The sequence below is a fragment of the Marinifilum sp. JC120 genome (genome assembly GCA_004923195.1).
Taxonomy (GTDB): Bacteria; Desulfobacterota; Desulfovibrionia; order Desulfovibrionales; family Desulfovibrionaceae; genus Maridesulfovibrio.
Genome location: RDSB01000005.1, coordinates 113972 through 229314 on the forward strand (window position 1 = coordinate 113972; position 115343 = coordinate 229314).

Consider the following 115343-nt stretch of genomic DNA (forward strand, 5'->3'; position numbering starts at 1 on the left):
TCGGCCGGAGTTGCCTCCGACCAGAAAGATTCTATTCAGCAGGCTCTACGCCTTTGAGTTCGGGAAGCTCCTTGAGCAGGGTCCGCTCGATGGCGTTTCTCAAGGTGATCTGGGACATGGGGCAACCCTTGCAGGCTCCCTGCAAACGTACTTTGGCAATGCCTTTGTCAGTTACCTCTACGAGTTCTACGTTACCGCCGTCAGCCTGAAGAAAGGGTCTGACCTTGTCAAGAGCGGCTTCGACTTTATCGTGCATGGTAAATCCTCCGTTTGGTATGCCCGCTCAAGTACTTTCTTTAAAGGACCTTGTCAAACCCGTGAGTGCCCGTTCACACTGTGTCGAAGTGATAAGTTTATGGGTGTATGTAAGATAATCAGTTTTTATTTTGAGTGAGTCTTTTAAGCAGTCATATTTTTCAGGATGGCAAATGCGTCATCCAGAACCGGAGCCAGTGCAGCGTCAAGCTCCCGTAACTTTTCAGGAGTCAGTCCGTTTTTTTCCCATCTTTCATTGTTCACATTGCGGATGAAGAAATCTCCGCTTCCCCCGATTCCCATGGTCTTGGCGATGATATTCGCGAAATAGACATAAAGCGCTTCCGGTGATTTGGCTGCTTTGGTGGGATTGTGGTGGTTGAGTACTGCGCTGACTAATGAAAAAGGCAGGTTCCACTTACGCAGCAGCATGCTGCCAAGTTCGGCGTGGTCAAATCCGGTAACGACCCGCTCGGCCTTGAACATGAGGGCCTTCTTGTTGCGTGAAATGGCAGTGGCCGCAATTGCCTGCTTAGGCAGAGCCATCATTAATACCGGGCGGCCTATGTCGTGCAGCAGTCCGGCAACAAAGCATTTTTCCGGAGTGCCCTGTTTGAAAGTCTTGGAAAGTTGGCTGGCTATGATTCCGCAGGCGAAGCTGTGCCGCCAGAAAAGTTCCAGATCAATGATATCAGCCGGTAAACCTTTGAACATATCCATGACTGATGTTCCCATGGCAAGGGTGGACAGCTGGTTGGTTCCGACCACAGCCACAGCCCTTGAAATGGTATCGATTTGAGCGGGAAAACTGTAAAAAGCGCTATTGACCATGCGCAGCAGAAAGGCTGATAGGGCTGTGTCCCTTGATATGACTTTTGCCAGATCGGAAGCAGAACTTGCCGGATCATTGATGGTCTGACGCATTTCAATGAAAACTTGCGGCAGGGAAGGCAGTTTGATCTCGGTGCGCATAAGCGATATCGGGTCCACCTGATCGAACTTTTCTTTAGGCATGGGCAGTTCAGGCTGCGGTTTGTAAAGTTCCGGGCTCTCCATGAGGTCACGGGTAACATGGGCTAGACCCAGTTCGAAAAGTGTAGCCACGACTGGCTGTTCCCGGTCGGTACGGGTAAAACGGTCCTCCATCAATGCACTAGCCTTTTGCATGATCTCTTCAGGGACGGGTGTGTGTTCAGTCATGGTCAGCCGCCTTGGATTTCTTTGAATTTCTTGGTTTTATAATATATTAAAAGAAGTACGAGGGGAAGCTCTCAGCGTAGAAAATAACAAGGCCTCCAGGAAGATTATCCAGGAGGCCTTGTTTGTTTTGCTATAAGCTGCGTTGCTTATTTCAGCCAGGAATCAACCTGAGCTTTGTTTTCCTTAATGAAACGCTTGGCGTTGTCATAAGGATCGGCTCCCTTTTCCTGATTCCAAGCCATAACCATTTGCATCTGGTTTGCGTCTTTCCATGCAAATTTGTTGAGGAAGGCATAGACTTCAGGCATATCCTTATCCAGTCCTTTGCGTACGACTGTGTTGATGGTTTCGGATTCGCCGAGAACCTTCTTGGGGTCATCGAGATATTTGAGGTCCCAGCGGCCAAACATCCAGTGTGGGGACCATGCGGTAACAGCAATCCATTCTTTGTTCTTGATTGCGTCGCCCAGTGCAGCGGTCATGGTTGCGCCGGAGCCTTCCATGATCTCGAATTTGTCAAGGTTGTATTTTTTAATGGCTTCCTCGGAAAGCATCATGATGCCTGCGCCGGGGTCAATGCCGATGATTTTGTCGTCAAATTTGTCTGCGTATTTGTTGAGGTCCGCAATGGACTCCGCAGTAACGTAGGAGGGAACAGCCCAGCCTAGTCTTGCGCCAGTTACGTTAGGGCCGAGATTAACAACGTCTTTTTGGAGACGTTTAAGGTATTCGGCGTGGGTCGCGGGCAGCCATGCAGCAGCCATACCGTCAACATCACCGGAAGCAACGCCCTGCCACATGACAGCTGCTGCAACAGGAATAACTTCGCATTCGTAGCCCAAGCGTTCTTCAATAACCGCTTTAAGCACGTTGGTGGTTGCTGTAGCGCAATCCCACTCTACGTAAGCCAGTTTGACCTTCTTTTTGTCGCCTGCGAAAGAGGGCACGGCAAAAGCCGCAACAAGCAGGGCCGCGAGAATTAAAGTTAGCACCTTTTTCATTGTAGTCTCCCGATAAAGTTTCGGCTCCGGCTATTTTTTGCCAGACCCAATGTTCTGAAGTACGCGGTCCATGATCATGGCCACGATGACGATTCCGATTCCTGCCTCGAACCCCTTGCCCATCTGCAATCTCTGGATTGCTTTCCAGACTTCTCCGCCAAGCCCCTTGGCTCCGATCATGGCGGCGATGACCACCATGGAGAGGGCCAACATGACTGTCTGGTTGACTCCGGCCATGATGGTCGGAGTGGCAATGGGAAGTTCGAGTTTAATGAGTCTCTGCCAGCGGTTGGAGCCGAATGCCTCGGCGCACTCCACCAGTTCTTCAGGTACCTGCTTGATTCCGAGGCAGGTCAGCCTGATGGACGGGGGCATGGCAAAGATGATTGTTGAAAAAATTGCAGCAACCTTGCCCAGCCCGAAAAACGGGATGGCCGGGATCAGGTATACGAAAGCCGGCATGGTCTGCATTACGTCAAGTACAGGCATGACTATTCGGTTAACATGTTTGTTCATTGCAGCCACAATGCCGATGGGGATTCCGATCATAAGTGCCAGCAGAGTGGATACAATAACCAGCGCAATGGTGCTGACCGTGGCCTTCCACAGTCCCATGTTCCAGATTAGCAGCAACCCGGCCGCAGCAAAAATAGTGGTTCTTTTGCTTTTGGTCAGCCGCAGGGTGATGGCCGCGATAATAATAATGAACATCCACGGGGGGCAGGCCCTCATGGCTCCTTCAACTACATCCAGACCGGCTTCAAGTACTGCGGAGAAGGCCTTGGTGGCGAATGAAAAGTGTTCCACCAGAAAATCAATCGACGATTCAATTACTTCCCCGACGGGAATGCGTGGGACATTCATTCTATTTACCTCCTCTTTCAGCGAGGGCACCGATAAGGGTGCCGCGGACAATGACACCTTTCAGTTTATTTTCAGAGTTGATGACCGGCAGGGGAAGCGTCCGGTCCTGCATGATGTTAAACAGTTCCTGTGCCGGGCAGTCTAGATCAACGGCCTGCAAGTCGGTATGCATAATGGTCTTGATGTCCTTGCCTCCAGCTTCCACGAGTTTGGCGCAGTCCGCGGCATTTAGCATGCCGATGAGCTTGTGCTTTTCGTCGAGGACAAAGAGGTTGGAGATGTTGTTTTTGCGCATTTTGCGCAGGGAAGCTCTGGGACCGTCGGTTTTTATATAGGCCACAGCGTCAATTTTTTTCATGACAGATTCAGCGGTAAGGACCTTGGTGATATCAACGTCCTCCACAAAGCGTCGAACGTATTCTGTGGCAGGTTCGGTGAGGATCTCTTCCGGTGTGCCTATCTGTACAATTTCACCGTCTTTCATGAGCACAATGCGGTCGCCGAGCTTAAGCGCTTCGTCGAGGTCATGGCTGATGAATACGATGGTTTTGTGCATGCGTTCTTGCAGGTTGATGAGTTCATCCTGCATGTCGCGGCGGATGAGCGGATCAAGTGCACTGAAAGCTTCGTCCATGAGCAGGATATCCGGGTCGAGAGCCAGCGCGCGGGCCAGTCCGACTCTTTGGCGCATGCCCCCGGAAAGCTGGTCCGGGTATGAATCTTCCCAGCCGCTGAGACCTACCAGTTCGAGGGCATCCATGGCCTTTTTCTTGCGGGTCTCAGGGTCTGTATCTGCTATTTCCAGTCCGTATTCAGTGTTTTTAAGGACCGTACGGTGCGGGAAAAGGGCGAAGTTCTGAAAAACCATGCCCAGTTTTTCAAGCCTGATTTTACGCAGTTTACTCATACTCAGGGTGGTGATGTCTTCCCCGTCAATGAATATTTTTCCGCCGGTGGGGTCAATTAGCCTGTTGATGCAGCGGACAAGGGTGGATTTTCCGCTACCGGAAAGACCCATGACCACAACTATCTCACCTTCTTCAACACCGAATGAAGCGTTGTTAACGCCCACACCGTGTTTGGTTTTTTCCATGATTTCATCTTTGGTAGACCCCTGTTCAAGCATCGGAATGATTTTCTTAGGGTTGTTACCGAAGATTTTATAGAGGTTTTCGACTCTGATTTTTTCCATGACTTCTCCGTTAAATAAAACTAAACACTGTCCTCCCGTTTTAAGGAGGGCAGTAGAAAACTAATTGGAAGTTGTGCTGATGAGAGAAAGAGAGAAGAGGAGGGGGATTTTTTCCGGGGCGGAATTAGGGTTGATTTCCTGAACGGGCGTACCGGTCGGTTTTATGTAGTATTTTTGTTTAAGATGCATTTTTCTATGCAGTATGGCTTTGTTGTAGTTGTGTTTGATGTTGTTTTTGAAAAGTATGGTTTTTGCATTGGCAAAGTACAGTTTGTATAAGCTGCTTTTTGATGAAGTAAAAACTCACTTCTGCCTAATTTTGTGACTGCGTTAAAAAGGATTAAACAGTCTCTGTGTCGGGTTCAAAAATTATTGAACTCGAATTTTAAGGGTAGATAAAATATACGCTTGTGTCAAATAAGATTGATTTTTGTTTGGATTGATTGGGCCTTGTGCCCTTTTAGCAATGAAAGTGAGCTGAAGTGAGCTCAGAATAGATTGCAGAGGGTGATGGAATGAGAATGGAGAGAATCGGGAATAATTGCTCCAGCTTATAAAAAAGCCCGGAAACAAGACGTTTCCGGGCCTGATTGATTGGCTTTAGGGATTGGTTATCGACGGGTTAGTCCGTACTTTTTTAATTTGTACTGTAAGGTCCTGCGGCTGATGCCCAGTGCATCAGCTGTCCGTTCCCGGTGATGTTGGTTGGCTTCAAGGGCGGTGATTAAAGCCTGACGCTCCGCATCATCAAGGGTCGTAGTGCCCGGAGGTGTTGCGGGAGCTGATTGTTGAGCCTGTTGCTGCGCCTGTGTCAGTGCGGTTGGTTCCGGTATTGTCCGCCGGGGTGTGGGGTTTTGTACTTGCGGGGGCAGCAGTTCCGGGCCGAGTACTTCGCTGCGACTGAGGATGATGGCCCGTTCCAACACATTTTCCAGTTCACGGACGTTTCCGGGCCAGTCATATCGGCCCAGCGCATCCAGAAAAGAAGGGCTGACCGAACGCACTTTTTTGTTGTTCTTGCGGCCCAGTTTCTCCAGCAGGTAGGCTATCAGAGAAGGCAGGTCCCCCACGCGGTCACGCAGGGGCGGAATGCTAATTTCAAGGACACTCAGTCGATAATAGAGGTCCTCGCGGAAATTTCCTTTTTCCACTTCCAGCTTCAGGTCTCGGTTGGTGGCAGCAATGATGCGCACGTCCGTTTCCACCGGGGAAACACTGCCCAGCGGTTCGACCACCTTTTCCTGTAAGGCCCGCAGAATCTTTGCTTGCAGCACCGGGTCCATTTCCCCGATTTCGTCAAGAAAAAGGGTTCCGCCGGAAGCGAGTTGGAACCGTCCGGGTTTGTTCGCATTGGCTCCGGTAAAGGCTCCTTTCATGTAGCCGAAAAGTTCACTTTCCAGTAGGTCGGCCGGAAGGGCTGCGCAGTTGACTTTGATTAAGGGTTTGTCCGCCCGCTGGCTGGCCCGGTGCAGACCTTCGGCCACAAGTTCCTTACCGGTTCCTGATTCACCAAGCACAAGGATGGTGGCTTCAGATGGCCCGGCCTGTTCAATGAGGTCTTTCACATGGAGCATGCCCTGTGAACTGCCGATCATTTCTTCCGTGGCCCCGGCAGCGGACTTAAGTTTTTCATTTTCATCCACCAGTCGGGAATAATCAAGGGCCTTAGCCATGACCGCCTTTAGTTCTTCATTGTCTGCGGGCTTGGTCAGGTAGTCGAAGGCACCATGTTTCATGGCTATTACTGCGGAGTTCACATTACCGTATGCCGTAAGCATGATCACCGGCAGTCCGGGCATGACGCTGTTTAATTCTCCCAGCAGGGCCATGCCGTCCATGCCCTCCATGCGCATATCGATCAAGGCTGCGTTCAAGGTCAGGCCGGGAAGCATCTCAAGAGCCTGCTCGCCGGACTGGGCTTCATGCACGTTCCAGCCGTCACCTTCGAGCACAGCCCGAATGAGCATGCGCAGCGACGGTTCATCGTCAACTATGAGTACGTTTTTTCCTATGGCATTCATTATTCAGATCCTTCGTCACGCGGCTTTGGAAAGAAGAGTTTTACGCAGGTCCCATCCAGTGGTCCGGGCCTGTCCGGTGCGGAAATGGTTACCCGTCCGTTGTGTCCGCGCATGATTGTATTGACAATGGCAAGCCCTAAACCGGTTCCTTTGGGCTTGTCGGTGAAAAATGGTTCAAGAGCGTGTTTGCGTATATCATCAGGCATCCCCGGACCGTTGTCACAGACGCTGACCCAGACCCCGTTTTCGGTGGTTTCGGCAATGATCGATATCTTGCCGTTCTTATCGGGGACCGCATCAAGGCTGTTGACCAGCAGATTTAACAGTACCTGCCGGATTCCGTCCGGGTCGGCATATACGTGCTCGGTATGCAGTTCACTGTGCAACTTGGTGCCTTTGTGCTCAAGGTCAAAGCCCATTAGGGTCTGCATGGATTCGCAGATTTTGCGCAAGTTAAGGGACTCTGGATTAAGCTCATGGGGTTTGGACAGGTAAAGCAGGTCGGTGACAACTCTGTTTAAGCGGTCTGCTTCAGTAAGCATGGTTGTGGCGTAGGTTCCGTAAGGCTGTTCATCCTTGAATTTATCCGCAAAGAGCTGGGCGAATCCGCGCAGAGAACTTAGTGGATTGCGGATTTCATGGGCCACTCCGGCAGCCAGAGAACCGATGGAAGCCAGTCTACGTGCTTCGTAAAGATCTTCTTCCAGTCCCGCGATGTCGGTGCGGTCACGGATGATGATCATGGTCCGTTGTTCTTTCCTGCTTTCAAAGTAGGGGAAGAGAATCAGCTCAAGGTTCTTGCCGCCCAGTCGAACATGCTCCCATATTACATCTTCCCGTTTGAAATCCTGTAGGGATTCGTAATAGAAATCATTCCAGTTTTTGCCTACCAGAACTTCATCCGTCGGGCTTTGCAGAAGTTTATGCGCCGAACCGTTAGCTGACAGAATGGCTCCCTGCGGGGAGAGGGTCAGCAGTCCGTCGGGCATGTTGTCCAGCAGGTTGGCTTGGAACCGTTCCAGTCGGGTCAGCTTTTTACCTTCTTCGCGACGTTGAAAATAGGCCACAGCCAGCAGCCAGAGGACCAGTCCGGCCAGAAAGATATATCCGGTCTGTAAAAGGGCGGCTCTGCGGTACTGGTTGAACTGGCGTAAATGTTTTTCCGCGCTGAGGCCCAGCAGCAGATATGTTTCCCGGTTTTGCGGGGGCATAAACCCGCGTTTCTTGTGGCCGTACAGCCGTTGCAGAACAGGCTGGCCCACGGTGCCGTAAAGCAGGGCCGCTTTCCCCTTGATCATGACCGGGGTGCTTGATTCCCGCATTTTGGTGATCATGTTGAATAGCCCGGAGGGCGGTGTGTATGTGGAATCGTCGTCTTTATTTTGTTCCACCACCAACATGGGTTTGTGGTCCGGTCCGTAGAGCGCGATGTATAGCAGGTCTCCCTGTGCAACCATTTCTCTGAACAATTCCCGTGCATCAGGGATCAATTCATCAGGCATGCGCCTGTTATGCATCCCCGGTGAGCGCATACGCCGTGCACCCTCCACCAACTGGATATCCAGACCGCGCGCAATGGAGCGTGCGGAGAGCAGCATGTGCTCGAATACTGTCTGGTGCATCTGGCGCAGGTTGTGCCAAGTAAGGTACAAACTTCCGGCCCCGAGGAGAATCAGGGCCAGAAGTGCCAGAGCAAGTGGCAGTTTATGCGATTTTTGTGAGCTTAATTCCATTTAGTCCGGTTCTGTTTACGGATTGAGCAAGGTGTTTATGGCACGCGGAGAGTCAAGACCAAGTGCACCTGCAATTTCCTTGATGGGGGTATCTTTGTCAATAACTACACCTTTTTCGCGCAGAATCCCTAAAGAAGTGTTCAGGTCCAGATTAAATTTCGCGCAATATTGTTCAAGACTCATACGCCCGATTCCGGTTCCGGCTCCCGCAGAGTGAGATTGTTCCTGCTTATTCGGAGCACTTTCGGTGTCTTTTTTCACGGAACTTTTTTTACCGGGTTGGTCTTTAAGGATGATTTCATGAACTTCCTTGGGAGTCAGGCCAGCCTTGTTGGCTATGGACTTGATGGGTTCCTTGGTGGATTCAAGTTCAATACCTGCATTTTTGATGGAGGCCGCAGCCTTCTCTAAATCAAGTCCCATACGTTTGCAGAAAATTTGCAGCGGGCTGAGTTCGGCATGCCCATAAGGGGGTATTCCGTATTTTGCTTCACCTCTGGCCTGAAAGTATTTGCTGAATTCCAGCACCTGCTTCATAGGCGGCAACTCAGCCAAGGTACCGAAGGTCACGAAAAGTGTGAGGATAAGGCTGATGTAAAATGCTGGGGATGTGAAATTTGCTTGCCCGGCCTTTTTCTTGAGGTAGGCGAGGATTGGCTTCCAATTCAGCCAGATGTGCAGAATGGAAACAACTAGAAAAAGCACTCCGGTGCAGATGTGGATGTCGCCCCATTGTTCTTTGCTCAGGCCGAGAAGAGTCCAGTCCGCCCAGTAGGCTACTCGTCCCTGAGGAACTATATAGAGGACTACGCTGGTGATAATCAGGACTATAAAAGAAAAAAAGCTGGTCAGGGATGTGATTTTTCTAAACATGTGATTCTCCTTTAATTTGCTCTGATATTAGTAACTTAAATAGCCCTGCAAGTGGAAGTAATTTTAATAAAAAAAAGGAGGACCAAGCAGTCCTCCTTTTTTATCCGTTTTCCTGTAATTAAGTGTAGATGAACGTTATTTAAAGGGTTTTAGGAACGTTGGCCCGGACATCCGCCAGCGGGGCAGTTACCCTGCCGATAGTTACCGCAGCCTCTGCCGCCCTTGCCGATTCCCTGCCCCATGGGGGGGAAGGTCAGGCCGGTTTCTTTTTCTATTTCGTCAGCCATTTTGCTGTGTTCGGCGTAAAGCTTATTTCGTACTTCGGTGAGTTCCTTTACCAGAGCATGGATGGTATCCTTGTCGGCTTTGCCGGACTCTACCAGAGCATTGAGTTCAGTGTGTTTTGCCCACTGATCGCTTTTCAGGGTCTGGAATGTGGATTCATATTTTTTGATGATGTCCTGCACCTGCTGTTGTTTCTCAGGTGTCAGTTGTTCATATGCAGCCCAGTTACCATTATGGTAGCCGGTACTCCGGTAACCGTTTCGTGCCATGGCGACAGAAGCTACTGCCAGAACCAGCACGACGATCAGCGGAATCAGAGTTTTTCTCTTCATATGATCTCCTGATGCGGTTAAAAGTTGTTGCCCTCTCAGGCTGGCATAAAGCATGTGGCGTGCCAAAGTTGAAAAGATAATGTAATAAGTGACTTAGCTATTTTGTGCAACTGGTGGTGTTAGTGTAAGTGCAAAATATATGTGCAGTTGATTGCACAAGAAGTGCACGCTCACCTGCTTTTTGCAGTGATTGGCCGTCTGCTTAGAAAGATCCAGATGCAAGGCGTGGATAGGGAGTGATGGTGCTTTATTAAAATAAAAAAGGAGGCCCGGGGAGGGGCCTCCTTATAACAGGGGGGAGGAGTGTTCTATTTCTATGCAGGGGATGATGGGATTATATATTTAGACTAAGAGTTCCAGTGCCCTCTGTGGTCATTGCCGTGTCTGTTCCCTTTGCGGGGACCGTCGTCATCAAAGCCGCGACCACCGAAACTGCCGCGTAATCCGCGCATGGGCATATCAATTCCTGTGGCTGTTTCAAGTTCTTCATTGACCTGCTTACGGAGGTCATAGCTTTTAGTTCTGAGTTCAACCATTTCCTTAACCAACTTGCTGATGGTTTTCTGGTCGGCCTTGCCGGAATCGACTAGTGCGTTCAGCTCGGTGCGTTTGGCCCACATTTTGGTTTTAATGGTCTGGAATTCGTCTTGGTGCTTCTGGAAGATGGCTTTTACTTCCTGCTGTTTTTCAGGGGTAAGCTGCTCGAAGATCTGGCGGGGACCGTTATGGTATCCATCGTGGTTGCCTTGGTGAAATCCGCCGCGGGCCATTGCTGTTCCGGCCATGGCCATTACCATAATTGCTACTACGGGAATCACGATTTTCTTTTTCATAGTTCTCTCCTTGGAGTGGTATGAGTTCTTGTTGCCTCGTAATTCCCTTAAAGCACAGCCCGTGCCATTTTCTGTAAGGTGTTAAACCTGTTGAATTTATGGTTAAATATCTACCCGCTTAGTCTGAAAATGGTTATGCAAAGACCTGCGCAAACATGCACATCTTGTGCAGAATTAATGTTAAAATGCACTTATAAAACTTAATGTTTCTAAAGAGTTCTGCCGTCTTCCAGTAAAATCGTATCCTTAGCCATGCTGGCGTGAATGCGCTCATGGGTGACCATGGCTATGGTCAGCCCTTCATCATTAAGATTTTGGAGGATTTCCATGATTTCATTGCCGGTTGCCTTATCCAGACTGCCGCATGGTTCGTCCGCAAATAATATGGAAGGAGATTTCACCAAAGCTCTTGCAATGGCTACACGCTGCTGTTCACCCCCGGAAAGCTGTCCCGGCAGGCGGTTTTCCTTGCCGCTTAGCCCTACCCGTTCAAGGCAGTTCAGGCCGTGCTCAAATGTTTCACGGCTGGCCGGACTGATACTGTCCAGAAAGGGTAGAAGCACATTTTCGTGGGCGGTCAGGTAAGGAAGCAGATGGTGGGACTGGAAGATGATGGAGAATTCCTCTTTCCTGAGCTTGTCGATCTCTGACCCGGACAGAGAAGTAATTTCGCGGTCTTTAAAGTAGACTGTTCCCTGTTCCGGGCGAAGCAGGCTGGAGATAACGCTCAGCAAAGTAGATTTACCGGACCCGGAGCGGCCGACAATGGAGGTGAATCCACCTTCGGGGATATTGATTGAAACATCGTCCAGTACAGTTACAGCTGTGGTCCCTTCACCGTAACTATGGGTAATTGATTCTGTTTTAAGCATGGTTGTCCTTACAGTGAAACAAGGGTTCTTGATGGATCAACGCGGGTGGCGCGAAGTGACGGGATAGTGGCTGAGAGAACAGCCAGTCCTGCAACAGCCAGAAAAGTGATTCCAAAGGCCAGCGGGTCAAAAGCTATTTCAGCTTCCCCCATATTCAGGTTCTTGAGAATTTCTCCACTGGCGAAGAAACCGCCCAGATAACCGAGAATTCCTGAGATACAACCCATGAGAAGTGCCTCAAGGCAGAATATGGAAAAGACCGATCCTGTGGAAAAGCCCAGTGAGCGCATGAGACCGATTTCGGTTTTGCGTTCATTCACTGCCGAAAATATGGAAAGTCCGATCATAAAGCAGGCGGTGAGCAGGATTACTCCGCTTACGGTCCAAGCCATTTGATTCACAAAGCCGATGGCGGACATGCGTTGCTTAACCACATGTTGCAGGGCTTTTACTTCCGCACTGGGGACAACCTTGACGATCTGCTGTACTATTTCATCAATGGGACAACCGGCGCATAAAGCGGCAACCTCAATAAAATGAACGGCTCCGGGCCGCCCCACACTGTTGCGCAGCAAGTCGATGTCCATGAAGATAACGTTATCGTCTTCGGTTCCGGTGGGGTCGAGGATTCCGGCGGTCAGGAGTTTATTTCCTTCTATCTCAAGTGTGTCTTCAGGTTTTATCCCCAGTTTATGGGCGGCATTGAAACCGAGCAGGATTTCATTTTGATTTTCCGGGAAGCGGCCCAGCGGGTACCAGTGTGTTTTGATACTCAATTCATCAGCCATGCTGACCCCGACAACCGCGACCTGCTGCCCTTTCACTTTAGAAATGGCGGCGAATTTGGGTGCAACAGCACTGAGTCTTTCCTTTAGTTCAATAGACCGGATCGATTTCAGTACCGGAGTTCCGTCCAGTTCATGAGATCCGTAGGCCACGTTGCCGAGGTCCAGACCGCCGTAGCTAACCGAAAGGGATTCGGTTTTCGGGGTGATCAGTATGTTGGCCCCGAATTTACTCATTTTTTCTTCAAGACTGTTACCCACGACCGTGGAAAGCAGCTGGATGGAAACCACGGACATGACTCCCACAGTGAATACCGCGCAAAGCAATATTGTGCGCAAGGGTCTGCGTCCAAGGTTGCGCAAAGGGATGGTGAAAAGGTTCATCTGTTGCGCTCCTTAGAAGTATATGGCTCCGGACCTGACTGCATCCAGAGAAATTACAAGCTTATCATCTTTGGTCTGTCTTTCAAGCGGTGATGGGTTGCAACCGCCTTTAACCACATTGATGCGCGTGGAATGAAAGCGCATGCCGCAGTTGTTGCAGACCATGAAATCTCCCTGCTGGGAATATCCTTTCTTAGAGCGGTAGCAGACATCACAGGCATCAAAAGCAGCCCTGATAATTCCGTCTTTGCTACGCACTACAAAGAAACGGATTTCTTTTCCGTCCAGATCTATTGAGTAGTAGTGTGCTTTCCCGTCATTTACTTCATTAATGGGAATGGTCAGTTCCTGCGGTCCTATCTCCATTCCTGCAAAGCCAGCTGAAGGCAGCAGCATGAATGCCAGCAGCAAAATCATTTTTTTCATGAAAACTTCTCCTTTTTAAAACTATACCGCAAAGGTATGCAATTAGTGTGCAAGGGTAGTTATTTCAATAAATAATGATTTTGATCAGTGAATTTATGAGATATGTGCAGGATTCTTGTGCAATTGAATTGCACAAGTTTTGAAGGGGGACTACTTTTCGTTAAGCCACTGGTGCATGCCGCAGCTTTTACACTCAGCACAACCGTCAGGCGGGCAGACTGGAGTCTTCTCGGCTTTTTGGAACCGTTGCCATTCTCGCCAGAGGTAAGACTTCTTTACGCCGGTATCGATGAAGTCCCAAGGCAGGGGAGCATCTTTATCAAGTTCTTCGTCAACAAATCGTTGAACATCGCCCTTGTAGAATTTTGAAGCTTTTTTCCAGCCGCCGTTTTCCGCAGCATAGCTGATGAATTCAGCAAGAGATTCGTCGCCCCGTGAAAGTATGCCCTGCAAACGGGCCTGAAAGGGGGAATCTCCTGAAAATGCCATGCCCTTGTATTTCTTGGTCAATCCCTTGATTTTGGAGAGTACATTTTTAAGTTCTTTTTCCGAAGGCATGGGTGCCCATTGTAGAGGTGTCCACGGTTTGGGGACAAGGCAACTGGCTCCGAAGGTGATGCGCATGAATTGCTTTTTCTTCTTGCCTTGCCCGCGCTTGCGGGCTTCATCCATTTTTTCGAGCATGAGGGCCAGTTCTTCGTAATCTTCTTCAGTCTCATCGGGCCAGCCCACGATAACGTAGACCCGCAAATGGTTGACTCCCTTGGCGGCGCAGAGTTCCACTGCGCGCAGGAAATCTTCTTCCTCAAGGTTTTTGCTGGCGGCATCACGTAACCTTTTACTGGCTCCTTCGAGGGCAAGGGTCACGGTGCGGACGCCTGAAGCGCGCAGGATATCCAGCAGTTCCTCGGTCAGCCCATCGGCGCGGACAGAAGAGAGGGAAAATTTGGTCTTACGTTTTTTGAGCCATTCAATGTAGGGGATCAGGTCCGGCCAGTCGGTGAGGGCAGTACCAACCAATCCCACTTTGGGCGGGTCGGCTAGTTCCACAATCTTTTTGAGCTGGTCGATGGATGCGTGCCGGGGCGGACGGTAAATGTATCCGGCGGCGCAGAATCGGCATCCGTAAGGACAGCCCCGGTTTACTTCCACAAGGAACATGTCCTTGAAGACCGCTTCCGGGCTGATGAAACAAGAGTATGCCGGTTCGCTGAGTAGGGGAACTCCGTGACCTTCAGCAACCGGTCCCGGAGGGAGTATGGCCCTGCGGACTTGACCTTTGGTCATACCGGGAACGTAGACGCCGTCCCGGTCTTTGATCAGGTCCAGAAATTCTTTTTTGCTTCCCCCGTCGTAAATATGCTGCTTCAGTTCGAGGCACAATTCTTTCAAACCCGCTTCAGCCTCGCCCACCCAGAAGAAATCAAAGAAGGGGGCAATCGGTGCGGGATTGAGGAAGGCCACCGGACCTCCGCCCATGACCAGCGGGAAGTCCGGGCGTTCCGCAGCTAATGGCGGAACGCCCGAATCTTTCAGCATCCGGACCAAGTGGAGGTATTCCTCCTCAAAGTTGACACTGAAACCGATCAGGGGAAACTCGGACAGTTCTTTGTCACTGTCCATGGAAACAGACGGTTTGCCCGGTTCGCCAAGAAAGAATCTTTCCACCGCAAGCTCCGCGTCCGGAGCAAGCAGACGATAGACAGCCTGCCAACCTAAGGTTGAGAGTGCAGACCCCTTCCGTCCGGCGAAAACAAGAGCCGTGGGCAGACGGCCTCCTGTTTCTTCAGGCGAGGGTTCTTCCTTTCCGTAATAGAAGAATTCATCAGTTACGGACATGGGTTATTCCCGGTGCGGACCGTTTGGCCCGTACTGTTTCCGGTATATGTTCATCGCAATCAGGATTAGTCTGCCTGCTTGCGGATGAAGGTCGGAACTTCAAAATCATCGTCATCGTGGAAGATGAATTCTTCTCCACCGGAGTTAGCTGCCTGTTTGGGCTTGAGCTGTACAGGTTCAGGATTTCCTGCCGCTTCAGTGGGCTTGCTTGCGGTGTGGCGCAGGTAAGCGGGAATGGAGCGGTCTTCTTCAGCATGGGCACTGCCCATCTGGCGTACGTTGGTGGCTTCCTTGTTTTTTGGAGCCATGCCTCTGGGAGTCAGGTTCGGACGCTGGGGCTGACCGAAAGACTGCTGCTCAACGGGCGGTGCCACGGGCTGTTCGCCTGCGGTGTCGATGCCGGTGGCAATAACTGTGATGCGCATTTCATCGCCAACTTCAGCATCGAAAACAGTACCGAAGAAGATCTGTGCTTCCTCGTGTGCTTCTTCATAGATGATGTTGGCTGCTTCGCTGACTTCATCAATGGTCATGTCAGGGGAGCAGGTGATGTTGATGAGTACACCTTTTGCGCCTTCAATGGAAACATCTTCGAGCAGCGGGCTGGTGATGGCTTTCATGGCTGCTTCACGGGCTCTGTTTTCGCCCCGTGCAATACCGGTACCCATAAGGGCGAGACCGGAGCTGGACATAACAGCCTGTACATCTGCGAAGTCAAGGTTGATCAGACCGTGAACGGTGATCAGGTCGGCAATACCTTTGACGCCGTAGTAGAGGACTTCATCAGCTTTTTTCAGCATTTCAGAGAAAGCTGCTTTTTTGGCGGCAAGCTGGAGCAGACGGTCATTGGGAATAGTGATGATGGAATCAACAACACTTTTGAGTTCCTCAATGCCTTTTTCGGCCTGCAACAGTCTGCGTTTGCCTTCGAAATAAAAAGGTTTGGTTACAACTGCAACAGTCAGCGCACCTGCTTCTTTTGCAATTTCTGCAATAACGGGTGCTGCGCCTGTTCCGGTTCCGCCACCCATACCGGCGGTTACGAAGACCATGTCGCAGTCGCTTACGAGTTCGCGAATCTGGTCAACGGATTCAAGGGCTGCATTTTTACCCACGTCGGGGTTGGCTCCTGCGCCGAGGCCTTTGGTCAGTTTGTCGCCGAGCTGGATTTTGTATTCGGCGAGGGACTTGTTGATGTCCTGTGCATCGGTGTTAGCCACGATAAAGCGCACACCGGAGAGTGCAGACTGAATCATATTGTTGATAGCGTTACCGCCACCACCACCACAACCGATAACCTTGATCTTTGCGTGACCGTCGTTTTCAATTTCCATGTAATCCATCATCATTTTGATTTCCCCTGTTAAACATTTTGCTGATAACTTTTCCGTGATCGGGGTCGGAAAAGAGCTTCATGCCTTGGTTCATCTGTATAGCCCGAGTTCCGGGCAATCGCCGACCTTCAACGGCGATACGTATCATTTACGCGATGTCAGTGAACCATTTTCGCATCCTGCCCAGAATGCGGTTGAAAACATTTTCGTCACGGATTCTGAAGACTTGCTCGGAGCTGCCTTCTTTTTCCGCGCCGTACATGAGCAGTCCCACTGCTGTGGCGTATTTGGGACTGTTGACAACATCCTTAAGGCCTCCCATGCCTGCGGGATAACCGATGCGGACCGGCAGATCGAAAATCTGCTCCGCCAGTTCTTGCATTCCATCCACGAGGGATGTTCCGCCGGTGAGCACTACCCCGGCTGCGATCATGTTCTTGTAGCCGCTGCGGACCAGTTCCTGATCCACAAGGGCCATGATTTCTTCACAGCGCGGTTCGCAGATTTCAGCCAGCACCCTCTTGGACATTTTGCGGTGATCACGGCCGCCTACGGAAGGCACGTCAATGGTCTCGTCAGTGGTGACCATATCGGTAAGCGCAGTTCCGTATTTGACTTTGATCTGTTCCGCAGACCCCATGGGCGTTCTCAGCCCGAATGCAATGTCGTTAGTCAGGTTGTTACCGCCTAGGGCGATAACAGAAGTATGTTTAATCGAATCATTGGCGAAGATTGCCAGATCAGTGGTACCACCTCCGATATCCACGATGGCAACGCCGATCTCCCTTTCCTCTTCGGAAAGTACGGCCTTGCTGGAAGCCAGTGATTCAAGAACGATGTCGGAAACGTCCAGTCCTGAGCGATGGCAGGAACGGATAATATTCTGTGCGGAAGTGACCGCGCCGGTGACGATGTGGACCTTAACTTCAAGGCGCACACCGGCCATGCCCAGCGGATCGGCAATGCCGCGCTGATCGTCAACAATGTATTCCTGCGGCAGGGTGTGGATCACTTCCCTGTCCAGCGGAATGGCTACAGCCTTGGCTGCATCGATAACCCGGTCTACATCCTTCTGGGTTACCTCGCCGCCTTTAACAGCGATTACGCCGTGGCTGTTGAAACCTTTGATGTGGCTGCCGGCGATGCCCGCATATACGGAGCGGATTTCGCAACCAGCCATGAGTTCAGCCTCTTCAAGAGCTTTCTTGATGGACTGAACTGTCTGCTCAATGTTGACCACCACGCCTTTGCGCAGTCCGGTGGACGGGGCTGTACCGATGCCGACTATGTCGACTCCGTCCGCGGTGGGTTCTCCCACAACCGCGCAGATCTTAGTGGTGCCGACATCTAGGCCGACGATCAGATCAGACTTGGACATAACTTTTTTCTCCTCATCATCCTTGTAAATTCGGGGTATTGCCAATTGCGGCAATCATTTCCCGGAACTGCGTTTTTCAACCCAGACCCTGTTTTTCCCGGTTGAAATGACTGCCACGTCCCTGAACTCTCCCCTGTTCTTGAGGTCGTTCCATACTGTGTTCAGGTGTGAAAGCTGTTCTTGCCAGTTGTCCAGACCCAGCAGCACCGTGAGGCCGAGTCTGTCCATAAAAATTTCCATGCGGTTGCCGCCTTTGATGTCGATCCATGCAATCTGGCCCGGATCAAAGGGTAGTTCCCGTTTACTGAGCTTGTCCATGAATTCCGGCAGAATAGCAGCCTTGTCCATGGCTTCGGACTCGATGTTCAAAAACGGCAGGGAGCTGAATTTTCCCGGTGCCAACGGGGCGATCAGTTCGCCGTTGCTGTCGCAGTAATAAAGAGCGTCATTGTGGCGGACCATGAAGCGGGGCTTCTTTTCTCGTACGTGAATCTGCATCTTGCCGGGCAGTTGCCTTCTGATCGCAGCGGATTTGATCCACTGGTTATCGCTGAGCCTGTTTTCCACTTCGCTGATGTTCACAGCGAGGCTGTTTTTGTTCAGGCTCACATCGGCAATAGAGAGAATTTCACCGTAACTTAAGCGATGGTTTCCGATGACCTTGATATCTTGCAATGCAAAGTAGGGCAGGGCAGTAGCCCAGCGATACCCGGCAAGACAGCCGATACCCACAATAGCCAGTACCAGCAGGCAGGCCCCGGAAATGCAGAGCTTGCGCAGCAGCATACCCAGTGTTTGGGAGAACGACTGCGAAGGATTCTTGCGTTTCTTGGTCTTGTTGCGGCCTGTGCGTTTCTTGCCTGATTTGGCAAGATTCAGCCTGCTTTTGTTCAGTCCTGCTACGCTCATGACAGTATTATGACCTCCGGCTTTAAAGTGACGCCGAACTTATCAGACACGGCTTCGGTTGCCTGAGACATGAGTTCCAGTGCCTGAGCTGCGTTGCCGCCTCCCTTGTTTTCAAGGAAGTTGGCGTGCATTTCGGAAAAACCCATGCCGCCGAGGTTTCTGCCTCTGAATCCGGCGTCGTCCAGCAGCTTGCCTGCGCTGTATCCTTCCGGATTCTTGAAAACGCACCCTGCAGTCTTTGCTGTGACCGGCTGGGTGGCCTTCTTTTTTTCAAAAATTTCCTTAATCCTGCTGCGGACTTCTGCTTCAGTGGAGCGGGAAAGTTCAAATTCAACTTCCCAGACTAGAAAGAATTCGTCTTTATTTTCTAGTCCGATTGAAAAGTGACGGTAGCCCCACGTAAGTTCCTCAACATCCTTCCAGAAAAGTCCCTTTTCCGGGGTCCAAATACGGACCCTCTTTACGGAAGCCTGCATGTCGGTTCCGTATGATCCGGCATTCATGGCGACAGAGCCGCCCACGGAGCCGGGAATACCGGCCAGCCCTTCCATGCCGGAAAGACCGTTTTTAATGAGCACTGAAAGTAGTCCCGGTAAACGCATGTCAGCAGGAACACGCACGCTTGTTCCGGAAGCTGTTGCAGAGATTTGGGCCTCTGCTTTACGTTCACAGGCCACTTGTACAAGGGCGAGGTTAAGCTCCCCGTCCCCGGCAAGGATGTTGCTTCCTTCACCAATGGCCAGCAGGTCAGAATCTTCGCGCTCTACAAAGCGGGAAAGCTCGTCCAGCCCGGCTTCGTCGCGCACCTTAGCCAGAACGCGGGCGTTTCCGCCAATGCCTAGTGAGGTGAGCTGAGCCATGCCCGGTTTATGAAGCAGTTCCAGTGTCATATAAATCTTTCCGCTACAAAGCTGTTATTTCTTCCGGTTTGAGGACTTTTTCGCCGTCCTCTTCCAGATATTTTAAAAACTTTTCACCAACAGTATAAATTGATCCCGCACCCTGAGTGATGAAAAGGTCACCTGGCTTAAGGATATTGGGCAATTCGTTCTGCATCATTTCAAAGTCCGGGTAAAAGCGGACCTTGGTATCGCTGACCTGTCTGACACCCTGAGCCAGTGACATTCCGTTTACACCCGGAATGGGGTCTTCTGATGCAGGGTAGATTTCAGTGAGCAGCAGTTCATCGGCCTTTTCAAAGGTTTTGCAGAATTCACCGAACAGGGCCTGTGTGCGGGTGAATCTGTGCGGCTGGAAAGCTACAACCAGTCTGCGCTGCGGGAAACAGGACTTGGCGGTCTCAATGGTGGCCTGAATTTCTGCTGGATGATGACCGTAGTCATCAACCACGAGGATTCCCTTGGATTCGCCTTTTTTCTCAAACCTGCGGCCTACGCCCATAAAGTTAGAGAGCCCCTGCATGATGGGTTCTTTTGCCAGTCCGGCCTCAAGGGCTACGCCGATGGCACCGAGTGCATTGAGCACATTGTGTTTACCCGGCTGGGCAAGGGATACTTCGCCCAGAGGTTCATCATCAAGGTAGACTTTGAACAGGGAACGTACTTCGCAAGAAAGAATTTCCGCACGAAGTCTGTTTTCCTTGCCAAGGCCGTAGGTCAGACAAGGACGTTTGATGGAGGGCAGCAATCTCTGCACGCCTACATCATCGCCGCAGACCACGTTCATTCCGTAGAAGGGAATGGAGTTCATGAATTTGCGGAATGCTTCATCAATAGCTTCTTGGTCGCCGTAGAAATCAAGGTGGTCTTTGTCCACATTGGTAACCACAGTGATGATGGGCGAGAGACAGAGAAATGATCCGTCAGATTCATCCGCTTCGGCGATAAGGAATTGTCCGTCACCAAGGCGGGCATTACTGCCGAAGGTGTTCAGCCTGCCGCCGATGATGACTGTGGGGTCCAGTTCGGCTTCAGTGAAAATTGTTGCCAGCAGCGAGGTGGTAGTAGTCTTGCCGTGAGTTCCCGCCACTGCGATTCCAGTGCGCAGACGCATGAGCTCTGCCAGCATTTCCGCTCTGGGAATTACGGGAATACCCAGTTCGTGGGCTTTGACCAGTTCCGGGTTGTCATCGGAAATTGCTGTGGACTTAACCACTACATCGGCATCGGTAACGTTCTCTGCGCCATGTCCGATATAGACCTGCGCTCCCATCTTGAGCAGACGTTTTACAGGTGCGCCTGCGGCGAGGTCGGAACCTGTTACGGTGAAGCCCATGTTGATCAATACCTCGGCAATGCCGCTCATGCCTGAGCCGCCGATGCCGATCATGTGGATGTTGCCAACTCTGCTGCGCATGATGGGACATGCGGTGTCCGTTACTAAGGGTACACTTGGTCCTTCTGCTGCGATCATGCTGCACCTCTCACTGTTTTCATTCTAATAATATCTCTAACGCCTTCCGCGATAACGGAGGCCGCATCAGTCCGGGCAAAAGAAAGGGCCTTGCTTTCCATTTCTTTCAGCCTGTCCTGATCCGCAATCAGTTTAATAATTTCGTCTGCCAGTCTTTGCCCGCTCAGTTCATTTTGCGGAATAAGTTCTGCCGCGCCCAGATCAGCCAGAGCACGGGCGTTCCCGGTCTGGTGGTCGTGAGTGGCGTGCGGAAAGGGGATAAATATGGCTGGCTTACCCGCTGCCGCAATTTCAAAAACAGTGGATGCCCCGGACCTGCATACTACGAGAGATGCTTCACCATAAGCTTCGCCCATGTTGTGGATGAACGGGGAAACCGGATCGGTATTCATGCCGTTCTGGGCGTATGCCTTGCGGACTTTTTCAAAGTCTGCTTTTCCGGTCTGGTGGCGCAGGCTGATGCCTGCTTCCTTCAGCTCGGGCAGTCCGGCGATAACAGCATCATTGATGGCTGCCGCGCCTTGACTTCCGCCGAAGACCAGAACCGCTTTTTCGTTTGCACTGTGGCCGGAGTCGATAATCTCTTTACGGACCGGATTACCCACCACAATAGTTTTAGCAGCGGGGAATGATCCGTTTCTATCCTCAAAGGAGGCGAAAACTTTTTTTACAACCTTGCCTAGAATACGGTTGGTTACTCCGGGGATGCTGTTTTGCTCGTGGATCGCCGTGGGTACCTCCAGTATCCGAGCTGCCAGTACCGGGCAGAATCCGGCGTATCCGCCGAAACCGATAACCGCATCAGGCTTGAAGGATGCAATCTCCTTCAGAGATCTAACCAGCGCAGATACGATCCAAAGCGAACTGAAAACTTTTTTAATTCCACCGCCCAGAACACCTTTTGCCGGGAGTCCCTTGAAGGTAATTCCAGCCCTCTCGACCATTTCCCGTTCCGGCCCTTTACCGCCGAGAAAGAGTATCTCGCAGTTAGGGAAGCGGGTTTTAATCTCATGGGCAACGGCCAGTGCGGGGAAGACGTGTCCCCCGGTACCGCCGGTGGTCAGGACGATACGTTTCATCAGACTTTCCCCCTTGAGAGATTGAGGAGAATGCCTGTGCAGATGCAGGAAACTATCAAACTTGATCCGCCGTAGCTGACGAAAGGCATGGGCACGCCCTTGGGCGGTACGGTTCCCATGACCACAGCGAGGTTCAGGCTGAAGCCAAGCGCAAGCATGATAGTTAGTCCGTAGGCGGTGAAGCGGTCCTGCAAATCATCTTGTGCCAGCGCGATTTTAAATCCGCGCCAGATAAGGAAGCCGATGACCGCAAATACAGCCAGCACACCGATAAAGCCTAGTTCCTCACCCACAACTGCCATAATGAAGTCGTTGTGTGCTTCGGGGAGGAAGAAAAGTTTTTGTTTACCTGCGCCCAGTCCCTGGCCGAAAACATTACCCGATCCGAATGCGTAGAGGGACTGCACCAGTTGGTAGCCTTCTTCGTGTGCGGACTTAAAGGGATCAATAAACGCGGTCATACGTTTGAGCCTGTACGGGGAACTGGTGATGAGCATATATCCGGCTCCACCAGCGAAAACCAGTGATGTCAGCAGGTAGCTGACCCGGGTTCCACCCACCAGACTCATGAAAAATAAGATCATGCACAAGAAGACCGAACCGCCGAAGTCCGGCTGCATCATCAGCAGCAGGCAGAGTACTCCGGTAATGGCGTAAGGAGGCAAAAAGCCAACGCTGAAGGTCTTAATAAGCTCCTGTTTGCGGGAGAAGAAATAGGCCAAATAGAGAACCAGTGCGGGTTTGCAAAACTCCAGCGGCTGAATGCGCAGCGGGCCCAATGCTATCCAACGTTTCGCACCGCCCGCAGCTACTGAGAGTGGTGAAAAGTCGCAAAGAAGTAAAAGCACGAAAGCAGCCATGAGCCAAACATAGACCATGTTGTAGAAAAAGGCCTTGGGCAGACGAGAGCAAATGTACATCATGCAGGTTCCGGCCACGAGAAATACCGCCTGCTTCTTGAAGAAGAGGTACTTGTCGTCAAAGAAACGCTCAGCCATGATGCCACTGGCGGAAAGGACCATCATCAGTCCGAAGCAGGCCAGCAGCAATGCCGCAGCCAGCAGCCAGTAATCAAGGCGTTCAGGTTTACCGGAGAGGTTCTTTTTCTTATTCAAGAGAGTTCCTCCATGATTCTTTTAAAATCATCGCCTCTGGCATCGTACCCGGTGTAAGCGTCAAAGCTTGCTGTTGCCGGGGAAAGCAGGATGGTATCTCCCGCTGTTGAGTTTGCAAAAATGGCACGTACTGCTTTTTCAAGATTTTCGTGCCATGAAATTTTAAATTCATCCTTGAGGGCAGGCTCAAAATGTTCTCGTCCTGCTCCGAAAAGTCCTACCTCAGCTACTTTGCCGCGCATGGCCGGGATAATTTCGTTTACATCTCCGCCTTTGAATACGCCGCCCAGCAGCAAACGGACCGGGCCGTCAAAGCTGTTCAGGGCCGCACGGACTGCATCGAGATTGGTGCCTTTGGAATCATTGATAAAGCGAACGCCGTCCACGGAGCCGATATCCTGAATACGGTGCGGCTTGCCGACAAATGTTTTCAGTCCGGCTTCAAACTCTTCACGGGTCAGCCCGATTTTTTCCAGTGCCAGCCAAGCCGCTTCCATGTTCAAGCGGTTGTGCTTGCCGGGAAGATTGGGCTGTTCTTCGAAGCTGGAACCGTCAAACCACTTAACCTCGGCCTTGGTAAAACTGGCCGGATTAAGCTCATCTTTCATATGCGCGGGCAGGATCGCTAATTCATCTTCACTCTGGCGTTCGAAAATTTTAAGCTTAGCTGCAAGGTACTCATCCATGTCCTCATGGTAGTTGAGGTGGTTGGGAGCGATATTAAGCAGAATAGCAGCCAGTGGTCTGAACAAGCGGCAGTTCTGAAGCTGGAAGCTTGATACTTCGAGCACCAGCACGTCAGCCTCTCCGTCATCAGCAATAAATTCGGAAAGGGGAGTACCGTAGTTGGCCCCGGCAAAGGGTTTACGGCCGGATGCTTCCAGAATGTGCTTGATCAGTGCGGTTGTTGTTGTTTTGCCGTTGGTTCCGGTGATAGCTATCTTGGGTTCATTGGCAAACCATGAGGCCAGTTCCAGCTCGGAAATAATGGCCCGTTCAGGAAGGTTACCGATAAACGGAACAATATTGCGAGCCGGAATTCCGGGACTGGCTACGATCACATCCGCTCCGGCGAACTGTTCTTCGCAGAACGGTCCGGTCATGAGCTGGGCGTCCGGTCCGAGATCTTTGAGGATGTCTTTGCTCAGGTTCTCGTTGCTGTCCACAATGCGCACGGTAGCCTTAAGCTTGTGCAGCAGTTTTGCTGCGGCAAGGCCTGATCTTCCGGCTCCGGCGACTACTGCCAACCTTCCGGTGAACATGCGGGTCGAGGTGACCTGTTCTACAAATGCGCTGTCCATAACATCCTTTACCTGATCTTCAGGGTACTCAGGGCCATAAGGGCCATTAAAATAGAGATGACCCAGAATCTGATAACAATCTTGGATTCCGGAATTCCCTTGTGTTCAAAATGGTGGTGTAGCGGTGCCATGCGGAAAATCCGCTTGCCGCCGCTGACCTTGAAATAACTAACCTGCATGATTACTGAGATGGTCTCGAAGACGAAAACCCCGCCGACGATGATCAGCAGCAATTCCTGCTTACAGAGTACAGCGACAAAACCGAGCACGCCGCCGATGCTGAGTGATCCTACATCACCCATGAAAAGCTGCGCCGGATATGCGTTGTACCAGAGGAAACCAAGCCCCGCGCCCACAAGTGCACCGCAGAAGACGGTGACCTCACCCACGCCGGGAACATGGGGGACATTTAGATAGCTGGCCATGCCCACGTGTCCGGCGATGTAAATAAAAAATGCATAACAGGTGGCACTGGTGATGGAAGGCCCGATAGCCAGACCGTCTAGTCCATCCGTAAGGTTGACTCCGTTGGATGCCCCGATCATGACCAGCAGGGCAAACGGAAGATACATCCAGCCGAGGTTCGGAGTAAAATTCTTGAAAAAAGGCACCGCCAATTCCGTGGAATATGCGGGCTGCATGATCAGGAATCCCACTGCTGTTCCAGCTACCAGCAGCTGGCCTAAAAGCTTGGCTTTGGGGGAAATACCCTTATTCTTCTTGCCTTTGATTTTGGTGTAATCATCCACAAAACCAACCAGCCCGAATCCGGCAAAGACCAGCATGGTCAGCCAGACATAGACATTGGTCAAATCTGCCCAGAGCAGGGTGGAGACCAGCACACCAAATCCCAGCAGCAGGCCGCCCATAGTCGGGGTTCCGGCCTTGCATTTGTGCATTTCACCCACTTCGTCTTGAATGTACTGCCCGCATTTAACTTTTTGCAGCCAGCGCATCATCATGGGCCCGAGTACGATTGTAATGACCAGCGCGGTCAGCAGGGCGTAGATGGAGCGAAAGGTGATGTAGCGGAATACGTTAAGTGCACCTATTTGCGCACTCAAGGGGACTAGAAAATGATAAATCATGCTTTGTTTCCTCCGGTCTCCCCATTGATGTCATTGTTAAGTGCGTGGAAGTAATCTTCCATGCGGCAGGACCTCGACCCTTTAAAGAGGACTACCGCATCGCTGAGACCCAGTTCGTGTATTCCGTTCAAAAATTCAGCAGGCTTGTTCACCGGAACCAAAGTAGAGCCGTTGGTATTTGAGGCTACTTCGGCGTAGTGTCCGCCATGGTAAAATGTTGCGTCCGGATTCACTGAAGCGATCTTGATGCCAAGGTCGCAATGCGCACACCCGGCCTCTTCGCCCAGTTCCAGCATATCTCCGAGTACCAGTACCAGCGGCCTTTCTCCGGCAATACGCTTGGCAGTGTCGATGGCCCGGTTCATGGATAATGGATTGGCGTTGTATGAGTCGTCGATAAGTGTCCATTCGCCGTGGGTGTGGCAGTGAAATCTCTGCTTGGGCAGTTCAACTGTTGCCAGTCTTTCGGCGATATCTGTAAGCTCCATACCCAATTGGTGAGCCGCACAGGTTACGGCGGCTGCGTTTTCCGCAAAGTGGGAACCGCAGGTGGGCAGGATCACTTCTGCTGTTTCTGCACCGGCCTTGATCAGGAACCTTCCAGAACCGTCAGGCAGGGTGTGCAGCAAGGTGCTGTAGTATTCTGCATTTTCATCCTGAGAGGAAAATGGAATGGACGCGGTGATTTCATTTGCCGCATTCCAGAGCAGTTCGTGATCCTTGCAGCACAGGGCTTTGCCTTCGGGGCGGATGTATTTGAAAAGTGATGATTTCTGAACAGCCACATTTTCCAGCGAACCAAGGCCCTCGAGGTGTGCGGGGCCGATGTTATGGACAATAGCCATATCGGGCTGGGCAATGGGACCAAGCTCGCCCATGTCGTGGGGCAGGCTGATGCCAAGCTCCATGACCCAGTAAGTTTCCTCACCGGTTGCTTCAAGCATGGAAAGAGGCAGACCTAGCTGGTTGTTCAGGTTCATGAAATTTTTATGCACAGATCCGGACCCGGAAAGTACGTGGGCCAGCATCTCTTTTACGGTTGTCTTGCCTGCTGAACCTGTAACGGCGATCATGCGGGCCTTGGATTTCATACGCCAGTATGCGGCAACCCGCCCGAGGGCCTGAACAGTATCACGGACCATGATGATCGGCTTATCTGCAAGCTCGGGCATGAATTGGGAAACAACAACCGCAACCGCTCCGGCTTCAAGAGCCGCTTCGGCAAAGTTGTGACCGTCGAAATTTTCCCCTTCAATGCAGAAGAAGACATCGCCTTTTCCCACCAGCCTGCTGTCAATGCGCACGGCTGCGATTTCGATGTCTGCCGCAGAGGGTAGATCACTGCTCCCCATGAGCTGTTCTTCGAGTTCAGACAAAGTCAGCTTCACCCGTAAATCTCCTTGATTGCCTTTGAGACTTCCTCGCTGTCGCTGAAGTCCCTCTTTTCTGTTCCGATAATTTGATATGTTTCGTGACCCTTGCCCGCGATGAGAAGCACATCCTCCGCAGTCATTTCTGCAACCGCTTTCCTGATGGCCTCGGCGCGGTCAACTTCTTCGATTATATGATCACAGCCCCTGAGACCGGGACGTACATCTTCGATAATCAGCATGGGATCTTCGGTGCGCGGGTTGTCCGAGGTCAGCACTGCCACATCTGAATAACGGCAGGCTGATTCAGCCATGAGCGGACGTTTGGCCCGGTCGCGGTCTCCGCCGCAGCCGAACACGCTGATGACCCTGTTGAAATTAAGGTCTTTCAGGGTGCGCAGGACGTTGTCCAGTGCATCCGGGGTGTGGGCGTAATCCACGAAAATATTGAGTCCTTGATCGTTACGGACCCGCTCAAGTCTACCGGGTACACCGTCAAACTCTTTGAACACGTCCATTTGGTCCGGGGTAAGGCCCATGTGCAGACCGATGGCCTGTGCTGCCAGCAGGTTGGAACCGTTGAACTTACCGATAAGGTCAGTTTCAATTTCCCACTGCTCTCCGTCGCAGGTCATTTTCAGACGCATACCGTCACCGGAGCAGGAGACCATTTCTCCGCACAGGGATTTGCATCCAGTGGCGCAGCTTTTGTCCATGCCGTAACCGATGGCCGGGGAATAGCATTCCAGCAGACGTCTGCCGAAGGGATCGTCAAAGTTGATGATGCCCCGTTTAAGTGCGCTGGGATAATGCTGGAAGAGCAGGCATTTGGCTTTGAAATATTCTTCCATGTCTCCGTGGTAATCGAGGTGGTCCTGTGTGACGTTGGTGATTACCGCAGCGTCAAAGTTTAGTCCGCAGACTCGGTTCTGGTGCAGGGCGTGGGATGAAACTTCCATGACGGCAACATCCACGTCAGCCTTATTCATTTTGGCGAGCATTTCGTGCAACTGCCAGCAGCCGGGGGTGGTCAGCGGTGCTTCCTGTTCGAACCCGGGCCAGCGATAGCTGACTGTGCCGAGTACGCCCACCTTTATTCCGGCAGAGGAAAGAAGCTGTTCGATGAGGTAAGTTGTGGTGGTTTTGCCGTTGGTTCCGGTTATGCCGATCAGTTTGATTTTGGTGTCGCCGGTCTTAAAGTAGGTCATTGCCAATTCGCCCAGAGCTTCACGGGGGGAGGGGTGGGTGATCAGCTCAGCGGAATCGGTGAAAACTTCTTTCTCACAAATGATGTAGGCGGCACCGTTTTCAAGTGCCTGGGGTACGAAATCAGCACCATCACGCAAGGGCCCGGAGATGGCGACAAATACATCACCTTCCCGGACTTCCCGCGAATCTGTCTGGACCATCAACCCATCGCTAACCTTGGCGAGGAGTGCGTCCCATTTGGTTTTGTTCAATACTGTTTTCGACATAAAATTTTCCTTTAACTAAGAAACCCAGAGAACCATTTCCGCCTTCTTGTCTTCAGGCCATTTGTCGCCTGCGGCAGGAAGTTGTTTGGTTACAGTCATCCCCTGACCTTTCAGTTTGGGAACAAAGCCTTTCTGGACCAATATTTCAATTGCCCTGCGAATGGGCATTCCTTTCAAATTAGGAACCGTGTCCCCGGATGCGGTTATCTTTACCGGGGTGGCCCTCAATGCCTTTTGGGGCATCGCAGTAAAAGTCTGACCTGCGGCCATGACCGGTGTGGGCTTACGGTGCTCCGGCAGCTTGCCGTAATAGGCAAGGGTCTGGGTCATGATCTTTTTAACCGCCGGAGCCACAACTGTGCTGCCGTAGTGGTTCGGCTTGGGATCATCCACCATCATATAGACGATGTAATCCGGGTTGTATCCCGGAACCAGAGCCACAAAAGATGCTATGTATTCTGTGCCGTAGCCACCTTTGCTGTGTGCCTTCTGGGCGGTTCCGGTTTTGCCTGCAACGGTGGTTCCTCTGATTCTGGCTTTGCGTCCGGTTCCGTCGTCCTGCACAACTTCGCGCATCATGGAGAGTACTTTTTCAGCTACTTCAGCACTGAAAATGCGCTTGGGTGCTTCCTCTTGTTCGGAGTGGGGGTATTGCACTAGCTTAATCGGTTTTTCAAGCCCCTTATTGGCAAGAGTGAGATAACCTTTTGCCATCTGTACGGTGGTTACGCCAATTCCCTGCCCGAATGATATGGCGGCAAGGTCAATTTCATTCCACTTGGCGGCCGGGCGGATCAAACCTTTGCGGTCTCCAGGAATAGGCAGTCCGGTTTTGCTTCCGAACCCGAGATCGGAGATGAACTTATGGTAGTTCTGCGCTCCAAGTTCCAAACCTATCTTGGCACAGCCGATGTTACTGGAATAGCGCAGGATTTTGTGCACCGGCAGCCACCCTTCCTTATGGGTGTCTTTGATGTACTTGCCATTGATTTTCCAGCGTCCATTTTCACAGTCAAAGAGCTTTTCCGGGGTCACAACCTTGTGTTCCAGTGCCGCAGCCATGAGGAATGGCTTGAAGGTTGATCCCGGTTCGGCAACGTCGAGAGCCGCACGGTTCCTCCAGATATTGGGGGAGCTGGTGCGGAAAATATTTGGGTTGAAGCGCGGGCAATTGGCAAGGGCCAAAATATCACCTGTAGCTACTTCAACTATGATTGCGGAGCCTCTCTTACCATTGTATTTCTTTACCGATTCAGCCAGTGCGTTTTCAGTCACCGCCTGTAGGTGCGAATCAATGGTCAGGTGGATGTCCTTGCCGCGGACATCCATTTCACGGCCCATGGCATCGAGGTACAATCTGCGTCCCGATGCATCGCGCTGCACAACGAATTGCGCCTTGCGTCCTGCAAGACGGTCATTAAATTTCTTTTCAAGCCCTTCAAGTCCGTTACCGTCGATCCCGGAAAAACCCAGCAACTGTCCAGCCAGATAGTTGTTGGGATAGAGTCTGACATATTCCGTGGTCAGGTATACGCCGGCCAAGTCAGCTTTTATGATCTTTTGGGCGATGCGGTCATTAATTTGCCGTTTGATCCAGATAAAATTCGACTTTCTGGACAGTTTCTTTCTCAGCTTCGCTTTCGAAATACCGAGAATCTTTGAGAGCTTGTAAGCCGTGCCGTCCACATCGGTAACCTTGACCGGGCGGATGTAAACGGATGAAGATTCCACGCTGGTTGCCAGCAGGTTGCCGTTGCGGTCATAAATGGAGCCGCGTTCACCGCGTTCAAGCTCAGCCGCAAGGTGCTGGCGGGAGACCATGCGTGAGAGATCGGCTCCCTTGAACAATTGCAGCCATGCCGCCCTGCCCAAGAGACCTGTCCATACAAGGGCAAAAAGGACCATGACGAAGAGCAGCTTTGTTCTGCTCGCCTTCAGGCTTTCTTTTTTCCTTTTAGCCATTGTTTGGGGCTCCCTGTTTTATAACTATGGTTTCGATTTGTTCGCGGGTCTTCTTATCTGCCCTTGCGAGGTCGGTCCGAAACCGTATTTTTTTGCCAGCTCCCTCAATCTTATTGGAGAGAGCAGATTGTTTCTTTCTACCTCCAGCTTTGCGGCCAGAGCTTCCTGTTCATCGAGTTTTTTTTCCATGCGGATCAGGTCGTAAGCTTTGTCGACCCGCTCGATGTTCAGCCAGACCGAGACCAGCCCCAGTATGAGAGCCGATCCCATGGTCAGGGTTAGGGCCATGGCTATTCCCTTGGAATCAGCTTTCATGGCGGTTTACCCGTCCTCCCCGGTCCTTTCGGCTACGCGGAGTTTTGCGCTGCGGCTGCGGGTGTTGACCTCCATCTCTTCCTCGGTGGGAAGGATGGGCTTTCTGGTCAGCACATTCATCAGCTTAACCTTCCCGCAGGTGCACATGGGCTGCATGGGCGGGCAGTCGCAGTTTTGTGATTGGGCTTTGAAGGTCTTTTTTACAATCCGGTCTTCCAAAGAATGGAAGGATATGATCGCAACCCTCGCACCGGGATTAAGTCTTTCCGGAATCCGATCAAGGAAGGTTTGCAACTCTTCCAGTTCGGAATTCACGGCAATGCGCAACCCCTGAAATGTTTTGGTCGCCGGATGGGTCCGGGACAAGGCCCTGCGTTTGGCCGGATAAGCCTTCTCTACAATGGAGGCCAGTTGCAGGGTGGTCGTTATCTTTTTTTCTTCCCGAGCTGTGATAATCGCCTTGGCGATTTTCGAACCCAGTGGTTCTTCTCCGTACAGCTTAAAAATTCTGTTTAAGTCGGAGTACGAACCTTTATTAATAATAGAAGATGCCGGGGGCATGCCGCCTGCCGGGTCCATACGCATATCCAGCGGTCCGTCCTTGATGAAACTGAACCCGCGCTCGGCATGGTCCAGATGGAGGGAGGAAACGCCGAGGTCAAGAACAACCCCGTCAATTGTGTCCCAGCCCAGCTCATTAAGGGCAGCCTCAAACTTGCTGAAAGCAAGATGGAATCTGTGCGCGCGATCACCGAAAGGCGCAAGACGTTCTCCAGCCAGTTCGAGTGCCTGTTCGTCCCGGTCCAGCCCGGCCAGCTCGGCACTTTCGCCTGCGGCTTTAAGGATTGCACTGGAATGCCCGGCCATGCCGAGGGTACCATCAAGGTAGCGGCCTCCGGGTTTGGGAGCCAGCCAGTCAATGACTTCGTTCAGCAGAACGGATGTGTGGACCTGTTCAGGTTTTAATTTCTTGCTTTCCATAATTTCCTGATCCAAAACTATTGTCGGTTTTGACCGTAACTCTGGGGGGAGCAGGGGCAAACCAATGGCGGTTTTGAAAATCAAGTTTAAAAAATCAGTATGTAGATGCGTCAGTGGCGCGAAACAGCAAAAGACAGGCTAGAACGGGAGTTCAACTCCGCATTCAGCCAGTTCATCTGAGACATCATCAAAATCTTGTTCAAGCAGGGCTTCGAATTCCCGCTTGTCCCAGATCTCAAATCTGTCGCCGACTCCGGCAAGGACCACGTCCTTGTCCAGTTTGCCGCTTTTTCGCAGATAGGAAGGAATGGTGATTCTGCCCTGTTTATCGAGGCAGACTTCTTCGGAACCTGAAATGATTATTCGGATGAAATTTCTGAGTTTCCGGCTGGGGCTTTTGATACTTGTGAGTTTTTCTTCAAGTACTGCCCAGTCCGGTGGTGTGAAGCCGACTATATTTCCTTCGAAAATAGTCAATGTCACGCAGCCGTCCGGGGAATCAGAATATACCTGATCCCGGTACTCCGGTGTAAGCATCAGTCTGCCTTTGGCATCCATGCTGCGATGTGCGTGACCTCTGAACTTCATTTTTCTACCACTCAATCACACAGATTTACCACCAATTCCCCCCGTCTCACCACCTGTGTGTGAAAATAGGGAAAAAGTCAAGGCCCCTCAGTGAAATAACAGGGTCGAAAACAGGCTGTTTTCAATGGTTCAGAAGGTTTTTGCCAGTTCTAAAAGCTTATATATACGGAGTTTAGAAAGAATTAAGAAATGAACAAAAAAAGTTTATCTTTTTTTTAAAAATAATAGATAAAAATTGGAACCTGTCAGACACAGACTTCACGAATATGCATATGAATGCTATAGGGCAATTGAAAACGAAAATTCAGTCCCCTTTTTTTTAGTAAGATCCCGCAGGGGTGAATATGGGGTAGGAATCTTGAATTCTGTACAGACAGCTACTTGTTAAATCTAACTGTTTCAGTCGTTTATAAGTGATGGGGATAAGGTTGAACTATGAATGCAAAAGGTAGAATGGATGTTCCCGATGGTTTGAACGAGGAATATTACCAGATCAGTCCCGATATTCTTCAGAGTTTCAATAAGTTCAGGCCGCCTCTCGATATTTTTATGTTCATGGAGGATGTGGGCCGAATCGCACCTTATTACAAAGTGGGGGGGAGGCTTAGCAAGGAGCAGATCGAGCAGCTTGGCAAGCTGGTTAAGGATGGCTTTATCTTTGTTTCCCGCAAGGACCATCCGGTATACGTAAAGCACATAGCTTATCAGCTGGACCTCGTGCTTATCGATCGCAATCTCAAGGAAAGTGAGATTGCGGATATTTTTATGGAAGCGCTGACCATGCGTATGAGTGAATTTCTGGACCAGCCTGTTGCGGCTGTCATGGATAAGATTTGGTCAGATCTGATGGTCCTTACTGAATACTTGTGGAACGACCCGTACCGTATCAAGGCTCTTGCTAAACGGTTGCACAAGGAACATACGCTTGCTCAGCACAGCGTGAATTGTGGTGTGCTCGCTTTGGCTATTTTTATCCGCATGAAAGGGAAGAATTTTTCCAGCGGGGATATCAGCCGCACCCATTTTGATCGTCTTACCGCCGGATTTTTCCTGCATGATCTGGGTATGAGCAAGATCCCCCTGTTTATTCGTGAAAAGCCCAAGCCACTGACCACGGACGAACGTCAGAAAGTGGATAAGCATCCCATGCTTGGCTATGAAATGCTTAGCAAACTTGATCTCAAATACAAGGAAATTGAGGCTTGCGTCATTGAGCATCACGAACGGCTGAACGGTAAAGGATATCCCCAGAAGAAATCGGGGCGCGAGATTAGCCAATTAGGCCGGATTATCGCCGCAATAGATTCTTACTGTGCTATGATTACCAAGCGTCCCTTTGCAGAAGGCATAGATCCGCTCAAGGCCGCTGCTGCGATTTCACAAGACAAGGCTTACGACCCGGAAGTAACCAAGAATATTCAGGCTTGGGCACTTACTTTGAAGAAATAGATTTATTTCATAAACAATAGAATAGGCCCTGTTTCCATAAAGAAAGCAGGGCCGTTTTTTTATATGATGACAAATTGTTATACGAAGCGGGGAAGCCGAACTAAAAAAGTTTGGGATTCTAGCATTAGCTCTTAGGCGAGCGGTCTTCCGCGAGTCTTAGAGATAACGACAGTGGAACAAACCCTTTTCAAAGGGTTTTAGCCGCCGGAGGCTTTAAAATTGCTGAACCAGATCGCGGGTGACTTCGCGGTATACATCGCTGAGCAGCACCACGCCGATGATGTTCCCGCCTTCCTGCACCAGTGCCCAGGTTCTTTTCTTTTTGCGGAAAATTTCTAATACAACCAGCATGGGGTCAGTGGGCTTGAGAATAGCAACATCTTCCTCAATGTGATCATCAAGGGCGGCGGAGCAGCATGCTGTTCCGGCTCTTTTAAAGGCCCGGTCCCAATCCGCTTCTTCGGTCAGGGTTAGGTCTTCATCTTTGAGTACCAGATCTTCTACCGCCTTAAGCATGGTCCATATGGATACCACTCCACGCAGGGAGCCGTTTTTCTTTTTAACCACCACAATATGGTTGTCCGGTGCTTCCTTCATGCTGTCCCGGAGAGAGCGTACCGCCTCGGAAAGGCTTGCGGATTCAGCAATTGTGGAAAATTCTTCATTCATTATATCCCATGCTCTTTTTCTCAGCAGCATCGACTTCTCCTTTTGAACAGTCCTGTGGTTAGCGGTCAGACTGCTGATAAAGCACCATCTGCGTTGTTGCTGCGAAAAATATTGAAACTCACGTATGTCTAACTACACTTCGTTCCATTATTTTTCTTGCGCCTAGCATCTGGAATTTTCTTAGCAATCTGATGATTTTGACTTTGTCAGCAATCTCTAGTCTTTCACAATAATTAAACCATATTTCCGGGTTTCACGCAAAGGTGGATTATTCAAAGTCCGCCAGCAGCGGTCCTACGTGAATACCGGCTACAACCGGATCTTCCATGTAACTTTGGCTGATTCGCCAGTATGCCTGATGCAGTTGCGGGGAAGTGATCCCGTTTTGCAGGGCGTTGTATGCTTCCATAAAGGCGGCAAGATGGTCGCAGAGTTTGAGCAACTCGCCGTCTTTGGGATCGTAGGAGTCGTCATTGTAACGGGCATCAAGTTCATCTGTGGAAACTTTTTTGGCAAAACCGCCGACTATAGCCGCGGCGTCAAATTCAGAACCTGTTTCCACCCCTAGAAAATAGCCCAGCCGATCCGCTATCTGGTCGTAGCCGTTTTCCTTTAGTGGAGCCATTATCCGTCTTTCCATTTCCTGATCTTCGTATTCCCTGATCAATTCGCCGATGGTGGGGTCTGATTTCTTCACCGGGGAGATAATGTCGCGAGTTAGCAGTTCCGGGATATCGTGGAATAGTCCGCTAAAGAAATTATTTTGCTTTCTGGACGGACAAGCCCCTTTTTCAAGGCTGAAGAACCATGCGAATGTTGCCACAATGAAGACGTGCCCCAGCACGGATGTTTCCGGGACACGCGGAGTCTGGGACCAGCGTGTCTGGAAGCGCAGCCGCCCGCAGAGGTCGGCAAATCTGCCCAGCGGGGTTGATTCCGAATGAAGTAATTCGCTTACTCCTTCAAGGTCGGAATAGGATTTCAAACGGTCAATGAAACTTTGTTCAATTCCGGTCAGTTCATCATCCATCTGGTTCAGATGTTTAAGCAGCTTGAATTCGGAATAGCTGGCATACATGTGTGAGGCATCTAAAATTTGACGGGAGAGTGAATTCTCATCGGGATTGATATAATATTCGGTAAGTCTTTCCCAGAATTCTTTGCCCAGCGGCATGAGTCGCGGTCTGAGCTGCTTGAGTACCCACTTGGTAAGTTTTTGGTAATGTTCAGGGTTTTCCTTGATGCGGTAGAATACCGGGGGCTTGATGTCGGTGATAACCATGCGGAAAAGGTACTCGAAAATGCCGCCCTCTACGATTTCATTGCCCAGTCTGATCTTTTCTCTTGTTTCCAGCTTTTCCCCGTTAAGGACGAAGAGAATCCAAGCGGCAATCATTTTGTGGGCTTGCTTATCCACTTCCACCAGTTCCATGGGCCGGAGTTTATCGTTCCACCTTTTCATGAATGAACCGGAAAAAATAAGCTGGAGCAGGCTTTTGCGAATTATGGGCATTGGGTTTTTCCTTGGTTCTGTTTTTATCCGGTGGTGCTTTGTCTGTTGCCTGAAGCCCTAGACCACCGGGATCTTAAGGTACGGGCATTCAGAATTCTGCGGAACAAATTGTCCCAGTTTAATTTCCCCGTCGCAAAGTGAGCCCAGCTCATCTTTCAGATATTTTTCCGGGGTTTCGACTAATTTCATACTGACCTTGAGCGGCCTGCAAAAAACTTCACCCCAATTGGTGCTGTATACAAAATGTACTTCCTGAATTTTTTTGCTTTCAGGCGGTACGCACAGGTTCACGATGAAAAAACCTCTTGTCAGACGCTCCGTAGTAAGAGTTTCCTCAATGGGTACATTGAACGTTTTCTTAGAAGGGAAAAAGAGCATCAGGTCACTGAATAGTTTCTTTATTTCACGCTCCCGTAGCGGACCGGAACTGATGTCGGTTTTGATTTGCATATCCTGATTATACAAGTCGTTCAGGGCCAGCCAGACCAACATGAAGTTAAGATCAGGTCCTGATTCAATGCGGGTCAGGATGTTTCTGGCCCCGGATTCATCGGGGTATTCCCCATAAACATTCCAGATCCCCTTTTGTTCTGAGCGGGAGATATTGATGGAATTGAAAAAGTGGGTTCTGGGGCCGGGCAGAGATAAGCGCAGGATTTTGTTCTGGCGTTTGGCAAAGGTGGAAAATATAACCCTGCCCAAGCGGGTCAGGTCTTCAGGGGTGATGGATATGCCGGGAATTTTGTCCTGTTCTCCCCGGACCTTCATGTAGGTGTTGATCATGAACTGGTTAATCCGCCTGCCCAGTTCAGCCACGGAACTGAAATCCGAAAGATCTTTGAATCCTTCAAAAGCTCCGCCGACTTCATCACCGGAGAGATTCATAGTGAATTCCATAAGTTCAACTTCTTCGGGACGGCGCGGGGAGGACTGAAGACCTGTTTCCCCTACAAGGCCGCATTTTAAGCGCAAGGCCATGGCTGTGAGCCAGATATAATCCTCATTACCGTGTGATTTGTAAAACTCCGCCAGCTCCTGATAAAGGCGCATGTATGGATCAACCCGTTTGATACTGCGTTTCCCGCTGATTATGTTCTTTTTCAGCTTCTCGCAGAGCAAGGAGTATTTACTGCCCGAAGTGTAAAGCTCCAAGAGACCGAATTTCATGATGGATTTGAAGGGGCTTTTAATGCCTTTAACAATCTGCCAGAGGGATGCCCCAAAGAATTCTTCAACCGGAATGTTGGGAATGTTGCCGAGGTCTATGAAAAAATCTTTACCTTTGAGCAGGACGACTTTCTTTTTACTGTCACTGTATGTCTTTTCGTTGGCTTCGGGAGGGGTAAACCACCATAGGGGCGGCTTGCCCGCTAACAGTAAGGCTGTGCGGTAGAATTCTTCTTTGAGTATTGCGCTCTGTGCGGACCCTGAACTTTCCGCATCACTCAATCCGAAACGGTTGTTGCGGATTTCGCGGGTGTCCATGATGAAAAAATGAATTTCCAGTCCGAATTCATTCATGGCCCATTTTTCGATGGCTGCGAGTTTTATTTTTAGTTTTTCCCTGTCTTCATCCGTTTTTCCGGCAAAGTCGCAGCAGACCCAGCAGTCCAGGTCAGAATCCGGGGTCTGGGCTATGGTCCCGGTACTGCCGATGGACATGAAAGCTTCAATAGGAATGGCTGATTTCGCACTGACGTCGTAATTCACTTCCGGAAAGAATTCTTCCAGCAGCCTGCTGGTCAGCGGGGTTAGCTCGTATCCGCAGATTCTGGAGCCCATGCAGAGATGGTCCATCCCTGACTTTATTTCAAATACGTTTGTATGCAGCAGTGCGGGAATTAATTTCAGTAGTTTCCTGCTGTGACTATCCAATTTGGATTCGGCCCAGTCCAGTCTTCTGTTGTTGTTCTCCGCGAAGTAGTTGTGGCAGCGTTCTATATCCTTAAGCACAAACCACCGTTTGATGGTTTTGTGCAGAATTCCACGACCATATTCACTGATGTCACCGAATCCTGCGGATCTTTTCTTCTGTATTTCCCTTGCAGTCAGTCTTGCTGCAAAGGTTCGGTCCTGAGCCTGAAGTAATTCCGGTGCTCCTGTTTTGATGTTCATGGCTCTGCAACCGTTGGTATTGCATTCTGAAAAATATGAACCGTGGATGCCCGTGTCTCTGAACAGTGCGGTTTCAAAGTCCGACAAGCTGAAGTCGCACCCTGTGAGCATGCCCTTATAAAAGAATGCTTCCCGGAAATCGCACGCTTGAAATAAGAGCTGCGTAAATCTTGTGCGACAGAAGTATGTGCCCGGAGTGGCAACTGCTTTGAATTGACAATTCTTGAGGTTGCTCAAGAAGAAAACTGCTGAATCAAAATGTGAAGTTTCAAAGGAACAGTTCTCAACTGTACAGTCATAAAATGTAGATTCATCAAGGGAGCAGCTGCTGAAATTGCAATCCTTGAATTCACATTCCAGAAAAACAGCATTGCTGAAGGTGCAGCCCTCAAAAGTGCAGCCTTTGAAGGAGCATTCCTCCATAAATGATTCTTTGAATTCGCAGGCTGAAAATGTTGAAGTTTGGAAGGTTATCCCGCGGGAGAGGCTTTTCCATTTGTTGAGTTTGTGCAGCCGCTGGTTGGTTATTTGTCCATCTGTGTACACATCCGGCATGCCGTCGGACTGGACTACCGGTTTTCCGAAAATTCGCTTGAATCCCCTCTGTTCCTGCTCCTTGTTCTCAATGTTGAGTACAATGGGGCCGCCCTGTTTGATGAAATCTACACCGGGGACGTTTTTGCCTTCCGGTATTTCAGGCCTGAGCGGTTCACTGAGAGAGTCTAGATCGATTATCCGGGCCAGTATCGGCTTGATAGCACTTTTCTTTTTGCTGCGGGATTGTTTGAGAACATCGTTTAAAATGTTTCCGAAACATTGCGGGTCCTCCTCACTGATGGTTGAAAAGAGTACCGCCAGCACCGGGGTACGAAATCCTTCTGGGATTTCGCTCATGAAGCGCGCGAAATTGTCACTGCTCAGCAGCGGAACCCGGTTGATCAGCTCCGCTCGGAGTTTGGGAGCTTCATTGAAAATCTGGGCGAAAATCCTGCCTCTCCGGCTGTTCCCGAATTTAGCCAAAAAATCCATTGCTGCTTTGGCCAAGGGCAGGGAAGGCGATTGAGCCAGCGGCAGGACTTCTTTGAGCAGTTCATCGTCAATTTCATCAGTGAGTCTTTCCACTGCACGGAGCACCTTTTCCATGATTATGGGGTCCATGGTTTTCAGGTGGAAGGAGACGTCTGTGACTATCTCGTTGTCCGGGTAGGGAGGCATACTTTCAGCACAAAGCGCTATTTCGTCCAGACTTTCAGGCTCGCGCAGTTTCTTCCGACATGTTTTCCCATAATTGCCAGCCATGAACCGGGCCAGTGAACTAAATGTTATTTGCCCTTTGCTGGTTCCGTTCTTTTCAAATAAATCAATGCTCTCGGATAGACCCAGTTCGTTGGCCAGATCAAGAATTGACTTTGCGAATTTTATCCTTTCCGGCACATCGTTGTCGTGAACAGCGAGCATGCGGTCTGCCACGGCAATGGCGATCTTATCATGTTGCCGGGAGAACCAGTTCTTGACCCGTGAAAATGGAAGTAACCGATTGCAGAGAAGCAGAGCTGCAAGGTTTCTACCACAAGGCCCCATCAGAGAGAGGTTGTCGAGACAGATGTCCTCGGTCGTATCATCCGGCACCGGGGCATATGATATTTTAGCACTCTGTTCAGCTTCCCGCTCAATGGCTTTAAGGCCGAGACCGTAAAACAGCATGGTGTATCTGGCTGACTCAAGTCCGTCCGGGGGAGTTTGAGTCCTGCTGAATTTGCCGTCAATCTTGTAACGCAATTCTGCAAGCTGCCGCTCTTCAGGAGGGTAAAGATTCAGCCTGCGCAGTTCCACGAGCAGGGTGTCATGTGTTTCTGTCTCAGCCATAAAATATCCTGACCTGTTTACCCTGTTTTCGTCAACAGCGCGATGGATTCCACATGCGCTGTATGCGGGAACATATCTACTGCTGCGAAGCGGTCCAGTCTGTATTTATTTTCCATTTTAGCCACATCACGGGCCAGGGTTGCAGGGTTGCAGGAAATGTAGAGAATTTTTTCCGGTCCCAACTCAACCAATTTTTTCAGGGACGGATCGGGAACCCCGGAACGCGGAGGGTCCACAATGACCATATCCGGGCGGTCCAGATTGGCAGGTAATCCTTTTTCGGAAGCAAGGTTACCCACGAGGTATTGCGTGTTCTCAAGTCCATTAAGCTTTGCGTTTTCTTTTGCTGATTTTACGGACTCTTCGGAAACCTCTATGCCGATAAGTTTGCCCACATCCTTGGCCATGAACATGCCTATGCCGCCGGAGCCGCAAAAAAGGTCCCAGACTACATCATTGAGGCCGGGAGCAGCCAGTTCCGTACTTTTTCGGTACAGAATCTCCGCGCCTTTAGAGTTGGTCTGGAAAAAAGCGTTGGGTGTGATCCGGTAATTGACTTCGCTGCCGTCGGCTCGGGTCAGTGTTTCGGTAATGTAATCCAGTCCGGTCAGCGAAATGAGTCTTTCCCCGGTGGCGAGGTCCGCACGTCCCTTGCGAGTGGAGTGCGCGAAACTCTTAAGCTGCGGGATGTTATCAAAAAGAAGTTTTCCCAGCCCTTTGATGGTGTGGTGAGACTTTGCAGGTTCGGTGATCAAATGGATCATCATTTCCCCGCTGTGGTGGGAGAAACGGACCACCAGCTTGCGCCAGTATCCGCCCCGGTTGTGGCGGTAGGTGCCGACCCCGGTTGCAGCGCAATAGTCCCGGACCAGTTTCGGGATATCAGCACACTGCTCCGGGAGCAGGGGACAGCTGTGAATGTTCAGTACTTCGGTTTCCGAGCCGCGTCTTTTGAATCCTAATTTAAGGGAATCACCGATACCGTGGAAAGAAAATTCCATTTTGTTACGGTAGCCGTATTCGAGAGGGGAAGGCTGCGCTTCTTTGCCCATGCCCGGCGTGTCTTCCGCAATTTTTCCGATGCGTTCCAGAGTTTCACAGACCTGACGTCCTTTCCAGAATGTTTGCGCACTGTATTTAATGTCCTGATGCAGGCAGCCGCCGCAGGTTCCGAAATATTCGCAGGGAGGAGTCTGTTCTTCTTCAACGTGGCTGACAATTTCAGTCCGTCTGGCCTCGGCGAATCTCTTTTTTGACTTGGTGATCTCGCAGAGAACTGTTTGACCCGGTACGACCCCTTCCACAAACAGGGTCAGTCCTTCGTAGCGTCCGATGCCTCGGCCTCCGAAAGCCAGTGATTCAATCTTGGTTTCAACTATATCGCCCTTACGGATAGGCTTGGTATCATTACTCATGTTTGACAGTTCTCCTTTGGTCGCTGTACGCTCCGGTTTATGATTGATAAAGCTACAGCACTTGAATCGGTTTTGCGGAAGCTTAAAAAACTTCCCGTGGGGCATTGCATAGACCTGCGCACGTATAAACGCAACCGTTCCCTTTTAATTTTGCATATTCGGGAGCTGGAATACATTATTTACGAAGACGGTTATGAAACAATCGAGCATCAAGCCGCATTCAAGGGCATGAAAAAACTCCTGAAGACCCTTTTCAAGAGAGAGTTTCCGCGTAGCAATAAAATTCGCATGTACGAGCTTGGCGAGTATAACGAAGAGAAGCACCGTCGCGAAATGAAAAAGCTCTAGAGCACTTTCGTCATCGTCTGAATGTTTGTAAGCTTGCCACCGCCCCGAAATCTGCATAATGGTAACATGCATTATATAAATTGGGCAGGAGAGATAAATGACTAGATGGTTTTCCTTTGTACAGCTTTTGTTGCTGATGGTTGCGGTTCCTTCTTTTGCGCAGGATGAGACTCAGAACAAAACCGAAGAGACTATTTCCGCGTCTGAAACAATTGTGATTCCCGCAGATTATAAAGAGCAAGGCATGGCTTCGTGGTATGGGGAAAAGTTTCAGGGCAAGCTTACCGCCAGCGGTGAACCTTATGACATGGAAAAAATGACCGCCGCCCACAATTATTTGCCGCTGGGTGTGAAAGTAAATGTAACCAACCTCAGCAATAAAAAGAAAGTTGCAGTAATCATCAATGATCGCGGTCCCTTTGTGCCGGACCGTATTATCGATCTTTCCCGCGCCGCAGCCCAGAAGCTGGGCTTTATTGATGCAGGCAAGGTCAAGGTGCTTATTGAGCCCTACCGCCCGGAGCCAGAACCGAAACCTGTTGCCGCTCCTGCTCCAGTCATTGTGCACAAGAAGCTTTACGGCGCATTCTACATTCAGGCCGGGGCCTACAAGGTTAAGGCCAATGCCGATCGTCTCATTGAAAGGCTGAACAAGGCCGGATTCCATAATACCCGCACCGTCCGGGTCGTCACCGACAGTGCCCAGATTTTCAAGGTTCAGCTTGGCATGTACAAGACCTTGGCAAATGTCCGCAAAGCCCACGTTTCACTTGGGAAGGGTTTTCCGGGAACCTTTGTTTTGGCGGATGTGATTCAGGATTAGTTTTTTTTAAAAAATTTGATATGAAAAAGTCCCGCAACACGGCAAGTGTTGCGGGACTTTTTTGAGTTTGAATTGTAGCCAGCATTATTGTAGCGGCTTATCATCCTTATCTTTATTTTCAACCTCTACATCAATGACATCGTGGTCAATGCGGCGTTTGGGCTGTTCCTGATTGGTCCAGGCTGTGAATTCTGAATTGTGGTGGACCACATGGATGTTAGGATTCTTCTTCATATTTTCGAACTGGGACCTGAGCATGCGCTTGAAATAGTTGCGGGTGAGCGGGAAGAGGATGAGCAGGCCGAATATATCGGTCATGAAGCCGGGGGTGAGCAGGACCAGTCCGGCCAGAAATATAAGTATAGCGTCAAGGATATCCTCGGCGGGCATGATGCCTTTATTGAGGTTTTCCTGAACCTTCTGCATGGTGGCCACGCCTTGTGACTTGGCAAGGGCCGCACCGACAAAGGCGGTGAGCAGACAGAGGGCAATGGCATTGAGGGTCCCGATTTCTGAACCGATCTGTACCAGAATGTAGAGATCGATCAGGGGAATAAGTACAAAACCCAGAAAAATCTTAGCGAACATTTAATCTCCCGTGCTTAATTTCATAGTTAGACGTTCTGGAATATAAGCATCAATCCTATGAAGACAAGCAGAATCATCACGATTCTTCTGTAAAGATTTTCCGAAACTTTTCCCGCAACTCCATTTCCTATCTTAGTTCCTACAAGTACCGGCAATAATGAAACTAGAAAAAGTTTTATCGAATAAAGTGTGGTCAGGCCGCTGGCGGCGTGGCCGATGGCGGAAAAACCCGCAGCGGATAGGAAAAAGCCAGCCAAAGTCGCTTTGAAATCGTTTTTTTCCCATCCGGATAAAGACGAAAATATGATTGTAGGCGGTCCACCTGCTCCAACTGATGCGGTTATTGCCCCGGTAAGGAAGCCGGGAATGACGCCCCATGTCGGTTTGATATTTAACTTTACCGGCTTGATCAGTAGTGAAAATGTTGCGTATCCGGCAACAAGGCAGCCTAGGCAGAGCAGAATTACCTGACTATCAAATTCTTTGAGGCTGTATGTCCCGAATGCTGCCCCGGGTATGCAGCCTAAAAGCAATGGTCCTATTTTCTTCATATCAAGGTTCGAGCGTAGAGAGACAGTTTGGCTCAAGTTGATGCAGATTCCACATAGTGCACTTATTACCACCGCTGTTTTGATATCAACAACAAATGAGAGCAGAGGCATGGCAATCAAGGCTGAACCGAACCCGGTCAGTCCTTGCAGAAAACTGGCACTGAAGAAAATTAGTGGAACAAGGAAGTATGGAGACATGGTAAATCCTTTTCAGGATGAACTGCATAGGGCAGTTGAAAAAGAGTGAAGCAGAAAACTAAATATTGCGTATGTCCAGCAGGGTTACGTTGTCGGGGAAAATTAGCAACGCCCTCTGGCTCATTGATTCCGGCGGTAGTTTTATTATATGCAGCAGAATAAAAAAAAGGCCGGACTTCTATAAGGAAGCCCGGCCTTTGGAATGACTATTTTTTGTTTTTCAGGGCTGCCTGAAGCTTGTCACCGAGCAGACCGCCGAAACCACCGGAGCCACCGGAGGTGGAGGAAGTTCTGGGAGCGGATTTGCGGGATGCGGACTTCTTGGGAGCGGACTTGGTGTATTCTTTCCAGTCGTTGTCTCCGTCAGCCTTCTTTGCGTCACCTGCGGTGAGGGTTACCTTGCGGTCAGAGGTGTTGATCTCTTCGATGGAGATGGTCACCTTGTCACCGGGCTTAAGGGCTTCAAGTTCAGCCTGTTTGCCGGAGCGGGTAATGCGGGACATGGGCAGCAGACCGGTAATGCCGGGAGCGAGGTTGATGAAGATACCGAACTCAGCGCGGTTCTCAACAGTACCCTCTACTCCCTGACCAACCTTGAAGGTGTCTTCCATATCCATCCAAGGATCACCGGCAGCGTCTTTCATGGACAGACCGATGCGGCGTTTGACCGGATCGATATCCTTGACCATGACAGCAACTTCCTGACCGGGGGAAACTTCGTCTTCCGGCTTGTGTACGCGCTTGGTGTAGCTCATCTCGGAAATGTGCACGAGACCTTCAATGCCGGGTGCGATTTCAACGAAAGCACCGAAGTCGGCACAGCGGACAACAGTGCCGCTGATTTTATCGCCGGCATTGAACTTGTCGCCTACTTCATCCCAAGGATCTGCCTGAAGCTGCTTGAGGGACAGGCCTATTTTGAGGCCTTTACCGTCTTTGCGCGGCTCCATGGCAAGGATGCGTACAGTTACTTCATCACCGGGCTGGACGATGTCCTCCGGCTTGGCGGAGCGGGACCAGCTCAGTTCAGAAATGTGAACCATGCCTTCTACGCCGGGTGCGAGTTCAACAAATGCGCCGAAAGGCATCAGTTTGGTGACTTTACCGTCGAGAACCGCATCGGGCTGGACGTCCTGCATAAACTGCTCGCGGACTTTTTCCTGTTCCTGTTCGAGAAGAACTCTTCTGGAAACAACGACGTTGCGACCGTTTTCTTCGAACTTGATGACCTGAAAATTGTGGGTGCTGCCAACAAAAGCTTCAGCGTCTTCGACAAACGAGGTGTCGATCTGGCTGACCGGGCAGAACACTTTGCGGTGCATCATTTTAACTCTGAAGCCGCCTTTGCAGGTTTCTGCAACCTTGCCTTCGACCGGGACTTTGTTCTCGTATGCTTCACGCAGCATATTGAGACCGCCCGCGCCGGACATGGCTTTGGAAAGTACGATTTCATTGTTGTTCATGGAGATAACGTAGAGTTCCACGCTGTCTCCGTCCTTAACTGTCAGTTCGCCTTCTTCATTGGTCAGCTCATCGCGGTCGACAATTCCATCTACCTTGGACCCGGTGTCAACAAACACGGAATCTTTGGTGATGGAAATGACAGTTCCTTTGATTTGGTCTCCGACCTGAAGGTTGTCGTTGGATTCGGACTGGAAGGCTTCAAACAGTTCGGCAAAGTTCTCTTCGCCATTTGTTTCCAAGTTTTTCTCGGACATGCTCTTGTATCTCCTGAAAGGGCAAATTGGTCCCGGCAAGGTAGGTTTTTTATAGTGCCGTGAACAATGGGAACCTAACGGGAAAAGGCGCAATTTTCAAACGATTTATTCATATATTTTTTATTGCGCTTTTCCGTGCCTAGCCGCGCCCAGTGCCCCTGCGAAATCTGGTTCTTCAGGAATGAGCGGTTTTATGTCTAGTGATTCTTCTAACATACTGACAACACAGGGGTTGTTTGCAACTCCTCCGGCAAAGACCAGCGGTCCTTTCAAACCAACCCGGCTCAGCATATTGGTTGTGCGGCGTACAATGGACCCATGCAGACCCAGCGCAATATCGCGCGGATTTTTGCCCTGCGCCATGAGCGAGGTGGCTTCGGTCTCAGCAAAAACAGTACACATACTGTTGATCTGGAGCGGTTCGCTACCTTCCAGCGCATAGCTTCCGAAATCTTCAATGGGAATCTGAAATACAGTCGCCAGATGTTCCAGAAATTTTCCGGTCCCGGCAGCGCAACGGTCATTCATTTCAAATTTTGCCACTTTTCCTTTACCGAGCAGGGAAATGGCCTTGGTATCCTGCCCACCTATATCCAGAATGGTTCGTGCTTCCGGGTAAAGGTGCGAAACGCCCAGCGCGTATGCCTTAATTTCAGTGAGTGAAATGCATTCGCAGCCGGTAAGTTCTTCAGTTACCAGTTTGCGCCCATATCCGGTGGCGGCAATGCGTTTAAGCTTTACGCCGTCCAGAATTTTATTAATCTGCGATGATGGATCAAAAGTAGTGGGGAGCTTGCGTTTGATGGCGATTTCATCACCATCAATAACCACCAGTTCCATGGAACGTGATCCAATATCAATGCCTGCTATCATGTAAACTCCTATTAAAAGGGGTAGATGTAAAACACCTACCCCTTTTAATACTAAGATATAATTTCTACAAATGCTTCAACACGGGTCTTTAATTGCTCTACATCTTCCATGCTGTAATCTGTTTCGATTGCCAGCATGGGCACTTCGGAATCGGCAAGAGCTTTTTCCACTTTGAAAGTTTCGTGGGTGTATGGCTGACAGAACATGAGTGAATAATGGATTACGCCATCCACTTTGGTTTCTTTAGCCAGCTTGGTGATGTTTTCCAAACGTTCATTGTTGGGAGTGAAGCAGGCACAGTCGATTTTCATGTAGCGGTCGCAGATTGCGTCGATCATTTCTTCTACGGTCTCAGCGGATTCGTCTACCAGATCACGGGAGTTACGGGTTCCGATACAGGATTCTTCGGAAACAACCACCGCGCCGGAGCTTTCCACGATGTAGGGCAGCTTCCAGTTGGGCACAGCCATGGGGCACCCTGCCAGCATGAGCCGGGGAGTTTTTTCAGGAACGATGCCTTCACTTTTGGCGATGCGTTCTTCGATCTGGTCGCAAAGGGCGTTGATGGAGTTGGTGAAGCGCACCGGATCATCATAAAAACTGACCTGATTGATAAGCAGCACATCACGCCCGGAAATGGGAGTGGGTACAGCGGCGCGCAGGGTGTTCAACCGTTGCAGGGCACGACGCTTGTCATTGACGGTTTTGATGGATTTCTTGAGAGTTTCGGCGGTGATGGTTTTTCCGGTCAGCTTTTCAAGTTTTTCTTTGTAACGCATTACTTCGGCTTTCCAGAGTTCACGGTCTGAAGCTTCCTTGCGCTGGGGGATTTCCATGACGTACATGGGGGCCATTTCTCCGAATGCCTCGTAGGCTTTCTTTTTGCCGTCGCAGGTGGTTTCACCGATGATCAGGTCGCAGGATTCGGTGTAAGGGCAGATTTTGGCCATTTTGAAACCGATGAAAGATTTGATCAGGGCGCAGGTGTTGCGGGGGACAACGGTCTCGGCTGCCTCAGTTCCGGCATCAGCTCCGGCGCAGAGTCCCACTTGGATGGCATCCACTGCAAGGGTCAATTCTTCGGGAACAAAAACGCAGAAAGTACCGATAATTTTGCGGCCTTGTTTTTGGGCATCCACCAATTCCTGAATACGCAGACCGTGGACCTCTGAGAGTACGAAATCAAGATATTCCATACCCTGCAAGCGGCCCTGCTGGCTCATGTAGATGTCACCGTAGAATTTTCCCAGAACTTCCAGCAGCCCTTCATGAGCTTCAATATCGAGGTTCAGGTTTTCCCACATATCGGTGTACGAAGCTTTTTCCATGATCAAATCTCCCGAATTTATTGTTGAAAAAGGTTACGGCTAAACCTCTCTTGGATAAATCAGTTTCGGGGCTGCGACAAATTGATTTAAATTATCTGTTTGAGATTAATGGATTTGTCTGTCCGATAAGTGAAATTCCTTTCGCTGGCTTTAACGCGGGGTTTCATATAACTCTCTCCATCACATTTATTTCGGGGGAGAAATTGAGAAAAGACGAAGCTACAGCATACGCGCGGGGTTTGACCCCGGAACGGGAATTCAGCGCGGCCTACATGGATGTCCGCAACCTGCGGGCATTGCTCCAGAAGGAACCGGCATGTGCGGATGATGAGATCGTTCATGCAGTCTGGGATGTGATCATGGAGCAACGCTACAGCTCCCAGCGCATGTCGCAACTTCTTTACCGGGAATGCGCCAAGGCGCTGGCTAGCATCGGGCACGGCTGTCCGGACTCTGCTGTTTCGCATTCAGCTTTGCACTTGCAGATTCAGGCTGCTTCAAGCTGTAAAAAATATGCTGCTGTAGAGGCTTCCGGCGGGCTGGGGGGATTGCCCTTTGAGATTTCATTGCCTGATCCCCCGGAATCGTTTTCCGGCTTTGCTCCTTCTGTAAAGTGGGAAATCTTGCTCAAAAATGCCGAAGTAGTGGGCGATCCTGTATTCTCAGGGCGTAGCGCGGTCATGCAGGCCGAAGGCGAGAACAGAATCTTCGCTATCAAAATTTTGCGTAAGGGCGAGGTTCCCGAAGGATTGCATCTTGAAGGACGCTGGATGGAACGGCTCTGCAATGAGTCCGGGACCGAAGGTATTCGTTTCGATTGCCCGTGCCCGTATACCATCGGGGGGCACGTTGTTTTCAAACTGGAAGGACTGCCCGCAAGCGCGCCGGAGAATTTGCACGAAGAACTTTACGCCATGGCTTATCATGCCCACAGCGATTACTTTATCTACCCCAACGATGACCGCGAGGAGAAACGCTGCTGCGCTGATGAAATGCTGGAAATTATGGGCCGTAATTCTTTTCTGCTGGGCCAACTTGCCGGGCAGGGCATAGTGCACGATGCGCCCATTCCTCTTTTTCATAACCGGGTGCAGGCTACTCGGCGCACGGATGAAGGAGTCTACGAATGGCGCAGATTCGGCAGGCTGGACCGCTGGCTTGATTCCTGCCGTTATCCCAATTTCGGGCGTTCGGGATTGCGGGATTTTGAACATTTTCAGGTTATGAAACCGGGTCGTGATCCTTTTTATTGGGCCATCGGGTCACATTTCATGTCTATCCTGCTGGTGCTGGGCAGCTGGTTCCGGGCGCAGGAACCTCAGCTTTGCGGCTTGGACGGGAATAACGAACCCATTGATGCCCGCCATCTCTTTGATGCTGATTTCTTTGAGCGTGTGGTGAAACATTGTTTCGATCAATATTATTTGGGATTCACCGGAAAAGAGTTTCATAATGAAATTGACCTGCACATCCCTGAACTGGTGCAGGACATGATTAATGAAATGGGCGTGGATCGACACATGTTCGAATTCATGCGCGTGGTGGATCAGGAAATTTTAGAAGATGATGAGTTTCGCAAATATCTCATCAAATGCGGCATGGAGCCGGATAAGGCATATTCCATCGAAAAGAATAAGGAAGATATTCCCCTGACCACCGGACCGCATCTTGGTGACTTCAACAGTACCATATCATTACCGGAAATTATCGAATGGTCTGCCATGGCAGCGGGGTGTTGTATTGCTTCGCGGGCTTTGGGGGATCGGTGGGGGTAGAGGGGAGAGTGCAGAGTTAACTTTAACGCACCTCAAACTCCACAGCATCCACCCGCCCAATCTCATCACTTACTGAAATCCTGTGTTTCCCGACACTTATTTCAGTGAACAGCTTTTCATCAAACTTTCCCTGACTTACCAATCGGCCATCAAGGAACCAGTGTAGGGTTCCGCTGTCCGGGCCTGCTTCGGCTTTGAGGGCTATCTGCTGGAATTTCAGCGGGGTGTCCTTGCGTAGTAAATAGGGTGTATTCGCTGCCGGGGAGATAATTTTCGGGGCGATGCCGGATGGAATCAGGTCGCAATCCGGGGCTAGTGGTGGCAACTGAGGTATTTCGAGGTTGTTTTCAGCCCGCCATCTTGCCAGCTTAGCAGGGATGGTGCGGATTATTTTTGTTTTGATGCCCTTGCGTCCGAGACATTCCCCGGAAATGCGGTAACCGCTTTTACCGTCCACGAAAATTTGTCGGCAATCTTCACAGGGATGCAGCCGTGTTTTACCGGAAAGGGTACGCATGGTGGTGCGCTTGGAACAGAACGGGCCGGGAAGCTGTCGACTATGGGCGCAGACTTCCACCTCGCTGATGCCGGAACCTTCCGGCGGCTGGGGCAGTTTTCCGCCGGGAGCAGCCAGACGGAGCAGGTCAAAGAGCAGCGGTCCGGCATGGACTGCCCCGGAAATACCCTTGCGCGGCCTGCCGTCCGGGTTGCCTACCCAGACGCCGATGGCGTAATTCCCTGAAATCCCTACAGCCCATGCGTCTCGATGACCGAATGATGTTCCGGTTTTCCACGCGGCTTCGGGCATGTCGCGGGTGAGCATCCATGTTTCGTTCATTTCCGGTCTGGTCACTGAGGAAAGCATTTCAAGGACCAGCCATGCTGATTCCGGGGAAAGAATCTGCGCGCTGATATTGTTTTCCCCGGCAGTGACGCTGAATGGTTTAAATTTCCCGCCATCAGCCAGCGATGCATAAAGATTCGTCAATTCGGTCAGCTTGATTTCACATCCGCCAAGCGCAAGGGGCAAACCGTACTCCATTGGAGCTTTCTCAAGAGTGCTGATCCCGCCTTTTTTGAGCAGATCGATGAATTCCGCCACCCCGGTTCGGGCGAGAGTGTTTACTGCCGGGATGTTGAGGGACTTGGCAAGGGCCTGCCGAACCGTGACCTGTCCGTGGTACATGTGGTCGTAGTTTTGCGGGGAGTATCCTGCGTAATCCACCGGGATGTCATATACAAATGATTCCGGGACCAGCTTGCCCTGATCAAAGGCCAGCCCGTAAATAAAAGGTTTGAGGGTCGAGCCGGGAGAACGTTTGGTGCCAGCCAGATTAATTGCCCCACCGAATCCTTTTTCAAAGAAGTCCGCTGAACCGACCAATGCCCGTATCTCACGGCTAGGAATATGAATGATTACGCAGGCTGCGTTGTCTATGTCATCCCCACGCAAACGGGCCACGTGGGTCTCCAGCATGTTCTGAGCATATTGCTGTAAGTCGGAATTAAGGGTGGTGATTGTTTCAGGAACTCGACCACCGCGTTCTAAAACCATGCGGCAAAAATGAGGAGCCTTGAGCGGTACGGGACGAATAGAATCCGGTAACGGCAACTTCATGTTGCGTTCAATTTCATCCGTAGGGAAAACTCCCTTTTCCGCTAATTGGAGCATAATCCGATTTCGTCCTGCCCGCGCCTGCTGCGGATTGCGTAGTGGATCATAAAAAACAGGTCCACGCGGAATGGTGGTCAGTAAGGCAGATTCACCAAGTGAAAGAGTGTCCGGGGCATGCCCGAAATAAAAATGGGAAGCCGCTCCAACGCCGACGATATTTCCGCCATAGGGTAGCATGTTCAGGTAAATTTCCAGCAGTTCATCATTAGAATGATGCAGCTTAAGCTGCAAAGCCCGGAAAGCTTCAATACTTTTTGCCCATAAAGTTCTCTTCTTCGGCTCAGCCATGCGCGCAATCTGCATGGGGATAGTCGAGGCCCCGGAAACAACACGTCCGGCAGCGATATTGGCAACAGCAGCACGAATAATTGAAACCGGATTAATCCCCGGATGGTATTCAAACCATCGATCTTCCGAAGCAATGAGAGTCTTTTTTAATTCCGGTGAAACCTTTGCAAAGTCCGCATGCATACGCCGCGCCCCATCCGGGGGCAGGAAAATACGCAAGGCTTTGCCTTCACGGTCTCTAACAACCGAGGCAACAGGAGGATGCAGCTTGTGCTTAGGAAACGGGAAAAGTAGATCGAGCGCAAAAAAGGACGCGATCAGGAAGAATACGACTCCACCAAATATAAATAAATTTCTCTTCCTCATCACGATATGAACTTAACCAACGGTGCAACTAAAAGGTTCTGAAGGGGATGGGGTCTGGGGAAGGGGAAACTCTTGCAAGAGTTTCCCCTTCCCCAGCCGCCGGAGGCAAACTATTTAATAATCATCTTACCAAGCGCGGTAGCTGCGGACTTTTCAGGATCATACATCCCTTCCACCTGCACCGGAGGTACTTTGAACTCCCCACGGGTCACGGCCCGCAGCAGGGTCACGTTCTCAACCTTGCCCTTTGCAGGGATAGACGAGAATACAAGTACCCGGTCATCGCGAATATCTACATGGTCGGGGCGAACATTGCCTTTGTCGATCCATGGTAAATCCTCGCGGGTGGCAAGTTTGGTGTTCTCCGGTTCCAGACCGGACGGTAACAGACAACTGATCACCGCATTGGATACAGGCTTGGCTGTGGAACTGACCACAGTGCGCATGGCAACAAGTTGACCCTGCTTAATGGAGTTTATGTCCAGCGGCTCACCGTCGCGGGTCAGAAACTCGCGTTTGATTTCAAGCCCGTTGGAATAAGACTTCCAACTTTCGATGGTCGGTACTGCGCGGCTGTTAACTGCCCAGACAAAAGTTCCTTCTTCGGGCGTGGAATCCAACTCAATGGAAAGATCCGCATTGCCTTTAACCGTAACCTGCGCGGTTCCGCTGGTTTCAAATGAAGCAAGCTCCTTACCACCACTCATGATCTTTCCTGCCGGATGCGGCGCGGACTTGGTCTGTCCGAAGAAAGTGCCCAGCGCAAGGAAACCAAGAGCATTGTCCTGAGTCACATTGCGTCCATCGTCAGCCATGAGATTGTAAAGCTTGTTGGCAAGCTGCGGGATGGCTCCGTCCTTGCGGTCAGCTTCCATGCGCACCAAAAGTTCAAGTGCTAGATCACGTACTTCCGAGCTGAACAGCTGATCCTTGTCCTTACCTTTTACTGCGGCAGGTTTGGCCGAGATAAGTTCCCGATAGGCTGCCATGTCACCGGAAGCGGCAAAGGCTCCAGCAAGCAGGGTTAGGGAAAGCTTATCCATGTCCGCTGCTTTTTGTTCGCGCAGGTAGTTCATGGGACCGTGCATGACCTTGCCGGAACGGGCCAGCACATACTGGGCGTAGCAGGGCAGACGGTAGGAATAGCCCTCGCGGATGGTGTCAGCGTAGTTTGTTGCAGCATAGCGTTTTGCCCGGCTTAAGAGCATACTATCCACCTGATAACCGGAAATGGCGGCCTGTTGCAGAAAATGCAGCACGTAGACGGATACCCACGGCTCGGAACGATGTCCGCCGGGCCACATGGAAAAACCACCGTCGGATGTCTGCATCATGGACAGCCTGCTCAGGGCGGACTGAACCATGTATTGCGGGGATTCTTTATCAAAAGACTGAGGCGAAAGCTCGCGGGCCAGTTCAGGGAATTTCAGCAGCGGAAATGCCTGAGATACGGTCTGCTCCGCGCATCCGTAAGGATAATGAAGCAGATAATCGAGCTTCCCGGTAAGGCGAAGCATGGGCTGGTTACCGATAAGCAGTGTGCGCTCGATGGTGGCGGGCCTCATGCTTTCAAGTTTTGCTGAAAGCTTGGTTGATTTATCTTTCATGAAACCGGACTGGGATGAACGCTGCACAGGCAGAGCCGCGCGGATGTTCAGATCAATGCTGGTTTCGGCTATTTCATTGTTGCCTTCAGCTGAGAATTTGAAGGCTGCCGGACCGAGGTCCGCTTCAGTCTGAGTTTTGAAGAAAGCGGTCTTCTGTCTGCCTTGCGGTACGATGAAACCTTCAAGCCCCATTTTATTCTGCAAGGATCCGTTGGTCGACACAGTTATATTGAACTTGCCGTCTTGCGGGGTGTCGTTGCGTACGCTGACCGGGATATCGAATATTTCATCCGGGGCAAGGAAACGGGGCAGGGTCGGTGTTACCATGAGCGGTGAACGCACGGTCATGATTTTCGAGGCCGAGCCGAATTTTCTGCCGTCACTGACTACAGCCATGATGCGCAAAGCACCGCTGAATTCGGGGATCTCGGCATTGAAGATGGCCTTACCATGCTTATCCGCAGTGATGATCCCGGACCAAAAGGTGACCGGCTTGACTCTGCGGATGGCGGAACTGCCTGCAAATTGCTTCATCATAGCCAGTTCCATGCCGCCGCCTGCAACGGCCTTATTGATAGGTCCGGCATCAGGCATGAGCAGCCCGAAGGTATCGGACCAGCGCACAGCAAGGGCACGCTTGGCGTAGAAGTAGTCGAAGGGGCTGGGTGTTTTCTGCCCGGAGAGGCGCAGGATGCCTTCGTCTACCGCGGCAATAGTCAGTTTTGCGCCGGGTTTGGTATTTATTTGCAGGGCTACGGTCCGTTCAGGACGGGTTGTCTTGGGACAGGTTATATCGATACCGAGCCTGTTGCTTTCGCGATCCACAAACAAAGGCACCGCGCCCACTGCCCGTGCGCTGGAACCTGCTTCAAGCTTGTTCACCGAGCGGATCAGGGTGGCGGTTACGTATGCATTGGGGCTGATTCCTTTTTGCACCGGAACTTTGATGGTGGCAGTGTTGCCCTTAACCTCAAGAGTTTTGGTCCAGCGAATGGAGTTATCTTCAATGGCGATCAGCATGCGTCCGGCAAAGGGAGTGCGAATCTGGTACTGGGCCATTTCGCCGGGTTTGTAGTCACCCTTGCGGGTGGGGATGATCTCAAGTCGGGCCGGATTTTCTAAGGCCCACGGGGAATAACCCCAGCCGCCGCAGAAAAAGTCCGCCTGTGCGGAAACACCGGATTCGGGATCGCTGAGGATTACCCGGTAGCTGCCGAATTCCGGCGGGCTGACTTTGAATGTTCCGATAGCATCCTTGGCGGATATTTCGCGGGTCTCTAGCAATTGCGGGTCACGCTCGGTAACATATTTATATGAACCGGACGGGGTGGCCCGGACAATGGTCTGCCAACGGTCACGGTAAAGCTTCATGAGCAGCTTTCCGGCCTTGGTCTTATCGCCTTCCGGGGTCAGGGTCACGTAGTCGAGCTTAACGGACTCGCCTTGTTCATAGCCTTGCTTGGTCAATCTTTTCAGGCCGGGATAGAATTTTGAAATACGTACCGGATCGGTCTTAGTCGCTGTTACTCCGCGTCCTCCGGTTTCGCTGACCCGTGCGGTAAGCCTAGCCTGAATAGCTGAATCGGACTTGATGGACGCAGGGATAGGAACCGAGAAGGAAAACTTGCCGGACTCGTTAAGCTTGGCTTCAGTCTTCAAAATCTCACGAGGTTTGAAGGTGCTTTTATCGGTGTTGAATCGATAAGCTTCGTATCCTTCAGGTTTGAATTCCACAGGTTCGAGCATTGCCCGTGCGCTGACTGGAAGATTCTCAGCCGGAGGTCCGAACAGGTAGCGGCCTTCCACCTCGAAATCAAGATTCTGCCCCACAGAAGCTGTTTTGGTGGTGATAATTTCCGCGCTGATGCGGTCAGGCATGAAATCTTCCACGGAATAGCGGAAGTTACCGATACGTTCATTACCTGCGAGCAGTTTGATGTTGAACTGTCCGGTAGGCGAGTAGTCGGGGATGGCTCGTTTGAATTCAACCAAACCCTGATCATCGGTATGCGCAGTGCGGCGGAAAAGTTCCCGTCCGCGCTGGTCGGAATAGATCAGGACTACGGGCATTTTCTTAGGCGGCTCAAGTTTGCGGTCGCGGACCACAGCTACGCCTTTAACGGTTTCGCCGGGACGGTAGAGATTGCGTTCTCCGTAAGTGAAAGCGGTCAGCCCCTTGGGTGAGAGCCGCTGTCCGGCTATGTCCAGCCCGGAGCGATCAGTGGCAAAGCGGTCCATGAGCATGAAAGTCATGTCATTTTTGCGGGTGACCACAGCCATGTACGGGCGGCCGAGGTCCTTACTCATGTCTTTTTTCTTGATGATCAGCATGCCCCGTGAATTAGTGGTCCCGGTTGCCATTATCTGGTTGCGGTTGCTGATCAGCTGTACCTTGGCATCAACCACGGGCTTGAGATTGGAAAGTGAGGAAATCCAGAACAGGGTTTCTTTGTCGCCTTGCTTGGCGACCACGCCGAGGTCGGTGATCATGACCCAGCGTTGCACTCCCTGGCCTTTGCCCGGAACAGTCGCCGCTATGCGGTAAAGACCTTTGCCTCCTTCGGCAATAAAGCTTTTCACTGAGAGCGGGGTGGTCTTTTTTACGTTCTTTTTAGCGGAAGTCTTGATTTTGCCGGAGAAAATACGGTTTCCCAGAGCTGCGGAAATTCCGCCGCCGTAAGTGCTGGGATCAAAGGCCATGTAGCCGTAATGGGTGAAGAGTGAGAAAAGGTTGTTGGGAAATACCCGGTCCACGGTGACGTTCACTTCGCGGGTGTTGACGGTATCTATCCCAAGGGTTTTGTAGCCGGATTCAGAGAGAAACATGCCGGCGGAGGAGAAATCGGCTGTGGGTGCTATGTCCGGGATGATGATATTTTCAGTGATGCTCTTTTCAAGCAAAGCCCCGTCAGCAGCGGCAAGACCTTTTTTCAGAGCTACGGAATATTTTTTACCCGGTTCGAATGAGCCGGAAAGGATCAGTTTTTTACCGGACGCGGCAGCTGAAACCTTGACGGCGGGTTTGATGCTCAGCATCTCAAGCCCCTTTGCCGGGATAACCGGACTGGAAAATCCCAATTCCACTCTTGCCCCGGAAAGGGAGCTTGCGGCCTTGTAGCCTGAGTATCCGAGTACAGGGTTGAAAACTACTTCGATTTTCTTTTCATAATCTTTGCCCAGAACCATGGCTCCGCGGCCGTCAGGAAGGTCTTTGTTTATTTTAAGGACGTATGTTTTGGGTTCTACTTCCTTTTCCACGGGTGCGCTTACAAAACGCTGGTAGTAGTCATCATAATTGGTGGTGATGCTTAAGGGGACATCTTTGCCGTCCGGTCCGGTCAGAGAAATATTTTTTAGTGTATTTTCCGGGGTTACATAATTACTGAAATTGATGTGCCCCTCTATACGGACTTTGCGTCCCTGACCCGCTACAGGCTCGGTACGCATACCGATTTCTTTGACCCCGAAACTTCCGGTCTGCACTTTGAAAGTTTTTTCGCCATCAAGTCTCTGGCCGCTGAGCAGAAAATTTTCCGGTTTCAGTTCTATGGTGAAGCTGGTGTCGCCCTTGAAAGCCGGGTCGGCAGTAAAGCGTAGAGCATAGGGATTGATCCAGCGCCATTCCCCTTTCACTTCCGGGGTGATAGTGGCCGGGGCTTTTTTCAGAGCAAAGGAGGGAACTTCCGGGCCGATGGGCATGTCAAAGGCCAGCAGCAACTGCGAATAGCCCTGACTGTCGAGGCTTACGTCAGTTACTTTTACCCCTTCCCCGGAATCCATTCTAGCGGATACGGAATCGTGTTTGGTTTTGAGTAAACCAGCCGCCTGAATGATGCATATCATGAGCAGTAGGGCGATGATGATGTTTTTTTTATCCTTGAACGGGGTCGGTCCTCTGTCCATGTTGAAATCCTCGTCTTTATGTAAAATTTATTTAATTACGTTTATTGCTACGCTGATAATGCCATTTTTTTTCCGCGCAGTCATCGTGCTGAAGATGCCCTTTTTTAATAATAGCATGGTTTTTATGACTTTGCCTGTCTGTTTTGGGATCGTTTGCAAGATATCGTCAATAATGTATAGCTATAATAGTATCGAGATTTTGCTTTGCCAATTTGTGAAGTTAAAGGAGTTTGTTTTGGAGAATCATAATATTGCGATTATCGGGCTCGGAAGGGTTGGGTCTGTTTTTCTTCAGAAAGCTTTGGCTGCTGAAAGCGTGATGAAGGTAAGAGCTGTTTGTGAGATGTGCGACACACCAGGCAGGGAGTTGGCAGAAGAAAAAAATATACCAATAATGGATCTTCGTGACATTATTGATCTCGGAGTTGAGGTAGATGTTATTTTTGATCTTACCGGAGATAAGAATGTGTCCGGCATTTTGCAGGAAAAGCTGTGTAAGGAGTGTAACAGCTATACCCAAGTTGCTCCCCTTCGCTTGGCCAGACTTGTCTGGTCGCTTATCGCCGGTGATGAGTACCTGCCGGACATGGGCAAAAGCAAAAGTCAGACCTATGCAGACATGCTTCTGAAGGGTTGAAAAAGCCTGATTCCTAAGTCAATATCGGCAGGGAGATGGTAAATCTGGTTCCTTCTCCGGGGTTGGAGTCCGCAGAGATTGTTCCCCCATGATTCTGGGTGATGATATAATAGGAAACAGAAAGCCCAAGTCCGGTTCCGATTCCCGGTTCTTTGGTGGAGTAGAAAGGCTCGAATATTCTTTCCAATTCTTTCTGATTTATTCCAGGACCGTTATCTTCTATCTCCACCCGTACAAAATTTTCATCCGAAGACGTTCTGATTGTTATGGTCGGGATCTTGTCTCCCTTTTGTCTTTCCATCAGTGCTTGCGCTGCATTTTTTATAAGACTAAAGATTACTTGACGAATTTCCATTTCTGTAAAGTTGAACATGGGCGATGAATTGAAGTCACGAATAATTTTTATTTTTTTAAAGTCATATTTTTTCTTGAAATCATAGTCGTTGGCGGCCAGCGACAGGGCGGTCTCAATTACAGGCTCAATAGTTCCCGAAGATTTAGATGAATTACTTTTCCGGCTGAATTCCAGCATTGATTTTACTATCGCAGCAGCGCGTGTTCCCGCATCCTGAATACTGCGCAAGTATTCGTTTATGCCTCTTTTATCCATGTAGTTTCGTAGATTATCCAGATCTATGTCGCATTTCTCCGCAACCGGAATATTGCTTTTGAGTGTTGGGGAGGTCCTGCGGATAATATTCTGGGTTACCTGCATGATGATTCCCAGTGGATTGTTGATTTCATGGGCCATGCCTGCGGCCAGTCCGCCGATGGACATCATTTTTTCTGTCTGAACCATGAGTTTTTGCATTTTTCTGCGTTCGGTGATGTTACGCATTACTATAAGCAGTTTCTTCTGACCGCCGATGGATGCCACCCGTGCGAGGTTGTCAGTCCAGAAAGCTTCGCCTGTTATTTTTTTAACCATCCATTCGAAATGAACGGACTCCCCGGAGAGGGCCTTGTTGAATAACTCAGCGGCATACTTGCTGTCGTATGGTGGGCTGTTGAAACTTATTGCTTCCGGTCCCATTCCGATGGCTTCGGTTCTCTTCATGCCGAAGAAATCCAGAAAGGTTTGGTTTACATCTGTGAATATTTTTTTATCGATATCCAGAACTCCGATGGCATCCTTGGTAGCGTTGAATATTTCGCGATAGGTTATTTCAGATTTGAGGAGTTCGCTTTTAGCGGATTCTCGGCTGTCGATCATATTATTGGCCAGTTCAGCCATGTTATCGAATTCGGTGAAGTCAATCCGTGAGCGGTCAATTTTCAATGTGGAGTAAGTTCCCTTGCGGAAAAAGTTTTCAAATGAATTGAAATTATCAGTTAAGACCCGTTTGAAGCGCTCAGCAAAGATCAGGACTATAAGCGAGTGCAGAATAACAAGGGTCAGTACCGCGGCCAAATGCAGCAGCAAAGTGTTCCATAGCTGGTCTTTTTTTTGTTGGAGTACATCCTCCAATTGGTCAATATTAATGCTTGCTCCGAGAATCCAGTTCCACCCCGGAACTGTTTCGCAATAACTTGTTCTTTTGTATGTCTTGAAGCTGGATGAGACTGACGGGCTTCTGTATGTAACGAATCGCCCTCCTAATTTGGCGGCTTTGATGAATTCCTGAACAATGTGTACCCCGTCCGAGCTTTTAAGCTTCATGATACTTTTGCCTTTGTTTTTACCTAGGAGTGATACTCCCCCGAAAGTTCCGGCAAAGTATTCATCGCCGCCTGAGTTCAATTTGTTCAGCCGTTTTAGAACATGCTCTTGAGTGCGCTGGGTTATGGTATCCTGGTAATTTCCTGTGCCAAGTATCCATTGGTAAGGTTCAAATAGTTTTATGAAAGAGGTTTTTTCGTAAGGTTTTTTTGAAGCACCGGGTTTAGGCCACAGGTAGTCTATGTATCCTTCTCCGCGTTTATCAGCGAGTCGGATCATTTCTTTCAAAATATACCTATTGTCGGATGTTTTAGCGTTCAGGACATTGTTTCCTGTTGTGTTTGGCGCTTCGGTGTGCAGTTTTAGCACTCCGTCCATTCCGACAATGAAAAGATATGAATCATCATAATCATAAATCATGGCCTGTAGGGTTGTCTTGATGAGTTCCTTGAGTTCATCTTCAGGCATGGTATTTTTGTATGTTCCATATAGGTTCATGGCCAGGCTGTGTGCTTCCATAATGGAATTTTTGATACTCTTGAGGCTTGCGGTTCTGGCTGTGTCGCGGCTGAATTTAATGTAGTCCTGCATTTGTGAAATTTCTTTTTTAAGGGAATTTTCCACACTGCCCATAGTTTCGTTTTCTGCTTCGTGTAGCTCTTTCTGGTAATTGGAACTCATGAAATATATGGTAATGCCGCCGAAAATAATTATCGACGAAAAGCAGAGAGCCAGTATGGAGCGGGAGAGTATGGTGACTATACTTTTCATGAACTTACCGATTCTATTTTAAAATGGTTTAAGCACTGTCCGTTTGTTGCGTACGGGAAGAGCGTCTTCATCATAAAAGATACCATTGCTGTGGGGGCGGGACAAGAAAGTATTGCTATTCAATGCTTAAAAAATAGATTTTGTTGAGCGGAAGTAGGGCAGTCAAGGTGTGGAGGCGATTTTTGAAATGAAAAAAGGGTTACGATCATTTGATCGTAACCCTTTGATTTATCGAGGTGGTGCGCCTGAGAGGATTCGAACCTCTGACCTACGGATTCGTAGTCCGGCACTCTATCCAGCTGAGCTACAGGCGCACACCGAAGAATGAGTATTTATGTGTATTCTTCGAATTGGTCAAGTGTTAATTTCATAAAAAATGAAAAAAATGAACAAAGAAGAATCATAAATTTAAGATCGTTGCTAGTCCGGAAAATTAACTTACCGGAGGTCGCGTTTTAAATGAAGAGGGTCACGATCATGAGATCGCAACCCATTGAATTCATTGCGTGGTGCGCCTGAGAGGATTCGAACCTCTGACCTACGGATTCGTAGTCCGGCACTCTATCCAGCTGAGCTACAGGCGCACGCTGAAGAGGGTTCTATGGAGAAACCTTCTTCAGGTCAAGAGTTATTTTAAGACAAATTGATGTTTTTGTGAATGAAATATTCGATATGATAGGTTTGCATGTGTATATGCTTGAATTAATTTAGTTTATCGTGAGAGGTTATTTTGGGGAAATTCTTCGTGCTCACCCTGCTCATATCCGGCAGAATCCACATGGCCGAGCAATTTGGAAAATGTTTCTCTATAAATTCAATCCCTTTTGACGGTCCCATGATGAATACCGTAGTCGCAAGTGCGTCGGCTATTTCGGCATTCGGGGCTACGGTGGTGGTTGCTATAGACTCAGCAGATGATTGTAGCAGCGCAGGGTCGAAGATGTGATGTTTCCTTGTTTTTTCGTTTTTGGAGACCGGGGTGATGAACTGATAATAATCACCTGATCCGCATACTGCGCTGTTTTTTACTTTGATATGTCCGATGATTCCGCTGCCTCTTGGGTTGCGGATGCCGATGGTCCATTCCCGGTCACCGAAGACCATGAAATCTCCTCCGGCTTCGACCATGCCGGTCGTGATTCCAGCTGATTTCAGGTGATCAGCGGCAGCATCGATGATGGTCCCTTTAGCAAGGCCGCCCAGATCAAGGGCCATTCCTTTTCTGGGCAGAAAAACCTCATTCTTGTCAGGATTAATTTCCAGTAATTGGTAATTGATCAATTCCTCGTGTCCGGCAAAACGTTTTTTATCAAGCGCGTAGTAGAAAGGTGTTGTGGTGATGGCCCCGATGGTAATGTCAAAACTTCCGCCAGATTTTTTGCTGATTTCAAGTCCGCGTTGAATTGTTTCAAAGGCTTTGTTGGAAACTCGCACGCTTTTTCTGCCCGCTTCATGGTTGACCCGGCCAACGGAACCGCGCTTGTTGCGGTGGTCGAGGTCTTTTTGCAGATGGTGCATTATGGCTACAGCTTCTTTGACGTTCTTCCTTGTGGCTGAGCTCTCTTTGTCGGGTATGGTCAGGTTGACCACTGTGCCCATGGCTATATCGCTGTAGCGGAGCATTTCGTTGTCATTTTCCCGCCGCAGGTTCTGCGGGATCAGCATAAGCAGGCACACCGCACTAAGCGTAACAACGGCAATTCCGGTTTTGTTGTGTCCCCTTGCGTGTATCCATTCATAGAATAAGGAAAGGGCGGTCAAGGCCCCGACAATTGCGGTCAGTCTGAAGGGTGTTCCCACGTGTCCGGTGGTACTGATAAGAGCACCGCAGAAAAGCGGTCCGGCCATGAAGCCTATGTTGGCGGCCATGTTGGCAAATCCCAAAGCTTTGCCTTTGGCACAGCCCAGTTCCGCGCATACTGCCATGGAAGCGGGCATGGATATGGCTGCTCCTATGCCTGAGAGTATCCCGCTGAAAATAAAAGCAGGAATGGTGGAGCTACCGCCGAGGATATATATAGCCAGTGCACTGATGAGCATCCCGGTGCAGGTGGTAAGCCTGCGGTCGAAACCGCCCAGCAATCTGCCCGAAAGAGGAAGCAACAGCACTGTCGCCAGACTGGGAATCGAAAATATCAGAGCCGTGGTTCCGGGACTGAGTTGCAGGGAGGATTTGATCAGCACCGGATAAAAAGCGATCAGGCTGCCGATGCCCATACCCCGTCCGAAAAGTGCGGTCATGATACTTATGAAATGTCGCGGTCCGGTTGACATTGTCTCGGTTTCGTATTGCCCAGTCGTACTGGTTGGAAGGTGCTTGGCGCAGATCATGAAAATCATGAAGGCAAAGCCCATGAAGGCGGACATGGTTCCAAGTACGGGCAGGTAATCCTTATCTATATATAATAGGCCGCCCAGCAGCGGGCCGAGCAGGAAGGATGAGTTCATTACTGCCGAAAGCAGGGCAAAGCGCGATGAAAGTTTCTTCCCATCCATGGAGGCCCCGATGGCAGCCATGCTAACTGTTCGCACTGTTCCGGCACAGAGCCCGAGAATGAACTGGATGGCGTAAAGGGTCTCAATTGCCGGATGGAGCAGGTAAAAGACCGGGAGCAGTACACCTAGTCCGCAGGAAAGCAGCAGCGGTTTGGTGCTGCCGTTGCGATCGGCGTAGTTTCCCGAAAGAGGGGCGATGAGCAGTTTGGCAAGAAAGTATCCTGCAAAACCGCTGCCGAGCCACATGCCGCCAGCCTTTTCATCAAGGTTCATCAGCGGCAGGGTGAAAGTGAAAACCCCGGTCCCCATGGAAGCGGCAAAGACCGCCCCCATCAGCAGGGGAACGTTGAACCGGGTTAGGTTTTGGCTAAGCTTCGAACTATAAATTGGCATGCTTCTTTGAATAGATTGTCGATCTGGAAGGGGGTCAGGAACTCGGTTCTTACTGCCCCGACAATGTGCCCGTATACCAGATATGATGTTTGCGGGAGTGATACTTCCCGGATGGAACCGTCCTCCATACCCAATCGGATGTAATCATCAATACGGTCAATAAGCTGCTTGAATTTAGAAGCAATGTGGGTGCGGTCAAGGTGTGGATATTCATCGCTGAAAGGGGAGCTGCGCAGCAGAGTCGGAAAGGTGGTTCTGTGGTTGTCTGTAAAGTCAAAATAGGCCTGAACAAATATTTCCAAACACTCTAGCCCGTTTTTACCCGCCTTGGCTTTATCGGAGAGTATGGCAAGCATCTGGTCGATAAGTTCTCCCCCGGATTCAAGGAAGAGGTTGTCTTTGTTTCCGTAGTAGTGTGAAACCAGCCCCGAGGCAACTCCTGCGCAGTCGGCTACCATTTTCAGTGTTGTTGCAGTGTAGCCGTGTTCTCCAAACTGTTCCTGCGCAGCCAGTAGGATTTTTTCTTTCTTGGTCATTGTATGCTCCGTAACTTGAGCTGTTTCAGGACAGTTAGCGAAAAGAGTGTTCACTGTGATAAAGTATTGTTGAATTCGCCGCAAAGAAGTTGAAACAGGCTTCACTTGATAGGTTCCTGATAATTATTCATTAATCCTCAATAGGGAAATTAACAAGGCTGAAACTGCTATTCTTAGACGAAATAATATATTTGATTGGTTTTGTCGCTGTTTTGCATATATCTAATAATCAGAATTGTTCTTGTGATGCTGGCAACTATCGAATTGAAATAAATAAAAGTTTGGGTGCTACTAAGTAGGGTTTTGGTGGCACAGTTGCTTGTGGACAAAAAAACAAGCATTAGTCAACAAAAAACTCAAAATTGATTGACCAGCCAATTAAGGGGTGTTAGAAAGGTTACAACTAGAAGGGAAGGCGGTCTTTATCCGCTATTTGACAGTTGAAGGTTTTGTCTCTGGTCTTTTTAATCTCACCGAAGATATTATGGAATAAACTTGATTGATTTATCCGGTATTTATCTGAGGGAGCCGAGGAATGTATGCCAGTAGTAGAGCAAAACATATTCGCAAGGTGTGGGGTGGGACCCGCCGTTGTGAAAATGCAGGGAGCAGCAAGCTTGTGCTGTTCGGTGCGTCTTCTGTTGTTTACCTTGTTTCAATTGTTTTTCCCATGTCCGCAAGTTGAGTCATCAAAAAATCATTCTGGGCCTGATTTCCAATTATCCGGAAGATCGTCACGGCCTGTTCTCTCCATATCTTTTCATCATAGTCATATCAAAAATAATTTGTCCTCGGAAACGGGGCTGAGTTTTTTGCCTTTTTCTTTGCATAAGTTCGTATATCCATTAATGACAGTATGTCCCTGTAAAGGGATTGTGCCTTTTAAGCCGGGTATTTAGGTCGGCTCCAGAGGGCTCACTGTTCTCTGGATGGAAGTGTGGGATTTGGGGTTGCCGTCATGTTTCGGCAACGATTCAGTACCACTGTACTCATGCTGATGAGGTCGTGTTGGTAATCCATTAATGCGGGAGAAATCCCGTCAAAGGAGGATGATTATGGCTGTAAATGTAGGTATGCACGTGGCGCGTCCAGGGAAGAGGGATGCGGTCCTCGACTGGCTGCAAATGCTTACCGGAGCCGGACTTGTGGCTTTTATGTGGTGTCACATGATTCTGGTGTCCTCGGTTGTCATTTCGCCCAAGATTATGAATGCCATTGCTCATTTCTTTGAAGCAACATATATGGCACAGGTCGGTGGCCCTTTGATTTTCTTAACTTTTTTGCTACATTTCGCGCTGGCGGCCAGAAAGATACCTTTTCGGCCGGAAGGGCAGGCGACCATTTGGCAGCATGCACAGATGCTTAAGCATCGTGACACCTGGCTTTGGGTTGTTCAGGCCGTGACCGCAATGGTTATCCTCGTGATGGGTGCCATCCACATGTGGGTTGTGCTCAACGATCTTCCTATTACTGCCGCAAAGTCGGCGGCCCGTGTCGGAGAAGGCGGATGGATGCTTTTCTATCTGGTTCTTTTACCCTGCGTTGAGCTTCATGTGAGCGTGGGATTCTATCGCATCGGTGTCAAATGGGGATTTATCAGGACTGAGAACAGGAAGCAGGCTAAGAAGCTTGAATCCATTCTCTTTGCGACCTTTATGGTTATCGGCATCATCACCCTGATCAGGTTCATCACTTTAAGTTAAACGGGGTTCATAAATGCAAACATATTACTCTGATCTCCTTGTTATCGGCGCCGGACTGGCGGGCGAGCGTGTGGCTGTGGAGGCGGCCCAGGAAGGTTTTGATGTAATCTGTCTCTCAATTGTTCCGGCACGCCGATCTCATTCATCGGCAGCGCAGGGCGGCATGCAGGCCGCACTGGGGAACTGTGCCAAAGGCGAGGGAGACAATGTAGACGTCCATTTCGGCGACACTGTTCGCGGTTCCGACTGGGGCTGTGATCAGGAAGTGGCCCGTCTTTTCGCTGACGCGGCTCCCATTGAAATGCGCAGACTGGCGCATTGGGGTGTGCCCTGGAACCGCGTTGTTCCCGGTAAATCCTTCTATTTCAAAGGTGGCGAGAAATTTGAAAAAGAAGAAAAAGAAGAAAAGCGCGGTCTGATTACCGCCCGTTCATTCGGCGGAACAGCCAAATGGCGTACCTGTTATACTTCCGACGGAACCGGACACGCGGTCATGTGTACCATGGATAACCGTTGTGCCGAACTCGGAATCAATGTTTTTGACCGTAAAGAAGCTATCTCCCTTATTCATGATGGAGACACCTGTACCGGTGCTGTTGTGCGCTGCCTGCGTACGGGTGAGCTGGAAGTGTACCTTTCCAAGGCTACTTCCATCTGCACAGGCGGTTTCGGACGCATTTACAAGGCAACCACCAACGCGGTGATTTGCGACGGCGGCGGGCATATCCTTGCCCACGATACCGGGGTTGTACCCATCGGTAACCCGGAAGCCATCCAGTTTCACCCCACCGGAATCGTACCTACCGATATTCTGGTAACCGAAGGTTGCCGCGGTGACGGCGGAACCCTGCTTGATGTTAATGAAGAACGTTTCATGAACATTTACGAACCGGAAAAGGCCGAACTGGCCTCCCGTGACGTTGTTGCTCGTTGGATGACCCATCACATGCGTGAAGGCAAAGGTGTTAAATCCGCTTACGGCGAACACCTCTGGCTGGACATCCGCCATCTCGGTGACAAGCACATTTCCACCAAACTGCGTGAAGTTGATGAAATTTGTCATCACTTCCTTAATGTTGACCCCCGTAAACAGCTCATTCCGGTCCGTCCGACCCAGCACTATACCATGGCTGGCGTGCGTACTAATAAAGATGGTGCGGTTTACGGCCTCAAGGGTCTGTTCTCCGCTGGTGAGGCCGCATGCTGGGATATGCACGGCTTTAACCGTCTAGGTGGTAACTCTTTGGCTGAGACTGTTGTTGCAGGCGGTATCATCGGTACCAAGATCGTTGAATTCCTCAAGGGTTACGAGACCGATTTTAAAACCTCACTGGTTGCCGAAGCCGTCCGCAAAGAGCAGGACCGCATTGAAAAACTGCGCAGCGGTGCAAATGGCAAAGAGAATGTCTACAAGGTCCGCGAAGAAATGCAGGACGCCCTTATGGAAGGTTGTTTTGTTTTCAGGAATGATGCCGGACTCAACAAATGCATTGAAACCCTTCAGGGGACTCTTGATAAAGCCCGCAAGGTCAGTCTTGTTTCCGACGGTCTGGGCGCAAACCACGAACTGGCTGCGGCCCTTAAGATCGAAGGTCAGGTCAAACTGGGCCTGTGTATTGCCAAGGCTGCTCTTGAACGTACTGAAAGCCGTGGTTCACACAACCGTGAGGACTACACCGCACGTGATGACCAGAAATGGCTGAACAGAACTCTGGCCTACTGGCGTGACGGTGCGGATATGCCCGAGCTTCAGTATGAAGAAGCCACACCCGGTTATGAAATTCCTCCGGGAGATCGTGGTTACGGCGGTGGTTCCATCATCGAAGCTGACAAGGCTGAGATTGAAGCCAAAATGTTCAAGAAATAACCCCTGACAAGGATATAAAGATGAGCAGACAACTCGAATTTGATATATTCCGTTACAATCCACAGGATAAGGGGTCGGTTCCGCACATGCAGACTTTTGTGCTGGATGAAACCGAGAACATGACCCTCTTCATCGCGCTTAACCGTTTGCGCGAGGAGCAGGACCCCGGCCTGATTTTTGACTTCTGTTGCCGCGCCGGTATCTGCGGTGCGTGCGCCATGGTCGTTAACGGCAAGCCACGTCTGGCCTGTCAAACCAAGACCGTGGACCTGCCTGAGCAGATTACCCTGCTGCCCCTGCCCGTATACCAGCTGATCGGTGACCTTTCAGTTGATACCGGTTCATGGTTCAGGGAAATGTACCAGACCACTGAATCATGGGTTCATACCAATAAAACCTTTGATCCGGGTGCTATTGAAGAGCGCATGGAAAACGAGGTTGCCGAACAGATCTACGAACTGGAACGTTGCATCGAATGCGGTTGCTGTGTCGCAGCCTGCGGTACCGCCCGCCTTCGTGATGACTTCCTTGGTGCTGCATCTTTGAACCGTGTGGCCCGTTTTGTAGTAGATCCTCGCGACCAGCGTACTGACCGCGATTACTTTGAAATTATCGGTAATGATGAAGGTATCTTCGGTTGTATGGGCCTCCTTGGCTGCGAAGATGTCTGCCCCAAGAGCTTGCCGTTGCAGAACCAGCTCGGTTTCCTGCGCCGCAAGATGGGTATCACCGCAATCAAAGAAATATTCAGGAAGTAAGCCATGCGTACCATTAAAGCTGAACAGATTATCGATGCAGTGGCGAAAATGTGCGTAAGCGCAAACCGCTACCTGCCTGCCGATGTCCGCAAGCGTTTTGAAGAATGCGCTGCTGCCGAGGATTCCCCGGCAGCAAAGGAAGTCTTCAGGCAGATCAAGGAAAACTGGGAACTGGCTGAAGATTCCGGCCTGCCGCTCTGTCAGGATACCGGATTGGCCGTATACATCGTTGAAATGGGCGAAGATGTGCGTGTCGAAGGCATGAACATCCGCGAAGCCATCAACGAGGGAACCCGCAAGGGTTACGAAGAAGGATTCCTGCGCAAGTCCGCCTGTGATCCTTTGACCCGTGCCAATACTAAAGATAACACCCCGGCCATCATCCATTTTGATATCGTCCCTGGTGACAAGATCAAAATCACTTTCATGGCCAAGGGCGGCGGTTCCGAGAACATGAGCCGGGTGACCATGCTTGCTCCGGCTCAGGGCTGGGAAGGCATCAAGAAATTCGTCATTGAGCGGGTTGCTGAAGCCGGACCTAACCCCTGCCCCCCGACTATGGTCGGTATCGGCGTGGGCGGAACCTTCGAATATTCTGCATTGCTGGCTAAAAAGTCATTGATGCGCAAAGTGGGCGAACCTCATCCTGACCCGGAAATGGCTAAGCTTGAAGCTGAACTCATGGAAGAGATCAATAAGCTCGGCATCGGGCCCATGGGACTGGGCGGTAAGACTACCGTCTTTGACGTGAAGATCGAAATGCGCCCCTGCCACATTGCGTCCCTGCCGCTGGCAGTGAACATCCAGTGTCATTCTTCCAGACACGAGGAGGTGGAACTCTAATGGCTGAATACAAACTTACCACCCCGCTTACTGATGAAGATATGGTCCAGCTCAAGGCCGGTGATGTGGTCAAATTGACCGGAACCATCTACACCGCCCGCGATGCTGCCCATAAAAGACTTTGTGACCTGCTTGATGCCGGTAAAGATCTTCCTTTCGAATTGAAAGGTTCGGTGGTCTACTACGTCGGTCCCAGTCCTGCGCCTCCGGGCAGGCCCATCGGTTCCGCAGGGCCGACCACCAGTTACCGCATGGATACTTACGCCCCCCGGCTGCACAGCCTCGGCCAGAAGGCCAGCATCGGTAAGGGTAAGCGTAATGATGAGGTCAAGCAGGCTTTGAAGGATAATAAAGCTGTTTATTTTGGAGCGACCGGAGGTGCCGGTGCTCTGCTTTCCATGTGTATCAAGGATGCGAAAGTTATCGCTTTTGATGAACTTGGTCCTGAAGCTATCCGTGAATTGACCGTTGAGGAATTTCCCCTGCTGGTCATCAATGATTCCCACGGTGGCGAATTGTACGCCGTCCCTGACCGTAAGGCGGCGGGTGTTGAGTAACAAGTCCGCTGATTTATAGCTGACAATCAAGGAGAATATTTATGGCTCTTTTCACTAAACAGGAAGCTCTTGATTACCATTCCAAAGGTAGAAAGGGTAAAATTGAAGTCGTTCCCGTAAAACCTTGTGATACCCAGAAGCATCTTTCCATGGCTTACAGCCCCGGTGTTGCTGAAGCTTGTCTTGCTATCGCTGACGACAAGGAAAAATCTTACGATTACACTGCTCGCGGAAACCTTGTTGCTGTTGTTTCCAACGGTACCGCTGTTCTGGGTCTCGGTAATATCGGTCCTGAAGCCGGTAAGCCGGTTATGGAAGGTAAAGGCGTTCTCTTTAAAGTCTTCGCCGACATTGATGTATTCGACATCAACCTTGATGTCACCGACCCTGATGAACTGTGCAAAATCGTAAAAGCCATGGAACCTACCTTCGGCGGTATCAACCTCGAAGATATCAAGGCTCCTGAATGCTTCTACATTGAAGAGAAGCTCAAAAAAGAAATGGATATCCCGGTTTTCCACGATGACCAGCACGGTACCGCCATCATCTCCGGCGCAGGTCTGATCAACGCTGCTGAAATTACCGGTAAGAAAATTGAAGATATGCGTCTGGTTGTTTCCGGCGCAGGTGCATCCGCTGTTGCGTGTACCACCTTCTATAAATCTCTGGGCATCAAGTCTGAGAACATTGCCATGTTCGACTCCCGCGGTCACATCAACAACAGCCGCGAAGGTCTGAACGACCAGAAGAAATCCTTTGCTACCGACAAAGAGTACAAGGATCTCGCCGATGCCATGAACGGTGCCGACGTATTCCTCGGCCTGTCCGTAAAAGGCATGGTCACCAAAGATATGGTTAAGTCCATGGCTGACTCACCCATCATCTTTGCCATGGCCAACCCTGATCCTGAAATTCCCTACACCGATGCCAAGGAAGCACGTCCCGACGCCATCATGGGTACCGGACGTTCCGACTTCCCCAACCAGATCAATAACGTTCTGGGCTTCCCCTTCATCTTCCGCGGTGCGTTGGATGTAAATGCTACTTCCATCAACGAAGAAATGAAGATCGCAGCAGCGAGATCTCTGGCAGCTCTGGCAAAAGAACCTGCTCCGGATTATGTCTGCGAAGCTTACGGTGTGGATAAACTCGAATTCGGTATCGACTACATCATTCCCAAACCGCTTGACCTGCGTCTGATCGAATTCGAATCAGCAGCAGTTGCACAGGCTGCTATGGATACCGGTGTAGCCCGTAAGAAAGTCGACATTGAAGAATACAAGAAAGAACTGCGCGAACGTCTGGCTGCTTCCAGAGAACGTGTTGGTGATTTAATCAAATCTTACAATCTCGATTTCTAATCTTGCTTGAATAATTCCTTTAAAATTAACTCTCCCGGTCCTGTGGGGGACCGGGAGAGTACAAAAATGGTGATGAGGTCCTGTATGTAAAGTATCGGCAGTCTGTCCGGATTCGGCAGGATGGCTTGAACTGCGCTGACAACCCGCTCTTGTTTCAAAGTTAAATTCATAGGGATGAATTTAATGAACAGAACATTAGCGGGGCGGTGATAACCATTACTTATTCGGCTCGGCCTGCCACAAGCTCAAGTGAGGGACTATGAGCGATCAACAAGATAGTGGTAACGGACGTAGAATCGGTTTTTTTCTGGGACCGATAGTTTTTCTGCTTATGATTATTATGCCTGCTCCATCCGGTATGGAGCCAAACGCGTGGAAAGTCGCGGCAGTAACAGCCCTGATGGCAATCTGGTGGATTACTGAGGCAATCCCAATTCCAGCAACATCTCTAATGCCCATCGCACTCTTTCCGCTTCTGGGTGTAATGAAATCCAAAGCGGCTTGTGCCCCTTATGCAAACCATCTTATTTATCTGTTCATGGGTGGCTTTTTTCTAGCTGTGACCATGGAAAGATGGAATCTCCACAGGCGTATCGCCCTGCATACAATTAAAACCGTCGGTACCAGCCCGAACCGTATGATTCTCGGGTTCATGATTGCCACCGGTTTTCTTTCCATGTGGGTTTCCAACACTGCGACAACCATGATGATGGTGCCTATCGGTCTCGCAGTTATCCAGCAGGCTACCGGTTTTGATTCCAAAACACTCAGAGCTTGTGCCACCTCCGGCCCTGAATCCAATTTCGGTAAATGTCTTATGCTCGGTATTGCCTATGCTGCTTCAATGGGTGGCGTGGGTACTATCATCGGTACTCCCCCCAACACCGTTATGGTTGGTATGGTTGACAAAATGTACGGCGTACAGATCGGTTTCGGTCAGTGGATGCTTTACGGTGTTCCCCTTGCCACTGTCATGATCGGCATCTCTTGGTGGATTCTTACCAAGATTCTCTTTCCGGCCAAGGGGCTGGAACTGGCCGGTGGTGAAGCCATTATTGATAAGGAAATTGACGCTCTTGGACCCATGTCCAAAGAAGAGAAGTACATTGTTGCTGTCGGTTGCTTTGTAGCCGCTTTCTGGTTGTCTCGTGGATTTCTTAAGAAAGCAGCATTTATGACCGACCTTTGGCCCAATTTCGGTTTTGTGCATGATGCAACCATCGGTATTCTCGGTTCCCTGATTCTTTTCGCTATTCCTACTGATTTCAAGAAAGGTAAATTCCTGCTTGATTGGAAAACAGCTGTAAAGATTCCTTGGGACGTTATCCTGCTCTTCGGTGGTGGTCTTGCAATCGCAAACGGTTTTTCCAAGACCGGACTGGCAACCTTCATCGCTTCAAGACTGACCATGCTTGACGGCATGACTCTCTTGATGTTCGTTGCCGTTGTCGTTGTTATCACCATCTTCCTGACTGAAATCACTTCCAACACCGCCACCGCGACTTTGCTCGTACCCATCATGGGTAGTGCGGCAATCGCCATGGGCGTACACCCCTTTGCAACCATTGTCGGAGCCTGCGTAGCAGCGTCCTTCGCATTTATGCTTCCGGTTGCGACTCCACCCAACGCCGTTGTGTTCGGATCGGGCTGTGTGTCCATCAAACAGATGGCCTCGGCAGGATTCTGGCTCAACATGATCGGCGCAGTCTTGATCACTATCTCTGTGGTCTACATGCTTCCGGTTCTTTGGGGCATCGATTTAAGTGTCCTCCCCGACTGGGCTGTTATGCCTAAGTAACACCCCCTACGTTTCCGGGCGGCTTGTTCCGCCCGGAAACCGATCTAATAGAGCTGTTTAATATAATTGTTTTTTTGAAATTTTTTCTGCAACCACAAGGTTGCGGGTTCCATATCTGCGTCCGAAATTCGGACCTGGAGATACCGAATGTTCCGCAAGCATTCTTCCCCGGCAGGGTCACTACCTGTTTGCCTTTTTATAGCTACAAAGGGTTGCAGCATTATAATTGAAGGCAACATGGCGGACCTCATCAGCACCTCCTTTGTGGCCGCTGCCGGGTGTCTCCGAACCAGACGGCAGAGAAGGCACCATCTGCGGCGGCGCTGCGAAAAAGATTGAAACTCACGTATGCAGATATACGCTTCGTTCTAATCTTTTTCTTGCTTCTTGCATCTGGTACCTTCTTTGCCGTCTGGTTAAAAAGCGTATCTTTTTCCGTTACCTCATAGACGTGATTAAAAATTAAAGATTTGGTATTAGTAGATTCCTATGCAGTAACTGAATCAGGAGAAAGAATGTCAAAGAGTTTATACATTGCGGCTACAGAGGCTCGGAGCGGGAAATCAGCAATTGTTCTCGGGGTGATGCAGCTGCTTTTGACCCATCTGCGCAAGGTGGCGATTTTCAGGCCTATCATTCATGATAACTTCCACGACCGGGATCACGACATTGATCTCATTCTGCGCCATTTCAAGCTTCCGCAGGATTACGATACCACCTACGCCTACACTCAGAGTGAGGCCACCCGTCTGCTTAATGACGGCAAACACGCTCTGCTCATGGAGAATGTTCTCGAGCGTTTCAAGGAGCTTGAAGATAATTACGACTTTGTGCTCTGTGAAGGAACTGACTATCTCGGCGGTGAGGCAGCTGTTGAATTTGAGATAAATTTAGATGTGGCAAGCAATCTCGGTTGTCCTGTTCTGGCTGTGCTCAATGCCATGGACAGTTACGAAGATGAAATCTGCGATCTGGCCAACCGTACCGTGGCTATGTTTGAGGAGAAAGGGCTGGATGTTGTTTCGGTCATGGTCAACCGGGCGGCGAAAGAATTTTCCCCGGACCTTGCAGAGCGGCTGAGGGGCTGTCTCAAGAGTGAAAGCAGCCCACTGGTCTACGTGCTTCCCAATGACAAACGTCTGGGTAATCCGACCATGAGTGACGTGGTTAAATGGCTGGGCTGTAATGTTCTTTATGGCAAAGACAGGCTCGATACGCCTATCGATAATTATGTGGTCGCAGCCATGCAGATTGAAAATTTTCTGAAATACGTCAATGACGGCAGCCTGATAATTACTCCCGGTGACCGTTCAGACATTATTTTGGCCAGTCTTTCCTCGCGTCTTTCCGATGCATATCCCAATGTGGCAGGTATTCTGCTTACCGGCGGAATTCGTCCGGCCATGACAGTCCATCATTTGATAGAAGGTTGGAAGGGCGTGCCGTTGCCGATTCTTGTCGCGCCGGGACATACTCACAAAACAGCCCAGATTTTGCGCGGGCTGCACGGCAAGATAGACCCGGAAAATCAGGTGAAGGTGCTTTCAGCCATGGGGCTTTTCGAAACCTGCGTGGATTCCCATGAATTGCAGCAGAAATTTGTTTCCAGCAACTCCACGCGGATTACTCCTTATATGTTCGAGCACACCCTGCTGCACAAAGCCCGCGAAGAAGAACAGCATATTGTTCTGCCGGAAGGTAAGGAAGAACGTATTCTGCGTGCGGCTGATATCCTGCGTCGTCGCGGGGTGGTACGCATGACCTTGCTCGGAAACGAGGACGAGATTCGTCAGGTTGCCTCGGCAATTGATGTCAGCCTGAACGGGATTGAGATTATAGACCCGGTAAAGTCCGAACACTTTGACCGCTTTGTGGATGAATATTTAGAGCTGCGCAAACATAAGTGTATTGTAAAAGACGATGCCCGTGACCGCATGAGTGATCCTACCTATTTCGGAACCATGATGGTTTACACCGGAGCTGCCGATGGCATGGTTTCCGGTTCCATCACCACCACTGCCCAGACCATCCGTCCGGCTTTTGAGTTCGTTAAAACCAAACCCGGATTTTCCATTGTCTCCAGCGTTTTCCTCATGTGCCAGAATGACCGGGTTATGGCTTACGGCGACTGTGCGGTAAACCCTAATCCCAATGCGCAGGAATTGGCCGAGATCGCCATTAGTTCCGCCCATACCGCTGCAATATTCGGCATTGAACCTCGGGTAGCCATGCTTTCCTATTCCACCGGGGAATCGGGCAAAGGGCTTTCTGTGGACAAGGTTAAGGAGGCCACGGATCTGGTCCGTAAATTGGCGCCGGAAATCGCGGTGGAAGGGCCGTTACAATTCGATGCTGCTGTGGACCCGGATGTGGCTGCCGAACTCATGCCGGAAAGCGATGTTGCCGGACGGGCAACCGTACTCATTTTTCCTGATCTTAATACCGGGAACAATACTTATAAGGCCGTGCAACGGTCACAGCCGGAATCCGTTGCTATCGGCCCGGTTTTGCAGGGTTTGAAAAAACCGGTCAACGACCTGAGTCGAGGATGTACGGTGCGTGATGTAGTCAACACCGTAGCCATCACCGCTATTCAGGCCATAGCCGAAAAAGAACTGGCGAAAAATAAAGCCGGGGGAGAGTGATTTCTTTAAAATATTTTTTGTGTGATTGAACACACTTCCAAGGGTTATATCTGCTTTCAAGATTGGAGATAAAACCCGGATGTGCAGGTGTTTCAGGCATTTTGAACGGCTGACCAACTTTTCTACACGGTTTAGCCCGGAAGCTGTGAAATACGGGTAGGCAACGCGTAGGGTCATGTGTTATACTTTTCGGCGCACGCCTTCCCAACCATAAAGACACGGAGAATTATAATGGCGAAAAAAATGAAAACTATGGATGGCAACCAAGCCGCTTCCTACGTAGCTTATGCTATGTGTGAAACCGCAGCCATCTATCCTATTACTCCCTCATCCCCCATGGCCGAGCTGGCTGACGAGTGGGCTGTTCAGGGTGTGAAGAATATTTTTGACACAACCATGGAAGTCCGCGAGCTTCAGTCTGAAGCAGGTGCCGCAGGCTCTTTGCACGGTGCGCTGGCAGCAGGTAACCTTTCCTGTACCTTTACCGCATCTCAGGGACTGCTGCTGATGGTCCCCAACATGTACAAGATTGCGGGCGAACTGCTGCCCACCGTCTTTCATGTCTCCGCCCGCGCTCTTGCCGGACAGGCTCTTTCCATTTTCGGTGACCATCAGGACGTAATGGCCTGTCGTCAGACCGGATTCGCAATGCTGGCTTCCAACTCTGTTCAGGAAGCTCTAGACCTTGCACTGGTTTCACATCTCGCCACCATTGAATCCAGTATTCCTTTCGTACACTTTTTCGACGGATTCAGAACTTCCCACGAAGTGCAGAAGGTCGAACTGATCGATTACGAAGACATGGCTGCCGCTCTCAACTGGGATAAAGTCCGTGACTTCCGTGACCGCGCTCTGAACCCTGAACATCCGCATACCCGTGGTACTGCTCAGAACCCGGATATTTATTTCCAGGCCACTGAAGCAATCAACCCCTACCGTGACGCAGTTCCCGGTTATGTTGAAGATGCAATGGCTAAAGTTAAGGATATCACCGGTCGCGAATACAAACTTTTCGACTATGTGGGTCATCCTGAAGCTGAAGACGTTATCGTTGCAATGGGCTCTGGTTGTGAAGCCATTGAAGAAACCATTGAGCATCTCGTTGCCAAGGGTGAGAAAATCGGTCTGGTAAAAATCCGCTTGTTCCGTCCCTTCTCCATTGAGCATCTTGGTCGCGCCATCCCCGCAACCTGCCAGCAGCTCACCGTTCTGGACCGCACCAAAGAAGGCGGCGCCATCGGTGATCCCCTGTATCTCGACGTTTGCACCGCACTGAAAGAAATGAGCATTGACCTGCCCGTTTATGCAGGACGTTACGGCCTCGGCTCCAAGGAATTTACTCCTGCTATGATTAAGGCCATCTACGACAACATGAAGTCTCTGGCTCCCAGACATCACTTCACCATCGGTATCAACGATGACGTTACCCGCCACTCCATCGAAGTGGGCGAAAGCATCGATACAACCCCCGAAGGTACTGTTCAGTGCAAGTTCTGGGGACTCGGTTCCGACGGTACTGTGGGTGCTAATAAACAGGCCATTAAAATCATCGGTGATAAGACCGACATGTACGCACAGGGCTACTTTGCCTACGACTCCAAGAAGTCCGGCGGTATCACCGTATCCCACCTGCGTTTCGGTAAAAGCCCCATCAAGTCCACTTACCTTGTTGAAATTGCAGACTTCATCGCCTGTCACAATCCCAGCTACGTAAAACTTTACGATCTGCTGGACGGTATTCGTGAAGGCGGAACCTTCCTGCTCAACACCAGCATGGGTCTTGAAGAGCTGGAAGCTGAGCTGCCCGCAAAACTGCGTCGCAAGATAGCTCAGAACAAGCTCAAATTCTACGTTATCGACGGTGTTAAAATCGCCGGTGAAGTTGGACTGGGCGGACGCATCAACATGGTCATGCAGACCGCGTTCTTCAAACTGGCAAATGTCATTCCCTTTGAAGATGCAGTCAAATACCTGAAAGAATCCATCAAGGATGCTTACGGCAAAAAAGGCGAGAAGATCGTCAACATGAACAACGCTGCTGTTGATCAGGCCGAAGCTAATCTGATTGAAATTAAATATCCCGAAAGCTGGGCAACCGCAGCAGATGAAGAAGCTGTCGAATCCTTCGAACCTGAATTCATCACTGACGTTGTTAAGCCTATTCTCGCTCAGAAGGGTGACGAACTTCCGGTCAGCGCATTTTCTCCTGACGGACGTTTCCCCATGGGTACCTCCCGCTTTGAAAAGCGTGGTGTAGCTATCATGGTTCCCGAATGGATCATGGATAACTGCATTCAGTGCAACCAGTGCTCCTTTGTCTGCCCGCACAGTGCTCTGCGCCCTGTTCTCGTAGATGAAGAAGAAATGAAGATTGCTCCTGAGAGCTTTGAAGCCATGGATGCGAAAGGCAAGGGTCTGGAAGGACTCAAGTATCGCATGCAGGTCAATACCCTTGACTGTCAGGGCTGCGGTAACTGCGCAGATATCTGCCCGGCCAAGGAAAAAGCTCTGGTCATGAAGCCGCTGGCTACCCAGACCGAAAAAGAAGTTGCAAACTACGACTTCTCTGAAATCGTATCCTTCAAGGATCGCATTCTGCCCCGCACCAGTGTTAAGGGCAGCCAGTTCCAGCAGTCCCTGATGGAATTCTCCGGCGCATGTGCCGGTTGCGGTGAAACTCCTTACGTCAAGGTTCTTACCCAGCTCTTCGGCGAACGCATGATCATTGCTAACGCAACCGGTTGTTCCTCCATCTGGGGCGCATCCGCACCGTCTACTCCTTACTGCGAGAACCTCGAAGGTCACGGTCCTGCCTGGGGTAACTCCCTGTTCGAAGATGCCGCTGAATACGGCTTCGGTATGGAAATGGCTATCTCCAACCGTCGTGACCGTCTGAAAATGCAGATGGAAAAGGCTCTTGAGCTGGACATCACCGATGATCTGAAAGTTGCCCTCAAAGGCTGGATCGAAAACAAGGATGACGCTGCAAAGTCCCTCGAATACGGCGACCAGCTGCGTGAACTCCTTGCTGTGGAAGCTGACAGTTACGAACTGCTGCTTGAAATCGAAGAGCAGGAAGACATCTTCACCAAGAAGTCCGTATGGTGCTTCGGTGGTGACGGTTGGGCTTACGATATCGGCTTCGGTGGTGTTGACCACGTTCTCGCTTCCGGCAAGGACATCAACATCCTCGTAATGGATACCGAAGTGTACTCCAACACTGGTGGTCAGGCTTCCAAGGCAACCCCGCTCGGTTCTATTGCCAAGTTCGCAGCCGCAGGTAAGCACACTTCCAAGAAAGACCTCGGTCGCATGATGATGAGCTACGGCTACGTTTACGTTGCCTCCATCTCCATGGGTGCCAATAAAAATCAGGTCATGAAAGCGTTCATGGAAGCTGAGTCCTACCCCGGACCTTCCCTGATTATCGCTTACGCACCTTGTATTAACCAGGGTATCCGCAAGGGTATGGGTAAAACTCAGCTTGAAGGTAAACTCGCAGTTGAGTCCGGTTACTGGCCGCTTTATCGCTTCGACCCCCGTCGTGAGGAGAATGGCGAGAATCCGCTGGTTGTTGAATACAAAGAACCTGACGGAACCTTGCAGGAATTCCTTTCCGGCGAAAACCGTTACGCAATGCTTGAGCGTATGATGCCTGAAGCATCCAAAACCATGCGTGCAGGTCTTGAAAAAGACTGCAAGCAGAGATTCAAAATGCTCAAACAGCTTGCTGAACTCGATTATTCTCACGATTAATCAGGTCACAGCAGAAGTGTCTGTATAAAACGAGGCCCCCTGCATCCGATGGATGCGGGGGGCCTTTTCTTGCCGGACTTGCAAAAAGAGCAGTTTCAAGCAACAAGGGAACCACTTTCTTGAAGGAGATGATTTTGACTGAAATAAATGCATCCTCGCCTCTTGATGCCAAAGTGGCTCATAGTGCTGGCCTCATGTCCGGTATGCTGGAAATGTATCCGCCGGAACGCATTGCCGTGGCTTGGACCGGGGGCAAGGATTCCACCGTGGTACTGGCTCTTTGGCGGGAGGTGCTTAAAAGCAAGGGCAAGGAAGCCTCGCTGGTACTGGTTACGCAGGCCCTCTCCATTGATACCGGGATCAAGTTTCCCGAAGTAATGTCTTTCCGGGATCGTATTGCCTTGCAGTGGGGAGTTGACGTAAAGGTTATCCGACCCAACGTAGACCTCGCCACTTATCCCGTTGCCGAGGACCCGGTTAAATGTTGCGCAGATCTCAAAATCAAGCCTTTACAGAAAGCCATAGAAGAATTTGAAATCGACCTGCTCATTACCGGGATTCGCCGTGATGAGCATCCCAGCAGGGCAGGGCGCAGATATATGGAAGTGCGCGATGATCCCGACCACACCTTGCTTAATCCCATCCTTGAATGGACTGAGATGGATATTTGGTCGTTCATCACCATGCACCAGATTCCGCATTGTGAGCTTTATGATCAGGGGTATCGTTCACTAGGATGTCAGCCTTGCACAGTTAAAGGCGGCAGCAGCGAGCGCGAAGGTCGCAGTGCAGCAAAAGAGCGCAATCTGGAACAGCTTACCTCCATGGGATATTTTTAAAGTCAGGATTTTGATGCGCTTCGCGCTTTAAAATAAAATGATTTTGCCTCCGGCGGCCAAAGAAACTTTTTGAAAAAAGTTTCTCTGGACTCTTCAAAAACTTTTATTAGGGCTTCGCCGTTTTGCACGGTAAAAATGCAGTTTTCCCATCCGTTATTCGGACTGTGGGACATTAATATAAAGAGAGATATAGAGATATGAGAGTTAATTTTTGTTTATCCAGTTACGATGTTGATGATTCTTGGCGTGGATTTTTTACCCTTCCTCGGATGATGGAGCTGGACAGGATCAGCTCATCAATCGGCAAGGATTTTACGCCCAATGCTGATAAGGTTCTGCGGTTCTGCAAGATTGATCTTTCCAAGATGAAGGTGATTGTTCTTGGACAGGACCCCTATCCGCAGATGGGTGTTGCCACAGGCAGGGCTTTTGAGGTCGGTGATATCAAGGCTTGGGCAGAGCTTAAGCGTAATGCTTCATTGATCAATATTCTCAAGCTGATGCATAAGAATCATCTTCAGGCTGATGATGTTGAAGGCATCGCCAAGATCAGAACCGATATTGAGTCCGGTAAATTCCCGGTCCTGCCTCCGAAAAAACTTTTCACCCACCTTGAAGAAGAGGGTGTGCTTTTTCTGAATACCGCTTTGACCTGTCAGATAGATAATTCCGGCAGCCACACCGAAATATGGCGCGGTTTCACCACAGCTTTGTTGCAATATATTGCGCAGAAAAATTCCACTGCGAAGTGGCTGCTCTGGGGCAAGGATGCGCAGGAATTTGCATCATTCGTACCCGAAGCCCAAAAGCAGACCAGCTACCACCCACGTTTGTTCAACAAGACTCCCGGATCATTTCTCGGCGAAAACCATTTTGCTGATTGCCCGGAAATTAATTGGGTAAAGTAAATTAATCTCGCGGTGTTTTTATAGGGCACTATCCTAATAGGCCGGACGCGAAGCTTATTAAAAGTTTCTTTGGACCTCGGAGAGGCCGTCGGCAGACCCGCCGGAGGCATACTTGGCTACTATAACAATATGTATTATGCTTCCGCGCACGTTATTTTTGAATTAGCTGCCAAACTGAATAAATCAGGTGAAAAATGATCAATAGAAAAAAGACCCGTGAATTGTTCATCGGGGATGTCGGCATTGGTGGAGACAACCCGGTCAGGGTCCAGTCCATGTGCAACACCGACACCCGCGACGCCCTTTCCACTCGGGCACAGATTGACGCTTTGGCCGAGGCCGGATGCGAAATCGTACGTGTTGCGGTTCCTGACGAAGAAGCTGCTAAAGCCCTGCCGCAGATCCGCAAAGGCTCCCCGGTACCGTTGGTGGCAGATATCCATTTTGATTATCGTCTGGCACTGGCTTCCATTGATGCCGGAATCGACGCCTTGCGCATCAACCCCGGTAACATCGGCAACGAACGTCGCGTGGATGCTGTTGTTTCCGCTGCCAAGGCAAACAACATCCCCATCCGTATCGGCGTGAATGGTGGTTCTTTGGATAAATCCCTGCTTGCCAAGTATGGCGGGCCCACCCCGGAAGCAATGGTCGAAAGTGCCTTGGAGCACGTGGCCATGCTGGAAAAAAGGGAATTTTACAATACCAAAATTTCGCTCAAATCTTCATCCGTGCTGAACACCATCGCCGCTTACAAACTTCTTTCCGAAAAAGTCGATTACCCGCAGCACGTGGGCATCACTGAAGCGGGTACACTGGTGCGCGGCGCGGTTAAATCTGCCGTGGGACTGGGCATTCTCTTCTGGGAAGGGCTCGGCGACACCATGCGTGTTTCCCTGACCCATGATCCGGTGGCGGAAGTTGGCGTTGCATGGGAAATTTTGCGTTCATTGGGACTTCGTGAGCGCGGACCTGAGATTGTTTCCTGCCCCACTTGCGGACGTACCGAGATTGATTTGATCGGTCTGGCTCAAAAGGTTGAAGACAACCTGCGCGGAGTTGAGGATGTTTTTACCGTGGCGGTCATGGGCTGCGTTGTTAACGGTCCCGGTGAGGCCCGTGAGGCTGACCTCGGCATTGCCGGGGGCCGTGGACTGGGCATCATTTTCCGTAAAGGTGAAGTTGTCCGCAAGGTCAAGGGCGATGAAAATTTGCTGCCTGAATTTATGAAAGAAATAGAATTATTCCTGAAAGAAAAGAGAGGACAATAAATGCGTTTAAGCCGTTACTATATTCCCACATTGAAAGAAGATCCTTCCGAAGCGGAAGTGGTTTCCCATAAATTGCTCATGCGTGCGGGCATGATTCGCAAGCTGACCAGCGGTATTTACAACTACCTGCCGCTGGGTCTTAAAGCTGTGAACAAGGTTGCCGCCATTGTGCGCGAGGAAATGAACCGTGCTGGCGCGCTTGAAGTGCTGATGCCCATGGTTCAGCCCGGTGACCTCTGGCAGGAAACCGGACGCTGGGATTACTACGGTAAGGAACTCCTGCGCGTGAAGGACCGTCATGGTCGCGATTACTGCCTCGGACCCACCCACGAAGAAGTCATCACTGATCTCGTGCGCGGCGAAGTCAAATCTTACAAGCAGCTTCCTCTCAATCTGTATCAGATTCAGAACAAGTTTCGCGATGAAATCCGCCCCCGCTTCGGTCTGATGCGTGGCCGTGAATTTATCATGAAAGATGCTTACTCCTTTGATAAGGACGAAGCCGGTGCAGAAGAATCTTACGCGAACATGTTCGAGGCTTACAAAAAAGCTTTTACCCGCATCGGACTGAATTTCCGTCCCGTACAGGCTGATTCCGGTGCCATTGGCGGTGACTTTTCTCACGAATTTCACGTGCTGGCCGATACAGGTGAAGACACCATCGCAGTCTGCAAGGATGAAAAATGCGGTTACGCTGCCAACCTTGAAAAAGCAAAGATTGCCGCTCCTGCTGGCGAATCCATGCTTAATGCTGAATGTCCGGCTATCGAAGAAGTTGCTACTCCCGGTAAGCACACTGTTGAAGAAGTTTGCGAATTCCTCGGTGTAGGTCAGGATAAGCTGGTTAAGACTATGCTTTTCACCGTAGATGGTGAGCCTGTTGCTGCTCTGGTTCGCGGTGATCGTGAACTCAATGACGTCAAGCTGCGTAACCTCGTCGGCGGAAACGAAATTGAAATGGCAACCGAGGAGCAGGTCAAGGAATGGACCGGAGCACCTGTAGGTTTTGCCGGACCTGTGGGAATCAAAGTTGAGCGTATCTTCGCCGACCACGAACTGCTTGCCGCTACCGACTGGATTGCCGGAGCAAACAAGGGCGATACCCACATCAAGCATCTTTCCCTTGGTCGCGACTGCAAAATCGAGCAGTTTGCCGATCTGCGTGTGATTACCGAAGCTGACCCTTGCCCCGAGTGCGGTGCAGCTATTGAGTTCACCAAAGGTATCGAAGTGGGACACGTTTTCAAGCTTGGTTCCAAGTATTCCAAGTCCATGGAAGCTGTTTTCCTTGATGAAAACGGCAAGAGCCAGCCCATGGTTATGGGCTGCTACGGCATCGGCGTTTCCCGTATTGTTGCTTCCGCCATCGAGCAGAACAACGATGAAAACGGTGCCATCTTCCCGCCGACCATCTCGCCTTTCGAACTTTGCGTAATATCCCTTGGCGGTAAAGATGCTGCTGTTAATGAAAAAGCAGAAGAACTTTACACTGAGCTTATGGAAATGGGCATCGATGCAGCTTACGATGACCGCAAGGAACGTCCTGGCGTGAAATTCGCTGATGCGGACCTGATCGGTTACCCCATGCAGCTGGTTATCGGCGGCAAGGGACTCAAGAACGGTATTGTCGAAGCCAAGAATCGCAAGACTGGCGAAAAAATTGAACTGCCCCTTGAAGGTTTCACCGAAGCCTTCAAAGCATGGCGTGCCGAAATCTGGCAGTCATGGGGTTTAGAAGCGAAGTAATTTAATGAGGTTGGTGCTGTGCAACAGCACCAACCTCATATTAAAAAATATATGAAAATATTCTCAGTAACTGATATTACTCGCGCCGTGAAAGACGTTCTGGAAACGGAATTTCCGTTTATTTGGGTGCGGGGTCAGGTTACTAATTTGGCCCGGCCTGCGTCCGGGCATATTTATTTTACGCTTACTGACGGTGATGCGGGCCTTTCTGTGGTCTGGTTTAAAGGCAACCAGCGTACGGGCAGCGGTAACAGTGAAGAAACCGTTAATCCTTTGACCGGGGAAATTGAATCCGGCGGTTCGCTGGAACTTGAGGACGGCATGGAAATCCTCTGTGCCGGACACATGAATGTCTATCCCCCGCGCGGAGTGTACCAGCTTGTTGCCGAACTGGTGCAGGAGCAGGGCGTCGGTGATTTGAAGCTTGCTTTCGAGGCCATGAAACGCAAACTGGCTGAGAAAGGATATTTTGACGAAGACCGCAAGATGGAAATTCCCCGTTCACCTAAACGGGTAGCGGTGGTTACGGCACCCACTGGCGCGGCAGTACGCGATTTCCTGAAGATCGCCGAAGCACGCGGAACCGGGGCGGAAATCAGAATTTACCCTACACTGGTGCAGGGCGACCTTGCTCCGGGACAGATTGCGCAGGCTCTTGATGCTGCTTACGATGACGGCTGGGCTGAAGTTGTTGTGCTCATTCGCGGCGGCGGTTCTCTGGAAGATCTGTGGGCCTTTAATACCGAGCAGGTGGCGGACGCGCTTTTCCGTTCTACTGTCCCGGTGGTTTGCGGAGTGGGGCATGAAGTTGATGTTTCCATTGCCGATTACGTGGCAGATAAGCGGGTGGCGACTCCCAGCCATGCGGCGCAGGAGCTTTGGCCCCGGCGCGAGACTCTGATGCAGACTGTGGACGAACTGGACGGTTCGCTTAATCGCAGTTTTGAAAATTTTTTGAATGTGCGCGAATCCCGGTTGGAAACCTTGCAAAAGGGGCTGAGTTGGCTTTCACCCGCACAGCGAATTGAACGGCTGCTGATCTCTTTTGAAGAGGAAGGGGAGCGGCTGAACCGAGCTGCGGCTAAATTTGTGGCCGCAAAGTCTGATACGGTTCAAGCTTTGTCACACCGCTTGTCTTTTGCCTTTGGCGAAGAGCGGATTGAACGCATGGAGTACGATCTTTCTGGATTGCAGAATAGGCTGTCCCGCGCTGCTGATATTTTTTTGAAAGATAAACTGGCTGAATTTGAAAATGCGTCCACCTCATTGCGCATGCTGGACCCGGAAAGTCCGTTGGAGCGTGGATATTCCCTCGTGACAGTGGAAAAGAGCGGTACATTTCTGCGCAGCCCTGATGAAGTTGCAGACGGTGATGCCATCCGGGTGCGGGTCAAATCCGGTGAGGTCCGGGCAAGGGTTACATCTGAATAATCTGTGGAGATTTATAGAAAATGAACGGATACAAACAATTTCGAATTGCTCTTCTTACTCTGTTTCTGCTCCTGCTTTGTGCTTCTACTGCGTTGGCTTCAGTCTTTCTGGCTTATCCTAAAAAAGTAGGCCTCGGTGAGCCGTTTCTTGTCCGGGTAACATCAGATAAGCCACTTGAATCCGTTTCCATCAAATGGAAGGGCACAAGCGTTGAGCCTGAAGTCCGCACTTGGAAAGGGCGTTCCGTTGCACTGGCAATGTTCGGTACAGATGTGCTTTCTGATAAAGTTGGTCGGGACAAGCTGGTCATAAAAACCGTATCCGAAGGCAAGGAACGTACTTTTGGCAGAACGGTTAAGGTTCGTAAAAAGAAGTATAAAATTCAACGACTGACCTTGCCCAAGAAAATGGTTACCCCGCCGCAGGAAGTTTACGAAAAAATTGCGCAGGATCGTAAAGAAGTCGCCGCTGCCAAGGCTGCGATGAGCCATGAACGTAAATGGTTTGTACCTTTCAAGCGTCCGGCTAAAGGTTCTCAGTCCAGTCCTTACGGTGCGCAGCGTATTCTGAACGGTAAGCCTAAAAATCCGCATCGCGGTCTAGATTTCCGGGGTGCCAAAGGGGCCTCTATCAAGGCCATGGCTGACGGTAAGGTCGTGCTGGTTGGTAAACATTATTACGCTGGAAATTCCGTTTACGTTGACCACGGCAGCGGAGTGGTCACGATGTATTTCCATCTTTCGCGAATCGATGTTAAGGAAGGCGAATTGGTGGAACGCGGTCAGCTTCTCGGCGGCATCGGTTCCACCGGAAGGGTGACCGGACCGCATCTGCACATGAGCGTATCAGTGCAGGGAAAACTGGTTGACCCGGCCTATGTTCTCTATAAAACAACCGACCAATTGCTCGGAATAAAATAGATTTTATATACGAAGCGGCGAAGCCTAATAAAAGTTTTTGGGATTCTTGCCCTAGCTCTTAGGCGAGCGGTTTTCCGCGAGTCTTAGAGATAGCGACAGTGGAACAAACCCTTTTTACAAAAAGGGTTTAAGCCGCCGGAGGCATCTTTTGACAAAAGAAAATAAAACATTTGAAGATCGCTTGGACCGCTTGAAGGCGATAGTGTCTGCCCTTGAAAAGGGCGACCTGCCCCTTGAGGAAGGTGTGGCCCTTTTTAAAGAAGGCCAGATCCTCTCAAAGGAATGCGCGTCGCAATTGGAAAAAGCCCGTAACGAAGTGAAAATAGTCACTGGCGGCGAAGTGGAAGACTTTGACGTTGATACAGAAGAGGATACAGCGGATGACAGTTAAAGAAAAACTAGCGGTGCATGCTGCGGAAGTTGAAAAATATCTGGGTGAATGTCTCAAAGATATGGGGATTCCTGAAAATCTCCTTGAATCCATGGACTACAGCCTGTTGGCCGGAGGCAAACGTTTGCGCCCGGTTCTGGTGCTGGTCTGGGCCGAGATGCTGGGCGCGAAAAAAGAGGCGGTAATGCCTTTTGCTGCCAGCCTTGAGATGATTCATACTTACTCGCTGATCCATGATGATCTCCCGCCCATGGATGATGACGACCTGCGTCGCGGCAAGCCTTCAAACCACAAACAGTTTGATGAAGCTACCGCCATTCTCGCCGGGGACGGCCTGCTTACCGAAGCTTTCGGTTTCATGGCTAAAGCTGACGCTCCTGCCGAGCACGTGGTTGAGGCCATCTCTCTGATGGCTAAATCCGCAGGCAGTGCGGGCATGGTCGGCGGGCAGGTTGTGGATATGAGCTACACCGGACGCGAAGGTGTGACCCTTGATGAACTCAAGGTCATGCATTCCATGAAAACCGGGGCACTTATTCTTTCTGCTTGTAAATCAGGCGCAATTCTGGCTAAAGGTGCAGATGCGTCCGAAGATGATGTCAGAAGGGCGGAAGAGTACGGAAGGCTCATCGGCGTGGCATTTCAGATCGTGGATGATGTTCTGGATGTGGTTGGCGATGAAGCCACCCTCGGTAAACCCGTGGGAAGTGACATCGAGCAGGGTAAGTCCACTTACCCCAGCCTGATCGGACTTGAAGAGAGTAAAGAACTTGCCCGTAAATACGTTGACGAGGCGGTTGAACTTCTTTCACCTTATTCAGGTGAAGAGGCCGAGTTTCTTGCGGAACTTGCCCGTTATATAGTGGATCGGGTTTACTAGGAAAAATTGAAGCCCGGTGAGAATTATATTTTTTATACGTTGCAAAGTTAACAGTGTTAAGCGGTGAGCGCCAGCAGTTGGGTCCGAGGGAAGTGGGGAGTCAGTTGTTATCCGTTTAATTTTCACAGTGCTAATAAACCAGTGGTGAGGTTCTGGGGAATATGAGTAAAAATGATGCTTCCTGTGGATGCGGCAATTACGAGCTTCTACAGAAAATAAATAATCCTGCGCAGGTTCAGGAGCTAAGCGATGAGCAGTTGGCTCAGCTGGCTGAAGAATTGCGTCAGTGTATAATAAATACTGTTTCCGTGGGCGGAGGGCACCTTGCTCCCTCCCTCGGAGTTATTGAACTTACTTTGGCCCTGTTCAAGTGTTTCGACCTTGATCGGGACCGTCTGGTCTGGGATGTGGGTCATCAGGCTTACGCCCATAAAATTTTGACCGGACGTTACGAAGAATTTCATACCCTGCGCCAAAAAGATGGCATCAGCGGTTTTCCCCGTATGGCGGAAAATAAGTATGACCATTTTGGTGTAGGCCATTCAAGTACGTCTATTTCCGCTGCTCTCGGTATGGCCGTTGCCAGTGATCTTGATGGCGATAACCGTAATTGCGTAGCTGTTATCGGTGACGGCTCTATGACCGCCGGACAGGCCTTTGAAGGTCTTAATCAGGCCGGGGGCATGAAGCGTAAGATGGTGGTCATTCTTAACGATAATGAGATGTCTATTTCCACTAACGTGGGAGCCCTTTCTGCGTTCTTGAGCCGTAAGCTTTCCCATCCGGTGATGAATCGTTTCAAGAAAGACTTTGAGTCCATTCTGAAGCAGATTCCCAAGATCGGTGATGATCTGGCTATGTACGCAAAACGCGGTGAAGATTCTTTTAAGAGCTTCTTTACTCCGGGCATGCTTTTCGAGTCCCTTGATTTTACCTATCTCGGGCCCATTGACGGACATAACCTGAACGAGCTGATTGATGTTCTGGAGCAGGTCAAGAAGATGGACGGCCCTGTACTGGTCCATGTGCTGACCAAGAAAGGCAAGGGCTATGCCCCGGCTGAAGATAATCCCACTTACTTTCACGGTGTGGGCAGTTTTGAGCCGGAAACAGGCCGGGCCAAGAAGTTTAAGGGCGGTCTGCCTTCCTATACGGAAATTTTCGGTAAGACTCTCTGTAAGCTGGCGGAAAAGGATGACAAGATTGTTGCCATCACCGCTGCCATGCCGGAAGGAACCGGAACCGACACTTTTCGTGAGCAGTTCCCGGACCGTTTTGTAGATGTGGGTATCTGTGAGCAGCACGCGGTGACCTTTGCCGCAGGGCTGGCTACCTTGGGCTACAAGCCTGCGGTGGCTGTCTATTCTACTTTTATGCAACGATCTTATGATCAGGTTGTGCATGATGTCTGTTTGCAGAACCTGAATGTGAATTTCTTCCTTGATCGCGGTGGACTTGTCGGAGCTGACGGGGCCACTCATCACGGCGTGTTCGATATGTCCTTCATGCGTCATATCCCCAACCTGATTTTTATGGCACCCAAGGATGAGGCTGAGCTTTCACGCATGGTCCGGACTGCCATTGATTTTGATGGTCCTGCTGCGGTGCGTTATCCGCGCGGCGTGGGTATCGGGGCAATCCTTGAAGAGACTCCCAGCACCCTTGAAATCGGTGAAGGTGAGCTTCTGCGTGACGGATTCGACGGAGTTATTATCACCGTTGGTTCAAGGGTCTGGCCCGCAGTCGAAGCGGTGGAAGAAATTGATGAGGAACACGGCAAGGCTGTTGCGGTATTCAACGCCCGGTTCATTAAGCCGCTTCCGGAAAGACAGATTCTGGAATTGGCCGGACGGTTCAAGAAAATCCTCATTGTGGAAGAAAATGCCAAGGCCGGAGGATTCAGTTCCGCAGTGGTTGAGCTGCTGGTGGACAACAATGCCATTGACGGGCACGAGATCAAGCGTCTCGGCATCCCTGATGAGTTCATTGAGCACGGTACCCAGCTTGAGCTGCGCAATGAACTTGGTATTGATACCGCAGGCATGAAGGATGCTATGAAGGAAATGCTTGGGTTGGAGCAGGATTAATTGAATTTGAGTTCGAATTAGCTAAAAAAGTAAAGGCTCAACCTCTTAAGAGGTTGAGCCTTTTTCATTTGCTGAGATGAAAATAATTATTTGCGTAGGGCATCCGAAATTGCGGGAGAATTAATTATTCGCTCAAGCTGTTCTTCCAAAGCTTGCGGAACGACCTTCATGGCATGGCTGGGAGGATTCATCATATTTCCCCCTAATTCATCTGATCCTTGTAGTGTGGTTTCAGCTATTCGCGAACCGGACTCATTGTAAACTGTAGCTTTAAAGTCGTAATGCATTGCTACACTGTACATAGTGTCAGATTTCCAATTGAGAATAGATACGAGTATTGAGCGGTTTTTATGCTCATTGGATAATTTTTCTTTAGCTGTACCAGTCTCGGTTAGGGGAGATATGGTTATTTTGCTAACGCGGTAGCCTTGTTTTTCCAAGCCTGCCGCAAGAGCATTTAAAACATCTTCGGCCAAAGGTTTGCCGCTTTGAGTTGTAACATCGAAGGGATTACCGAATCCGCCGCGTTGTAGTCCGATAAAATCCTTGGTTTTATCGCCGCTTAGAATATATTCACGAGTATCTTGAACACCTAAGACCACTTCCTGATTTGAGGAGTGAGAAACTTCAGGTACCGCATTAGCCAGATCGTATTTGTTGCCTACTGCACAGCCAGCTAAATTCAATAAAGACAGAATACATATCAAAAGTAGTTTTTTCATAGAGATAGTCCATAAGCAGTTTAGAGGTTATTGAATTATTTGCTGCTTCTATATTATCAAAATAATTAAGTCTACTTTTATATGTTTTGTCCTAAAAAAGTTTCGAAAATTGATAGGAAGTGGGAATTGCAATTACTTTTTAATGATTTTTATATTTCAGCAAAATCGGCCCATCTTCCGCAGGCAGCCCTTCCGGGGCATCGTCTTTCAGAAAGTTTCGTACATCTTCGGCCTGTGCAATTACTCCCTTTTTCAACAGGGTCGGACCAGCTTCCTTCGCTATGAGATTAAAAAGTTTCAGGTAAATTATTGCGTCACCGGAACGGACAGCTTCAGATGTTTGGGCACTGATGTCACTGCGGAAGCCACTGATAGGAGTATCCCGGCACATGGCAATGCCGCTGATTCCGGGCAGGGCACCGGAAAGGGATACTTCGTCACCATCCTTGATTTTGACCCCGTCAATATCATCCACGGGGGAGCCGTTAACGAAAATCGCCCGTACCCGTGTTTCTGCATAGTCAGAACTCAGTCCGATTATTTCAACCATGAATTCGCGGATGCTCATGCCGGAAGTTGCGTGAATGGTAACGCCCTTTTGCAGTAGGGTGGTTGTTCCCGGAATTCCGGCTTGTATAGTCACGGTCTTGAGATTTTCCTGCATGGCGGTCCTCGCAAAGATATGGGTGAATTGTGCTTGTATAGGTATAATTATCTGTAATTGTTAGTAATGATGCGCTGGAAAACAGTAGCTGTCAAATATCGAAATTAAGAAAGCCTGCCCGTAATAATTACGGACAGGCCTTAGTTGTTGGTATAGTTTGAAATAAATTATTTATTTTTTCTTTTTTGTGCTTCTTCTTCGCGCAAGGCACGGCGAAGAACCTTGCCGACCATGGTTTTGGGCAGGTCGCTACGGAATTCCACCTGTCGGGGAACTTTGAATCCGGCCAGCTTTTCGCGACAGTAACCGATAACCTCAGCGCGATCCATGCTTTCGCCTTCCTTAAGCACGATGTAGACCTTGATTATTTCTCCGCGAGTCTTGTGGGGTAGTCCGACAGTAACCGCTTCCTGAATTTTGGGATGTTTGTAGAGCACTTCATCCACCTCACGGGGGTAGATATTGTAACCGCTGGAGATGATCATGTCCTTCTTGCGGTCTACAATGTAGAAGTATCCTTCTTCATCCATGTAGGCGATGTCTCCGGTGTAGAGCCAGCCGTTACGCAGAGTTCCGGCGGTCTCGTCAGGCTTGTTGTAATAGCCTTTCATGACCTGCGGTCCACGGATGACAAGTTCACCCATTTTTCCGGGAGGCAACTGTACGCTACCTACTTCCATGTCCACGATGGCGGCGTCAGTGGAAGGCAGGGGCATGCCGATGGAGCCGGGTTTCTTTTTACCGAGCAGCGGGTTGATGTGAGTGACCGGTGAAGCTTCAGTTAGTCCGAATCCTTCAACAATGGTTGCTCCGAAAACTTCCTTGAACTGCTTGATTCCTTCCACAGGCATGGGCGAGGAACCGGATAGACAGTATTTCACCGAAGCTACATCGTATTTTTCCACTTCCTTCTGCTGTAACAGCGAAATATACAGGGCCGGGGCACCCGGAAAAAGGGTCGGCTTTAGTTTGTGCATGGTTTTGAGCACATCAAGAGGCACGTAGCGAGGAAAAGGAACCATGGTCGCGCCCAGCATGACGGGGAAGTTAAGACAGACGGTCAGTCCGTAAATGTGGAAATAGGGCAGGATACCCATTACTATTTCCTTTTCTTCACCCAGTTTATTGAGCATTGCGTGGGCCTGCTGCACATTTGCGCCGAGGTTGGCATGGGTCAGGTTGCAGCCTTTGGAAAGTCCGGTAGTACCACCGGTGTATTGCAGCAGAGCGGTATCTTCCGGCCTGATGTTCGGTGCACTGTAACGTTCCTTGCCTGCCAGCAGAATATCCCACTTGAGGACAGAAGAGTCGTTGTAGGGTACTTTGGGAGAGTTGTTTTCCCGCATGCATTTTACTTTGTAAAGCATGTTCAGGGGGAATTTGAGGGTATCAGAAATTCTGGTGACCAGATATTTACGTACCGGGAGTTTGTCGCGCAGCTTTTCCACCTTGGACCAGAGCAGATCGATGGTGATCAGCATTTTGGCTCCTGAATCACCAAGCTGGTGGACTATCTCGGTTTCCATGTACAGCGGATTGGTCAGGGTCACAATGGCCCCGGCCTTGAGGATCGCAAAATAGGTCATGATCATCTGCGGAGTGTTGGGCAGCATGATGGCGACCCGGTCTCCCGGTTCAATGCCCAGCTTACGCAGGTTGGCGGCCATGATTTCAACCTGCTGTTGCAGTTTGCCGTAGGTGATTGACCAGTTCTGGAATTCAATGGCTTTGCGTTTGGGCCATTTTTCAGCTGTCAGGTCCAGATATTCAAATAACGGGCGATATACAAAATCAATACTCTTTACTACATCCGAATCATAATGATCCAGCCACGGGCGTTTGATATCCACTCCTTACCTTCCCTTATCCTTAATTCAACGCATTGAATTATTAGTCTTTCCTGTATGGAAACGTAGCGGCTGACCTAAAAGATCCAACTGTTACGCAAGTTCCTAATCCCTCGCATGGGGCTCCATTTTCCTTTTAAAGAGGGGCGAGTATATTGATCTGTTTAGATTCTTGCAAGTTTGTATGTGTGCTTATTTGCGGGCTGATCTGGAAAAAAGATCCAGCAGGTAACTGGTCAGGGCTTGATTCGCTCCCTGTCCGCATTTTGAAAAGGGGCAGCCCAGTTCATAAGGCACTTCCATGGGGCGCGGGGTTCCGTGGTATACTACGGCATCGCGGCCAGATTTTGATTCCTTGACCAGAATCTGCATGGTGATGAAGCAGGTGTTCGGGCCGCTCCTGATGCGCTGAATTTCCGGGGTCCATTCATTAATCAGTACCGGATATTCCGCAAAAAAAGGATCGCCGTAGAACCCGTTATATGCGAATCCAACCCGCTGTGATTCTCCGGTCGCCGCAAGTTTGGGCGAAATAGAACCGACACGCGCTTCAATAAGATAGTTTGCAGTTCCGTCCGGAGTATACTGATAGCCGATTCCTTCTATGGATTTGATGATGTTCTGTTCCATAGGAACAACTCCGGCCTCAACTTTTCGCGGCAGGCCGTTTCCCTTGAGTTCGAAAAGCACAACTTGGACATTAAATGTTCCGGGGGTGGGATTGAATACAGTTATGGGTACGGCAGGTTTGGTCTCATGGCTGGCACATCCGTATAAAAAAATGAACAGACAGAGACAAAATAGTTTTACAAGGCCGGATTTTTTTAACATAAATACCCCTTAAGTTGTGTACACGATAATTTGCATCAGTTGTATATCAATACATGTGACCTAGCAATAACAAGGCTCTTTAGATTGAGCTGTTTTCTTGAAGTTCAAGAATAGGTGTATTTATTTTGAAAAAAAAGGTAATACCTTTAAGTGGCCGAAACAGGTATCCACTGTAAAACCTGTGAGGAAATAGGGCATAATCTGGGATTGATTGTGAGGGAGTCACTATATGCTGGACAATGAAATATTATTGGATGCCGGGACTAATGAATTCGAAATTATTGAGTTTTTTGTCGATGAAGTTGACGGAGGCAATGAAGACCGTGATTACTTCGGTATAAACGTGGCGAAGGTGCTTGAGGTTGTCGAGGCACCTTGCGGGTTGGAAGCAGCTGAAGGCGCTCCACATCCCAGCTATCTGGGAACTATGTCCCTGCGTGATATTATTCTTCCGGTTATTGATCTGGCTGTCTGGCTCGGTATTGAGCGTAAGGAGTCAGAGTTCGAACTCATCGTGGTTACCGAGATGAACAATGTCATTACCGGATTTTTGGTCACCGGAGTGACCCAGATTCACCGCATCGGCTGGGGAGACCTGAAAACGCCTAACAAATACATAGCGGATATGGATACCAACTGCATCACCGGAACCGTTCATCTTGAAGATCGGTTTGTCCTGATGATCGATCTTGAGAGAATTTTGGGTGAGCTTGATCCTGAAATGGCTGAACGAAGTGACGGTCAGGTTCATACCGCCCCTGAAAAGATGACTGCCGTATTAGTGGATGATTCCGTTTCCGTGCGCGCGCTGCTTAATAGAAATTTTGAGACTTCCAATTTTGAGGTCAAACTTTATACAAACGGGCAGGAGGCTTGGGAGGCTCTTCAAGAAATGAATGCTGAAGCCAAAGAGAGCGGCGGTGCCATCAATGATATAATTGATGTTGTTGTTTCTGATATTGAGATGCCCCAGATGGACGGCTACACCTTGACCAGACATATCAAGGAACATGCGGATCTATCCTGCCTGCCGGTAGTTCTCTTTTCCTCCTTGATCACCAAAGGACTCTACCACAAGGGTGAGGCGGTCAAGGCGGATGACCAGATCACCAAGCCGGAATTCAATGAGCTTACCGGGCGGGCCATTGCCCTCATTAACAAATACAGGGCCAAACGGCTGTCTGCATAATGTCCGCTTAAGTCAAATACTTAGAAAATTGTCCGTACCGTGCAGGGGCGTGCCTTTGCTGTTTGCCACAAACAAAATCCCCTTCGTTGTTTTACGAAGGGGATTTTGTTTGTTTATTTTTTAATCCAGCCGCGTCTTTTCATGCATTTTTCAAATGTTGTTGTGTAAGCGTAGTTTTCGGAAAACTCGGCTTCATAAGTGGTGGGTTCCGGCGGTGCTCCGTCGGTCTGCGCTCCTACCGGAACATTCTGCTGATTTTGGTTGTCGCAAAATTCCCGGTCGCGTTTGAAAATTTCCTTTTCCTTGGCCGGGTCGGCAATGTTCGGATTATGCCATGAACCACAACCTCCGAGTAGCAGCAGGGCCGCAGTCAGCAATAAGATTTTCTTCATTCAGGACTCCTTTAAAAATTATTCTGCCTTGAGATCGCGGGTCATCAGGTCGCGTACCGCTGTTGCAGGATCTTTGTCTTCGTATAAGATTTTGTAGACTTGTTCGGTTATGGGCAACTCTACTCCCAATTTTTTAGCCAGAAAATGAACCGACTCGGTTGTCTTCACTCCTTCGGCTACCATACGCATTTTCAGGATTTCATCCAGCTTCAGTCCCTGACCTAGCTTGAGGCCGACCTGTCTGTTACGTGAAAGGTCTCCGGTGCAGGTCAGTACAAGGTCGCCCATGCCGGAAAGCCCCATAAAGGTCGATGTCTGTGCGCCCATAGCTTCACCCAGCCTGCTCATCTCGGCTATTCCCCGGGTGATTAGGGCTGCACGTGTGTTATGCCCGAATTTCAGGCCGTCGGCCATACCTGCGGCAATTGCCATGATATTTTTTATGGCCCCGCCAATTTCAACACCCCGGTAATCGGGATTGGTGTAGATTCGCAAATAAGGTGTCGAGAAAAAATCCTGCACTTCCGCGGCCAGCTTTTCATCTTCACAGCCCAGTACGATGGAGGTCGGAAGTTCAGCACTTAGTTCGTAGGCAAAGGTCGGCCCGGAAAGGTGAGCGAATCTGGGGTTCAGCTCATCGAGAGTTTCATGAACCACCTGTGACATGGGTGCCCCGGTCTTTAATTCAATTCCTTTGCTGGCGCAGATAACCGCTGGATTTTCAGGGAAGTGCTGTTTCATATCAGCTAGGGCACTGCGCAGGAACTGGCTGGGAACTACAAGGATATAGTAGTCCGCACCCTGCATAACCTGCTGCGCATCGCTGCTGCATTTCAGGTCCGGGGAGAGTTTGAAATCAGGTAGAAATACTGAGTTGTATCCGGTTTTAGTTATTTCTTCGCAAAGTTTTTTTTCGCGTACCCAGAGGTGGGTATCATGTCCTTTTTTTGCAAGAGTATTGGCAAGGGTGGTTCCCCATGCTCCGGCTCCGATAACGGCAATTTTCATTTATTATCTCCTTGGAAATTGAATTCAGCGTGAATTTATTATCAAATCCAAGTTACCCGCCGTAGGGAAATTTAGCAACCTGTTCAAAAATGAAAGGGGGTTGTCGATAGTGAAAAAGAAAATTTGCATGGATCAAAGCAGCCATATATCATTATGTTGTTTTGAGAATTTTTAAAAAGGACAGCTGCATGATCCGTATTGAAAAAACAACTTTCCGTTTCACATTAGTAATGACCATTGAGCGTATGGGTAAAGATTTAAGCGTGAATCTTTACGGTGGGGATGAACCTCATATCGGGGCTGTTGCTCTGGCCGTACCTCACGCCGGTTTGCGTGACAGGGAAAAGGTCGATGGATCGGTTTCACTGCTGACCGTCTGTGGGCATAAAGAAGACGATCTGGCCCGCAAAATTTCCTATGAGCTGGCAACCTCATTTAACTGCACAGTCTCTGTGTCTTGCGGAATTCATCTTGAAAATGCCACGCCGCAGGAGATCGCTGATGTGCTGAAAGCAGCAGATGAAATGTTAAAGCAGTCTTTGGACGATTTGTCCTGATCTGTGTTGTTTTCGGGCCAGCATTGTGGAGTTCATACAGGCGTGGCTATGCTGTCTTTCTTGCAGCAGCAAGGGCCAGTCCGGCACCTACGAATAGTGAGCCGAAGATTCGATTTTGCATAAGCACTCTGGTTGGTGTGGAGAAACACTGGCGGACGGTTCCGGCCACACAAATTAAGTGCACAAGCAGCGCGAATTCAAGACCGGCTATCGGCATATCGTTTTCTTGGTTCCATAGCGCATTGAAGTATTCATTGATACAACCGCACCAGCACCCGGCGAAAGGCTGAAGATTATGGAAACAGCAACAAAAGATATCCAGATGGAAAACGGCATGGGCGGCAATCCTCTTAATTAGGGTAAGTGGTTGGGTGATTGGTCAGAGTTGTTATTTTTCCATGGAAAACGGATTTAAAAACTGGCGGCCCCAGAGAAGTTTTTTGTCGACCTCGCTTAGCTGCGCTTCTTCACAAACTTGATTCCAATTCTCGCGGATAGTTTCTTCAATGTGTTTGAAAATTGCTTGTGCGCTTTTTTTAGTGAGCAGAAAATTGTGCGCAGTTTCTAAACAAGTTTTTAATTGGCTGAGATTTTTGTTCCCGGAAATTTTCATGGCCTGTGAAGCCTCATTACCGCTGCGTCCCTGCGGGCAGATATCATAGGCCGGGGTCAGGGTCAGTTCCCGTCCGTCCCAGAAGGCTGCATGGTTCCGAGCATGATCGTCTGTGTTGCCGCTTAGGATGTTGAATACTAGACGAGAGAATAGTTCTTTGAGCGTCTGCTTGGGGCTGCTGAAGCGATGGCGGATGATTTCAGCGAAATCCTCGTAACTGGCATATCGTGATGTCATGTCATTCAGGCCGAAGATGGTCAGTGCGGAAACCATATTTTTGCGTGCCCAACTGTTTCCGTTTGGAGCGCGGTCAAATCGTTCAATAAGCAGAACATCTTTACCTACCGTTTTTTTCAGTTTTACCGGGGCCACGTCAAGTCCCGCAATCAAGGCCAAACGCATGGCAATGAATTCGGCTTTAACCACGCTGTAAAGGTCGGTGCTGGATGAAAATTTTGCTACATATTTTTTCCCCTGATCTTCGATCAAGGCTTTGGGGCGTGCGCCGCCGATGGAGCTGCCGTGAAATAACGCCTGATCCAGTTCAGGGGTTAGAGGGATTCCCTGTTCTACACGTTCAGCTGATTTTAATAATTCTTCAAGTGTTACGTTATTTGCAGAGCGGGGAATGTATTCTGTAGGAGATGTTTGAAAATCCAGCGCGCCGATACGGTCCGATCCTGATGACAGAAGATAGGTAAGCTCACTCAATTCCGCAGTATCCGCATTTGCCCCTTTGAGTCCTAATTGCCTATTAATTATGACTCGTCTGCCCCATGCGTCCGGGCCGCTGTCCCTGATACATCCGGGCATGTCAAGGCCGTCCGGCAAGGGGAGCCTTCCCGGTTGCAGGGGAAGCTCCGGTTCAAAAACAGATATGGCGGGCGATATTTCATGAACTCTTTCTAGATAACTTTTACCGTAGTTGAAATGAATTTCGTCGTTGTCCGCTTCCAGCTTTCCACAAACCACCGGAGTTGTTTCACCCGGGAGCCATATCCAGACGAAAGCTTCACTCTGATGTTTAGAAGTCATCATCCACATCCTTTACTTCAGATCTGATGCGTTGCGGCAGGAGGGTGATAAGCTTATTAGCTTGCTCAAGCCTTGTTGAAAGTGGAATCTTATTTTGTTCAAACAAATTAATACCCACGAGTGTTGCAAGTTCAAAGACCGAACCTATGGCACAAGTCATTTCGCCTTTCTCAATTTTTTGCAGTGTGTACCGTGATATTCCAGCCCGGTCAGCCAGACTCTGTTCAGACCATTTTTTTTGTTTGCGTAGGAGCTTAATCTGTCTGCCAAGCAGCAGGACGGCTTCCTGATTCTGTTTTGAGTAAGTTTTGTTGGGCATGGATAAACTTTAACTAAGATTGATTGTTTTTGCAACTTTTGATTGTTTTAACACTCATTAAAGGCTTTAATGAGTGTTAAAACAATCAAAGAATAAAACCCCCGGACTTTCGTCCGGGGGCAGCGTGCATTCTTACGGCAACCCAGTTGGCTCAGGTTGTGATACCAATGGAGTCGGTTTAGTTTTGCGGATAAGCAGTGTTGTCGGGCAGAATCTTCCACCAGTTCTTATCTAAACGTCCTGCTTTCACAGCTTCATCGTACCATTCGACAACCAATCCTTTTTTGAATCTCATTTTCTCTTTAACGAGCTTATCAAAGGGAACGCCTGCAAGCTTCTGAGCCTTTTCCTTGGTGGAGAAGTCAGGCACTTCGTAATTGGTTACACCGTGGTTTGCGAGAATGTTCTGAAGTTCCAGACGGGCCTGCATGGCCTTGTTGTTTGCTACACCCAGAAGGCGCAGGGTTTCACCGGGAGCATGGAAGAAAGAACCATGGCTGGCAATGGAGTAATCCCAGAGCCACTGTGCGGAACGAATGGTATTAATGGGCTTTTCCATTTCAGCTTCGGTTGCGCCTACTTCCCATGCCTTCTTGGCTAAAAGGTGCGCATTAGCAAGGCTGTTCATGGCGATAACATTCAGCTGGTTTTTACGCTTCAGTTTTTCTTCTACAATCTGCTTGAACTCTTCCTCGCTCTGGCGGTGGCAGGTCAGGCAGGAGTTTGCGATGTTGTTGAGCGGGCTCTGAATCTGGTGGTCAGAGAATTTTACACTGCCTTCCTGAACGTAAGGCATGTGGCAGTCCGCGCAGGAAAGGCCGCGCTTGTAGTGAATACCGGTGGTGAAGATTTCATAACCGGGATGCTGGGCTTTAAGCATGGGAGTCTTACTCAGCTTGTGAGTCCAGTCTTTGAATCCATATTCGTTGTAGTATTCTTCCATGTTTTCGGCAGCGAGGCCCTTGGCCCACGGGAAGGTAACTACAGCGGCAATCTGCTTGTTGCCTGCCTTATCGGTGTAAGGGGTCTTTTTGAAGTAATATTCAGAGTGGCACTGGGCGCAGGCCAGAGAACGCATCTCCTGAAAAGTAAGATCTTCCAGTTTTTTGCCGCTCGCTTCAAGGCCGCGTTTAAGGTAAGGTCGTGAGATCTCAAGCTGGCTTGTCTGACTGTTGTGGCAGTCTGCGCAGCCGATGGGGTTCACAATCTCGTTACCCATTCTTGCCCATTTCCCGGTGAAATATTCAAGTTCACCGTCTCTTTCCATAATGCGCGGAACATCAGAAGATTTACAGGACCAGCATGCCATGGGCATCGGGCCGTCGTTGGGACCCGTAGGTGCTCCTGTGCGGAGGGTGTTGATGTTGCTTTGCAGAGCGTTGAAGTGTCCGCGAGGAGCATTATAGTCTTTGGCGAAACCGTAACCAGACCAAAGAATTGCCAGCTGGGGATATTTTTCCACCAGATCTTCAATTTTGTTACTGTCTCTGGTTTTTTTCCAGGTATCATATTGGCGAGGATATTCCTTGCCCCAGATGTCGCTTCTGGCTTCCACTCCTTCTGCTTTAATGACAGGAGCTGTACTCAGTAAAACTTGTTCAGATTTCTTGGTATTGATTGAAAGCAGCATGTAGGTCATGAAGGCTATTGCAATTAGAGCCCCCACTAGTATTATAGTATTTTTCTTCATTGTTCCCCCATTCATCTCCAGAATATTATTGAGTCCACTTTGCACCAAGTCTTACAGGTGCGGCATCAATACTGCGCACTTTTCCGTGCGGGACATAGCGGTGACAATCCCAGCATTTTCTTTTCCCCAATGACTCACTGTCAAACGCATGGTAGCGGTCAACATTCTTGATGAGTGTTTTCGAAAAGCTGGAATGACATCTTATGCAGTTTTCCTGAACACGGCGGGCACCATCCTCTGTGATGAGCATGCGTTTTCCGTATGTGCTCAATGTGAAGGCGACAGAGTGATTCCATCCGTCGCGGCTTTTAGACGCGTATTTGTCGACGTAATTTTCTGTCGGCAAATGACAATCAACGCAGGTGGCGCGTTGAGCGTGGGAACTGTGCTGCCATGTAGTGTAATAACTCTCCATAACATGGCAGTTGATACAGGCTGTGGGGTCACTGGACATGTATGATGTGGCCTTGGACTCTTGGACCAGATACACACCCATCACCACAGCAACTGTTACACTTGCCAGTGCACAGAACCGTAGAATCGAGTTAAAGTTCATAGACACCTCTCTCTACAAGTTTGCTTTGGCCTCATTAGTCTTCTTTTGTAAAAGTGTTATTTTATTAGATTGGCTGTGCTTCCTCCTTTTTGATTATTGATGTTTTAGAAATAGTTAATTGCTTGAATTATCCATGTTGTCTGGGGCTGTTTCAAATTCTTGATTTATTTTAATTAAAGTGGAGCTTGCATTCTTTCAATTGGAAAATAAAAAGATTGCACTACTGCCAATATCTCATAATCATGATTTTAAATCTATGACTTAAGTCAGAAAATAACGCGTCTTTTTTGACAGAATCGGTAAAACAAATATTTCGGCTTCAACACTTGAGGATGAAACAATATGCGGGTATCACTGGCTGACTAAAGAAAAGATCAAGGATGGGATATGGCAAAAAAATTTACTGAACTTGAACATAATATTCTGGCTCTGGCGGGAACTAATCTTTCATGGAGTGCAACACCTTACGCAGATATTGCTGAGCAGGTGGGGTGTTCCGAGCAGGAAGTGCTTGACCTTTTAAGCCGTCTTAAAGATGACAAAATTATCCGCCGTTTCGGGGCGACTCTACGTCACCAGAAGGCCGGATACGGCGCAAATGCCATGGTCGCATGGCGGGTAACTGAAGATCAGGAGCCGGAAAAGGTCGGCGAATTCATGGCTGCGCGTTCTGAAATCAGCCATTGCTACCTGCGTCTCACTTATGAAGACTGGCCGTACAACCTTTATACGATGATCCACGGTAAAGGACCGGACGATTGTAAAAATGTTGTGGCTGAACTTGAAGAGCAGACCGGAATTACCGATCACTGTACCCTGCGCAGTCTGAAAGAACTCAAAAAGACCTCCATGGTCTATTTCGAAAAGAAATAAATTTTACGGGGAGCACAAAATCATATTCCCCACGCACAATCTGCCGTCTCCAATAGCGAAGCCCTACGAAAACGTTTTGGGATTCTTAAACCCTTTTGGAAAGGGGTTTAAGCCCCCGGAGGGCCGCCGGAGGCTTCATTTTATTAAAAAAGCGCGAAGCGCATCATAAGGAGTTTTTCATGGCTTCATCATCTGAACTTTTTAATAAGGCACAGGAACTGCTTCCCGGCGGTGTTAACAGCCCGGTCCGCGCTTGCAAATCTGTTGGCTGCGATCCTCTTTTCATTGAAAAGGCCGAAGGCAGCCGCATGTGGTCCGTGGAAGGGCAGGAACTTATCGATTACGTCATGAGCTGGGGCCCGATGATGCTCGGCCACGGCTATGAAGCAATCAAAGAAGCAGCCCACAAGGCCGTTGATATGGGCGCAAGTTACGGCGCACCCTGTCCCGGTGAAATCGAGCTGGCCGAAGAGATCATCAAAATGGTCCCCTCCATTGAGATGGTACGCATGGTCAACTCCGGCACTGAAGCAACCATGTCCGCACTGCGTCTCGCCCGTGGCGTAACCGGCCGCGACAAAGTCCTCAAGTTCGAAGGCTGCTATCACGGTCACAGTGATTGCTTTCTCGCCAGCGCAGGTTCCGGTCTGGCAACTTTTTCCATTCCCGGCACTCCGGGTGTTCCTGAAGGAACTGTAAAAGATACCCTGCTTGCTCCCTACAACGACCTTGAGGCCGTAAAAGCTGTCTTTGAAAAAGAAGGTAAGAGCATAGCAGCGATTATAGTTGAGCCTGTTGCAGGTAACATGGGTCTCGTTCTGCCCAAGGAAGGATTTCTTGAAGGTCTGCGTGCACTTTGCGACGAGCACGGCGCATTGTTGATTTTCGACGAAGTTATTACCGGATTTCGCGTAACTTCCGGTGGCGTAGGTCCCCGTTTCAACGTCACCCCTGATCTGACCACTCTCGGAAAAATCATCGGCGGTGGTTTTCCTGTAGGCTGCTACGGCGGTAAAAAGGAATACATGAATCGTATTTCTCCCTGTGGTGATGTTTATCAGGCCGGGACACTTTCCGGTAACCCCGTAGCCATGGCAGCAGGTGTCGCAACTCTGCGTGCGCTCCAGAAGCAGGATTATGATGCTCTTGAAGCACGTACCCTCAAGCTGGCGCAGGACATGAAAGCTGCCCTCGAAGCCAATGGTTTCAAGATTACCCTGAACCATGTTGCTTCTATTTTCACTCTGTTCTTCACTGATCAGGAAGTAACTGATTTTGAATCCGCCAAGACCGGTGATGCCGAGATTTATTCTAAATTCTATCGCCATATGCGCGATAACGGCGTGAACCTCGCACCTTCCAGCTTTGAGTGTACTTTTACTTCTTTCGCGCACAGCGAAGCTGATTACGAAGCCACTCTGGAAGCTGTTAAAAGCTTTAAAGGTTAAGAATGTCTCCAACGGCTGGGGAAGGGGAAACTCTTGCAAGAGTTTCCCCTTCCCCAGACCCCATCCCCTTCAGAACCTTTTAGTTTGCTTCGCATACAGATTTTTAATACGACCTTCGAATATACAGATGGCGAAGCCCTAATAAAAGGTTTTGGGATTCTTAAACCCTTTTGCAAAAGAGTTTAAGCCCCCGGAGGGAAACATGCCTGCTAAAATTTCAATTTACTCCCTTACTCAAAAAGGTACAGAAACCGCACACAAACTTGCAAAATCGTTGCAGGCTGATTGCTATGTGCTGCATCGGTACGCCGCAGAATCCGACATCCCATTTTCCTCCCTCAAAGACATAGTTGCCGATAACTTATCCAGATACGAAAACCATATTTTTGTGGCCGCTTCCGGCATCGTAGTGCGCATAATTGCGCCTCACCTGAAAAGTAAGGATGTGGACCCGGCTGTGGTTGTTGTTGATCAGGAAGGGGAGTTTGCCATCAGTCTGGTCTCCGGGCATCTGGGCGGAGCCAATGAACTTGCCCGTTTGGTGGGCGATGAAATCGGAGCTACTCCTGTTATTACCACGGCTACGGATTGTGCGGGTGTTCCTTCCATTGATTTGCTGGCCCGTGATCAGGGGCTGATCATTGGTGATATCGGTTTAATTAAGCATGTTAATGCTGCTATTTTGGATGGGGAGAAAATCCCGGTTTACGATCCTGACGGTTTTTTGGACATATCCGCAATTAGTGATTATTTTTATGTGGTGGAAGCTGTTGAAGAGTTGTCGGAATCTCGTTGCGGTGTTGTTGTGGACTGGCGTCACCATGAGTTGCCAAAGCGGGTGGTATCCCTTTTTCCACGTTGTTTGACTCTTGGAGTAGGGTGTCGGCGCGGGGTTCCTGCTAATGAGATTCTAGATCTGATTCTTTCCGTTTTGGCGGATAATAGGATTGCCATTGAGTCCGTATTTTGCATGGGATCAATTGAGGCGAAACGTGATGAAGCGGGACTGCTCGAGGCAGCAGAAATTTTAGGGCTGGATTTGAAGTTTTTCAGTGCAGCAGAACTTGATGAAATTGAGGTCGCCAATCCTTCGGGCATGGTGATGAAACATATGGGGGTCGGTGGCGTGTGCGAAGCGGCGGCAATGAAGCTTGCAAATGCAACGCAAATTCTGGTTCCCAAGACCAAAAGTTCGCGGGTGACTGCGGCAATTGCAAGGAAAGTATGAGTAAAGGTTGCATAAAAGTGATCGGCCTCGGCCCCGGTGATGAGTGTCTGTTGGCCCCGCAGGCCCGGCAGGCTATTGAGGATGCGGATGTCGTGGTCGGTTATACCGGATACGTGAAGCTGGTTCCGCAGGAGCTGCTTGAAGGCCGGGAAGTTCTTTCTACAGGCATGATGGCCGAGGTTGAACGTTGCCGTAAGGCAGTGGATGCCGCGGTTTCCGGGCGTAATGTTGTAATGGTTTGCAGTGGTGATCCGGGAATTTACGCCATGGCCGGGCTGGTGATGGAGTTGCTTGAAGCCGGGGAACTGTTTGATAAAGTAAATTTTGAAGTAGTGCCGGGAATTCCGGCTTTTTCTGCGGCAGCGGCCTTGCTGGGTGCACCGCTCATGCATGATTTCGCTTCCATCAGCCTTAGCGATCTACTCACCCCGTGGGAAAAGATTGAGAAAAGACTGGAGGCTGCTGCTTCTGCTGATTTTGTAATTGCAATTTATAATCCCCGTTCCAAGAAGCGTGCAGGGCATCTAGGTGAAGCTGTTGAAATTTTAAAAAAATATCGTGACGGGACCACTCCGCTTGGTATCGTGAACCGGGCTTATCGTGAGGAGCAGAAGGTACGGGTGGTTACTCTGGATACACTTGATGTGGGTGATGTGGATATGCAAACGGTTCTGATTATTGGGAATTCTTCTACAAGAGAGGTCGCGGGAAAAATGCTCACTCCGCGAGGTTATGCCAACAAGTATGACATCTGATTCTGTGCGGGATAACTATTTGATACCGCTAATTTTAATAAGTAAATTTTTTTACCGTGCTTGACATGGTTTTTTATCTAAATTAAATCCACAAGGAGACTGTAATTAGGTTAACGTTATTCTAAGGAGGAACTGAGGATGAAAAAGACCCTGCTTATCTGCATGGTAGCAGCTGCTCTGGTTTGTGCTTTCGCACTTCCCAGCCTGTACGCTGTTGACGCTCCCGGCGACATGGTTTTGAAGGCACCTGCTGGTGCTAAAATGACCAAGGCCCCTGTTGATTTTTCTCACAAAGGACATGCTGCTGTTGACTGTACCAAGTGTCACCACAAATGGGACGGAAAAGCTGCTGTAAAAAAATGTTCTGCTGAAGGTTGTCACGTTGACACCAGCAAAAAAGGTAAAAAGAAGCCTACTTCTTTCTACTCCGCTTTCCACTCTAAGTCTGACATGAGTTGTGTGGGTTGCCACAAGGCTCTGAAGAAAGCTAAGAAAGCAACCGGTCCCACCAAGTGTGGTGACTGCCACCCCAAGAAAAAGAAATAAGTTTTCTTGATGTGTAATTAAAAGGGGGCTGCCCGCCCCCTTTTTTTAAATTTTTTTTAAGAGGGTAGTCTATGACCCCGGATTCACCGGATAAGAAAGGCACGGAAGAGGTTCTCGACCTTAATGATGTTGCTGAAGAGGTTGATGCCAGCTTTGAGCAGGAACTCGAAGACCTTTTTTCTGAAGATCTTGAAATTGAAGAGCCTGAATTGACCATGGATGATTCAGACGATCTTCTTGTGCTGGATGATGTTGTCGAGGCAGGTGGTGACGATGATCTGCTGGTGCTTGATGACGTTGTTGAGACCGGTGAGGATGATGTTCTTGAATTGGACGATATTGTTGAGAAAGCAGGGGATGAAGTTCTTGAACCTGATGATATAGTTGAAGAAGCTGGGGATGACACCCTTGTGCTTGATGATGTTGTTGAAGAAGCTTCCGGGGAAGACATCCTTGAACTTGATGATATTTTAGAAGATGCCGGGGACGTACTTGACCTGGGCGAAATTGCTGAAGAAGCAACAGAAATTTTCGAATCTCCGGCAGACGAAGCTATAGCTGAAGCTGATCTCGGAGATGATATTGATTTTGATCTCGGTGAGGCTGAAGTCCTTGCCGCTGACGGAGTTGAGGACGGCGAACTTGACGCTGACGGCCTTGACGGTTTGATTGATGGTCTCGGCGGTGACGCAACCGTTGCCGAAGATGATGCCGAGGATATTGATTCTTTGTTCGAAGAAGATTCTGATGTTGCAAATCTCGATTCTTTGCTGGATGAAGCCAGCGCGGACGAAGATGACGAGCTTGATGGGCTTCTCGGTGAAGTCGAAGACAAGGTTGAGCTTGGAGATCTGGGTGAGGACATCCTTGCAGATGAAGATATAGAAGGGTTGCTGAGCGATGACCATGAAGAGGTGGTCGAACTGCATGAAGAAGGCCTTGATTTATTGGAAGAGCTTACAGATGAGCCAGCAGAACAGCCGGTCATTGAAACCGTATCTGAAGTGGAAGTTGCCGAAGCTGAGGTTATCGAGCCGGAAGTGCTAGAACCTGTGGTTGAAGAGCCTGTAGTAGAAGATATTTCCGTTGAAGAAAGTGAAGTCGCTGAGCCGGAGATTGTTGCTGGCGAAGTGGATCTTGCCGCCGACCTTGAAATGGTCAGTGATGAGGAATTAGGTGCAGATGACGATGACCTTGATCTCGGTGAACTGCTTGAGGATGCTGAAATAGATTTTTCCGATCTTGATGCTGAACTTGAAGCCGATGATGCTGACGGTTTGGTCGATGCAGGTGAACAGGCTGCGATAATTGAGGAGCTTGAAGAAAAGGCTGCTTCTGCCGCCAAGCGTTCTGAAGCTCTTGAAATTTCCCTTAATGATGCGACTGAGCGGATTGCGGTGCTTGAGCAAGTCCTTGAATCCGCTACTGAGAAAATCGCGCAGGTTGACTCCCTTGAAGTAAATCTGGCCGCTTTTGCGGAAAACATGCGTTTGCTTGAGGAAAAAGTCGCTCAGGATAGCGGAGTCGAATCTGCTGTTAGTCAGCAGTTAAGCGAAGCTTTGAGCCCCGACTCTGCTGCTGTTGTTGCTATTGCCGCAGCCGCTGCCGATGAAGTAAGCGATAAAATTAACGATCAGGTTCAGCTGGGACTGCGTGAAGTTCGCGCAGATTCCGAAGAGCGCGTTGCCGCTATCGAGACTAAGCTTGCTGAAGGTCCTGAGCTTGAGCCGCGCATGGTTGCTCTTGAGACCCGTCTGGATGAGACTCCTGATCATGATCCGCGTATTGCAGCTATTGAAACGCGCCTTGACGAAGCTCCAGATCATGAACCCCGGCTTGGTGGGATTGAGGAAAAACTCGAAGCCCTGCCTGATGTGGAAGAGGTTGTCAGCAAGTCTCTCGAAAAGGAACTTGATCCTGACTCCCCGGCCTTTTATCGCATCAAAAGCCGCTTGACCGAGGATATTGAGGATTACCTTGCCCCGCGTCTGGTGGAGAAGATTGATGAGATGAAGGGTGAGCTTGAGGAGTCTTTTAAGGCTTCTGTTGAAGAGCTTCTTGCTGATAAGCTTGAGCGCGCTGTTCCGGCTGAAGCTGCCCGGATTATCCGTGAAGAGATCGCGGCACTTGCCCGTGAACTTGAAGGATAATTTTTTTTAATAATGTTTTTTTGATCGGTCCGGCGGACATATGTCTGCCGGACCGATTTGATTTGTAGTAAGTGCGTGGGAAAAAGAAAAAGCCTACGTCCCCGGTTTTGCCAGTCCCAGCGGCGAATCCTTAATAAAAGGTTTTGGGATTCTTAAGCCCTTCTGTAAAGGGTTTAAGTCCTAATTGAGCCGCCGGTGGCATCAAAAAGCGGGTCGACTATTTGGAGGTCTCATGCTAAAGAGCCTCACAAAAGAAGGGTGCTTAACAGGTTTTCTTCTTTTTACCCGCCCGGCGCCCCTACCTGTGGAGGTTGTGGCCATTTCCCACCGGGCGGGGTTTTTCAAGCCTAATCAAGGATATATACCATGGATAAGATTCAGAAGCAGGCTTTGCAGGTCGCCAAAGAAATCGTAGTAAAATTTATTGAGGTCGGAAGAATTTCCCCCTCCAATTTTTCTGAGCACTTCAGTGCCATTCATGCTGATGTTGTAGCTTCTGTCGTTGAGCAGGAAAAGACTCTTGCTGCTGACGACAAGGGAGATGCTCAGTAGATGGCGCAGGTATCTGATCAGGAGCATGGCAAGAAAGTCAGGGACATGTTCGGCAGGATTGCCGGGTGGTATGATTTCCTGAACCATTTTTTAAGTGCCGGGCAGGATATTTACTGGCGGTACCGTCAGGTAAAATTGGTCCGTCCGAGCAAAGACGGTCTGGTTCTTGATCTTGCTGCCGGAACCCTAGACGTCTCTGTAGAACTTCTACGTCAGTACCCGGATGTGAAAGTTCTGGCCATGGATTTTACCCATGAGATGCTCGCCTGTGGCAAGGCAAAAAAACTTGAAGGCAAGCATGCTCTCCGCAGTGAGAGTATTGCAGCTGTTCAGGCTGACGGAAGAGTATTGCCTTTGCCGGATTGCTGCCTTGACGGAGCTACCATTTCTTTTGGCATCAGAAACATACTTCCCCGCGAGGATTGCTATAAAGAAGTCCTGCGCACACTCAAGCCTGGAGCTCGGTTCTGTATTCTGGAATTCGGTTCCGGAAGCAAGAAAATCTGGAAGGGTGTTTACAATTTTTATCTGAACAAGGTTCTGCCTCTTTTAGGCAAGGTTGTTTCAGGTGATTCCGGGGCATATTCATATCTTGCGGATACTATCCGCGCTTTCCCGGATGAAAGAAGTCTCGGTGAGGAATTGCGTCGTGCCGGTTTCGGGCGGGTGATGTTTATTCCGCTACTTTCCGGGATAGTGTATATCCATGTGGCGGAAAAACCTGCGGAGTAACCTCAAAGGTCGGTTATTGACTGGCCTAGTGAGATGAGCAGTAAACCGAATATCATGGCGATCAGGCCGAGTATGCGTAATTGCCTCGGGCCTCGCTCAATAATTGAAATAAGGATTCTGGGCATGCGCTCAGAAAAAACAAAATAGGGAATCCCTTCAATAATGAAGGCCAGACCAAGGGCGGACAGAAGAAAGGACCAATCGATATTCATAATAGTAACTATGTATATGTGCTGGTTGGTTATGTCTACCCTTAACGGAACTGAGTTGGTCTATTAAATTTTAAGGCCGGAATTATTATACAAATGTTTTTGAAGGCTTATTTTGTTATCTAAGCAATAAAGGACAATAGTTTATGATTAATTACTCTGACATTGAAAAGAAAAATACCACAATTGCGGTGGTCGGCCTCGGCTACGTCGGCCTGCCCCTCGCAGTTGCCCTTGGCCGTAAGTTTAAAGTGCTGGGGCTTGATATTTCCGAACAGCGCGTTAAAGAATTGCGTGAAGGGTATGATCGCACTGCTGAGGTTTTGGAAGACGATTTCCATAACTATGTTGAATTCAGCACCGATGCTTCCCTGCTCAAAAATTGCGGCATAATCATTGTTGCCGTGCCTACTCCCATTGACGAAGCTCGTAACCCGGATCTGCGTCCCGTAGTTGGCGCTTCCACCATGGTTGGCGAGAATATGTCTGCCGGATCTGTGGTTGTATACGAATCCACAGTATATCCGGGACTTACTGAAGATATCTGCGTTCCCATTCTCGAAGAAAAATCCGGGCTCAAGTACGGCAAGGATTTCGGAGTCGGTTATTCTCCCGAGCGTATCAACCCCGGCGACCGCGAGCATACCTTGCAGACCATCGTCAAGGTTGTTGCCGGTAATGATGCTGAAGTGGCCGAGCTGCTGGATAAACTTTACTCTTCAATTATCACAGCCGGAACCCATCGCGCTTCCTGCATCAAGGTTGCCGAGGCCGCCAAGGTAATTGAAAACACCCAGCGTGACCTTAATATCGCGCTTATGAATGAACTTTCCATGATCTTTGATAAAATGGGCATCGACACCCTTGATGTTCTGGAAGCTGCCGGAACCAAGTGGAACTTCTTGCCCTTCCGTCCCGGTTTGGTGGGCGGGCACTGCATTGGTGTTGACCCCTACTATCTGACCACCAAGGCGGAAGAGATTGGTCACCATCCGCAGGTTATCCTTGCAGGGCGTAAAATCAACGACTCCGTGGGTAAATTTATCGCTGACACAACAGTCAAGCAGATGATCAACGGCGACAGCAGGGTCAAGGGTGCCAAAGTCGGTATTCTCGGTCTGACTTTCAAGGAAAATGTTCCCGATCTGCGCAACACCAAGGTTGTTGACGTTGTTGACGAACTTGAATCTTTCGGCGTGGATGTACTTATTCACGATGCTTACGCTGATCCTGAAGAAGCTGTTGAGGAATACGGCATCACCACTTCTTCCTTTGATGATTTCAAGGATCTTGAAGCGGTTATTCTTGCTGTATCCCACGATAAATATCGTGAACTCGGTCTTGATACCATCAAGAGCTGGTTCAGGAATCCTGATAACGCCTTGATCATTGATGTGAAATGCTTCTTTGACCGTAAGGAACTGGATGAAGCCGGTATCAGGAACTGGAGATTGTAGTCTTTGAAACCGATTCTTTTTGTTACGGCAACAGCCAAGGAAATGAAAGCCGCGCTGGGCGGGGTCTGCAAACTGCCTCGGTTGGAGCAGGGCACTCCTGTTCCTTTTATGTTCGGTGATCGTTCCGGGTTGTTGCTGGTAACCGGAATCGGGGTGATTAATACATCTTTCGCCCTCGGGCGGGCATTGGCCGGAAATGATGTGGGCGTGGTTGTGCTGGCTGGAATTGCCGGGACATTTAATGCTGAACAGTTTCCCCTTTGTTCCTCCTGTGCGGTAAAAAAAGAAATTTGGCCCGAATACGGGTTGAAAAAAGGTGACCATGTTGATCCCAAAGGGCTGGGATTCAGCCTTGCGGAGATCGATGGTCAGCCTGTCTGGAACGAGATTGAACTTTGTTCTGGAAAAAGTCTTGTTGATTCAGGACTTGACCGATTTGAAAATCTACCCGAAGCTGTGTCTTTGACCGTGAGTGGTGTGACCGCTACGGCTGAGGGTGCTGCCGCACACAGAAATGAACATGCGGCGGATATAGAAAATATGGAAGGTTTTGCGGCTGCGTATGTGTGCGCCCTTGTCGGGGTTGGGCTATGTCAGGTGCGGACTGTTTCAAACATTGTGGGATCAAGAGATAGTGATGATTGGGATTTGCGCGGTGCCCTTGCGGAGTTGGGGCGGGTCTGCTCAGCTCTGATCAAGTAATTTCCCTGAAACTGCTCTTCTTCTCTCGCAACCGGGATAATTCATACGCGGATGATTGAGTTATTAGCCTATTTTGAAAAGGAACTGCCTCTTATTAACGATTTTCTTGATAAGGAAACCGCTAAACTTGAGGGGCTGGTTAGGGACGTAGCCAGACACGTGCTGCTTGCTCCGGGTAAAAGGATTCGCCCGGTGTTGACTATTCTTTCCGCCCGAGGTTCGGGTTATGGGAAAGATGATATTTATCCTTTGGCTGGTTCACTGGAGCTTCTCCACGCTGCGACCCTCCTCCATGACGATATTTTAGATGATGCAGACCTGCGCCGTGGCGTAGAGGCTTCACATTTGGTTTTCGGCACCACTGAAACTATCCTTGCCGGGGATGTTCTGCTTGCTCTGGCAAATAAGATAGGTGCGGATTACGGTAAATCCCGTATCAGCTCTGTGCTTGCTTCAGGTATTATGGCAACAGTTGAAGGCGAGATCCTTGAGATCGCTCATATTTCTGAACCGTTGATGGACCGTGACACCTACATGGATATCATCATTGGCAAGACCGCCCGTTTGATTGAAACTTCCTGTCGACTTGGGGCTATTCTCGCATCCGATGATCGGGAAATTGAAGATGCGCTCGGTAATTTCGGCTTGAATATGGGTATAGCTTTCCAGCTTGTCGATGATGCTCTTGATTACGAATCTCCTTCTAATGATACGGGTAAGCCCGAAGGTGGGGATCTCAAAGAAGGTAAAATTACTTTGCCTTTGATTCTTTATCTTGAAATGTTACAAGAAAAAGAAGCAGAGCAGTTACTTGCTGAAATCAAGAATCGGACTTTGGAAGAGGATAAGCGGGAGCGTGTGCTTGCGGAGATCAGAAAGCACGGCCTTGGAGCCAGAACCAGAACCTACGCGGCGGAATATGTGGAAAAAGCAAAGTCGTGTTTGATGCCACTGCCTGACAGTCAGGAAAGGCAGGTTCTCAAGCAAGCCGCAGACTTTGTGCTGACCCGGAAAAAATAGGTGAGACTAAAAGGGAGGAGCTGTAGCTATGAGTCTGGATGATATTCTTGAATCACCAAGATTGATGATGAAACTCAGCTTTCCTCCGGTCATGCTCCAATTGATGCAGGAGGCCTGCAAGCCTGAACCGGATTTTGCGGTGCTTGGCAAAATTATAAGCATGGACCCTGCTCTTTCCACCACTATTCTTAATCTCGTTAATTCTCCATTTTACGGCCTTTCTCAGGAAATCACAGACTTCAAAAGAGCTACAGTTGTGCTTGGAACCCGTGAACTGCTTAATCTCGCAGTTACGGTTACTTATCAAAAGCACATCTGTACTCATATGCAGCTGGATGATTATAAAATTTACAATGATTGGATGCTCACCGTGTGGGGAGCTATTTCTGCTCAGCTTATTGCCTCACGCATTTGTCCTGATCAGGCTGACAAGGTCTATCTCTGTTGCTTGTTGAAAGATATTTCCCTGTTTTTTCTGCGTTGCGCGGCTCCGGGAGAACTGCCTGCTGAAATTTCAAAAGATACGGTAGCACAGTCTAAACCGGGGCAGCAGGACGCTGAAAATGAAATATGGGGCATGAACCATGGTGCTCTCAGCCAGTTGCTTATGAGCCGCTGGAAGATGGATAATCTTGATTGTACATCCCTTCAGCATCACCATGCAGTTGATGAACTTGATTCATTTGACCTGCCCACTCAGGCCGTGATTCTGGCTACCAGATGGGCTGAGATGGAACTGGGCAGCAGGTCAGCTCCATTTAATGTGCTGCAATTTGAAGTTCAGTTGCAACGTTCTCTTGATATGGATGAGGAAGCCATCGAAGGATTCAGGGAGGTCTGTCGGACAAAGTTTCAGTCCATGCTCAAAATTCTTGGCATGTCCGATGATGGCGGGGACGCTCATTTTTACAACCATTCTATCAGGAGTCTTCAGTCCAGTTACTTTTTAAGTCTGGAATTGCTTACTGCTGAGGGCGGGGTTGATTCCATTGCCCGAACCATTGGCAGACATCTCAAGTTGAGTTGGGACATAACCAGCTGGGAATTGGCTCTCAAGTCACCGCATACAACCAAATATAAATTTTATCGTATTGGAGAAGTGACCGGGCTTGAGGTGGTGGCAACAGGTTGTGTAGAGAATGATATGCCATGGCAGATACGTGGCAGCAGTGAAGATATCATCAGCAGAAATGTTCTTTTAGGTCGATTCCGTTTTAACTCTAAGGGGCTTAGTTCCGAAGACAGGAAGAGTCTCAAACTTTATTTCCGGTTTATAGGTCAGGCTTACGAGCATTATTGCGCTAAACAGCACCTGATTGAAGATCGAGCAGAGACTCTCGATACCTTGCCGCTGGGAGTTGCCAGTCTTGATGCCCAAGGTGATTTCATTGATATGAACGAAGAAATGGTCCGGCTGCTTGGCGGTGCTTCCATTTCCGGAACAAAGAACTTCAGTGAACTTTTTAAGCTTGGAGTCGGTGGCGGGCTGGGTGCCAGTTGGGATGAGTTTCTTACTGAGGAAGATAATAAATCTTTCAGCAAGATTATCTGTGTCAGTTTGAGAACAGGGGGAATGCCCCGCGATGCCTGCCTTTATGTTTCAGCGTATAAGCAGGTGCGCGGTGACGAGAATGTTATTTCACTGGTCATGGAAGATATCAGGGAAATGTCCGAGAGCCAGATTCAGGCCCTTAAGCAGCGGGATTTTCTGGAAGGGCTCGTGGATTCCATGCGTGATATTGTGTTGACTGTGGATAATCGCGGGAACATTACTTATGCCTCATCTCGTTTTTCTAAAATTTTTCTGGGACGTAATATTTTCGATATTGCGACGCCCAGTGAAACATATACCGGCCGCTGGGGACCGGATATGTTTGATCGGTCCAAAACAGTTGTTGAAGTCCTCTTGAAAAGGACTGATACAGCCGGACGTCCTTTTGAATTTGTTGTCAGCAGGTTAGCCGGATCAGGAGACAAAAGCCTGATTGTGGCTCGTGACCTGACTGCCATCCGCAGACTGGAAGAGAAACTTAAACGTCAGGCTGTTTTTGACGGATTGACCGATCTCTTCAACCATACCCAGTTTAACACCCTGCTGGCCCGTGAAATCAATCGTAGCAGGCGCACCGGACGTCCGGTGGGACTCCTTTTCTTTGATCTAGACGGTTTTAAGGCCGTGAACGACAATGAAGGTCATCAGGTCGGTGACGACGTTCTTAAGGGAGTTGGTGAAATTTTGCGTAACGAACTCAGGTCAGGCATGGATTTTCCCTGCCGTTATGGCGGTGATGAGTTCGGGGTTATTGTTACTGAAGTCCGTTCCGAGGCTTTGGAAAGCATCGGTAACCGGATTAGGCTCCGGGTGGAGAAGAAATTTTCTGGCAAGGTAACTATCAGCGGCGGGCTTACCGTGCTCAAAGAAGGGGATACTTCTGCGGGTATGTTAAGTCGTGTTGACAAAGCTACGTATGAAGCCAAGGATTTGGGCGGAAATGTACTGGTCTGGTCCAAATAGGTCCGGACTTTAATTATTAAGAGGAGATAGCCATGCTCTGGCGTGTCGAGGTCGCACTTAAGGACCACGTCCGTGATGTTCACGGTCATAAAGTTTCCAGTAAGATCAAAGAAGAACTCGGTATTGAGGCCGGCGGTGTCCGGACAATCAAGGTATATACTGTAGAAGGTCTTGAAAAAGACGAAATCGAAAAGGTTCTGGAGCTGGGCGTTCTGCATGACCCGGTTCTGCATAACCCTTCCCTTGAG

At 49.7% G+C, this 115343-nt stretch carries 94 protein-coding genes and 2 tRNA genes (1 of these 96 cut by a window edge); 39 read left to right on the top strand and 57 right to left on the bottom strand.

Annotated features, from left to right (window positions below; all coding sequences use genetic code 11):
- Positions 1-31: 31 nt before the first annotated feature.
- The 29 genes from D0S45_06905 to mraZ form a co-directional block, all read right to left on the bottom strand.
- Positions 32-256, bottom strand: coding sequence for a NifU family protein (locus D0S45_06905; GenBank protein TIH17380.1), 225 nt, complete (start codon positions 254-256; stop codon positions 32-34).
- A 143-nt stretch (positions 257-399) separates the two neighbouring features.
- On the bottom strand, positions 400-1455 hold the full coding sequence (locus D0S45_06910; GenBank protein ID TIH17381.1) for an HDOD domain-containing protein: 1056 nt from the start codon (positions 1453-1455) through the stop codon (positions 400-402).
- Between the two features lie 146 nt (positions 1456-1601).
- On the bottom strand, positions 1602-2456 hold the full coding sequence (locus D0S45_06915; protein ID TIH17382.1) for a glycine betaine ABC transporter substrate-binding protein: 855 nt from the start codon (positions 2454-2456) through the stop codon (positions 1602-1604).
- 30 nt (positions 2457-2486) lie between these two features.
- Positions 2487-3320 (bottom strand): proline/glycine betaine ABC transporter permease, encoded by an 834-nt coding sequence (locus tag D0S45_06920; protein TIH17383.1) that lies wholly within the window; start codon positions 3318-3320, stop codon positions 2487-2489.
- Position 3321: 1 nt separating this feature from the next.
- Positions 3322-4512, bottom strand: coding sequence for a glycine betaine/L-proline ABC transporter ATP-binding protein (locus D0S45_06925; GenBank protein ID TIH17384.1), 1191 nt, complete (start codon positions 4510-4512; stop codon positions 3322-3324).
- 611 nt (positions 4513-5123) lie between these two features.
- Positions 5124-6533 (bottom strand): sigma-54-dependent Fis family transcriptional regulator, encoded by a 1410-nt coding sequence (locus D0S45_06930; GenBank protein TIH17385.1) that lies wholly within the window; start codon positions 6531-6533, stop codon positions 5124-5126.
- Complete coding sequence (locus D0S45_06935) at positions 6533-8266, bottom strand: PAS domain-containing protein (GenBank protein TIH17386.1); 1734 nt, start codon at positions 8264-8266, stop codon at positions 6533-6535. The genes D0S45_06930 and D0S45_06935 overlap by 1 nt, the downstream gene beginning before the upstream one ends.
- A gap of 15 nt (positions 8267-8281) precedes the next feature.
- Positions 8282-9139, bottom strand: a complete 858-nt coding sequence (locus tag D0S45_06940) for a DUF4405 domain-containing protein (GenBank protein ID TIH17387.1) — start codon at positions 9137-9139, stop codon at positions 8282-8284.
- A 149-nt stretch (positions 9140-9288) separates the two neighbouring features.
- On the bottom strand, positions 9289-9756 hold the full coding sequence (locus tag D0S45_06945; GenBank protein ID TIH17388.1) for a periplasmic heavy metal sensor: 468 nt from the start codon (positions 9754-9756) through the stop codon (positions 9289-9291).
- A 347-nt stretch (positions 9757-10103) separates the two neighbouring features.
- Positions 10104-10589, bottom strand: a complete 486-nt coding sequence (locus D0S45_06950) for a periplasmic heavy metal sensor (protein TIH17389.1) — start codon at positions 10587-10589, stop codon at positions 10104-10106.
- A 209-nt stretch (positions 10590-10798) separates the two neighbouring features.
- Positions 10799-11461, bottom strand: coding sequence for an ABC transporter ATP-binding protein (locus tag D0S45_06955; GenBank protein ID TIH17390.1), 663 nt, complete (start codon positions 11459-11461; stop codon positions 10799-10801).
- Between the two features lie 8 nt (positions 11462-11469).
- The gene (locus D0S45_06960; protein TIH17391.1) at positions 11470-12630 is read right to left on the bottom strand and encodes an ABC transporter permease; all 1161 of its coding nucleotides are present in this window, start codon (positions 12628-12630) and stop codon (positions 11470-11472) included.
- Positions 12631-12642: 12 nt separating this feature from the next.
- A complete protein-coding gene (locus tag D0S45_06965) occupies positions 12643-13056 on the bottom strand; it encodes a DUF2318 domain-containing protein (protein ID TIH17392.1) in 414 nt (137 codons plus the stop codon).
- A 150-nt stretch (positions 13057-13206) separates the two neighbouring features.
- Positions 13207-14895 carry a radical SAM protein gene (locus tag D0S45_06970; protein TIH17393.1) on the bottom strand — a complete coding sequence of 563 codons (1689 nt, stop codon included), beginning with the start codon at positions 14893-14895 and terminating at the stop codon, positions 13207-13209.
- A 65-nt stretch (positions 14896-14960) separates the two neighbouring features.
- Positions 14961-16238, bottom strand: a complete 1278-nt coding sequence (gene ftsZ / locus D0S45_06975) for a cell division protein FtsZ (GenBank protein ID TIH17483.1) — start codon at positions 16236-16238, stop codon at positions 14961-14963.
- A gap of 139 nt (positions 16239-16377) precedes the next feature.
- Positions 16378-17607 carry a cell division protein FtsA gene (gene ftsA, locus D0S45_06980; protein TIH17394.1) on the bottom strand — a complete coding sequence of 410 codons (1230 nt, stop codon included), beginning with the start codon at positions 17605-17607 and terminating at the stop codon, positions 16378-16380.
- Positions 17608-17661: 54 nt separating this feature from the next.
- Positions 17662-18516, bottom strand: a complete 855-nt coding sequence (locus D0S45_06985) for an FtsQ-type POTRA domain-containing protein (GenBank protein ID TIH17395.1) — start codon at positions 18514-18516, stop codon at positions 17662-17664.
- On the bottom strand, positions 18513-19406 hold the full coding sequence (gene murB / locus D0S45_06990; protein ID TIH17396.1) for a UDP-N-acetylmuramate dehydrogenase: 894 nt from the start codon (positions 19404-19406) through the stop codon (positions 18513-18515). Before murB ends, D0S45_06985 begins: the two co-directional genes overlap by 4 nt.
- Before the next feature lie 13 nt (positions 19407-19419).
- Positions 19420-20832 carry a UDP-N-acetylmuramate--L-alanine ligase gene (locus D0S45_06995; protein ID TIH17484.1) on the bottom strand — a complete coding sequence of 471 codons (1413 nt, stop codon included), beginning with the start codon at positions 20830-20832 and terminating at the stop codon, positions 19420-19422.
- 53 nt (positions 20833-20885) lie between these two features.
- On the bottom strand, positions 20886-21968 hold the full coding sequence (gene murG, locus D0S45_07000; GenBank protein TIH17397.1) for an undecaprenyldiphospho-muramoylpentapeptide beta-N-acetylglucosaminyltransferase: 1083 nt from the start codon (positions 21966-21968) through the stop codon (positions 20886-20888).
- Positions 21968-23083, bottom strand: a complete 1116-nt coding sequence (gene ftsW / locus D0S45_07005; protein ID TIH17398.1) for a putative lipid II flippase FtsW — start codon at positions 23081-23083, stop codon at positions 21968-21970. Before ftsW ends, murG begins: the two co-directional genes overlap by 1 nt.
- Complete coding sequence (murD, locus tag D0S45_07010; protein TIH17399.1) at positions 23080-24384, bottom strand: UDP-N-acetylmuramoyl-L-alanine--D-glutamate ligase; 1305 nt, start codon at positions 24382-24384, stop codon at positions 23080-23082. The genes ftsW and murD overlap by 4 nt, the downstream gene beginning before the upstream one ends.
- An 8-nt stretch (positions 24385-24392) precedes the next feature.
- Positions 24393-25472 (bottom strand): phospho-N-acetylmuramoyl-pentapeptide-transferase, encoded by a 1080-nt coding sequence (locus tag D0S45_07015; GenBank protein TIH17400.1) that lies wholly within the window; start codon positions 25470-25472, stop codon positions 24393-24395.
- Positions 25469-26860: a UDP-N-acetylmuramoyl-tripeptide--D-alanyl-D-alanine ligase gene (gene murF / locus D0S45_07020; GenBank protein ID TIH17401.1), complete on the bottom strand. Its 1392-nt coding sequence runs from the start codon at positions 26858-26860 to the stop codon at positions 25469-25471. The genes D0S45_07015 and murF overlap by 4 nt, the downstream gene beginning before the upstream one ends.
- Positions 26857-28317: a UDP-N-acetylmuramoyl-L-alanyl-D-glutamate--2,6-diaminopimelate ligase gene (locus D0S45_07025; GenBank protein TIH17402.1), complete on the bottom strand. Its 1461-nt coding sequence runs from the start codon at positions 28315-28317 to the stop codon at positions 26857-26859. Before D0S45_07025 ends, murF begins: the two co-directional genes overlap by 4 nt.
- A gap of 15 nt (positions 28318-28332) precedes the next feature.
- Positions 28333-30279, bottom strand: a complete 1947-nt coding sequence (locus tag D0S45_07030) for a PASTA domain-containing protein (protein ID TIH17403.1) — start codon at positions 30277-30279, stop codon at positions 28333-28335.
- A 24-nt stretch (positions 30280-30303) separates the two neighbouring features.
- Positions 30304-30594, bottom strand: coding sequence for a hypothetical protein (locus D0S45_07035; GenBank protein ID TIH17404.1), 291 nt, complete (start codon positions 30592-30594; stop codon positions 30304-30306).
- Between the two features lie 6 nt (positions 30595-30600).
- The gene (gene rsmH / locus D0S45_07040) at positions 30601-31575 is read right to left on the bottom strand and encodes a 16S rRNA (cytosine(1402)-N(4))-methyltransferase RsmH (GenBank protein TIH17405.1); all 975 of its coding nucleotides are present in this window, start codon (positions 31573-31575) and stop codon (positions 30601-30603) included.
- Between the two features lie 138 nt (positions 31576-31713).
- Positions 31714-32163, bottom strand: a complete 450-nt coding sequence (gene mraZ / locus D0S45_07045) for a division/cell wall cluster transcriptional repressor MraZ (protein ID TIH17406.1) — start codon at positions 32161-32163, stop codon at positions 31714-31716.
- A gap of 453 nt (positions 32164-32616) precedes the next feature.
- Here mraZ and D0S45_07050 point away from each other — a divergent pair, with 453 nt between their 5' ends.
- A complete protein-coding gene (locus tag D0S45_07050) occupies positions 32617-33612 on the top strand; it encodes an HD domain-containing protein (protein ID TIH17485.1) in 996 nt (331 codons plus the stop codon).
- Positions 33613-33825: 213 nt separating this feature from the next.
- On the opposite strand, the gene D0S45_07055 is transcribed toward D0S45_07050, so the two are convergent.
- The 4 genes from D0S45_07055 to rlmD form a co-directional block, all read right to left on the bottom strand.
- Positions 33826-34311, bottom strand: coding sequence for a CBS domain-containing protein (locus tag D0S45_07055; GenBank protein TIH17407.1), 486 nt, complete (start codon positions 34309-34311; stop codon positions 33826-33828).
- A 238-nt stretch (positions 34312-34549) separates the two neighbouring features.
- Entirely contained in the window at positions 34550-35794 is a 1245-nt protein-coding gene (locus D0S45_07060) for an HD domain-containing protein (protein TIH17408.1), read from the bottom strand.
- Positions 35795-35851: 57 nt separating this feature from the next.
- Entirely contained in the window at positions 35852-39775 is a 3924-nt protein-coding gene (locus D0S45_07065) for an adenylate cyclase (protein TIH17409.1), read from the bottom strand.
- Positions 39776-39792: 17 nt separating this feature from the next.
- Positions 39793-41190, bottom strand: coding sequence for a 23S rRNA (uracil(1939)-C(5))-methyltransferase RlmD (gene rlmD / locus D0S45_07070; GenBank protein TIH17410.1), 1398 nt, complete (start codon positions 41188-41190; stop codon positions 39793-39795).
- Positions 41191-41229: 39 nt separating this feature from the next.
- Here rlmD and D0S45_07075 point away from each other — a divergent pair, with 39 nt between their 5' ends.
- On the top strand, positions 41230-41538 hold the full coding sequence (locus tag D0S45_07075) for a hypothetical protein (protein ID TIH17411.1): 309 nt from the start codon (positions 41230-41232) through the stop codon (positions 41536-41538).
- 97 nt (positions 41539-41635) lie between these two features.
- A complete protein-coding gene (locus D0S45_07080; protein ID TIH17412.1) occupies positions 41636-42361 on the top strand; it encodes a septal ring lytic transglycosylase RlpA family protein in 726 nt (241 codons plus the stop codon).
- Between the two features lie 84 nt (positions 42362-42445).
- On the opposite strand, the gene D0S45_07085 is transcribed toward D0S45_07080, so the two are convergent.
- From D0S45_07085 to D0S45_07105, 5 genes are all read right to left on the bottom strand, one after another.
- Complete coding sequence (locus D0S45_07085; GenBank protein ID TIH17413.1) at positions 42446-42949, bottom strand: FxsA family protein; 504 nt, start codon at positions 42947-42949, stop codon at positions 42446-42448.
- A 26-nt stretch (positions 42950-42975) separates the two neighbouring features.
- Positions 42976-43698 carry a sulfite exporter TauE/SafE family protein gene (locus D0S45_07090; protein TIH17414.1) on the bottom strand — a complete coding sequence of 241 codons (723 nt, stop codon included), beginning with the start codon at positions 43696-43698 and terminating at the stop codon, positions 42976-42978.
- Positions 43699-43904: 206 nt separating this feature from the next.
- A complete protein-coding gene (locus D0S45_07095) occupies positions 43905-45416 on the bottom strand; it encodes a 30S ribosomal protein S1 (GenBank protein ID TIH17415.1) in 1512 nt (503 codons plus the stop codon).
- A 120-nt stretch (positions 45417-45536) separates the two neighbouring features.
- Complete coding sequence (locus D0S45_07100; protein ID TIH17416.1) at positions 45537-46289, bottom strand: 3-hydroxyacyl-ACP dehydratase; 753 nt, start codon at positions 46287-46289, stop codon at positions 45537-45539.
- 50 nt (positions 46290-46339) lie between these two features.
- Complete coding sequence (locus D0S45_07105; GenBank protein ID TIH17417.1) at positions 46340-47617, bottom strand: 2-hydroxyacyl-CoA dehydratase; 1278 nt, start codon at positions 47615-47617, stop codon at positions 46340-46342.
- A gap of 203 nt (positions 47618-47820) precedes the next feature.
- Here D0S45_07105 and D0S45_07110 point away from each other — a divergent pair, with 203 nt between their 5' ends.
- Complete coding sequence (locus D0S45_07110) at positions 47821-49392, top strand: hypothetical protein (protein TIH17418.1); 1572 nt, start codon at positions 47821-47823, stop codon at positions 49390-49392.
- 22 nt (positions 49393-49414) lie between these two features.
- On the opposite strand, the gene pbpC is transcribed toward D0S45_07110, so the two are convergent.
- Positions 49415-51721 carry a penicillin-binding protein 1C gene (gene pbpC / locus D0S45_07115; GenBank protein TIH17419.1) on the bottom strand — a complete coding sequence of 769 codons (2307 nt, stop codon included), beginning with the start codon at positions 51719-51721 and terminating at the stop codon, positions 49415-49417.
- 110 nt (positions 51722-51831) lie between these two features.
- Positions 51832-57231 (bottom strand): alpha-2-macroglobulin family protein, encoded by a 5400-nt coding sequence (locus tag D0S45_07120; protein TIH17420.1) that lies wholly within the window; start codon positions 57229-57231, stop codon positions 51832-51834.
- Between the two features lie 235 nt (positions 57232-57466).
- Here D0S45_07120 and D0S45_07125 point away from each other — a divergent pair, with 235 nt between their 5' ends.
- Positions 57467-57868 (top strand): hypothetical protein, encoded by a 402-nt coding sequence (locus tag D0S45_07125; GenBank protein ID TIH17421.1) that lies wholly within the window; start codon positions 57467-57469, stop codon positions 57866-57868.
- Between the two features lie 13 nt (positions 57869-57881).
- Here D0S45_07125 and D0S45_07130 read toward each other — a convergent pair whose 3' ends face one another.
- From D0S45_07130 to D0S45_07150, 5 genes are all read right to left on the bottom strand, one after another.
- Positions 57882-60299 carry a PAS domain S-box protein gene (locus tag D0S45_07130; GenBank protein ID TIH17422.1) on the bottom strand — a complete coding sequence of 806 codons (2418 nt, stop codon included), beginning with the start codon at positions 60297-60299 and terminating at the stop codon, positions 57882-57884.
- Between the two features lie 237 nt (positions 60300-60536).
- Positions 60537-60613 (bottom strand) — tRNA-Arg (locus tag D0S45_07135).
- Between the two features lie 193 nt (positions 60614-60806).
- Positions 60807-60883 (bottom strand) — tRNA-Arg (locus D0S45_07140).
- 118 nt (positions 60884-61001) lie between these two features.
- Positions 61002-63128 carry an MFS transporter gene (locus D0S45_07145; protein ID TIH17423.1) on the bottom strand — a complete coding sequence of 709 codons (2127 nt, stop codon included), beginning with the start codon at positions 63126-63128 and terminating at the stop codon, positions 61002-61004.
- 23 nt (positions 63129-63151) lie between these two features.
- Positions 63152-63724 carry a TetR/AcrR family transcriptional regulator gene (locus D0S45_07150; GenBank protein TIH17424.1) on the bottom strand — a complete coding sequence of 191 codons (573 nt, stop codon included), beginning with the start codon at positions 63722-63724 and terminating at the stop codon, positions 63152-63154.
- A gap of 1055 nt (positions 63725-64779) precedes the next feature.
- Between D0S45_07150 and D0S45_07155 the strand changes: the two genes are divergently transcribed.
- The 7 genes from D0S45_07155 (at position 64780) to D0S45_07185 (ending at position 72611) form a co-directional block, all read left to right on the top strand.
- The gene (locus D0S45_07155) at positions 64780-65427 is read left to right on the top strand and encodes a succinate dehydrogenase/fumarate reductase cytochrome b subunit (protein ID TIH17425.1); all 648 of its coding nucleotides are present in this window, start codon (positions 64780-64782) and stop codon (positions 65425-65427) included.
- A 13-nt stretch (positions 65428-65440) separates the two neighbouring features.
- The gene (locus D0S45_07160; GenBank protein TIH17426.1) at positions 65441-67294 is read left to right on the top strand and encodes a fumarate reductase flavoprotein subunit; all 1854 of its coding nucleotides are present in this window, start codon (positions 65441-65443) and stop codon (positions 67292-67294) included.
- Between the two features lie 20 nt (positions 67295-67314).
- Positions 67315-68052, top strand: a complete 738-nt coding sequence (locus D0S45_07165; protein TIH17427.1) for a fumarate reductase iron-sulfur subunit — start codon at positions 67315-67317, stop codon at positions 68050-68052.
- A gap of 3 nt (positions 68053-68055) precedes the next feature.
- Positions 68056-68895: a fumarate hydratase gene (locus D0S45_07170; GenBank protein ID TIH17428.1), complete on the top strand. Its 840-nt coding sequence runs from the start codon at positions 68056-68058 to the stop codon at positions 68893-68895.
- Positions 68895-69452 carry a Fe-S-containing hydro-lyase gene (locus D0S45_07175; protein TIH17429.1) on the top strand — a complete coding sequence of 186 codons (558 nt, stop codon included), beginning with the start codon at positions 68895-68897 and terminating at the stop codon, positions 69450-69452. The genes D0S45_07170 and D0S45_07175 overlap by 1 nt, the downstream gene beginning before the upstream one ends.
- Positions 69453-69493: 41 nt before the next feature.
- A complete protein-coding gene (locus D0S45_07180; protein ID TIH17430.1) occupies positions 69494-70813 on the top strand; it encodes a malate dehydrogenase in 1320 nt (439 codons plus the stop codon).
- Positions 70814-71072: 259 nt separating this feature from the next.
- Positions 71073-72611, top strand: a complete 1539-nt coding sequence (locus tag D0S45_07185) for a DASS family sodium-coupled anion symporter (GenBank protein TIH17431.1) — start codon at positions 71073-71075, stop codon at positions 72609-72611.
- A gap of 44 nt (positions 72612-72655) precedes the next feature.
- On the opposite strand, the gene D0S45_07190 is transcribed toward D0S45_07185, so the two are convergent.
- Positions 72656-72862, bottom strand: a complete 207-nt coding sequence (locus D0S45_07190) for a hypothetical protein (protein TIH17432.1) — start codon at positions 72860-72862, stop codon at positions 72656-72658.
- Between the two features lie 11 nt (positions 72863-72873).
- Between D0S45_07190 and D0S45_07195 the strand changes: the two genes are divergently transcribed.
- The 12 genes from D0S45_07195 to dxs all read left to right on the top strand — a co-directional run bounded on the left by D0S45_07195 (position 72874) and on the right by dxs (position 89485).
- Positions 72874-73077 (top strand): hypothetical protein, encoded by a 204-nt coding sequence (locus tag D0S45_07195; protein ID TIH17433.1) that lies wholly within the window; start codon positions 72874-72876, stop codon positions 73075-73077.
- 49 nt (positions 73078-73126) lie between these two features.
- A complete protein-coding gene (locus D0S45_07200; GenBank protein ID TIH17434.1) occupies positions 73127-75256 on the top strand; it encodes a phosphate acetyltransferase in 2130 nt (709 codons plus the stop codon).
- A 231-nt stretch (positions 75257-75487) separates the two neighbouring features.
- Positions 75488-79012: a pyruvate:ferredoxin (flavodoxin) oxidoreductase gene (gene nifJ, locus D0S45_07205; protein ID TIH17435.1), complete on the top strand. Its 3525-nt coding sequence runs from the start codon at positions 75488-75490 to the stop codon at positions 79010-79012.
- Positions 79013-79146: 134 nt separating this feature from the next.
- Positions 79147-79851 (top strand): phosphoadenosine phosphosulfate reductase, encoded by a 705-nt coding sequence (locus D0S45_07210; protein TIH17486.1) that lies wholly within the window; start codon positions 79147-79149, stop codon positions 79849-79851.
- 197 nt (positions 79852-80048) lie between these two features.
- Entirely contained in the window at positions 80049-80759 is a 711-nt protein-coding gene (locus D0S45_07215) for a uracil-DNA glycosylase (GenBank protein TIH17436.1), read from the top strand.
- A gap of 194 nt (positions 80760-80953) precedes the next feature.
- Positions 80954-82030, top strand: coding sequence for a flavodoxin-dependent (E)-4-hydroxy-3-methylbut-2-enyl-diphosphate synthase (locus D0S45_07220; GenBank protein TIH17437.1), 1077 nt, complete (start codon positions 80954-80956; stop codon positions 82028-82030).
- Positions 82031-83776 (top strand): proline--tRNA ligase, encoded by a 1746-nt coding sequence (locus D0S45_07225; protein TIH17438.1) that lies wholly within the window; start codon positions 82031-82033, stop codon positions 83774-83776.
- Positions 83777-83827: 51 nt separating this feature from the next.
- A complete protein-coding gene (gene xseA, locus D0S45_07230; protein ID TIH17487.1) occupies positions 83828-85207 on the top strand; it encodes an exodeoxyribonuclease VII large subunit in 1380 nt (459 codons plus the stop codon).
- Between the two features lie 20 nt (positions 85208-85227).
- A complete protein-coding gene (locus D0S45_07235) occupies positions 85228-86127 on the top strand; it encodes a M23 family metallopeptidase (protein TIH17439.1) in 900 nt (299 codons plus the stop codon).
- A gap of 148 nt (positions 86128-86275) precedes the next feature.
- Entirely contained in the window at positions 86276-86518 is a 243-nt protein-coding gene (locus tag D0S45_07240) for an exodeoxyribonuclease VII small subunit (GenBank protein ID TIH17440.1), read from the top strand.
- On the top strand, positions 86508-87398 hold the full coding sequence (locus D0S45_07245; protein TIH17441.1) for a polyprenyl synthetase family protein: 891 nt from the start codon (positions 86508-86510) through the stop codon (positions 87396-87398). The genes D0S45_07240 and D0S45_07245 overlap by 11 nt, the downstream gene beginning before the upstream one ends.
- A 161-nt stretch (positions 87399-87559) precedes the next feature.
- Positions 87560-89485, top strand: a complete 1926-nt coding sequence (gene dxs, locus D0S45_07250; GenBank protein TIH17442.1) for a 1-deoxy-D-xylulose-5-phosphate synthase — start codon at positions 87560-87562, stop codon at positions 89483-89485.
- An 86-nt stretch (positions 89486-89571) separates the two neighbouring features.
- On the opposite strand, the gene D0S45_07255 is transcribed toward dxs, so the two are convergent.
- The 4 genes from D0S45_07255 to D0S45_07270 all read right to left on the bottom strand — a co-directional run bounded on the left by D0S45_07255 (position 89572) and on the right by D0S45_07270 (position 93549).
- Positions 89572-90207, bottom strand: coding sequence for a hypothetical protein (locus D0S45_07255; protein TIH17443.1), 636 nt, complete (start codon positions 90205-90207; stop codon positions 89572-89574).
- A 139-nt stretch (positions 90208-90346) separates the two neighbouring features.
- Positions 90347-90871 (bottom strand): hypothetical protein, encoded by a 525-nt coding sequence (locus tag D0S45_07260; protein TIH17444.1) that lies wholly within the window; start codon positions 90869-90871, stop codon positions 90347-90349.
- Between the two features lie 167 nt (positions 90872-91038).
- On the bottom strand, positions 91039-92721 hold the full coding sequence (locus tag D0S45_07265; GenBank protein TIH17445.1) for a long-chain fatty acid--CoA ligase: 1683 nt from the start codon (positions 92719-92721) through the stop codon (positions 91039-91041).
- A 189-nt stretch (positions 92722-92910) separates the two neighbouring features.
- Positions 92911-93549, bottom strand: coding sequence for a hypothetical protein (locus D0S45_07270; protein ID TIH17446.1), 639 nt, complete (start codon positions 93547-93549; stop codon positions 92911-92913).
- 229 nt (positions 93550-93778) lie between these two features.
- On the opposite strand from D0S45_07270, the gene D0S45_07275 reads away from it, so the two are divergent.
- Positions 93779-94738 (top strand): chemotaxis signal transduction protein CheV, encoded by a 960-nt coding sequence (locus D0S45_07275; GenBank protein ID TIH17447.1) that lies wholly within the window; start codon positions 93779-93781, stop codon positions 94736-94738.
- Between the two features lie 113 nt (positions 94739-94851).
- Here the strand turns inward: D0S45_07275 and D0S45_07280 are convergent, their stop codons facing one another.
- Together D0S45_07280 and D0S45_07285 are read right to left on the bottom strand one after the other, a co-directional pair.
- Positions 94852-95130, bottom strand: coding sequence for a hypothetical protein (locus D0S45_07280; protein ID TIH17448.1), 279 nt, complete (start codon positions 95128-95130; stop codon positions 94852-94854).
- An 18-nt stretch (positions 95131-95148) separates the two neighbouring features.
- Positions 95149-96138 carry an NAD(P)-dependent glycerol-3-phosphate dehydrogenase gene (locus D0S45_07285; protein TIH17449.1) on the bottom strand — a complete coding sequence of 330 codons (990 nt, stop codon included), beginning with the start codon at positions 96136-96138 and terminating at the stop codon, positions 95149-95151.
- 188 nt (positions 96139-96326) lie between these two features.
- Here D0S45_07285 and D0S45_07290 point away from each other — a divergent pair, with 188 nt between their 5' ends.
- Entirely contained in the window at positions 96327-96695 is a 369-nt protein-coding gene (locus D0S45_07290) for a hypothetical protein (protein ID TIH17450.1), read from the top strand.
- Positions 96696-97083: 388 nt separating this feature from the next.
- Here the strand turns inward: D0S45_07290 and D0S45_07295 are convergent, their stop codons facing one another.
- The 4 genes from D0S45_07295 to nrfH all read right to left on the bottom strand — a co-directional run bounded on the left by D0S45_07295 (position 97084) and on the right by nrfH (position 100908).
- Positions 97084-98343 (bottom strand): type II toxin-antitoxin system HipA family toxin, encoded by a 1260-nt coding sequence (locus D0S45_07295; protein ID TIH17451.1) that lies wholly within the window; start codon positions 98341-98343, stop codon positions 97084-97086.
- The gene (locus tag D0S45_07300) at positions 98333-98662 is read right to left on the bottom strand and encodes an XRE family transcriptional regulator (GenBank protein ID TIH17452.1); all 330 of its coding nucleotides are present in this window, start codon (positions 98660-98662) and stop codon (positions 98333-98335) included. The genes D0S45_07295 and D0S45_07300 overlap by 11 nt, the downstream gene beginning before the upstream one ends.
- Positions 98663-98840: 178 nt before the next feature.
- Entirely contained in the window at positions 98841-100352 is a 1512-nt protein-coding gene (locus D0S45_07305; GenBank protein TIH17453.1) for an ammonia-forming cytochrome c nitrite reductase, read from the bottom strand.
- Between the two features lie 25 nt (positions 100353-100377).
- The gene (nrfH, locus tag D0S45_07310) at positions 100378-100908 is read right to left on the bottom strand and encodes a cytochrome c nitrite reductase small subunit (protein ID TIH17454.1); all 531 of its coding nucleotides are present in this window, start codon (positions 100906-100908) and stop codon (positions 100378-100380) included.
- 387 nt (positions 100909-101295) lie between these two features.
- Between nrfH and D0S45_07315 the strand changes: the two genes are divergently transcribed.
- From D0S45_07315 to D0S45_07350, 8 genes are all read left to right on the top strand, one after another.
- Entirely contained in the window at positions 101296-101781 is a 486-nt protein-coding gene (locus D0S45_07315) for an Lrp/AsnC family transcriptional regulator (protein ID TIH17455.1), read from the top strand.
- 179 nt (positions 101782-101960) lie between these two features.
- Entirely contained in the window at positions 101961-103229 is a 1269-nt protein-coding gene (gene hemL / locus D0S45_07320; GenBank protein TIH17456.1) for a glutamate-1-semialdehyde-2,1-aminomutase, read from the top strand.
- Between the two features lie 202 nt (positions 103230-103431).
- Entirely contained in the window at positions 103432-104457 is a 1026-nt protein-coding gene (locus D0S45_07325) for a cobalamin biosynthesis protein CbiG (GenBank protein TIH17457.1), read from the top strand.
- Positions 104454-105212, top strand: a complete 759-nt coding sequence (cobJ, locus tag D0S45_07330) for a precorrin-3B C(17)-methyltransferase (protein TIH17458.1) — start codon at positions 104454-104456, stop codon at positions 105210-105212. The genes D0S45_07325 and cobJ overlap by 4 nt, the downstream gene beginning before the upstream one ends.
- A 138-nt stretch (positions 105213-105350) precedes the next feature.
- The gene (locus D0S45_07335) at positions 105351-105758 is read left to right on the top strand and encodes a cytochrome C (GenBank protein ID TIH17459.1); all 408 of its coding nucleotides are present in this window, start codon (positions 105351-105353) and stop codon (positions 105756-105758) included.
- Between the two features lie 71 nt (positions 105759-105829).
- The gene (locus D0S45_07340) at positions 105830-107908 is read left to right on the top strand and encodes a hypothetical protein (protein ID TIH17460.1); all 2079 of its coding nucleotides are present in this window, start codon (positions 105830-105832) and stop codon (positions 107906-107908) included.
- Between the two features lie 366 nt (positions 107909-108274).
- Complete coding sequence (locus tag D0S45_07345; protein ID TIH17461.1) at positions 108275-108460, top strand: hypothetical protein; 186 nt, start codon at positions 108275-108277, stop codon at positions 108458-108460.
- Positions 108461-109192 (top strand): ubiquinone/menaquinone biosynthesis methyltransferase, encoded by a 732-nt coding sequence (locus D0S45_07350; GenBank protein TIH17462.1) that lies wholly within the window; start codon positions 108461-108463, stop codon positions 109190-109192.
- 2 nt (positions 109193-109194) lie between these two features.
- Here D0S45_07350 and D0S45_07355 read toward each other — a convergent pair whose 3' ends face one another.
- Positions 109195-109404: a DUF2065 domain-containing protein gene (locus D0S45_07355; protein ID TIH17463.1), complete on the bottom strand. Its 210-nt coding sequence runs from the start codon at positions 109402-109404 to the stop codon at positions 109195-109197.
- 143 nt (positions 109405-109547) lie between these two features.
- On the opposite strand from D0S45_07355, the gene D0S45_07360 reads away from it, so the two are divergent.
- The 5 genes in view from D0S45_07360 to D0S45_07380 are tightly spaced (at most 51 nt apart) and all read left to right on the top strand, a layout consistent with a single transcriptional unit that may run on beyond the window.
- On the top strand, positions 109548-110858 hold the full coding sequence (locus tag D0S45_07360) for a nucleotide sugar dehydrogenase (GenBank protein ID TIH17464.1): 1311 nt from the start codon (positions 109548-109550) through the stop codon (positions 110856-110858).
- A 3-nt stretch (positions 110859-110861) separates the two neighbouring features.
- Complete coding sequence (gene mqnB / locus D0S45_07365; protein TIH17465.1) at positions 110862-111560, top strand: futalosine hydrolase; 699 nt, start codon at positions 110862-110864, stop codon at positions 111558-111560.
- Positions 111561-111611: 51 nt separating this feature from the next.
- Positions 111612-112580, top strand: a complete 969-nt coding sequence (locus D0S45_07370) for a polyprenyl synthetase family protein (protein ID TIH17466.1) — start codon at positions 111612-111614, stop codon at positions 112578-112580.
- A gap of 28 nt (positions 112581-112608) precedes the next feature.
- A complete protein-coding gene (locus D0S45_07375; protein ID TIH17467.1) occupies positions 112609-115095 on the top strand; it encodes an HDOD domain-containing protein in 2487 nt (828 codons plus the stop codon).
- Between the two features lie 32 nt (positions 115096-115127).
- Positions 115128-115343, top strand: the start of a protein-coding gene (locus tag D0S45_07380; protein ID TIH17468.1) for a phosphoribosylformylglycinamidine synthase. It continues 2763 nt past the right edge of the window; 216 of the gene's 2979 nt are visible here — the first part of the coding sequence; the start codon lies at positions 115128-115130; its stop codon lies beyond the right edge, outside the window.

Excerpts from the sequence above, each read along its gene's own strand:
- D0S45_07015 (TIH17400.1), bottom strand. The coding sequence starts at position 25,472 with ATGATTTATCATTTTCTAGTCCCCTTGAGTGCGCAAATAGGTGCACTT.
- D0S45_07370 (TIH17466.1), top strand. The coding sequence starts at position 111,612 with ATGATTGAGTTATTAGCCTATTTTGAAAAGGAACTGCCTCTTATTAAC.
- D0S45_07245 (TIH17441.1), top strand. The coding sequence starts at position 86,508 with ATGACAGTTAAAGAAAAACTAGCGGTGCATGCTGCGGAAGTTGAAAAA.
- D0S45_07220 (TIH17437.1), top strand. The coding sequence starts at position 80,954 with ATGATCAATAGAAAAAAGACCCGTGAATTGTTCATCGGGGATGTCGGC.
- D0S45_07150 (TIH17424.1), bottom strand. The coding sequence starts at position 63,724 with ATGACCAAGAAAGAAAAAATCCTACTGGCTGCGCAGGAACAGTTTGGA.
- D0S45_06925 (TIH17384.1), bottom strand. The coding sequence starts at position 4,512 with ATGGAAAAAATCAGAGTCGAAAACCTCTATAAAATCTTCGGTAACAAC.
- D0S45_07255 (TIH17443.1), bottom strand. The coding sequence starts at position 90,207 with ATGAAAAAACTACTTTTGATATGTATTCTGTCTTTATTGAATTTAGCT.
- D0S45_07235 (TIH17439.1), top strand. The coding sequence starts at position 85,228 with ATGAACGGATACAAACAATTTCGAATTGCTCTTCTTACTCTGTTTCTG.
- D0S45_06955 (TIH17390.1), bottom strand. The coding sequence starts at position 11,461 with ATGCTTAAAACAGAATCAATTACCCATAGTTACGGTGAAGGGACCACA.
- murG (TIH17397.1), bottom strand. The coding sequence starts at position 21,968 with ATGAAACGTATCGTCCTGACCACCGGCGGTACCGGGGGACACGTCTTC.
- pbpC (TIH17419.1), bottom strand. The coding sequence starts at position 51,721 with ATGAGGAAGAGAAATTTATTTATATTTGGTGGAGTCGTATTCTTCCTG.
- murD (TIH17399.1), bottom strand. The coding sequence starts at position 24,384 with ATGGACAGCGCATTTGTAGAACAGGTCACCTCGACCCGCATGTTCACC.
- D0S45_07145 (TIH17423.1), bottom strand. The coding sequence starts at position 63,128 with ATGGGGGCGGTCTTTGCCGCTTCCATGGGGACCGGGGTTTTCACTTTC.
- D0S45_06940 (TIH17387.1), bottom strand. The coding sequence starts at position 9,139 with ATGTTTAGAAAAATCACATCCCTGACCAGCTTTTTTTCTTTTATAGTC.
- murB (TIH17396.1), bottom strand. The coding sequence starts at position 19,406 with ATGACACTGGAACTGCTTCATAAACCGGGCATGGCTCAGCTCACCTCA.
- D0S45_07345 (TIH17461.1), top strand. The coding sequence starts at position 108,275 with ATGGATAAGATTCAGAAGCAGGCTTTGCAGGTCGCCAAAGAAATCGTA.
- D0S45_06985 (TIH17395.1), bottom strand. The coding sequence starts at position 18,516 with ATGAGCGTAGCAGGACTGAACAAAAGCAGGCTGAATCTTGCCAAATCA.
- nrfH (TIH17454.1), bottom strand. The coding sequence starts at position 100,908 with ATGAACTTTAACTCGATTCTACGGTTCTGTGCACTGGCAAGTGTAACA.
- D0S45_07165 (TIH17427.1), top strand. The coding sequence starts at position 67,315 with ATGAGCAGACAACTCGAATTTGATATATTCCGTTACAATCCACAGGAT.
- mraZ (TIH17406.1), bottom strand. The coding sequence starts at position 32,163 with ATGAAGTTCAGAGGTCACGCACATCGCAGCATGGATGCCAAAGGCAGA.
- D0S45_07055 (TIH17407.1), bottom strand. The coding sequence starts at position 34,311 with ATGCTGCTGAGAAAAAGAGCATGGGATATAATGAATGAAGAATTTTCC.
- D0S45_07085 (TIH17413.1), bottom strand. The coding sequence starts at position 42,949 with ATGTTCGCTAAGATTTTTCTGGGTTTTGTACTTATTCCCCTGATCGAT.
- D0S45_07060 (TIH17408.1), bottom strand. The coding sequence starts at position 35,794 with ATGCCCATAATTCGCAAAAGCCTGCTCCAGCTTATTTTTTCCGGTTCA.
- D0S45_07030 (TIH17403.1), bottom strand. The coding sequence starts at position 30,279 with ATGGCTAAAAGGAAAAAAGAAAGCCTGAAGGCGAGCAGAACAAAGCTG.
- D0S45_07375 (TIH17467.1), top strand. The coding sequence starts at position 112,609 with ATGAGTCTGGATGATATTCTTGAATCACCAAGATTGATGATGAAACTC.
- D0S45_06945 (TIH17388.1), bottom strand. The coding sequence starts at position 9,756 with ATGAAGAGAAAAACTCTGATTCCGCTGATCGTCGTGCTGGTTCTGGCA.
- D0S45_06950 (TIH17389.1), bottom strand. The coding sequence starts at position 10,589 with ATGAAAAAGAAAATCGTGATTCCCGTAGTAGCAATTATGGTAATGGCC.
- D0S45_07215 (TIH17436.1), top strand. The coding sequence starts at position 80,049 with ATGAGAGTTAATTTTTGTTTATCCAGTTACGATGTTGATGATTCTTGG.
- D0S45_06920 (TIH17383.1), bottom strand. The coding sequence starts at position 3,320 with ATGAATGTCCCACGCATTCCCGTCGGGGAAGTAATTGAATCGTCGATT.
- D0S45_07360 (TIH17464.1), top strand. The coding sequence starts at position 109,548 with ATGATTAATTACTCTGACATTGAAAAGAAAAATACCACAATTGCGGTG.
- D0S45_07290 (TIH17450.1), top strand. The coding sequence starts at position 96,327 with ATGATCCGTATTGAAAAAACAACTTTCCGTTTCACATTAGTAATGACC.
- D0S45_07105 (TIH17417.1), bottom strand. The coding sequence starts at position 47,617 with ATGGAAAAAGCTTCGTACACCGATATGTGGGAAAACCTGAACCTCGAT.
- D0S45_07275 (TIH17447.1), top strand. The coding sequence starts at position 93,779 with ATGCTGGACAATGAAATATTATTGGATGCCGGGACTAATGAATTCGAA.
- D0S45_07175 (TIH17429.1), top strand. The coding sequence starts at position 68,895 with ATGGCTGAATACAAACTTACCACCCCGCTTACTGATGAAGATATGGTC.
- D0S45_07350 (TIH17462.1), top strand. The coding sequence starts at position 108,461 with ATGGCGCAGGTATCTGATCAGGAGCATGGCAAGAAAGTCAGGGACATG.
- D0S45_07335 (TIH17459.1), top strand. The coding sequence starts at position 105,351 with ATGAAAAAGACCCTGCTTATCTGCATGGTAGCAGCTGCTCTGGTTTGT.
- ftsZ (TIH17483.1), bottom strand. The coding sequence starts at position 16,238 with ATGGATTACATGGAAATTGAAAACGACGGTCACGCAAAGATCAAGGTT.
- D0S45_07285 (TIH17449.1), bottom strand. The coding sequence starts at position 96,138 with ATGAAAATTGCCGTTATCGGAGCCGGAGCATGGGGAACCACCCTTGCC.
- D0S45_07075 (TIH17411.1), top strand. The coding sequence starts at position 41,230 with ATGATTGATAAAGCTACAGCACTTGAATCGGTTTTGCGGAAGCTTAAA.
- hemL (TIH17456.1), top strand. The coding sequence starts at position 101,961 with ATGGCTTCATCATCTGAACTTTTTAATAAGGCACAGGAACTGCTTCCC.
- D0S45_06930 (TIH17385.1), bottom strand. The coding sequence starts at position 6,533 with ATGAATGCCATAGGAAAAAACGTACTCATAGTTGACGATGAACCGTCG.
- dxs (TIH17442.1), top strand. The coding sequence starts at position 87,560 with ATGAGTAAAAATGATGCTTCCTGTGGATGCGGCAATTACGAGCTTCTA.
- D0S45_07295 (TIH17451.1), bottom strand. The coding sequence starts at position 98,343 with ATGACTTCTAAACATCAGAGTGAAGCTTTCGTCTGGATATGGCTCCCG.
- cobJ (TIH17458.1), top strand. The coding sequence starts at position 104,454 with ATGAGTAAAGGTTGCATAAAAGTGATCGGCCTCGGCCCCGGTGATGAG.
- ftsA (TIH17394.1), bottom strand. The coding sequence starts at position 17,607 with ATGTCCAAGTCTGATCTGATCGTCGGCCTAGATGTCGGCACCACTAAG.
- D0S45_06970 (TIH17393.1), bottom strand. The coding sequence starts at position 14,895 with ATGTCCGTAACTGATGAATTCTTCTATTACGGAAAGGAAGAACCCTCG.
- D0S45_06905 (TIH17380.1), bottom strand. The coding sequence starts at position 256 with ATGCACGATAAAGTCGAAGCCGCTCTTGACAAGGTCAGACCCTTTCTT.
- D0S45_07160 (TIH17426.1), top strand. The coding sequence starts at position 65,441 with ATGCAAACATATTACTCTGATCTCCTTGTTATCGGCGCCGGACTGGCG.
- xseA (TIH17487.1), top strand. The coding sequence starts at position 83,828 with ATGAAAATATTCTCAGTAACTGATATTACTCGCGCCGTGAAAGACGTT.
- D0S45_07090 (TIH17414.1), bottom strand. The coding sequence starts at position 43,698 with ATGTCTCCATACTTCCTTGTTCCACTAATTTTCTTCAGTGCCAGTTTT.
- D0S45_07280 (TIH17448.1), bottom strand. The coding sequence starts at position 95,130 with ATGAAGAAAATCTTATTGCTGACTGCGGCCCTGCTGCTACTCGGAGGT.
- D0S45_07100 (TIH17416.1), bottom strand. The coding sequence starts at position 46,289 with ATGATAGCAGGCATTGATATTGGATCACGTTCCATGGAACTGGTGGTT.
- D0S45_07025 (TIH17402.1), bottom strand. The coding sequence starts at position 28,317 with ATGTCGAAAACAGTATTGAACAAAACCAAATGGGACGCACTCCTCGCC.
- nifJ (TIH17435.1), top strand. The coding sequence starts at position 75,488 with ATGGCGAAAAAAATGAAAACTATGGATGGCAACCAAGCCGCTTCCTAC.
- D0S45_06995 (TIH17484.1), bottom strand. The coding sequence starts at position 20,832 with ATGCGCAGCAGAGTTGGCAACATCCACATGATCGGCATCGGCGGCTCA.
- D0S45_07050 (TIH17485.1), top strand. The coding sequence starts at position 32,617 with ATGGATGTTCCCGATGGTTTGAACGAGGAATATTACCAGATCAGTCCC.
- D0S45_07190 (TIH17432.1), bottom strand. The coding sequence starts at position 72,862 with ATGAGGTCCGCCATGTTGCCTTCAATTATAATGCTGCAACCCTTTGTA.
- D0S45_07080 (TIH17412.1), top strand. The coding sequence starts at position 41,636 with ATGACTAGATGGTTTTCCTTTGTACAGCTTTTGTTGCTGATGGTTGCG.
- D0S45_07200 (TIH17434.1), top strand. The coding sequence starts at position 73,127 with ATGTCAAAGAGTTTATACATTGCGGCTACAGAGGCTCGGAGCGGGAAA.
- D0S45_07315 (TIH17455.1), top strand. The coding sequence starts at position 101,296 with ATGGCAAAAAAATTTACTGAACTTGAACATAATATTCTGGCTCTGGCG.
- rlmD (TIH17410.1), bottom strand. The coding sequence starts at position 41,190 with ATGAGTAATGATACCAAGCCTATCCGTAAGGGCGATATAGTTGAAACC.
- D0S45_07095 (TIH17415.1), bottom strand. The coding sequence starts at position 45,416 with ATGTCCGAGAAAAACTTGGAAACAAATGGCGAAGAGAACTTTGCCGAA.
- D0S45_06915 (TIH17382.1), bottom strand. The coding sequence starts at position 2,456 with ATGAAAAAGGTGCTAACTTTAATTCTCGCGGCCCTGCTTGTTGCGGCT.
- D0S45_07260 (TIH17444.1), bottom strand. The coding sequence starts at position 90,871 with ATGCAGGAAAATCTCAAGACCGTGACTATACAAGCCGGAATTCCGGGA.
- D0S45_07170 (TIH17428.1), top strand. The coding sequence starts at position 68,056 with ATGCGTACCATTAAAGCTGAACAGATTATCGATGCAGTGGCGAAAATG.
- D0S45_06910 (TIH17381.1), bottom strand. The coding sequence starts at position 1,455 with ATGACTGAACACACACCCGTCCCTGAAGAGATCATGCAAAAGGCTAGT.
- D0S45_07325 (TIH17457.1), top strand. The coding sequence starts at position 103,432 with ATGCCTGCTAAAATTTCAATTTACTCCCTTACTCAAAAAGGTACAGAA.
- D0S45_07270 (TIH17446.1), bottom strand. The coding sequence starts at position 93,549 with ATGTTAAAAAAATCCGGCCTTGTAAAACTATTTTGTCTCTGTCTGTTC.
- D0S45_07065 (TIH17409.1), bottom strand. The coding sequence starts at position 39,775 with ATGGCTGAGACAGAAACACATGACACCCTGCTCGTGGAACTGCGCAGG.
- D0S45_07225 (TIH17438.1), top strand. The coding sequence starts at position 82,031 with ATGCGTTTAAGCCGTTACTATATTCCCACATTGAAAGAAGATCCTTCC.
- D0S45_06960 (TIH17391.1), bottom strand. The coding sequence starts at position 12,630 with ATGAACCTTTTCACCATCCCTTTGCGCAACCTTGGACGCAGACCCTTG.
- D0S45_07300 (TIH17452.1), bottom strand. The coding sequence starts at position 98,662 with ATGCCCAACAAAACTTACTCAAAACAGAATCAGGAAGCCGTCCTGCTG.
- D0S45_07355 (TIH17463.1), bottom strand. The coding sequence starts at position 109,404 with ATGAATATCGATTGGTCCTTTCTTCTGTCCGCCCTTGGTCTGGCCTTC.
- D0S45_07155 (TIH17425.1), top strand. The coding sequence starts at position 64,780 with ATGGCTGTAAATGTAGGTATGCACGTGGCGCGTCCAGGGAAGAGGGAT.
- D0S45_07305 (TIH17453.1), bottom strand. The coding sequence starts at position 100,352 with ATGAAGAAAAATACTATAATACTAGTGGGGGCTCTAATTGCAATAGCC.
- D0S45_06935 (TIH17386.1), bottom strand. The coding sequence starts at position 8,266 with ATGGAATTAAGCTCACAAAAATCGCATAAACTGCCACTTGCTCTGGCA.
- D0S45_07185 (TIH17431.1), top strand. The coding sequence starts at position 71,073 with ATGAGCGATCAACAAGATAGTGGTAACGGACGTAGAATCGGTTTTTTT.
- D0S45_07340 (TIH17460.1), top strand. The coding sequence starts at position 105,830 with ATGACCCCGGATTCACCGGATAAGAAAGGCACGGAAGAGGTTCTCGAC.
- D0S45_07180 (TIH17430.1), top strand. The coding sequence starts at position 69,494 with ATGGCTCTTTTCACTAAACAGGAAGCTCTTGATTACCATTCCAAAGGT.
- D0S45_07120 (TIH17420.1), bottom strand. The coding sequence starts at position 57,231 with ATGGACAGAGGACCGACCCCGTTCAAGGATAAAAAAAACATCATCATC.
- D0S45_06965 (TIH17392.1), bottom strand. The coding sequence starts at position 13,056 with ATGAAAAAAATGATTTTGCTGCTGGCATTCATGCTGCTGCCTTCAGCT.
- D0S45_07130 (TIH17422.1), bottom strand. The coding sequence starts at position 60,299 with ATGAAAAGTATAGTCACCATACTCTCCCGCTCCATACTGGCTCTCTGC.
- rsmH (TIH17405.1), bottom strand. The coding sequence starts at position 31,575 with ATGGAAAGCAAGAAATTAAAACCTGAACAGGTCCACACATCCGTTCTG.
- D0S45_07035 (TIH17404.1), bottom strand. The coding sequence starts at position 30,594 with ATGAAAGCTGATTCCAAGGGAATAGCCATGGCCCTAACCCTGACCATG.